Source organism: Thioalkalicoccus limnaeus (assembly GCF_041197575.1).
GTDB lineage: Bacteria > Pseudomonadota > Gammaproteobacteria > Chromatiales > Chromatiaceae > Thioalkalicoccus > Thioalkalicoccus limnaeus.
In genome coordinates, this window is sequence record NZ_JBDKXB010000002.1 from 1 (window position 1) to 113,516 (window position 113,516).

At 63.9% G+C, this 113,516-nt stretch carries 105 protein-coding genes, 3 tRNA genes and 1 pseudogene (1 of these 109 running past the window's edge); 52 read left to right on the top strand and 57 right to left on the bottom strand.

The window, feature by feature from the left end; all coding sequences use genetic code 11:
• Positions 1-582: AcrVA2 family anti-CRISPR protein (locus tag ABC977_RS01580; protein ID WP_501040247.1), on the bottom strand; the 582-nt coding region annotated here is incomplete at its 3' end.
• An 83-nt stretch (positions 583-665) separates the two neighbouring features.
• Between ABC977_RS01580 and ABC977_RS01585 the strand changes: the two genes are divergently transcribed.
• The 4 genes from ABC977_RS01585 to folK all read left to right on the top strand — a co-directional run bounded on the left by ABC977_RS01585 (position 666) and on the right by folK (position 3,445).
• Complete coding sequence (locus ABC977_RS01585; RefSeq protein WP_369665482.1) at positions 666-1,334, top strand: arylamine N-acetyltransferase; 669 nt, start codon at positions 666-668, stop codon at positions 1,332-1,334.
• A 316-nt stretch (positions 1,335-1,650) separates the two neighbouring features.
• Complete coding sequence (locus tag ABC977_RS01590) at positions 1,651-2,544, top strand: class I SAM-dependent methyltransferase (protein WP_369665483.1); 894 nt, start codon at positions 1,651-1,653, stop codon at positions 2,542-2,544.
• A gap of 38 nt (positions 2,545-2,582) precedes the next feature.
• The gene (gene folB / locus ABC977_RS01595; RefSeq protein ID WP_369665748.1) at positions 2,583-2,954 is read left to right on the top strand and encodes a dihydroneopterin aldolase; all 372 of its coding nucleotides are present in this window, start codon (positions 2,583-2,585) and stop codon (positions 2,952-2,954) included.
• Positions 2,954-3,445, top strand: coding sequence for a 2-amino-4-hydroxy-6-hydroxymethyldihydropteridine diphosphokinase (gene folK, locus ABC977_RS01600; protein WP_369665484.1), 492 nt, complete (start codon positions 2,954-2,956; stop codon positions 3,443-3,445). The genes folB and folK overlap by 1 nt, the downstream gene beginning before the upstream one ends.
• Before the next feature lie 24 nt (positions 3,446-3,469).
• Here the strand turns inward: folK and ABC977_RS01605 are convergent, their stop codons facing one another.
• Together ABC977_RS01605 and ABC977_RS01610 are read right to left on the bottom strand one after the other, a co-directional pair.
• Positions 3,470-3,958, bottom strand: a complete 489-nt coding sequence (locus ABC977_RS01605) for a DUF2452 domain-containing protein (protein WP_369665485.1) — start codon at positions 3,956-3,958, stop codon at positions 3,470-3,472.
• Between the two features lie 49 nt (positions 3,959-4,007).
• Positions 4,008-4,763 (bottom strand): pteridine reductase, encoded by a 756-nt coding sequence (locus ABC977_RS01610; RefSeq protein ID WP_369665486.1) that lies wholly within the window; start codon positions 4,761-4,763, stop codon positions 4,008-4,010.
• An 89-nt stretch (positions 4,764-4,852) separates the two neighbouring features.
• Between ABC977_RS01610 and ABC977_RS01615 the strand changes: the two genes are divergently transcribed.
• Entirely contained in the window at positions 4,853-6,025 is a 1,173-nt protein-coding gene (locus ABC977_RS01615) for a class I SAM-dependent methyltransferase (protein WP_369665487.1), read from the top strand.
• A 33-nt stretch (positions 6,026-6,058) separates the two neighbouring features.
• On the opposite strand, the gene ABC977_RS01620 is transcribed toward ABC977_RS01615, so the two are convergent.
• Positions 6,059-6,964 carry a complex I NDUFA9 subunit family protein gene (locus ABC977_RS01620; RefSeq protein WP_369665488.1) on the bottom strand — a complete coding sequence of 302 codons (906 nt, stop codon included), beginning with the start codon at positions 6,962-6,964 and terminating at the stop codon, positions 6,059-6,061.
• 150 nt (positions 6,965-7,114) lie between these two features.
• On the opposite strand from ABC977_RS01620, the gene ABC977_RS01625 reads away from it, so the two are divergent.
• Both ABC977_RS01625 and ABC977_RS01630 read left to right on the top strand, forming a co-directional pair.
• A complete protein-coding gene (locus ABC977_RS01625; RefSeq protein WP_369665489.1) occupies positions 7,115-7,909 on the top strand; it encodes a sulfite exporter TauE/SafE family protein in 795 nt (264 codons plus the stop codon).
• Positions 7,910-8,017: 108 nt separating this feature from the next.
• On the top strand, positions 8,018-8,248 hold the full coding sequence (locus ABC977_RS01630; protein ID WP_369665490.1) for a HypC/HybG/HupF family hydrogenase formation chaperone: 231 nt from the start codon (positions 8,018-8,020) through the stop codon (positions 8,246-8,248).
• Positions 8,249-8,260: 12 nt separating this feature from the next.
• On the opposite strand, the gene ettA is transcribed toward ABC977_RS01630, so the two are convergent.
• Complete coding sequence (gene ettA, locus ABC977_RS01635; protein ID WP_369665491.1) at positions 8,261-9,928, bottom strand: energy-dependent translational throttle protein EttA; 1,668 nt, start codon at positions 9,926-9,928, stop codon at positions 8,261-8,263.
• A gap of 442 nt (positions 9,929-10,370) precedes the next feature.
• Between ettA and ABC977_RS01640 the strand changes: the two genes are divergently transcribed.
• Together ABC977_RS01640 and ABC977_RS01645 are read left to right on the top strand one after the other, a co-directional pair.
• Positions 10,371-10,931 (top strand): Uma2 family endonuclease, encoded by a 561-nt coding sequence (locus ABC977_RS01640; RefSeq protein ID WP_369665492.1) that lies wholly within the window; start codon positions 10,371-10,373, stop codon positions 10,929-10,931.
• 172 nt (positions 10,932-11,103) lie between these two features.
• The gene (locus ABC977_RS01645) at positions 11,104-11,676 is read left to right on the top strand and encodes a hypothetical protein (RefSeq protein ID WP_369665493.1); all 573 of its coding nucleotides are present in this window, start codon (positions 11,104-11,106) and stop codon (positions 11,674-11,676) included.
• A gap of 187 nt (positions 11,677-11,863) precedes the next feature.
• On the opposite strand, the gene ABC977_RS01650 is transcribed toward ABC977_RS01645, so the two are convergent.
• Positions 11,864-13,225, bottom strand: coding sequence for a TrpB-like pyridoxal phosphate-dependent enzyme (locus tag ABC977_RS01650; protein ID WP_369665494.1), 1,362 nt, complete (start codon positions 13,223-13,225; stop codon positions 11,864-11,866).
• Positions 13,226-13,584: 359 nt separating this feature from the next.
• Between ABC977_RS01650 and ABC977_RS01655 the strand changes: the two genes are divergently transcribed.
• The gene (locus ABC977_RS01655; RefSeq protein ID WP_369665495.1) at positions 13,585-13,788 is read left to right on the top strand and encodes a type II toxin-antitoxin system Phd/YefM family antitoxin; all 204 of its coding nucleotides are present in this window, start codon (positions 13,585-13,587) and stop codon (positions 13,786-13,788) included.
• Here ABC977_RS01655 and ABC977_RS01660 read toward each other — a convergent pair.
• On the bottom strand, positions 13,776-14,399 hold the full coding sequence (locus tag ABC977_RS01660) for a V-type ATP synthase subunit D (RefSeq protein WP_369665496.1): 624 nt from the start codon (positions 14,397-14,399) through the stop codon (positions 13,776-13,778). The genes ABC977_RS01655 and ABC977_RS01660 overlap by 13 nt on opposite strands.
• Positions 14,400-14,458: 59 nt before the next feature.
• Entirely contained in the window at positions 14,459-15,934 is a 1,476-nt protein-coding gene (locus tag ABC977_RS01665; protein ID WP_439849140.1) for an SLC13 family permease, read from the bottom strand.
• Positions 15,935-16,198: 264 nt separating this feature from the next.
• Here ABC977_RS01665 and ybgC point away from each other — a divergent pair, with 264 nt between their 5' ends.
• The 8 genes from ybgC to queE are packed head-to-tail and all read left to right on the top strand — an operon-like array spanning position 16,199 to position 21,915.
• A complete protein-coding gene (gene ybgC, locus ABC977_RS01670; protein WP_369665498.1) occupies positions 16,199-16,621 on the top strand; it encodes a tol-pal system-associated acyl-CoA thioesterase in 423 nt (140 codons plus the stop codon).
• On the top strand, positions 16,618-17,304 hold the full coding sequence (tolQ, locus tag ABC977_RS01675) for a protein TolQ (RefSeq protein WP_369665499.1): 687 nt from the start codon (positions 16,618-16,620) through the stop codon (positions 17,302-17,304). The genes ybgC and tolQ overlap by 4 nt, the downstream gene beginning before the upstream one ends.
• A 5-nt stretch (positions 17,305-17,309) precedes the next feature.
• Positions 17,310-17,750 (top strand): protein TolR, encoded by a 441-nt coding sequence (gene tolR, locus ABC977_RS01680; RefSeq protein ID WP_369665500.1) that lies wholly within the window; start codon positions 17,310-17,312, stop codon positions 17,748-17,750.
• Between the two features lie 3 nt (positions 17,751-17,753).
• Complete coding sequence (gene tolA / locus ABC977_RS01685; RefSeq protein WP_369665501.1) at positions 17,754-18,557, top strand: cell envelope integrity protein TolA; 804 nt, start codon at positions 17,754-17,756, stop codon at positions 18,555-18,557.
• Positions 18,558-18,574: 17 nt separating this feature from the next.
• On the top strand, positions 18,575-19,867 hold the full coding sequence (gene tolB, locus ABC977_RS01690) for a Tol-Pal system beta propeller repeat protein TolB (protein ID WP_369665502.1): 1,293 nt from the start codon (positions 18,575-18,577) through the stop codon (positions 19,865-19,867).
• A gap of 10 nt (positions 19,868-19,877) precedes the next feature.
• Positions 19,878-20,390 carry a peptidoglycan-associated lipoprotein Pal gene (gene pal / locus ABC977_RS01695; protein WP_369665503.1) on the top strand — a complete coding sequence of 171 codons (513 nt, stop codon included), beginning with the start codon at positions 19,878-19,880 and terminating at the stop codon, positions 20,388-20,390.
• Positions 20,391-20,392: 2 nt separating this feature from the next.
• On the top strand, positions 20,393-21,232 hold the full coding sequence (gene ybgF / locus ABC977_RS01700) for a tol-pal system protein YbgF (RefSeq protein WP_369665504.1): 840 nt from the start codon (positions 20,393-20,395) through the stop codon (positions 21,230-21,232).
• On the top strand, positions 21,229-21,915 hold the full coding sequence (gene queE / locus ABC977_RS01705) for a 7-carboxy-7-deazaguanine synthase QueE (RefSeq protein WP_369665505.1): 687 nt from the start codon (positions 21,229-21,231) through the stop codon (positions 21,913-21,915). The genes ybgF and queE overlap by 4 nt, the downstream gene beginning before the upstream one ends.
• A 15-nt stretch (positions 21,916-21,930) precedes the next feature.
• Here the strand turns inward: queE and ABC977_RS01710 are convergent, their stop codons facing one another.
• The 4 genes from ABC977_RS01710 to trxA form a co-directional block, all read right to left on the bottom strand.
• Positions 21,931-23,289 (bottom strand): class II 3-deoxy-7-phosphoheptulonate synthase, encoded by a 1,359-nt coding sequence (locus ABC977_RS01710; protein WP_369665506.1) that lies wholly within the window; start codon positions 23,287-23,289, stop codon positions 21,931-21,933.
• A 112-nt stretch (positions 23,290-23,401) separates the two neighbouring features.
• The gene (locus ABC977_RS01715) at positions 23,402-24,850 is read right to left on the bottom strand and encodes a tryptophanase (protein ID WP_369665507.1); all 1,449 of its coding nucleotides are present in this window, start codon (positions 24,848-24,850) and stop codon (positions 23,402-23,404) included.
• A gap of 206 nt (positions 24,851-25,056) precedes the next feature.
• A complete protein-coding gene (gene arfB, locus ABC977_RS01720) occupies positions 25,057-25,476 on the bottom strand; it encodes an alternative ribosome rescue aminoacyl-tRNA hydrolase ArfB (RefSeq protein ID WP_369665508.1) in 420 nt (139 codons plus the stop codon).
• 8 nt (positions 25,477-25,484) lie between these two features.
• Entirely contained in the window at positions 25,485-26,348 is an 864-nt protein-coding gene (gene trxA, locus ABC977_RS01725) for a thioredoxin (RefSeq protein ID WP_369665509.1), read from the bottom strand.
• Positions 26,349-26,603: 255 nt separating this feature from the next.
• On the opposite strand from trxA, the gene trxC reads away from it, so the two are divergent.
• The 5 genes from trxC to ABC977_RS01750 all read left to right on the top strand — a co-directional run bounded on the left by trxC (position 26,604) and on the right by ABC977_RS01750 (position 33,101).
• Positions 26,604-27,038, top strand: coding sequence for a thioredoxin TrxC (gene trxC, locus ABC977_RS01730; RefSeq protein WP_369665510.1), 435 nt, complete (start codon positions 26,604-26,606; stop codon positions 27,036-27,038).
• Between the two features lie 218 nt (positions 27,039-27,256).
• Positions 27,257-28,402, top strand: coding sequence for a glutamine-hydrolyzing carbamoyl-phosphate synthase small subunit (gene carA / locus ABC977_RS01735; RefSeq protein ID WP_369665511.1), 1,146 nt, complete (start codon positions 27,257-27,259; stop codon positions 28,400-28,402).
• 178 nt (positions 28,403-28,580) lie between these two features.
• Positions 28,581-31,787 (top strand): carbamoyl-phosphate synthase large subunit, encoded by a 3,207-nt coding sequence (gene carB / locus ABC977_RS01740; RefSeq protein WP_369665512.1) that lies wholly within the window; start codon positions 28,581-28,583, stop codon positions 31,785-31,787.
• A 116-nt stretch (positions 31,788-31,903) separates the two neighbouring features.
• A complete protein-coding gene (gene greA / locus ABC977_RS01745) occupies positions 31,904-32,380 on the top strand; it encodes a transcription elongation factor GreA (RefSeq protein WP_369665513.1) in 477 nt (158 codons plus the stop codon).
• 49 nt (positions 32,381-32,429) lie between these two features.
• Positions 32,430-33,101 carry a DUF2726 domain-containing protein gene (locus ABC977_RS01750; RefSeq protein ID WP_369665514.1) on the top strand — a complete coding sequence of 224 codons (672 nt, stop codon included), beginning with the start codon at positions 32,430-32,432 and terminating at the stop codon, positions 33,099-33,101.
• Between the two features lie 176 nt (positions 33,102-33,277).
• Here ABC977_RS01750 and ABC977_RS01755 read toward each other — a convergent pair whose 3' ends face one another.
• The 3 genes from ABC977_RS01755 to ABC977_RS01765 form a co-directional block, all read right to left on the bottom strand.
• Positions 33,278-34,351: a zinc-binding metallopeptidase family protein gene (locus tag ABC977_RS01755; protein ID WP_369665515.1), complete on the bottom strand. Its 1,074-nt coding sequence runs from the start codon at positions 34,349-34,351 to the stop codon at positions 33,278-33,280.
• Between the two features lie 194 nt (positions 34,352-34,545).
• Positions 34,546-35,877: a TIGR00266 family protein gene (locus ABC977_RS01760; RefSeq protein WP_369665516.1), complete on the bottom strand. Its 1,332-nt coding sequence runs from the start codon at positions 35,875-35,877 to the stop codon at positions 34,546-34,548.
• A gap of 4 nt (positions 35,878-35,881) precedes the next feature.
• Positions 35,882-36,607 carry a TIGR00266 family protein gene (locus ABC977_RS01765; protein WP_369665517.1) on the bottom strand — a complete coding sequence of 242 codons (726 nt, stop codon included), beginning with the start codon at positions 36,605-36,607 and terminating at the stop codon, positions 35,882-35,884.
• 108 nt (positions 36,608-36,715) lie between these two features.
• Here ABC977_RS01765 and menH point away from each other — a divergent pair, with 108 nt between their 5' ends.
• Positions 36,716-37,609 carry a 2-succinyl-6-hydroxy-2,4-cyclohexadiene-1-carboxylate synthase gene (gene menH / locus ABC977_RS01770; protein ID WP_369665518.1) on the top strand — a complete coding sequence of 298 codons (894 nt, stop codon included), beginning with the start codon at positions 36,716-36,718 and terminating at the stop codon, positions 37,607-37,609.
• A 62-nt stretch (positions 37,610-37,671) separates the two neighbouring features.
• Here the strand turns inward: menH and ABC977_RS01775 are convergent.
• A tRNA-Arg gene (locus ABC977_RS01775) sits at positions 37,672-37,748 on the bottom strand.
• A gap of 194 nt (positions 37,749-37,942) precedes the next feature.
• Here ABC977_RS01775 and ABC977_RS01780 point away from each other — a divergent pair.
• Positions 37,943-38,362 (top strand): hypothetical protein, encoded by a 420-nt coding sequence (locus tag ABC977_RS01780; RefSeq protein WP_369665519.1) that lies wholly within the window; start codon positions 37,943-37,945, stop codon positions 38,360-38,362.
• Positions 38,363-38,565: 203 nt separating this feature from the next.
• On the opposite strand, the gene ABC977_RS01785 is transcribed toward ABC977_RS01780, so the two are convergent.
• The gene (locus tag ABC977_RS01785; RefSeq protein WP_369665520.1) at positions 38,566-39,624 is read right to left on the bottom strand and encodes a 3-deoxy-7-phosphoheptulonate synthase; all 1,059 of its coding nucleotides are present in this window, start codon (positions 39,622-39,624) and stop codon (positions 38,566-38,568) included.
• Between the two features lie 403 nt (positions 39,625-40,027).
• On the opposite strand from ABC977_RS01785, the gene ABC977_RS01790 reads away from it, so the two are divergent.
• Positions 40,028-40,477, top strand: a complete 450-nt coding sequence (locus ABC977_RS01790; RefSeq protein ID WP_369665749.1) for a hypothetical protein — start codon at positions 40,028-40,030, stop codon at positions 40,475-40,477.
• Positions 40,478-40,750: 273 nt separating this feature from the next.
• Here the strand turns inward: ABC977_RS01790 and ABC977_RS01795 are convergent.
• Positions 40,751-40,827: transfer RNA gene (locus ABC977_RS01795), tRNA-Arg, on the bottom strand.
• A gap of 155 nt (positions 40,828-40,982) precedes the next feature.
• Here ABC977_RS01795 and ABC977_RS01800 point away from each other — a divergent pair.
• The 3 genes from ABC977_RS01800 (at position 40,983) to ABC977_RS01810 (ending at position 42,441) form a co-directional block, all read left to right on the top strand.
• On the top strand, positions 40,983-41,390 hold the full coding sequence (locus tag ABC977_RS01800) for a PaaI family thioesterase (RefSeq protein ID WP_369665521.1): 408 nt from the start codon (positions 40,983-40,985) through the stop codon (positions 41,388-41,390).
• A gap of 192 nt (positions 41,391-41,582) precedes the next feature.
• Entirely contained in the window at positions 41,583-42,074 is a 492-nt protein-coding gene (locus ABC977_RS01805; protein ID WP_369665522.1) for a Fe-S cluster assembly transcription factor, read from the top strand.
• Between the two features lie 43 nt (positions 42,075-42,117).
• Positions 42,118-42,441 (top strand): HesB/IscA family protein, encoded by a 324-nt coding sequence (locus ABC977_RS01810; protein ID WP_369665523.1) that lies wholly within the window; start codon positions 42,118-42,120, stop codon positions 42,439-42,441.
• 195 nt (positions 42,442-42,636) lie between these two features.
• On the opposite strand, the gene ABC977_RS01815 is transcribed toward ABC977_RS01810, so the two are convergent.
• Positions 42,637-43,065, bottom strand: a complete 429-nt coding sequence (locus ABC977_RS01815) for a rhodanese-like domain-containing protein (RefSeq protein WP_369665524.1) — start codon at positions 43,063-43,065, stop codon at positions 42,637-42,639.
• Between the two features lie 275 nt (positions 43,066-43,340).
• On the opposite strand from ABC977_RS01815, the gene ABC977_RS01820 reads away from it, so the two are divergent.
• Entirely contained in the window at positions 43,341-44,291 is a 951-nt protein-coding gene (locus ABC977_RS01820) for a lysophospholipid acyltransferase family protein (RefSeq protein ID WP_369665525.1), read from the top strand.
• A 64-nt stretch (positions 44,292-44,355) separates the two neighbouring features.
• Here ABC977_RS01820 and soxZ read toward each other — a convergent pair whose 3' ends face one another.
• The 3 genes from soxZ to ABC977_RS01835 form a co-directional block, all read right to left on the bottom strand.
• Positions 44,356-44,667 carry a thiosulfate oxidation carrier complex protein SoxZ gene (gene soxZ, locus ABC977_RS01825; RefSeq protein ID WP_369665526.1) on the bottom strand — a complete coding sequence of 104 codons (312 nt, stop codon included), beginning with the start codon at positions 44,665-44,667 and terminating at the stop codon, positions 44,356-44,358.
• Positions 44,668-44,711: 44 nt separating this feature from the next.
• Complete coding sequence (locus ABC977_RS01830; protein WP_369665527.1) at positions 44,712-45,179, bottom strand: thiosulfate oxidation carrier protein SoxY; 468 nt, start codon at positions 45,177-45,179, stop codon at positions 44,712-44,714.
• A gap of 126 nt (positions 45,180-45,305) precedes the next feature.
• Positions 45,306-46,796, bottom strand: coding sequence for a M48 family metalloprotease (locus ABC977_RS01835; protein ID WP_369665528.1), 1,491 nt, complete (start codon positions 46,794-46,796; stop codon positions 45,306-45,308).
• 280 nt (positions 46,797-47,076) lie between these two features.
• Here ABC977_RS01835 and ABC977_RS01840 point away from each other — a divergent pair, with 280 nt between their 5' ends.
• The gene (locus ABC977_RS01840; RefSeq protein ID WP_369665529.1) at positions 47,077-47,274 is read left to right on the top strand and encodes an Alvin_2107 family globule sulfur oxidation protein; all 198 of its coding nucleotides are present in this window, start codon (positions 47,077-47,079) and stop codon (positions 47,272-47,274) included.
• A gap of 59 nt (positions 47,275-47,333) precedes the next feature.
• On the opposite strand, the gene ABC977_RS01845 is transcribed toward ABC977_RS01840, so the two are convergent.
• The 3 genes from ABC977_RS01845 to ABC977_RS01855 form a co-directional block, all read right to left on the bottom strand.
• Positions 47,334-49,661 (bottom strand): putative bifunctional diguanylate cyclase/phosphodiesterase, encoded by a 2,328-nt coding sequence (locus ABC977_RS01845; RefSeq protein ID WP_369665530.1) that lies wholly within the window; start codon positions 49,659-49,661, stop codon positions 47,334-47,336.
• Positions 49,662-49,997: 336 nt separating this feature from the next.
• Entirely contained in the window at positions 49,998-51,017 is a 1,020-nt protein-coding gene (gene birA, locus ABC977_RS01850) for a bifunctional biotin--[acetyl-CoA-carboxylase] ligase/biotin operon repressor BirA (protein WP_369665531.1), read from the bottom strand.
• Positions 51,017-52,843 (bottom strand): M61 family metallopeptidase, encoded by a 1,827-nt coding sequence (locus ABC977_RS01855; RefSeq protein ID WP_369665532.1) that lies wholly within the window; start codon positions 52,841-52,843, stop codon positions 51,017-51,019. Before ABC977_RS01855 ends, birA begins: the two co-directional genes overlap by 1 nt.
• Positions 52,844-53,154: 311 nt before the next feature.
• Here ABC977_RS01855 and ABC977_RS01860 point away from each other — a divergent pair, with 311 nt between their 5' ends.
• Both ABC977_RS01860 and ABC977_RS01865 read left to right on the top strand, forming a co-directional pair.
• A complete protein-coding gene (locus tag ABC977_RS01860) occupies positions 53,155-53,553 on the top strand; it encodes an H-NS histone family protein (protein ID WP_369665533.1) in 399 nt (132 codons plus the stop codon).
• Between the two features lie 537 nt (positions 53,554-54,090).
• Entirely contained in the window at positions 54,091-56,523 is a 2,433-nt protein-coding gene (locus ABC977_RS01865) for a PAS domain S-box protein (protein ID WP_369665534.1), read from the top strand.
• Between the two features lie 22 nt (positions 56,524-56,545).
• On the opposite strand, the gene ABC977_RS01870 is transcribed toward ABC977_RS01865, so the two are convergent.
• The 5 genes from ABC977_RS01870 to rpsU all read right to left on the bottom strand — a co-directional run bounded on the left by ABC977_RS01870 (position 56,546) and on the right by rpsU (position 61,150).
• Positions 56,546-56,621, bottom strand: a tRNA-Ile gene (locus ABC977_RS01870).
• 117 nt (positions 56,622-56,738) lie between these two features.
• Positions 56,739-58,574, bottom strand: coding sequence for an RNA polymerase sigma factor RpoD (gene rpoD / locus ABC977_RS01875; RefSeq protein WP_369665535.1), 1,836 nt, complete (start codon positions 58,572-58,574; stop codon positions 56,739-56,741).
• 97 nt (positions 58,575-58,671) lie between these two features.
• On the bottom strand, positions 58,672-60,399 hold the full coding sequence (gene dnaG, locus ABC977_RS01880) for a DNA primase (protein WP_369665536.1): 1,728 nt from the start codon (positions 60,397-60,399) through the stop codon (positions 58,672-58,674).
• A 45-nt stretch (positions 60,400-60,444) separates the two neighbouring features.
• Positions 60,445-60,891, bottom strand: a complete 447-nt coding sequence (locus ABC977_RS01885; protein WP_369665537.1) for a GatB/YqeY domain-containing protein — start codon at positions 60,889-60,891, stop codon at positions 60,445-60,447.
• Positions 60,892-60,934: 43 nt separating this feature from the next.
• A complete protein-coding gene (rpsU, locus tag ABC977_RS01890) occupies positions 60,935-61,150 on the bottom strand; it encodes a 30S ribosomal protein S21 (RefSeq protein WP_369665538.1) in 216 nt (71 codons plus the stop codon).
• A gap of 167 nt (positions 61,151-61,317) precedes the next feature.
• Here rpsU and tsaD point away from each other — a divergent pair, with 167 nt between their 5' ends.
• Positions 61,318-62,346 (top strand): tRNA (adenosine(37)-N6)-threonylcarbamoyltransferase complex transferase subunit TsaD, encoded by a 1,029-nt coding sequence (tsaD, locus tag ABC977_RS01895; protein WP_369665539.1) that lies wholly within the window; start codon positions 61,318-61,320, stop codon positions 62,344-62,346.
• Positions 62,347-62,520: 174 nt separating this feature from the next.
• Here tsaD and ABC977_RS01900 read toward each other — a convergent pair whose 3' ends face one another.
• Together ABC977_RS01900 and ABC977_RS01905 are read right to left on the bottom strand one after the other, a co-directional pair.
• Positions 62,521-62,826 (bottom strand): hypothetical protein, encoded by a 306-nt coding sequence (locus ABC977_RS01900; RefSeq protein ID WP_369665540.1) that lies wholly within the window; start codon positions 62,824-62,826, stop codon positions 62,521-62,523.
• Positions 62,827-62,881: 55 nt separating this feature from the next.
• Positions 62,882-63,526, bottom strand: coding sequence for an ankyrin repeat domain-containing protein (locus tag ABC977_RS01905; protein WP_369665541.1), 645 nt, complete (start codon positions 63,524-63,526; stop codon positions 62,882-62,884).
• 318 nt (positions 63,527-63,844) lie between these two features.
• Here ABC977_RS01905 and ABC977_RS01910 point away from each other — a divergent pair, with 318 nt between their 5' ends.
• The gene (locus ABC977_RS01910) at positions 63,845-64,111 is read left to right on the top strand and encodes a hypothetical protein (RefSeq protein ID WP_369665542.1); all 267 of its coding nucleotides are present in this window, start codon (positions 63,845-63,847) and stop codon (positions 64,109-64,111) included.
• A gap of 109 nt (positions 64,112-64,220) precedes the next feature.
• Here the strand turns inward: ABC977_RS01910 and ABC977_RS01915 are convergent, their stop codons facing one another.
• The 6 genes from ABC977_RS01915 to ABC977_RS01940 form a co-directional block, all read right to left on the bottom strand.
• Positions 64,221-65,423 carry a protoporphyrinogen/coproporphyrinogen oxidase gene (locus tag ABC977_RS01915; protein WP_369665543.1) on the bottom strand — a complete coding sequence of 401 codons (1,203 nt, stop codon included), beginning with the start codon at positions 65,421-65,423 and terminating at the stop codon, positions 64,221-64,223.
• Between the two features lie 47 nt (positions 65,424-65,470).
• The gene (locus ABC977_RS01920; RefSeq protein WP_369665544.1) at positions 65,471-65,986 is read right to left on the bottom strand and encodes a hypothetical protein; all 516 of its coding nucleotides are present in this window, start codon (positions 65,984-65,986) and stop codon (positions 65,471-65,473) included.
• 37 nt (positions 65,987-66,023) lie between these two features.
• A complete protein-coding gene (locus ABC977_RS01925) occupies positions 66,024-66,614 on the bottom strand; it encodes a Tll0287-like domain-containing protein (RefSeq protein ID WP_369665545.1) in 591 nt (196 codons plus the stop codon).
• Positions 66,615-66,852: 238 nt separating this feature from the next.
• On the bottom strand, positions 66,853-68,283 hold the full coding sequence (locus tag ABC977_RS01930; protein ID WP_369665546.1) for a phospholipase D-like domain-containing protein: 1,431 nt from the start codon (positions 68,281-68,283) through the stop codon (positions 66,853-66,855).
• A 203-nt stretch (positions 68,284-68,486) separates the two neighbouring features.
• On the bottom strand, positions 68,487-69,059 hold the full coding sequence (locus ABC977_RS01935) for an NUDIX hydrolase (RefSeq protein ID WP_369665547.1): 573 nt from the start codon (positions 69,057-69,059) through the stop codon (positions 68,487-68,489).
• A gap of 14 nt (positions 69,060-69,073) precedes the next feature.
• A complete protein-coding gene (locus ABC977_RS01940) occupies positions 69,074-69,688 on the bottom strand; it encodes a BMC domain-containing protein (RefSeq protein ID WP_369665548.1) in 615 nt (204 codons plus the stop codon).
• A 299-nt stretch (positions 69,689-69,987) separates the two neighbouring features.
• On the opposite strand from ABC977_RS01940, the gene prfB reads away from it, so the two are divergent.
• Both prfB and lysS read left to right on the top strand, forming a co-directional pair.
• Positions 69,988-71,086, top strand: a protein-coding gene (gene prfB / locus ABC977_RS01945; protein WP_369665549.1) for a peptide chain release factor 2 whose coding sequence is annotated in 2 segments (ribosomal slippage) — positions 69,988-70,062 and positions 70,064-71,086 — 1,098 coding nt in all. Because the reading frame shifts where the segments join, the coding sequence is not laid out codon by codon here.
• A gap of 35 nt (positions 71,087-71,121) precedes the next feature.
• Positions 71,122-72,621, top strand: a complete 1,500-nt coding sequence (gene lysS, locus ABC977_RS01950) for a lysine--tRNA ligase (RefSeq protein WP_369665550.1) — start codon at positions 71,122-71,124, stop codon at positions 72,619-72,621.
• 101 nt (positions 72,622-72,722) lie between these two features.
• Here lysS and ABC977_RS01955 read toward each other — a convergent pair whose 3' ends face one another.
• The 4 genes and pseudogenes from ABC977_RS01955 to ABC977_RS01970 form a co-directional block, all read right to left on the bottom strand.
• Positions 72,723-73,598, bottom strand: coding sequence for a M48 family metallopeptidase (locus ABC977_RS01955; protein ID WP_369665551.1), 876 nt, complete (start codon positions 73,596-73,598; stop codon positions 72,723-72,725).
• A 34-nt stretch (positions 73,599-73,632) separates the two neighbouring features.
• A pseudogene (locus ABC977_RS01960) lies at positions 73,633-74,252 on the bottom strand (type I restriction endonuclease).
• Entirely contained in the window at positions 74,174-75,253 is a 1,080-nt protein-coding gene (gene darG, locus ABC977_RS01965; protein ID WP_369665552.1) for a type II toxin-antitoxin system antitoxin DNA ADP-ribosyl glycohydrolase DarG, read from the bottom strand. The pseudogene ABC977_RS01960 and the gene darG overlap by 79 nt, the downstream one beginning before the upstream one ends.
• 16 nt (positions 75,254-75,269) lie before the next feature.
• Complete coding sequence (locus tag ABC977_RS01970; protein WP_369665553.1) at positions 75,270-75,587, bottom strand: DarT ssDNA thymidine ADP-ribosyltransferase family protein; 318 nt, start codon at positions 75,585-75,587, stop codon at positions 75,270-75,272.
• Here ABC977_RS01970 and ABC977_RS01975 point away from each other — a divergent pair.
• The gene (locus tag ABC977_RS01975; protein WP_369665554.1) at positions 75,567-75,992 is read left to right on the top strand and encodes a hypothetical protein; all 426 of its coding nucleotides are present in this window, start codon (positions 75,567-75,569) and stop codon (positions 75,990-75,992) included. The two genes, ABC977_RS01970 and ABC977_RS01975, sit on opposite strands and share 21 nt — an antisense overlap.
• A 396-nt stretch (positions 75,993-76,388) precedes the next feature.
• Here the strand turns inward: ABC977_RS01975 and ABC977_RS01980 are convergent, their stop codons facing one another.
• The 13 genes from ABC977_RS01980 to ygfZ form a co-directional block, all read right to left on the bottom strand.
• Positions 76,389-77,462 (bottom strand): hypothetical protein, encoded by a 1,074-nt coding sequence (locus ABC977_RS01980; protein WP_369665555.1) that lies wholly within the window; start codon positions 77,460-77,462, stop codon positions 76,389-76,391.
• A gap of 50 nt (positions 77,463-77,512) precedes the next feature.
• Positions 77,513-83,395, bottom strand: coding sequence for a hypothetical protein (locus tag ABC977_RS01985; RefSeq protein ID WP_369665556.1), 5,883 nt, complete (start codon positions 83,393-83,395; stop codon positions 77,513-77,515).
• A gap of 161 nt (positions 83,396-83,556) precedes the next feature.
• On the bottom strand, positions 83,557-84,543 hold the full coding sequence (locus ABC977_RS01990; RefSeq protein ID WP_369665557.1) for a hypothetical protein: 987 nt from the start codon (positions 84,541-84,543) through the stop codon (positions 83,557-83,559).
• 264 nt (positions 84,544-84,807) lie between these two features.
• Complete coding sequence (locus ABC977_RS01995) at positions 84,808-85,935, bottom strand: hypothetical protein (protein WP_369665558.1); 1,128 nt, start codon at positions 85,933-85,935, stop codon at positions 84,808-84,810.
• Positions 85,936-85,941: 6 nt separating this feature from the next.
• Positions 85,942-88,656, bottom strand: a complete 2,715-nt coding sequence (locus ABC977_RS02000) for a hypothetical protein (protein ID WP_369665559.1) — start codon at positions 88,654-88,656, stop codon at positions 85,942-85,944.
• A 66-nt stretch (positions 88,657-88,722) separates the two neighbouring features.
• Entirely contained in the window at positions 88,723-89,721 is a 999-nt protein-coding gene (locus ABC977_RS02005; protein WP_369665560.1) for a hypothetical protein, read from the bottom strand.
• 90 nt (positions 89,722-89,811) lie between these two features.
• A complete protein-coding gene (locus tag ABC977_RS02010) occupies positions 89,812-91,692 on the bottom strand; it encodes a hypothetical protein (protein WP_369665561.1) in 1,881 nt (626 codons plus the stop codon).
• 689 nt (positions 91,693-92,381) lie between these two features.
• Entirely contained in the window at positions 92,382-94,478 is a 2,097-nt protein-coding gene (locus ABC977_RS02015; protein WP_369665562.1) for an AAA family ATPase, read from the bottom strand.
• A gap of 588 nt (positions 94,479-95,066) precedes the next feature.
• The gene (locus ABC977_RS02020) at positions 95,067-95,615 is read right to left on the bottom strand and encodes a DUF4433 domain-containing protein (RefSeq protein WP_369665563.1); all 549 of its coding nucleotides are present in this window, start codon (positions 95,613-95,615) and stop codon (positions 95,067-95,069) included.
• Positions 95,615-96,496: a hypothetical protein gene (locus ABC977_RS02025; protein WP_369665564.1), complete on the bottom strand. Its 882-nt coding sequence runs from the start codon at positions 96,494-96,496 to the stop codon at positions 95,615-95,617. The genes ABC977_RS02020 and ABC977_RS02025 overlap by 1 nt, the downstream gene beginning before the upstream one ends.
• The gene (locus tag ABC977_RS02030) at positions 96,489-96,800 is read right to left on the bottom strand and encodes a KwaA family protein (RefSeq protein ID WP_369665565.1); all 312 of its coding nucleotides are present in this window, start codon (positions 96,798-96,800) and stop codon (positions 96,489-96,491) included. The genes ABC977_RS02025 and ABC977_RS02030 overlap by 8 nt, the downstream gene beginning before the upstream one ends.
• The gene (locus ABC977_RS02035; protein ID WP_369665566.1) at positions 96,794-97,057 is read right to left on the bottom strand and encodes a restriction endonuclease subunit S domain-containing protein; all 264 of its coding nucleotides are present in this window, start codon (positions 97,055-97,057) and stop codon (positions 96,794-96,796) included. Before ABC977_RS02035 ends, ABC977_RS02030 begins: the two co-directional genes overlap by 7 nt.
• Before the next feature lie 78 nt (positions 97,058-97,135).
• The gene (ygfZ, locus tag ABC977_RS02040; protein ID WP_369665567.1) at positions 97,136-98,182 is read right to left on the bottom strand and encodes a CAF17-like 4Fe-4S cluster assembly/insertion protein YgfZ; all 1,047 of its coding nucleotides are present in this window, start codon (positions 98,180-98,182) and stop codon (positions 97,136-97,138) included.
• A gap of 143 nt (positions 98,183-98,325) precedes the next feature.
• Between ygfZ and ABC977_RS02045 the strand changes: the two genes are divergently transcribed.
• The gene (locus ABC977_RS02045; RefSeq protein ID WP_369665568.1) at positions 98,326-100,155 is read left to right on the top strand and encodes an RNB domain-containing ribonuclease; all 1,830 of its coding nucleotides are present in this window, start codon (positions 98,326-98,328) and stop codon (positions 100,153-100,155) included.
• 143 nt (positions 100,156-100,298) lie between these two features.
• On the opposite strand, the gene mepK is transcribed toward ABC977_RS02045, so the two are convergent.
• On the bottom strand, positions 100,299-100,826 hold the full coding sequence (gene mepK / locus ABC977_RS02050) for a peptidoglycan L,D-endopeptidase MepK (RefSeq protein ID WP_369665569.1): 528 nt from the start codon (positions 100,824-100,826) through the stop codon (positions 100,299-100,301).
• A gap of 334 nt (positions 100,827-101,160) precedes the next feature.
• On the opposite strand from mepK, the gene ABC977_RS02055 reads away from it, so the two are divergent.
• From ABC977_RS02055 to ABC977_RS02065, 3 genes are all read left to right on the top strand, one after another.
• Positions 101,161-101,763, top strand: coding sequence for an NUDIX domain-containing protein (locus ABC977_RS02055; RefSeq protein WP_369665570.1), 603 nt, complete (start codon positions 101,161-101,163; stop codon positions 101,761-101,763).
• A gap of 36 nt (positions 101,764-101,799) precedes the next feature.
• Positions 101,800-102,477, top strand: coding sequence for a lytic transglycosylase domain-containing protein (locus ABC977_RS02060; protein ID WP_369665571.1), 678 nt, complete (start codon positions 101,800-101,802; stop codon positions 102,475-102,477).
• Between the two features lie 171 nt (positions 102,478-102,648).
• Positions 102,649-104,148, top strand: coding sequence for a phytoene desaturase family protein (locus ABC977_RS02065; protein ID WP_369665572.1), 1,500 nt, complete (start codon positions 102,649-102,651; stop codon positions 104,146-104,148).
• 35 nt (positions 104,149-104,183) lie between these two features.
• On the opposite strand, the gene ABC977_RS02070 is transcribed toward ABC977_RS02065, so the two are convergent.
• Complete coding sequence (locus ABC977_RS02070; RefSeq protein WP_369665573.1) at positions 104,184-105,146, bottom strand: AAA family ATPase; 963 nt, start codon at positions 105,144-105,146, stop codon at positions 104,184-104,186.
• A 168-nt stretch (positions 105,147-105,314) separates the two neighbouring features.
• Between ABC977_RS02070 and mnmG the strand changes: the two genes are divergently transcribed.
• The 10 genes from mnmG to atpA all read left to right on the top strand — a co-directional run.
• The gene (mnmG, locus tag ABC977_RS02075) at positions 105,315-107,189 is read left to right on the top strand and encodes a tRNA uridine-5-carboxymethylaminomethyl(34) synthesis enzyme MnmG (protein ID WP_369665574.1); all 1,875 of its coding nucleotides are present in this window, start codon (positions 105,315-105,317) and stop codon (positions 107,187-107,189) included.
• Positions 107,189-107,827: a 16S rRNA (guanine(527)-N(7))-methyltransferase RsmG gene (gene rsmG / locus ABC977_RS02080; RefSeq protein ID WP_369665575.1), complete on the top strand. Its 639-nt coding sequence runs from the start codon at positions 107,189-107,191 to the stop codon at positions 107,825-107,827. The genes mnmG and rsmG overlap by 1 nt, the downstream gene beginning before the upstream one ends.
• A gap of 8 nt (positions 107,828-107,835) precedes the next feature.
• Entirely contained in the window at positions 107,836-108,624 is a 789-nt protein-coding gene (locus tag ABC977_RS02085) for a ParA family protein (protein ID WP_369665576.1), read from the top strand.
• A 25-nt stretch (positions 108,625-108,649) separates the two neighbouring features.
• Entirely contained in the window at positions 108,650-109,555 is a 906-nt protein-coding gene (locus ABC977_RS02090; protein ID WP_369665577.1) for a ParB/RepB/Spo0J family partition protein, read from the top strand.
• 145 nt (positions 109,556-109,700) lie between these two features.
• Positions 109,701-110,081, top strand: a complete 381-nt coding sequence (locus tag ABC977_RS02095) for an ATP synthase subunit I (protein ID WP_369665578.1) — start codon at positions 109,701-109,703, stop codon at positions 110,079-110,081.
• A 10-nt stretch (positions 110,082-110,091) separates the two neighbouring features.
• Positions 110,092-110,964, top strand: a complete 873-nt coding sequence (atpB, locus tag ABC977_RS02100; protein ID WP_369665579.1) for a F0F1 ATP synthase subunit A — start codon at positions 110,092-110,094, stop codon at positions 110,962-110,964.
• Between the two features lie 46 nt (positions 110,965-111,010).
• Positions 111,011-111,244: a F0F1 ATP synthase subunit C gene (atpE, locus tag ABC977_RS02105; protein ID WP_369665580.1), complete on the top strand. Its 234-nt coding sequence runs from the start codon at positions 111,011-111,013 to the stop codon at positions 111,242-111,244.
• 55 nt (positions 111,245-111,299) lie between these two features.
• A complete protein-coding gene (locus ABC977_RS02110; RefSeq protein ID WP_369665581.1) occupies positions 111,300-111,770 on the top strand; it encodes a F0F1 ATP synthase subunit B in 471 nt (156 codons plus the stop codon).
• 11 nt (positions 111,771-111,781) lie between these two features.
• Positions 111,782-112,321: a F0F1 ATP synthase subunit delta gene (locus ABC977_RS02115; RefSeq protein ID WP_369665582.1), complete on the top strand. Its 540-nt coding sequence runs from the start codon at positions 111,782-111,784 to the stop codon at positions 112,319-112,321.
• Positions 112,322-112,334: 13 nt separating this feature from the next.
• Positions 112,335-113,516 carry the 5' portion of a F0F1 ATP synthase subunit alpha gene (atpA, locus tag ABC977_RS02120; RefSeq protein ID WP_369665583.1) on the top strand. The gene runs 360 nt beyond the window's last position, so only the first 1,182 of its 1,542 coding nucleotides appear in the window; the start codon lies at positions 112,335-112,337; its stop codon lies off the right edge, out of view.

The window sequence follows — 113,516 nt, forward strand, 5'->3', positions numbered from 1 at the left end:
GGCCAGCGAGCCGTCGCCGAGCAGGAAGACGACCGGCTGCAGGCCGCGCAGCGGGTCGAGCGCCGTCTCGGGCGAATCCGCCACGTCGAGCACCAGGCGCAGCTCGTCGGCGACTCCGCCGACCTCGTAGTCGAGGTGCGCCCAGAAGCCGTGCAGGTCGCGGCCGGCCCAGCGCCGGCCCGGCGTCTCGACATAGACGCACCACTCGGGCAGATGGAACAGCGTGTCGGTCGGCAGATCCCCGCTCAGCGGCGTGTCGGCCAGCGCCGCGGCGAGATCCGGATCGAAGCGGTAGATCCCCTGGCTCACGCGCCAGGTGGCAAGCGCCCCGACGATGCCCAGGTGATGAATCCGCGGCGGGTCGACGCGCCCATCGGCGCCGCTTAAGATCGCGGCGAAACCCTGCAACGGCAGGAAGCACCACTCCGGCCAGTCCGGGACCTCCCGGCCGCGCTGGGCACGCAGCCGATCCGTGTCGCGCCAGGCGTTGGGATAAGCCCGGCGGACCGCGCTCAGGATGGCGCGCGGACGCACGGTGTCGCCGGCCGGTGAGCGGGCCGGATCGCGGTGATCGGATACCATGGGACGAAACCGAGGGACGAGGACCTGTGGACGCCATAGCGTGCGCACCAGTCTAGCGAACCGCCTCCCCGTTGACGAGATCGATGCCGGGTCGCACACGCGCCCGATCCCCCAACGTCCTTCACTCGGCCTCGTCCAGACCCTGGCGGCGCCAGAGAAAGCCCCTCCGGGCCGCACCCGTCGCGCTCGGAATCCTCGTGCGCTTCCTCAGATCGAAGGCGTCGCCTCCAATCCGTCTGCTAAAGTCACGATGGACCAGCGAATACAATGGCACATGGACCATTCGAAGGATTGCGCGTGGCGGCCCGTCCCGCGAACCGTCATTGAAGAGATGCATAGATGAGGTGTGTCGCTGCCCAGCTGGGCGCTTCAGCGCGCGCGCCAGACGACGGCGAGCCGCTGAGCCTCGCGGCGGTTTCTGCTACGAGTTGAACGGGTTATTCGCCTCCTTGCTGCGTGCCTTGGGGTTCGATGTCGTGATGCTCGAGGCTAGCGTCATGGATGGTCGCGGCGAGTTCGGGCCGGCGTTCGACCACATGACCTTGGTGGTCACCCTCGACGAGCGCTGGATCGTAGATGTCGGCTTCGGCGACTCCTTCCGCGAGCCTTTTCGGCTGGCTGAGCGTGCGGAGCAGGAGCAGGAGCAGGAGCAGGGACAGCTTGCTTACCGCATCGAGGAAGGCAGTGGTGGCCGTCTGATTCTGATGAAAGCCGGATGGGACGACGGGTATTTGTCCGGCCAGCTATTTTAGACCGGCTGATGGCACGTTCTGCCCAAGTCCATCCGCGAGCCCCTGGGCCTGAACCTCGGCCAACGCTTCTTGGTGAGACCGAGGGAGCACGGGATCGAGCTGGTACCCTGCGAGGAGCCGACGCGTCGGGCAAAAGTACGGGAACGGTGTCGTCTCTCGATGGGGCGGCGCGCGTCGGCGAGGGGTTGGGTGGGATGGGCCCCGCCCGACCGAAAACGAACCCCGACGGGACATTTTGGCCAGCCTTGAAAAACACCATTGGCGCCAGCAGTTCCGGAGGGCGCCGCGATCGGCCCCCACGAACCGGAGCACCTCGATGTCCCAGACCCTGGTTTCTGGTCGTCGCCCACGCGAGACCTTGAGCTACTTGAATTGGCTGATCAACCCGTACCATGGCCTGGATGTCACCCAGGTGTACGATCTGCTTGCGGACCGATCACCGACGCGTGGGCTCTATCTGAATCTCGGCTACTGGGACCAGGCCGAATCGCTCGATGAGGCCTGTCAGGCGTTGGCCGCGTTGATGGCCGATGCGGCAGAGATGGGGCCAGAGGATTGCGTCCTCGACGTGGGTTTCGGCTTCGCCGATCAGGACCTCTTCTGGGCTCGCGCCTACCGGCCCAAGCAGATCATCGGGCTCAATATCACGGCCTCGCAGGTGGCAGTGGCACGCCGCCGCGTCGCCGAGCTCGGACTCGATGACCGAATCGACCTTCGCTTGGGATCGGCAACGCGGATGCCGATCGAGGATGCCACGATCGATAAGGTCGTGGCGATGGAGTCGGCCTTTCATTTCGACACGCGGCAGGCCTTCTTCGAAGAGGCCTTCCGCGTCCTCCGCCCGGGTGGTCGGCTGGTCCTCGCCGATATCCTGCCGATGCCGAAGGTCGCAGGAACCTGGCGACGAATCGAACACTGGTGGAGCTGGCGCCAGACCGCCGGCAAGTTTCGGGTGCCGGTCGACAATTTTTATACGCGCGATCAGTATCCGGCGCGGCTGGCCGCCGCGGGCTTCGGCGAAAGCCGTGTGGTTTCGATTCGCGATCAGGTCTATCGACCCTTGCACGAGTACCTGGCCGGTCATCGCGAGGGGTTGTCCCGGCTGCACCCGGCATTGCGCTTGGCGATCGGCATTGCGCTCAGGATCGATGCCGACCGGATCTACCGAGGCCTAGACTATGTTCTGGCTACCGCCGAGAAGCCCGCGTAGCGGCGCATAGGTAGCCGATGAGGGAAAGGGAGATGGTTGTGGACATCGTGTTTCTGCGCGGATTGCGGATCGAAACCGTGATCGGCATCTATGACTGGGAAAAGGCGATCCGCCAGCCGGTCATACTCGACCTCGAGATGAGCGCCGATGTCGCCCGCGCCGCGGCCTCGGACCGGATCGAGGACGCCCTCGATTACAAGGCCGTCTCGAAGCGTCTAAAGGCCTTCGTCGGCGACAACCGGTTCGAGCTCGTCGAGACGCTTGCCGAGCGATGTACCGAGATCATTCGCAGCGAGTTCGGCGTCTCTTGGGTGCGGCTGACGGTCAACAAGATCGGCGCCGTGACCGATGCCGTCGATGTCGGCGTCATCATCGAGCGCGGCGCGCGGCCGACGACGGGCCGGGGCTGATGCCCTGGGCCTGGATCAGTGTCGGCAGCAACCTGGATCGCGAGGCGAGCGTGCGCGGTGCGGTCGCCGCGATGCGCCGCCGCTTCGGTGATCTGCGGCTGTCGTCGGTCTACGAGAGCACCGCGGTCGGCAGCGATGGCCCACCGTTCCTGAACCTGGTTGCCGGTTTCGCGAGCGAGGCTGGCGTCGCGGCGCTGAACGCGTGGCTGCGCGCGACCGAGGACGCCTTCGGGCGCATCCGCGGCCGCGATCGGTTCGCGCCGCGGACCCTGGACCTGGATCTGCTGACCTACGGCGAGCGGGTCGGCGTCGTCGACGGCTGCCGGCTGCCCCGCGACGAGATCCTGCGCTACGCGTTCGTGCTGGCCCCGTTGGCCGAGGTCGATCCGGACGGCCGCCATCCGGAGAACGGGCGCCGCTATCGGGAGCTGTGGGCCGAGTTCCCGAAAGACCGGCCGCCCTTGGTCCGAATCCCATTCGCCTTCGATTGACGAAAGTCTCGGCTCGCCGCGGCGTCAGCGTCCGGGTAGACCGCCGATGCGCAGCAGCCCGTCGATCATGGCCCCGGTCTCGTCTGCATCGCCGAGCCGTTCCGCCGGCGTCCAACTGTAGTCGGCTTCGAGCCGGTAGGACCCGACGAACTCGTCCGGGGCCTGTCCACCCCAGTCGCGCGGCGACAGCAGCGAGAAGAAGGTGCGCCCGTCGGTGCGTCGATAGAGATGATAGACCTGGCCCGGGCGGCGCTGGAACTGGCACTCGGCTTGTGTCAGGGCCTGTTCCTCGCGCGCCTCGTCGATGACCTTGCGTGCCTCGCTCTGCAGCGCGCGGATCTGATCGGCGATCACGCGCAGCTTTGCGTGGGTGCGGGCGCCGAGCATGGCCTCGGCGCGGGCGATCTCGGCGGCCAATTCCGATGCCTGAAACGCCGGTGCGAGGCGGCTGACCGGATAGGGCGCGCTGCGATCGGCTCCGTCGTGCAGTCGTGGTTTGTCGTCGTCAGTCATGATTTGCCTGGCGTCGAGCGTCGCTGCCTGCTCGCGCTCGACGCGCTCGTCATTGCTGAATGGTGCGGCCGCCGTCGACGGTCAGGATCTGGCCGGTGACATAATCGGCGTCGCGGATCAGGTACAGAAGCGCGCGCGCGATATCGCCGGGCGTCCCCGGACGACCCAAGGCGGTACGCGCGAGGATCGCGTCCTTGGCGGCGTCGTCGAGGCCCTGATCGGGCCATAGGATGGCCCCCGGCGCGACGCCATTGACCCGGATCTCCGGGCCGAGCTCGCGGGCCAAGGCCTGCACCATCATCGCATTGCCGGCCTTCGCGATCGAGTAGATCGGGTGGCCTTTCAATGGCCGCCGGCCGTGGATGTCGACCAGATTCAGGATACAGCCGTGGTGCTGGCGCAGCCAGGGCGCGGCCTGTTGCGCGAGGAAGAACGGTGCCTTCAGGTTGGTCCCGATCAGATCCTCCCATTGCGCCTCGTCGGCTTCGCCGATCGGCGTCGGATAGAAGCTCGAGGCATTGTTGATCAGCACGTCGAGCCGATTGCGAAAGCCGGCAACCTGCTTAAACAGTGCCGGCAGGCTCGCCAGGTCGCACAGATCGGCCTGGACCAGGCGCACCGAGTCCGGTCGCCTCTGCTCGAGCTCGCCAGCCAGTGCCTCGGCCGGTGCGCGCGATCGGCGATAATGCAGGATCAGGTCCATGCCCTGGGCATGGAGCAGCCGGCCCGTCTCGGCACCGAGACGCTGGGCCGCGCCGGTGATCAGCACCACGCGGCCGTCGAGGGACGCCGGGTCTGGCCTCATGGTCGCTCTCCATCGGTGATGACAGGGAGGGCGCCATTCTACCGCAACAGAGCGCGGCTGCCGCGAAGTGGCCCGCGAGGAGTTCGCCGATGCCCGATGCACGACACTGGTGCGATGATCCAGTCGCCGAGGCCCATAGCCGCGAGCTGGCCGAACGGATCCGGGCCGAGGCCGAAGCAGCCGGCGGGTCGTTGCCCTTCGACCGCTTCATGGAGCTGGCCCTCTATGCGCCGGGCTTGGGCTACTACATGGCCGGCGCCCGCAAGCTCGGCGCCGATGGCGATTTCGTCACGGCGCCCGAGCTCTCGCCGTTGTTCGGCCGGTGTCTTGCGCGTCAGTGTCAGGAGGCCCTCGCCGCGGTCGGTGGCGGCGACATCCTCGAGGTCGGCGCTGGTCAGGGCACGCTCGCGGCCCAGGTGCTCGGCCAGCTCGACCGGGACGGGCCACTGCCGCGCCGGTATCGAATCCTGGAGCTCAGCCCCGAGCTCGCCGATCGCCAGCGCACACGGCTTCGCGCGGCGGTGCCGCACCTGATGCCGCGTATCGACTGGGTCACCGGATTTCCCGAAGGCCTGCGCGGCGTCGTCGTTGCCAACGAGGTGCTGGACGCGATGCCGGTCCATCGTTTCGAGATCCTCGCCGACGGCTCCGTCGGCGAGGTCATGGTGACACCGACGCCGGATGGCCTTGGCTGGCAGGAATCCGTGGTCCCGGCCCGCTCGCCGGGACTGGCCGCCGCGGTGGCCGAGATCCAGGCCGACGGATGGGCACGCTCAGCCGGTGTCTGCGGCGAGGTCAACCTGCGCCTGGCGCCTTGGCTCGCGTCGCTCTCGGCGGCCCTCGACCGAGCCCTGATCCTACTCATCGACTACGGCTACCCGAGGTCCGAGCTCTACCATCCCGAGCGCCGTGCCGGGACCCTGATGTGTCATCATCGACACCAGGCCCATGGCGATCCGTACCGCGCGATCGGCCTTCAGGACATCACCGCCCATGTCGACTTCACGGCGGTCGCGCGTGCGGCCGCCCGTGCCGAGCTCGCGCTCGCCGGGTACAGTACCCAGACCCACTTCCTGCTTGGTTGCGGTCTCGATCGCTTGCTCGCCGAGGCGCCAGAGGACCCGCTGGCGTTGGCCCAGGGCGCGAAGCAATTGGTGCTGCCGACCGCGATGGGTGAACGCTTCCAGGTCATGGGCCTGACCAAGGGCCTGGAGTACCCGTGGCGGGGTTTCGCGCTGCGCGATCTGCGCGGTCGCTTGTGAGCGCCGTCGCTCGAACGGCCCGCACCCGCGCGATCAGCGCAGGTATCCGGGCACCACGGCCGCGATATCGGTGGCCCGGAGCCCGAGCTCGGCGAGCCCGTCGCGGGTGCAGACGTTGTCGGTTTGCAGCGACAGATAGTTGTCGCGGGTGAAGGGCTGGCCGGGCAGCCATTCGAAGACCCGCGCCTGGAGCCGCGATAGGCCATTGCCGAGGCCGACGACGCGGACCCGCCGGTCGATGGTGGCGGCCGTGTATTCGACGAGCTCCTGCAAGCGGAAGACGCGCGGACCGCACAGCGGGTAACGCTGTCCGTGGGTTGCCGGATCGGCCAGTGCGGTGTGCATCGCGGCGACGACATCGCCGACATAGACCGGGGCGAGGCGGGCATTCGGGCAGGCGAGCGGGAAGAAGCCGGGTACGATGCGCAGCAGCCCGGCGAAGCGATTGAAGAAACGGTCGCCACGGCCGAAGATCACCGATGGCTGGAAGCTCGTGACCGCGATGCCCGATTCCAGCGCGCGGTGGGCCAGGTCCTCGCCGGCGCCCTTGCTGCGCAGATAGCGGCTCCCGCCGGACAAGGCATCCGCATGCAGCGCGCTCATCTGCAGCAGGCGGCCGACGCCGGCGGTGCGGGCCGCGGCGACCAGGTGCTCGACCAGCTCGACGTGGACCCGCTCGAAGCGGCTGGTCCTAGTCTCGTTGAGGATGCCGACCAGGTTGATGACGGTGCCGCAGCCGGCCAAGTGGCGGCCGAGGTCTTCGGCGTCGAAGAGGTCGCCGGGGCGAACCTCGAGGCCGGGAACCAGGCGCAGGTCGCGGTAGCGTTCCGGGCGGCGCAGGATCAGGCGGCACGGGTAGCCCGTCGCGGTCAGGGCGTTGATCAGGTGGCGGCCGACGAATCCGGTGCCTCCAAGGATGCAGATAGGAGTCTTGTTCATGGTGCGGATGTTCTTGTTGGCGGAATCGGGAGCAGTGGTCGCCGGCCGCTTGACCTGGCACGCGCTGCGGCATTATCGCCGATCGGGGACGATATCGGGACCGCTCCCAGGCCTGTCACTCGCTGCCGCGTCCCCGGTGGATCGCAGCGCGTGAGCGCCTTGGAGCTCGTCGTCTACCTGGCGACCGGTGCCCTCGCGGGCCTGTTGGCCGGGCTGCTCGGGGTCGGTGGTGGCGTCATCATGGTGCCGGTTCTGATCCTGGTCTTCATGTCGTTGGGCCTGACCGCACACTGGATACCGCATCTGGCCGTGGGGACGTCGCTCGCGACCATCGTCGGCACCGGGCTGGCGTCGGTCTGGGCCCATCAGCGCCGTGGAGCGGTACGCTGGGATCTGACCTGGCGCCTCGCGCCGGGTCTGGTGATCGGGGCCTGGCTCGGCGCTGCGCTCGCCGGTTGGCTGCCGGCGCTCTGGCTCAAACGGATCTTCGCGATCTTCCTGTTGATCGTCGGTCTGCGCATGATCTGGCCGCGATCGGTGCATTCGGCCAGCACCCTGCCCGGGCCCGCCGGCCTGTTCGCCGCCGGGTCGGGTATCGGTGCCTTGTCGGCGCTGGTCGGGATCGGCGGTGGTACTCTGACTGTCCCACTCCTTGCGCGCGGTGGGATCGACCTGCGGCGAGCGGTGGCGACCGCAAGCGCTTGCGGTCTGCCGATCGCGCTGGCCGGGGCGACCGGCTTCATGCTGGTCGGCTGGGGCCGTGACGGGTTGCCCGCGGCCAGCACCGGCTTCGTCTACTGGCCGGCGGTCGCCGCGATGCTCGTCGCGAGCATCCCGACCGCGCCGCTCGGTGCCCACCTCGCCCATACGCTCCCGGTGACCCTGATCAAACGGTTCTTCGGCCTGCTGCTGATGCTGGTCGCGGCCCGCTTGTTATTCGCCTGACCGGGCCGCAGCAGGCGCTCTGGCAAAACCCTTGCCGAGGCGGGTCGGGATCGGCGTTAATCAGCTCTTCGTCGGACCCCGTTCACCATTCAGCCGCGAGGAGGGCTCATGTGTCTCGGTATCCCGATGCAGATCCGCTCGATCGACGGGTTCGTCGCCCGGTGCATGGCGAAGGGCGTCGAGCGGGATGTCAATCTGCTGATGCTCGGCCACGAGACGCTCGCGGTCGACGACTTCGTCGTGGTCCATCTGGGCTACGCCATCGAGCGGATCACCGCGGAGCAGGCCGCGGTGGCCTGGGAGCTCTATGACCAGATGCTGGACCAGGACGGCCGGTGAAGCCATGCCCCGTCAGCCGGCCAGGCGCCGATACTTGATCCGATGCGGCTGATCGGCCTCGGCGCCGAGACGCCGATGGCGATCCGCCTCGTAGTCGGCATAGTTGCCCTCGAACCAGGTCACGGTCGAATCGCCCTCGAAGGCCAGGATATGGGTCGCGATGCGATCGAGGAACCAGCGGTCGTGGCTGATCACGACCGCGCAGCCCGGGAACGCGAGCAGTGCCTCCTCGAGGGCGCGCAGGGTCTCGACATCCAGGTCGTTGGTCGGCTCGTCGAGCAACAGCAGATTGCCGCCACTCTTGAGCAGCTTGGCCAAGTGAACCCGGTTGCGCTCGCCGCCGGACAGGTCGCCGATGCGCTTCTGCTGGTCGACGCCGCGGAAGTTGAAGCGGCTGACATAGGCCCGTGACGGCATCTCGTAGCGGCCCACGACGATGTTGTCCGAGCCGTCCGAGATCTCTTCCCAGACGGTCTTGCCGTTATCGAGGGCGTCGCGACTCTGGTCGACGTAGGCGACCTGGACCGTATCGCCGATCCGCATGTCGCCACCATCGAGCCGTTCCTGGCCCGTGATCAGCCGAAACAGCGTCGTCTTGCCGGCCCCGTTCGGGCCGATCACGCCGACGATCCCGCCCTTCGGCAGGCTGAACGAGAGCCCATCGAACAGCAGCCGGTCACCATACCCCTTGCGGATCCCGTTGGCCTCGAGGACCAGATCGCCGAGCCGCGGCCCCGGGGGGATGTAGATCTCGTTGGTCTCGTTGCGCGCTTGGAACTCCTGGGACTGAAGCTCATCGAATCGGGCGAGCCGGGCCTTGCTCTTCGCATGACGGCCCTTCGGGTTGGCGCGCACCCATTCGAGCTCGCGTTGCATCGTCTTGATGCGGGCCGCTTCCTGTTTCTGCTCCAGTTCGAGTCGTTGCTCCTTCTGTTCGAGCCACGACGAATAGTTGCCTTCCCACGGGATGCCGTGCCCACGGTCGAGCTCGAGGATCCACCCGGCCACATTGTCGAGGAAGTAGCGATCGTGAGTGACGGCGACGACGGTACCCGGATACTCGTGCAGGAAGCGCTCGAGCCAGGCCACGGACTCGGCATCCAGGTGGTTGGTCGGTTCATCGAGCAGCAGCATGTCGGGTTTCGACAGCAGGAGTCGACATAGCGCGACCCGCCGCCGCTCGCCACCGGAGAGCTTGGTCACGTCGGCCTCCCACGGCGGCAGCCGCAATGCGTCGGCCGCGACCTCGAGGGTGCGCTCCAGGTTGTGGCCGTCGGTCGCCTGGATCAGATCCTCGAGCTCGGCCTGTTCCTTGGCCAGCGCGTCGAAGTCCGCATCGGGCTCGGCGTAGGCGGCATAGACCGCGTCCAGCCGGGTCAGGGCCGTCGTGATGTGGGCGAGCGCCTCCTCGACGTTGCCGCGCACGTCCTTGGTGTCATCGAGCTGCGGTTCCTGCGGCAGAAACCCGACCTTGATGCCCGTCTGAGGCCGCGCTTCGCCCTCGATTTCGGTATCCAGGCCGGCCATGATGCGCAGCAGCGTCGACTTGCCCGAGCCGTTGAGACCGAGCACGCCGATCTTGGCACCGGGGAAGAAGGACAGCGAGATGTCGCGCAGGATGACGCGTTTGGGCGGCACGACCTTGCCGACCCGGTTCATGGTGAAGATGTATTGAGCCATAGGTATCGCTTGACTGGGGTTGCGCACGGGCCGCTGCCGAGGTGGCGGCGGTGACTTCGATTGGTCTCGATTGTGCCGACCCGAGGGGTAAAAGTCCAAACCCGGCTGGTGCGAACAACGCTTCACGCGGTCACGTCTGGGCCACGCACATCGACACCGGCGGGTGCTTGGTATTCGTGTTGTCCCCCGGCCATGCCCGTTCCGCCGTGATCAGATCCTCTTGGTCTCGCTGGTGCCTTCCGCAGGGGGGGCGTAGTCCAGAACACGGGTTGCGGGGGGGGGGGGGCGATACCCTTTGCCGGGAGGTGGCACCTGGCCGATTCCCCGCGTGCGCCGTGGCTGCTCTTCGCCGAATGATGACGTAGAATCGAGCCAGCGCGAGCGTTCGCTCGACATCCGGAAGGTCTTCCGAAGACAGGAACCCGCGGAATCGGCAATAGCCATGCAACATGCCTACAAGCAGACGCTGTACGAACAGCTCGAAGCCCTACCCGAGGGCTTGACCGGCGAGATCCTGAGCGGCCAGCTGCATACGCAGCCGCGCCCCGCGGGTCCTCATGCGCGGGCGGAGACCGAGCTCAGCATCGACATCGGCAGTGCCTACGGCCGAGGTCGCGGCGGCCCTGGCGGTTGGTGGATCATCGTCGAACCGGAGCTGCATTTGGTTCGCGACCAAGAGGTCGCCGTGCCCGACCTCGCTGGGTGGCGAAAAGAGCGCATGCCGCAGATCCCCGACGACCATCGCTTCGAGGTCGTTCCAGACTGGGTCTGCGAGATCCTGTCACCCTCTACGGCTAGCAAGGACCGAGAGGTCAAGATGCCGGTCTACGCCCACTACGGTGTTGCCTACGCTTGGCTGGTCGACCCCAAGTGCCGCACCCTCGAGGCCTACGCCTTGACTGACGGAGACTGGCGTTTGCTCGCCGAGGCATCTGACTACGACACCATCGCAGTTGCGCCCTTCGATGCCTTGCAGCTGGATCTCGGCAATCTCTGGAGCTGACGCCCCACGGGGTCGGGCTGCGGTCCCGGTTCGGTGGCTTCTGGCGGGTGCGGCGTCGCTGGCCATCCTGCTGGCCAACCCGGTTGGTGCCTGGCAGGGCGCGCTCGAAAGCGGGGGACGGCTCTGGGTCGATCCCGATTCTCGACGCGCATTGCGCGATGATGGTGACCGCATGCGGCCCCTCTGGGACGGCGTTCACCGGCTCGACGATGGCTCGACGGTCATCGTTCGGGACGGTATCGTGGTGCCGACGCGGGAGATGCTCGAGGCTTGGCGTACTGGTCCTGAAGCGGCGGTTGCTCGCGATGGGCCGTGCGCCGAACTGGTTGTCTGGGTGTGTGGCGAACGCGATGAGTGCGCGGTGACGTCGGCCTGTGTTCAAGCGAGGCGATGGCTGAACGCCGAGCGCGCGGAACAGCGTCTGGTGCCCTACGAGGCCGGACGCCGGCCGGAGACCGAGACCAGCGCGGTCTGTCGCGCCGCGCTCGGCGATAGGGTCGGGTTTCCGGCGTGCGCCGCGGCCGACACACGCGGCGACGCGGACCTCGGTGCCTGTGAATCTCTGGTCGCGCGAGTCTGTGGTGACGCGAATCAGTGCGCCGACAGCCTGGCCTGTGACCCCGCTCGACAGCTGCTCGGATGGCAGCGAGACGCGGCCCGCGGTGGCGAGCGCCAGGCCGTGCGCGAGATCGAGGATCAATGCGCCGAGGCTGCGACCAACCCCTTCTTCGTGCCGTGCGAGTGACGGGTTATTCAGGTTTCGCACGGCGCGCTCCATCGGGTCGCCTGCGACGACGTTACACGTCGTCGCACGGCCGTTGGCGCAGGCCGCGCTGCCTGGGTGCGAGCGCGGCCGAACAGCATCCGGACCACGCGAGTGGCCTGGTACTCCAGTCGACCAGGGTCCTTATCCCAGGTCCGGACGTGGCCCTTCAGTTCACCGACGGCAGGCCGGCGAGCGCCATCGCTACCTCGGACTCATCGTAGACGAGATCCTTGAGCTTGCCAGCCATGTAGTCCGTGTAGGCCTGCATATCGAAATGGCCGTGTCCGGAGAGGTTGAACAGGATGGTCTTGGCCGTGCCGGATTCGCGGCACCGCTCGGCCTCCTGAATCGCGGCCCTGACCGCATGATTGGCCTCGGGGGCGGGCACGATGCCTTCGGCTTTCGCGAACTGGATGCCCGCGGCGAAGCACTCCAGTTGATTGTAGGACCGCGGCTCGATGTAGCCCAATGCCGCCAGGTGGCTGATCTGAGGGGCCATGCCGTGGTAACGGAGGCCACCGGCGTGGAAACCGGGTGGCATGAATCCGGATCCAAGGGTGTACATCTTGACCAGCGGCGTCAAATGGGCCGTGTCGCCGAAATCGTAGGCGAAGCGCCCCTTGGTCAGGGTCGGGCAGGCCGATGGCTCGACCGCGATGCAGCGCACCGCGCGGCCGCCGCGCAGCTGTTCGCCGAGAAACGGGAAGGCGATGCCGGCGAAGTTGCTGCCCCCGCCGGTGCAACCGATGACCATGTCCGGATAATCGCCAGCCATCTCCAACTGTTTCATCGCCTCGAGCCCGATCACCGTCTGGTGCAACAGGACATGGTTGAGGACGCTGCCCAGGGCATAACAGGTGTCGTCGCGTTTCGCGGCCATTTCCACGGCCTCGCTGATCGCGATGCCGAGGCTGCCACGGCTATCCGGGCGCTCGGCCAGAATCGCGCGGCCCGATTCCGTCAGGTCGCTGGGGCTGGCGATGCAGCGTGCACCGAAGGTCTCCATCAAGGCGCGGCGATAGGGCTTCTGCTCGTAGCTGACCTTGACCATGTAGATCTCGATCTCGATCCCGAATAAGGCCCCGGCCAATGCCAGCGACGAGCCCCATTGGCCGGCCCCGGTCTCGGTCGTGATGCGCTTGACGCCTTCCTGTTTGTTGTAGAAGGCCTGCGGGATCGCCGAGTTCGGCTTATGGCTGCCGGCCGGGCTGACCCCTTCGTATTTGTAATAGATCCGCGCGGGCGTATCCAGCGCGCGCTCCAGACGCCGTGCGCGATACAGGGGCGAGGGTCGCCATTGGCGGTAGACATCGCGCACCGGTCCGGGTATCTCGATGTCGCGTTCCTGGCTCATCTCCTGTTCGATCACGGCGCGCGGAAAGATCACGGCCAGATCGTCGGGCGTGACCGGTTGTTTGGTCGCGGGGTGCAGCACCGGTTGCAGCGGCTCGGGCAGATCCGCATTGATGTTGTACCAGGTCTTGGGCATCTCCCGCTCGTCGAGCAGGAACTTGACGGAATCGCTCATGGGCCTCGGGAGCCTCCTCTATGATGGATGGTCGTGAACCCGTCACGGCTGGCGCCGCTCGGCACCCCGATTCCCCAAAGCCAGGCCATGGGTGAACTTGGCGCGCTCCTCGTACCAAGAAGGTCGGCCGTGCCGCTCGTTGCGCGGACGCGTTGCGGACGGGTATTGTCCGCGATCAGGCCGATCGGCGCGAGTGGTCGAGACGGCGTTTGACTGCGGCCTTCGTCGCGGCTCGAGAACGAGCGTATGGCGCGACGGCCATTGCGCGCGCCCGTGTTCGACCTCATGCTGATGAGGCTACGCGTCGGCGCTCGCCTTGTCCGACGCACTACTCAACATCCGGTGGAGCGAGAGCCCTGATGAAGACGATCGATCGAGGCTATGCGGTGGACCATCTCGGGGAGTTGCTCGGTCTGGTCGAAGCCGGCGAGAAGGTGTTGATCGCGGACGGCGATCGCGGCATCGCGATCTTGGTGCCGGTCACCGAGCGCCCTCCGCACCTGGCGGTCGACGACGCGGACGTGCCGAACGACGAGGTCGAGCGGGCCTTTCACGGAGATTGACGTTCGCGCAGCCGTTTCACTTGGAACAGCGTATTGCGCTCCTCCTCCTCCAGTGCGGATTGGATGAACTGGATCGTGCGCCGGTAGCGCGGGATGATGTTGTATCTGAGCGCATTGACCCGTTTCTGGGCCTTGCGCTGTTCCTCCATCAAACGATGAAGGGCCATCTCGACCTCGCCGAGGCGTGCCAACCGCACAGCGGCGTCGGCCAGGTGTTCGCGGGTCTCGTCGAAGCTCGCATCGGTGCCGAGCAGTCCAACCGGCTTCAGCGGGAGACGCTCGGCCGATACGGCGGGGTATTCGACGCCGAGGCTGCGGCGCGGCAGGATCTGCACTTGGAGGGCGGGCTCGCTGCCGAGGGCCACCTGGCGGATCCCGCGGCTGCCGAGGCGGAGATGCGTGATGGCGAGACAGCGATAGGCCCGTTCGAGCCGTCTCTCGGCCTCGTCGCGCAACCGGCCGTATTCGCCGATCCGTTCGTACACGAGACGAGTCAGGAGTTCACGTTTCCTCTCGAGCAGATCGTGCCCTTCCTCGAGGAAGCGCACCTGCTTCTTCAGCTTGAGGAGCGTGTTCTTCGTCGGAGGTACCCTGATCAGTTGTTGTGACATCGTCTTCGTCCTCGGTTACGGGGCGGGTCGTGGATCCGTGCTGACGACGGCCGGCGTGCTCAGGCGATGCCGAGCAGCGGCTTGGCCAACAGGAAGACCATCGCCGTGATCAGCAGGATCCCGGCAACGCTGAGCCGCGCGCCGGCCCGGACCATGTCGATCACCTGCAAGCGCTCGCTGCTGAAGACGATCGCGTTCGGGGGCGTGGCCACCGGAAGCATGAAGGCGCAGGACGCCGCGAGTGCGACCGGCACTGCGAGTAGCAACGGGTCGAGCGCGAGGGTCACAGCAAGTGCCGTCGTCAATGGCAGCAGGGTGGCCGCGGTGGCCGTGTTGCTCGTGATGTGGCTGAGCAGCATCGCCGTTGTCGCGACCATCGCGACCAGGACCGCGATCGGCAGAACGGACAGTCCGCGCAGGATCTCGGTCAGATGGCTCGCGAGCCCGCTGTTATCGATCGCGGTGCCGAGGCTCAGCCCACCACCGACCAGCACCAGCACGCCCCAGTGCAGCCGGCGCGCCGTTTCCCAGTCCATCAGGAAGGGTTGACCGCGGGAATCGGAGGGGATCACGAATAACAGCAATGCGCCGAGGATCGCGATGCCCGGATCGGTGATCATCAGGCCAGGAATCCAGGCGTCGATGACGGGCCGCGTGATCCAGGCGAGCGCCACCAGCACGAAGACCAAGGCGACCCGACGTTCCGGCCTGGTCATCGGGCCCAGGTCGGCGTGCTGGTCTTGCAGCAGCTGGTGGATGGCGGCGATCGGGCGGCGCGAGACCGGAAAGACCCAACGGGTCAACACCCACCAGGTCAGCGCCAGCATGAGCAGGGCCACCGGCAGGGCCATCATCATCCACTCGCCGAAGCCGATGTGGACATCGTACAGGTCGGCCATGTATCCAGCCAACAGCGCATTCGGCGGGGTGCCGATCAGGGTGGCCATGCCGCCGATGTTGGCCGCGAACGCGATCCCGAGCAACAAGGATGGTGCCATGTTACGGGCGTCCTCGTCCTCGCAGCGCTCCTCGATCATCGTCAGCACCGACAGGCCGATCGGCAGCATCAAGGCAGCGGTCGCCGTGTTGCTGACCCACATGCTCAGACCGGCGGTCGCCACCATGAAACCCGCAACCAGGAAGTCCAACCGCTGACCGGCAAGGCTCAGGATCTGCAGTGCGATACGCCGGTGAAGGTTCCAGCGCTGGATGGCCTCGGCGAGGATGAATCCACCGAGGAACAGAAAGACCAAGGGATTCGCGTAAGGCGCGGCGGCCTCACCGATCGGCACGACGCCGAGCAGCGGCAAGAGTGCGACCGGCAGCAGCGCCGTCGCGGCGATCGGGATCGCCTCGGAGATCCACCAGATCGCCATCAAGGTCGTCAGCCCCACCACATGCCATGCGGCGGGATCGATGCCGCTCGGCGGGCCGACGAACAGAATCAGCAGAAAGGCAGCGGGTCCGAGCCAGAGGCCGATGCGACGGCGCCGAGACGGCCGGGTGACAGAGGGTTGCGCGTCGGAATACGACATGCCGGCTCCTTGGTCGGTTCGGTTGGACGCCATGTGCCAGGTGGCTCGAGATTGCGCTGGGGCGCGCGGCAACCCGCGCCCCGCGGTCGTAGCACGCCCATCGTGCATGCGTGCCAAGGCCCCGGGCGGCGCCCGTCTCCATCGCTGTGGCCCATCGTCCGGTCGGCGGACGATACGCCCGTCGGGTCCGCGGGCCGGCATGCGATGCCGGCGCCGATCCAGTATCATGCCGAAGTTTTCAACGTGCGATCGGCAAGGTATCAGGTGCTCGACGCAAACTCTCATGCCACCTTCCGCTGGCCCGTGCGCGTCTACTACGAGGACACCGACGCCGGCGGGGTCGTCTATTATGCGAATTATCTGCGATTTTTCGAGCGGGCTCGGACCGAGTGGCTGCGCCATCTCGGTTTCGATCAAGGGACTCTGCGGCACCGCGACGGCTTGGTTTTTGCCGTGCGTCGGACCAGCGTCGATTATCTGGCGCCGGCCCGGTTCGATGATCAGCTGTCGATCACCCTCACGCCGATCCGTTTGGGCCGCGCCAGTCTAGTCCTTCGGCAGGAGGCCGTCCGCGATACCGACGGGCTTTGTTGCGCGCGCGCGGAGGTTCAGGTCGCCGCGGTACAGGAAGCCGGTTGGCGTCCGTCTCGAATCCCCGATGACCTGTTGCAGGCGATCAGGCCATGAGCACCGACATGTCGTACCTCGACCTCTTGCTGCATGCGAGCTTGGTCGTTCAACTCGTTATCCTGGTGCTCCTCTTCGCCTCGATTCTGTCCTGGACCGTGATCTTCGATCGCAGCCGAGTGCTGGGTCAGGCCCGGCGGGGGGCCGAGGCCTTCGAGCGGAGATTCTGGTCTGGCGGCGACTTGAGCAACCTTTACCGAGACCTCGCTCAGGACGCGAAGGGTAGCCAAGGGCTGGCGGCGATCTTCCGAGCTGGCTTCAAGGAATACGCGCGCCTGCGGAAACAGGAGCCTGACCAGTCGGCCGTCCTGCAGGGTACCGAACGGTCGATGCGTGTGGTGCTGAGCCGCGAGATGGACCGACTCGAGACCCACTTGGCCTTCCTGGCCACTGTCGGCTCGACCAGTCCCTACATCGGTCTGTTCGGGACCGTCTGGGGGATCATCCACGCATTTCAGGCCTTGGGCAGTGTCGAGCAAGCAACCCTCGCGCTGGTTGCGCCTGGTATCTCCGAGGCCTTGTTCGCGACGGCCATCGGGTTGTTCGCGGCGATCCCGGCGGTCGTCGCCTACAATCGCTACGCGAACCAGGTCGAGCGTCTGAACAATCGTTACGAGGAATTCATCGAGGAGTTCTCGTCCTTGTTGCAGCGCCAGGGCCGGGGCGAGCGGACGGACTCCTGATTACGATGCCCAGGAAGCGTTCCCGCACCCGCCGCCGGCTGATGGCCGAGATCAACGTCGTCCCGTACATCGACGTGATGTTGGTGCTGCTTGTGATCTTCATGGTGACAGCGCCGTTGATCACCCAGGGTGTCCGGGTCGAGTTGCCGAAGGCCCGTGCGAACGAGATTGCTGGCGAGACCAGCCGGCCGGTGCTGATCACGATCGATCAGTTCGGCGATCTCTACGTCGATTTCGGCGGGCAAGGCAGTCTGCCCGTTGACGGGCGTCAGCTTCACGGCCATCTGCATCGCATCCTCGATGAACGGCCCGACACGCCAGTCATGGTCAGCGGGGATCACCGGGTCGACTATGGTCGTGTGGTCGAGGCGATGGTCATCGCCCAAGCGGCCGGTGCACCGCACGTTGGGCTCATTACGCAGTTGCCGGAGTACGCTGAACCCTGATCCATGTTGCAGATCATTCGTCGGAACCCTGCCGCGCTGCGCCGGGCCGTCGGCCTGCATCTCCTGATCGTGCTGATGTTGTGGGTCGGAACCGATTGGTGGAATCGGATCGAGCCCGCGGATTCGGGGCCGGCAGTGGTGCAAGCGAACCTCGTCAGCGAGGCACAGCTCGCCGAGTGGCTAGCCTTGTCGCGGCCACGCCCAGACCAGGGCGAGATACCGGATCGACTCGCTGACGAACGCATCGAGCCGGTCGTCGATCCGGATCAGGGCCGCGAGGCCGAAGAAGCGGCCCGACGTGAGGCCGAGGAAGAAGCGGCTCGACGTGCGGCGGAAGAGGAAGCCGCCCGACGCGCGGCCGAGGAAGCGGCCCGGCGTGCGGCGGAAGAGGAGGCCGCCCGACGCGCGGCCGAGGAAGCGGCCCGACGTGCGGCGGAAGAGGAGGCCGCCCGACGTGCGGCCGAGGAGGATCTGCTGATGGCCTTGGAGCGGGAGACCAAGACGCTCGAGCGTCAGCGCTCCAGCGAAGCGGATATCACTCCCTATGTCGCAGCAATAAGCGATCAAGTCGAGCGGGAGTGGGTTCGACCTCCCGGTTCCCCCCTCGATGCGGCATGCCTCGTCAGGGTCCGCCTCGAACCGACCGGGGACGTCGTCGCCGGCAGTGTCAGGGTGATCGAAGGCAGTGGCGATCCCGCCTTCGACCGGTCCGTGATCACGGCCATCTATCGGGCTTCGCCGCTACCGGTCCCCGCCGGCCCGGAATTCGAGCGATTTCGAGAGTTCCAGTTTCGCTTTTCACCGTAACCGAGGTGAATCAAGACATGTTGCGATCTCTGTTGACCGCATTGTTGCTCGCATTCGGCGCGATCGCGTCGGCGCAGGCCCAGCTGACGATCGAGGTCACCGGCGGGGTCGAGGGTGCTCAGCCGATCGGGGTCGTGCCTTTCGGGGTCGACGCCGAGCTGACGCCGCCGGTCGATGTCGCCGCCGTCATTGCCGCGAATCTAGCCCGAACCGGGCGCTTTCGTGTGATGCCCCACCGTGAGATGTTGAGCCAGCCACACCGTGTCGAGGATGTCGACCTGCGCGAATGGCGCCAGCAGGGCGCGAACAGTCTCGTGATCGGCCGGATCCTGCCCGGGTCGGTCGGCGGGTTCCAGATCGACGTCGCGCTGCTCGACGTCTTCAGCGGAGAGGAATTGCTCGCCATGTCGATGCCGGCAAGCGTGGCCGGCATGCGCCATGCCGCGCATCGGATTGCCGATGCGATCTTCGAGCAACTGACCGGGCAGAAAGGGGTCTTCTCGACTCGTATCGCCTATGTGGCGGTCCAGGACGACGGCGGGGACCCGAGGATGACGCTGCGGGTCTCGGATGCCGATGGCTACAACCCGCAGACGATTGTGTCCTCCCGCGAGCCTCTGCTGTCGCCGGCTTGGTCCCCTGATGGACGCCGGATGGCCTACGTTTCGTTCGAAAAGAAACGCTCGGCCATCTACTTGCAGGAGTTGGCCACCGGGCGCCGCGAGTTGCTCGCGAGCTATCCGGGCATCAATGGTTCCCCGGCCTTCTCCCCGGACGGCAATCAGCTCGCGATGACCTTGTCGAAAGACGGCCAGCCCGATATCTATGTGCTCAACCTGGTCAATCGGCAATTGCGCCGTCTGACGGACCATCATGCGATCGATACCGAGCCGGCCTGGTCGCCCGACGGCAGCGAGATCGTCTTCACGTCAGACCGTGGCGGGCAAGCGCAGATCTATCGTATTCCGTCCGTGGGCGGCGAGGCACGGCGAGTGACCTTCCAGAACGACTACAATGCCCGCGCTGCGTTTGCCCCGGATGGTCGGTCATTGGTGTTGGTGACCCGTGTCAATGGGCGATATCGGATCGCGCGACTGGACCTCGCGACGAATCGCGTGCGGCTCGTCAGCGGCGGGCCGCTCGACGAATCGCCGGGGTTCGCCCCGAACGGCACGATGGTGATCTTCGCGACCCGGCACGACGGCCGCGGCGTCCTCGCGACCGCATCGACCGATGGTGCGGTCACGCAACGCCTGACGCAGGAACGGGGTGACGTGCGCGAACCCGCCTGGTCGCCATTCGTCGAGTGAGGGAAAAGACGTGCTCAGGTATTCGTTTCCAGTCGCTATCGCGCTCTTCACCGTGATCCTGGGTGCCGGTTGCGAGACGGTCCAGAAGGCGCCGCCGTCGGCCGTCCCGAGCGCCGAGCCGACGGTCCCTGAGGTCGCACCGCAGGCGGTCGCGGCCCCGGCCCCGTGGGATGATCCGGCAAATCCGATTCATCGCCGTACGCTCTATTTCACCTACGAGCGCAGCGAGATCTTGCCCGAATACGCGGCCCTGCTCCGCGTGCATGCGGGTTTTCTGGCGGCGCACCCGAATGTGCGGGTGATCATCGAGGGCCATGCGGACGAGCGCGGGACGCGCGAATTCAATCTCGCGCTGGGTGAGCAGCGGGCGCAGGCCGTGCGAGGTTTTCTGATGGCCGAGGGGATCCCCCCGGCACAGCTCGAAACAGCCAGTTACGGCGAGGAGAAACCGGCGAGCCCCGGCTATGGCGAAGCCTCATGGGCGCAGAACCGGCGAGCCTTTCTTGACTACCAGAGGCCTTGAGTATGACCCCCCTATCGCGCGCAATGCCGGCTATCGTTCTGCTGCTCGCCGGGCCTGCCATCGCCGACCCGGCCCTTGATGCGCGGGTCGCCCGCCTGGAGCGGATCCTGAGTACGCAAGGCCCGTCGGAGTTGCTGATCCAGGTCCAAAGGCTGCAACAGGAGGTCCAGGAGTTGCGGGGCCTCGTCGAGACCCATCAGTTCCTGCTCGAACGACTCCAAGGCCAGGGAGGATCCGGGACGACGATGCGCGGGGACCCTTGGACCTATGAGGATTCGTACGAACGGGATCCTTGGGGCACTGTCCCGATCACCGATCAAGGAGCGGATCCGGGCACCGATCGGTCGGGTGCGACCTGGCCATCGAGCGAGAGGCGCGATCCGGCAGGGAGCTGGGCCGATGAGCGTCCGTCGGCCCCCGGGATGTTGGCTCTGCCGTCCCCTGAAACAGCCAGTCCCAGCGAGCAGGAGGCCTATCAGCAGGCCGTCGAGCGGCTCAGGGAGCGCGATTACGACGGGGCCATCACGGCCTTCCGCGACCTGCTCGAGCGCCATCCTGCGGGTCGCTATAGTACGGATGCGCACTTCTGGCTCGGCGAGACCCTTTACGTCACGCGCGACTATGCTGCCGCGATGGCGCACTATGACCGGGTCATCGCCGATGACCCGCAAAGCCCCAGGGTGCCTGCCGCGATGCTCAAGGTCGGTTACATCCATCACGAGGGGCGACGCCTGGACGCGGCTCGGGCGGTCCTCGAGGAGATCCCGCAGCGCTTCCCGGATTCGACCGAGGCAAGGTTGGCCCAGGATCGGTTGCGGCGCATCGCGCGAGAGCCGAATTGACGGCCCAGCGGGCTGCAACAAAAGGTTCGGTCGCTTCCGATGCGGCCGGTCTGCGGGTCACCGAGATCTTTCATTCGCTGCAAGGGGAGGGCTTGACGACCGGTGAGCGGACGGTCTTCGTGCGCCTGACCGGTTGCCCTTTGCGCTGCGTCTACTGTGATAGCGCCTACGCCTTTTCCGGTGGTAGGCGGATGGACATCGCCGCGATCCTGGCGCAAATCGCCGACTACTCGGTGCGGTACGTCTGCGTCACAGGTGGTGAGCCGCTTGCGCAACCGGGCTGCCGTTCGTTGCTCGCGGCACTCTGTGGGGCTGGTTATCTGGTCTCATTGGAGACCAGCGGGGCCTTGGATCTCACCGGCTTGGATCCGCGGGTGGTCAAGGTCATGGATCTGAAGACACCCGGATCGGGCGAGGAGCACCGTAATCGCTATGCCAATCTCGCGTGCTTGACGCCAGCCGATCAGATCAAGTTCGTCCTTTGCGATCGCGACGATTATCGCTGGGCCGTCGAGCAGATTCGTGTCCATCGGTTGGAGCGGTTGTGCCCGCTGCTGTTCTCGCCGGCCGCTGGACGGCTGTCCCCGAGGGACCTGGCCGACTGGATCCTGTCCGACCGGCTGCCGGTGCGGATGCAGATCCAGCTTCACAAGCTCCTGTGGGGGGATGCCCCGGGTCACTGACCCGGCCGGGCAGGGTCAGAAGCGCACGGCGGCGGCTGGGGTTCCGCGAATCTTGCGTACGATCGCCATCGCCATCTCGAGCGCCTGTTCGTAGTTGAGTCGCGGATCGACCTGCGTGCAGTAGGCCCGTTCCAGGTCGATCTCGTTCAAGCCGCGCGCCCCGCCGAGGCATTCGGTGACATCATCGCCGGTCAGTTCGAAATGGACGCCGCCGAGGCGGCTTCCGAGTTCGCGGTGGATATCGACGGCCAGACAGAGTTCATCGAGGATTCGCTCGAAACGCCGCGTCTTGTACCCCCTCGCGGTCGTCTCGGTGTTGCCGTGCATCGGATCGCACACCCATAGCACCGGCTGGCCGGTGCTTCGGACCGCATCGATCATCGGTGGCAGCTCGCGTTCGATCCTTTCGACACCGAAGCGATGGATCAACACCAGGCGGCCTTCTTCCCGGGTCGGATTCAATCGCTGGACCAAGTCCTCGAGCCAAGCCGCCGAGAGGCCGCCGCCGAGTTTGACGCCAACGGGATTGGCGATCCCGCGCATGAACTCGACATGGGCGCCATCCGGATCGGCGGTGCGAAAGCCGATCCAGGGTAGGTGGGTACTCAGGTCGAACCAGCCGTCGAACTGCCTCACTCGACGGGTCAGGGCCTGCTCATAGGGGAGATGCAGGGCTTCATGGCTCGCGAAGAACTGCACGCGCGCCAATTCCCCGGAATCACCGCATCCGACGACCTGCATGAAACGCAGGGACTCGCCGAGCGCATCGAGCACCTTGCGATAGTCGTCGGCCAACGGTGAATGGGCCATGAAGGCCAGATCCCAGTTCTCCGGGTGATGCAGATCCGCGAAACCGCTCTCGGACAGGGCGCGGATGAAATTCAGCGTCATCGCTGCGCGACCGTGGCCACGGAGCAGGCGCTTGGGGTCCGGGGTCCTGGCCTCTGGCGTGAACTCGGGGCCATTGACCAGATCGCCGCGGTAGCTCGGCAGGGTCAGTGGCCCGCGGGTTTCCAGGTCGGCCGAGCGTGGCTTTGCGTATTGTCCGGCGATGCGTCCGACACGAATGACCGGCTGCTTCAAGCCATGTACGAGCACCAGGCTCATCTGCAACAGAATCTTGAGCTTGTTGGCGATGACGTCCGATTGACAATCGGTGAAGTGCTCGGCGCAGTCGCCGCCCTGGAGCAGGAAACCATGGCCGGTGGCGGCCCGCGCCAACTGGTCCTTCAGCGTGTGGATCTCCCACGGGGTAACCAGCGGCGGGAGCTCCGCCAGCTCGGCGAGCGCGGCAGCGAGCGCGGCCTGGTCGGGATAGCTCGCCTGCTGGAGCGCCTTGCGCGACCGCCACGACTCGGGGGACCAGCCGTTCATTGTCTGACCTCTGCGCTCAGCGAGGGCCACGCTCGGCGAGTCCGTGCCGAGCGGTTCCCACCCGGTGAATCCGATTCGTCGAAAACGAGGCGTTCATGCCGTTGGACGTTTACTACAGGCTGTCGCCGAGATCGGTACGAAACTGAGCGACCAGGCGGTCTTGCCAATCGGACGTCGGGGCCAGGCGGCCGAAGAAGAAGCGCAGCAACTCCGGTTCCTCGACGAACCTCAGTCCTCCGACCAGGGCACGATGCTCGTACAGCCAGACGATGCGGTCGATCGCATACTTGACCTGCGACATCGTAAACACGCGCCGGGGGAGGGCGAGGCGCAATAGCTCCATGTCCGAATACCGCTCGCTGCCATCCGCATTGCGTTGCTCGGACAGGGTTCCGCGCTCCATCCCGCGAACACCGCTCACCAGGTACAGGGCCGCGGCCAACGCGCCAGCCGGATACTGCGCCTGAGAGAGATGCGGGAGGAAAGCCCCGGCGTCCAGATGACAGCCGAGCCCCCCTGGGGGCGTGATGACCGGGATCCCCTTCTCGACGAGCTGCTCGACCATGAATCGGATGAACTGCGGCCCCTGGCTGATCATGTCCATGTCCATGGTCTCTTCGAGACCGACCGCGATCGCCTCGATCTCGCGGACCGACATGCCGCCATAGGTGAGAAACCCCTCGTACAGCACGATCTTGTCGCGAATTCGCTTGTAGATCTCCTCGCTGTTCATGCACATGCCGCCGCCGCGTGCGCAACCGAGCTTGCGCGCCGAGAAGTAGATCAGATCGCACAGCCCGGCCATCGTGCGGGTGATCTCGCGCAGGCTCATATCCCGGCACTCGGGCTCGCGGAGCTTGTTGAAATACAGGTTGTCGGCAAGGAGGCTCGCATCCAGCACGAGAGGGATGCCATGCTTCTGGCACAGCTGGTGTACATCTCGCATATTCGCCAGCGAAACCGGTTGTCCACCGATCAGGTTGGTGCCGGCCTCGATGCGGACGAACGCGATTTGCTCGGCACCCTGGCGTTGGATCAGGGCGCGCAGTTTCTCCAGGTCGATGTCGCCCTTGAAGGGTTTGTCGCTCGTGATCTCGAGCGCGTCGGCCTTGTAGATCTCCTCGATGGATCCGCCATTCAGCGTGACATGGGCCTTGGTCGTCGTGAAATGGTAGTTCGTCGCGACGACGGTTCCTGGCTTGACGAAGACCTGGGCGATGATGTTCTCGCAGGCCCGGCCTTGATGGGCCGGCAGGAAGAAGCGTGTACCGAAGATGTCCTGGATTACGCGCTCGAGCCGAAAGAAGGTCTCGGACCCAGCGTAGCTGTCATCGGCGACGAGCATCGCGGCCTGCTGCCTGTCGCTCATCGCATTGACGCCACTGTCGGTCAGCATGTCGAGGTAGACGTCGCGGTTCTTCAGAAGAAAGGTATTGTTGCCCGCTTCGTCGATGGCGATCCGGCGTTGCTCGATCGGCAGCAGGTTGAGCTTCTGGACGATGCAGACCTTGTGCATCTCCAATGGAAACGACTCGCCCGAGTAGAATTTGATGTCGGCCACTTGATCAATCGCTCCAATTCGTAATACTGGTCGGATGGTCGGTGCACCCGCGCCAGTTCAGTTGTTGGTCGGAGCATCGGTGGATCCGACCCGAATGCGCAAGATACCATCCCGAACGTGCTCCCATCCAACCATTCGATCGCTTTGGTCGACGCCGGCACGGGCGGGATCTCGATGCCGAATGATCCTCGTGGCCAGGATCGGGTTCAGGCTTCGGGCGGTGGCCGACGGAAGCGCTTGGTTACCGAGCGTGCTCGCTTCAGTTGCAGCCGTTGTTCGCGCGATGCCTTCGTCGGCCGTGTTCGCCGCCGTGGAGTCGGTGCATGGGCAGCGCGTCGTAGCAGCTCGGCCAGACGTTCGAAGGCATCGGCACGGTTGCGTTCGCGGCTGCGAAACCGGTGGGCCTCGATCGTCAGGAAGCCCTCGGCGCTGATCCGGCGGCGGGCCAGTGCGATCAGACGCTCGCGCACCGCTTCCGGCAAGTCGCTGACACCGCGCACCTGGAAGCGCAATTGCACCGCGGTGGCCACTTTGTTGACCTTCTGTCCGCCTGGACCGGGTGCCCTGACGAAGCGTTCAGTCAGATCGCGCTCATCCAGGGTCAGATTCGGTGCGATCTCGATCACCGTCTCGGTCAGTAGAGCGCGGCCATCATGCGGCTGCGGTACCGGCTGACCAGCTCACCCTGTCCGCCGAGCAGGTCGAACACGGCGAGCAGTCCTTTGCGTCCCGCGTCGTCGCCGTAGGCGCGGTCTTTGGTCATCAGCAGGAAGAGTTGCTCGAGCGCGCCTTCGTAGTCGCCGCGGACCACGAGATGGGCGGCGAGTCGCTGTCGCGCGTCGCTGTCGCTGGGGTCCCGCGCGAGGCGGTCTCGCAGGGTCTCGGCGGCCGGGGCATCGCGCAGCAGGCTCGCGAACCGCAACCGGGCGCGGAGCGCGACGACCTCTGGATCATGGTGCAGCTCCGGCGGGACCCGCTCGAGCATCGCCTCGGCGGTCTCGATGTCGCCGCTGGCGGCCTTGAACTCGGCCTCGATGACCTGAAGCCACTTGTTGTCCGGGTCGCTGGTGCGGACCTGTTCGATCCATGCCGCGGCACCGGACAGGTCGCCTGCCTGCAACGCCCGCTGGGCACTGACGACCAGCGAGTCGGCTACCTTGCCGATATGGCGATCGAGGAAGTCGCGAATCTGGGCCTCCGGCAAGGCGCCGAGGAACTGGTCGACCGGTTGACCGTCCTTGAATAGCTGTACCGTCGGCAGGCTGCGGATACCGAAGTGTGCGGCCAGCTGCCGCTCTTCGTCGGTATTGACCTTGGCGAGGATGAATTGGCCTTGGTATTCGTCGGCCAGCTTGGCGAGCAGCGGCATCAGGGAGCGGCAGGGCGCGCACCAGTCTGCCCAGAAGTCGACCAGCACCGGTACCTGGTACGATGCCTCGATCACGTCCTGATTGAAGGTTTCCGTGGTCACCGTGACGATGAAGGGTGAGGCGTTCATGAACTCTTGCGCTCCCGACAGTCGTTGGGAAAATTGATTTCGCAACATAGATCGATTGGCACGTTGAATCAAGGCAATCCGCCCGATCGCGGGAACAGCGCCGCGTGCGCCATGTTCGGCGAGCCTCGATTGCATGTCGCGCGCGCTGCCGCGGTAGCCGGGCGCGAGCCGCCGGTCGGCCGGCGCTTCGGCACGTCGAGTGTTCGGTTGGGTCTTCCGCGGTGGCTTGACGGAGAACTTCACAGGAGCAACAGCATGAACGAGAACGTCCATGTGGTCTGTCCCCATTGCGATGGTGTCAACCGGGTGCCGCGCGGGCGGCTCGGCGCCGGTCCGCGCTGCGGTCGGTGCCATGCTTCCCTCTTCACGGCCCGGCCGGTAGCTTTGGACGAGGCGCGGTTCGCGACCCATGTCCAGCGTAGCGACCTTCCGCTGATCGTCGACTTTTGGGCGCCCTGGTGTGGGCCCTGTCGCATGATGGCGCCGATCTTCGAGGAGGCGGCCCGTCGCATCGAGCCGGCGGCTCGTCTGATCAAGGTCGATACCGACGAGGCCCAGGGCCTGGCGGCCAAGTACGGTATCCGAAGCATCCCGACCCTCGCCGTCTTTCGCGGTGGCCACGAAGCCGCGCGCACCGCCGGTGCCATGGACCTGACGGCCTTGCTCGCTTGGCTTCGCCCGAATCTTTGAGAAACGGTCCGGCCCCGCCGGGGAAGGTGCGTGACCGCGAGTCGGACCCGGGGACTGATCCCGCATCGAGTGGCCCGATTAGTCCGGCGACCGTCTGCGCGTGGACAGCTCAGGTGGCTTTCTTTAGAATTCGAGCGGGTTAGGGCATCAGGCGATGCCTGCCGTCCCGACGCATCCCGCGCGGCCGTTTCCTGCCGCCGTCTGGTCCGGAGAAATCCTTGAGAACACCCGCACTACTGGCCTTGGAAGATGGGTCGATCTTCCGGGGAGAGTCCATCGGCGCCCCGGGCGAGAGCGTCGGGGAGGTCGTATTCAACACCGCGATGACCGGCTATCAGGAGATCCTGACGGATCCCTCGTACCGGCGCCAATTGGTGACCCTGACCTATCCTCACATCGGCAACACGGGCACCAACGACGAGGACGAGGAATCGGCCTTGGTGCAGGCCGCCGGACTGATCGTGCGCGCCCGGCCGCGCCAGCCGAGCAACTGGCGCCATAGCGAGTCGCTGGAAGCCTATCTGATTCGGCACGGGATCGTCGCGATTGCGGATATCGATACCCGCCGTTTGACGCGGCTGTTGCGTGAGAAAGGCGCCCAGAATGGTTGCCTGCAGGCCGGCGACGACCTCGACGAGGCCGCGGCGCTGGCCGCGGCACGGGCCTTTCCAGGGTTGAAGGGGTTGGATTTGGCCAAGGAGGTCAGCACGCGCGAGGGTTACGTCTGGACGCAGGGTTTGTGGTCGCTCGACGGCGGTCATCCGGATGCCCCGGGACCGGAGGATCCGGCCCGCCCCTACCACGTCGTCGCCTACGATTACGGGGTCAAGCGCAATATCCTCCGAATGCTCGGGGAGCGCGGCTGCCGGATCACCGTGGTGCCCGCCCGGACTTCGGCGCCGGAGGTCCTGGCGTTGGCCCCCGATGGTGTCTTCCTGTCGAACGGCCCCGGTGACCCGGAGCCTTGCGACTACGCGATCGCCGCGATCCGTGAACTCCTCGCCGCCGCCGTCCCGCTGTTCGGCATCTGTCTCGGGCATCAGTTGCTCGGTCTCGCGGCCGGGGCTCGGACCCTGAAGATGAAGTTCGGCCACCATGGCGCGAATCACCCGGTCCAGGATCTGGCGACGGGCTCGGTCCTGATCAGCAGTCAGAATCACGGGTTCGCCGTCGATGAGGCCAGTCTTCCGGACGATCTGGTTGCCACCCATCGCTCGTTATTCGATGGGTCGCTGCAGGGGATCCGTCACCGTCGGTGCCCGGCCTTCGGCTTTCAAGGCCATCCGGAGGCAAGTCCGGGGCCGCATGATCTGGCCCCGTTGTTCGACCAGTTCATCGCATCGATGAAGAAGCGGCCGGATTGAGCCCAGTGTCCCATCGCGCACGCCGGGTCGCGGCATGCCGGCCGGCTCGGCCCCCAGGGACCGCAGGCCGCCCGTCCATGGACCTCCCAGGACCGTGCTGGACTGCGCCGGTTGCGTCCCACCGCACCGGTCGAACCAGGCGAAGCCCTGGTCCTTACCACCGAATCGAAGGCGCGAGATGCCCAAGCGAACCGACATCCATAGCATCCTGATCATCGGGGCCGGTCCCATCGTCATCGGTCAGGCCTGCGAGTTCGATTACTCGGGGGCCCAGGCCTGCAAGGCGCTGCGCGAGGAAGGCTATCGGGTCATCCTGGTGAACTCGAACCCGGCGACCATCATGACCGACCCCGAGATGGCCGATGCCACCTACATCGAGCCGGTGACCTGGCGCACGCTGGAGCGGATCATCGAGCGTGAAAGGCCTGATGCCCTGTTGCCGACGATGGGTGGTCAGACCGCGCTCAACTGCGCGCTCGATCTGGTCCGCGAGGGCGTGTTGGCGCAGTATGGTGTCGAGCTGATCGGCGCCTCGCGCGAGGCGATCGACAAGGCCGAGGACCGCGATCTGTTTCGCCAGGCCATGCGCCGGATCGGGCTCGACATGCCGCGGTCGGCGATGGCTCACAGCCTCGAGGAAGCCTTCCAGGTCCAGCCGTCGATCGGGTTCCCGTGCATCATCCGCCCATCGTTCACGCTCGGCGGTAGCGGCGGCGGTATTGCGTACAACCTCGAGGAATTCGAGGAGATCTGTCGGCGCGGTCTGGATCTGTCGCCGACGAGCGAGCTGCTGATCGAAGAGTCGGCGCTCGGTTGGAAGGAATACGAGATGGAGGTCGTCCGCGACCGGCGGGACAACTGCATTATCGTCTGCTCGATCGAGAACCTGGATCCGATGGGCGTGCACACTGGCGACTCGATCACGGTCGCGCCGGCGCAGACGCTGACCGACAAGGAATACCAGATCATGCGCGATGCCTCGATCGCGGTGCTGCGCGAGATCGGTGTCGACACCGGTGGTTCGAACGTCCAGTTCGCGATCAACCCCGACAACGGGCGGATGATCATCATCGAGATGAATCCGCGCGTGTCGCGCTCGTCGGCGTTGGCCTCGAAGGCCACTGGTTTTCCGATCGCGAAGGTCGCAGCGAAGCTCGCGGTCGGTTACACCCTCGACGAGCTGCGCAACGAGATCACCGGTGGCGCAACGCCGGCCTCGTTCGAGCCGACGCTCGATTATGTCGTGACCAAGATCCCGCGTTTCGCGTTCGAGAAGTTTCCGCAAGCGAACCCGCGGTTGACGACACAGATGAAGTCGGTCGGCGAGGTCATGGCGATCGGCCGGACCTTTCAGGAGTCGCTTCAGAAGGCGATCCGCGGCCTGGAGACGGATCGCGACGGACTCGTCGAGATGGTCGATCTCGGAGATCCGGAGGCGCTCGAGACGATCCGGCTCGAGGTCCGCCAGACCGGAGCCGAGCGGTTGTTTTATGTCGCCGATGCCTTTCGTGCCGGGCTGCCGCTCGCCGAGATCCAGTCTCTGAGCGGCATCGACCCCTGGTTCCTGTCCCAGATCGAGGAGCTGGTCGAGACCGAGCGAGAGATTCTTGGTGGCGGGCTGGACAGGCTCGACGCCGAGCGGCTGCGCGGACTCAAACGGCTCGGTTTCTCGGATCGACGCCTGGCTACCCTGGTCGGCGTCGGTGAGCACGAGATCCGCTCACGGCGCTGGCAGCTCGGCGTGCGCCCGGTCTTCAAGCGGGTCGATACTTGTGCCGCGGAATTCGCCGCGAGCACCGCGTACCTCTATTCGACCTACGAAGAGGAGTGCGAGGCGGAACCGACCGACCGCGATAAGATCATGGTCTTAGGCGGTGGCCCCAATCGAATCGGCCAGGGCATCGAGTTCGACTATTGCTGCGTCCATGCCGCGTTCGCGATGCGCGAGGACGGCTACGAGACCATCATGGTCAACTGCAATCCGGAGACGGTTTCGACCGACTACGATACCTCCGACCGCCTCTATTTCGAGCCGCTGACACTCGAGGATGTGCTCGAGATCGTCGACAAGGAGCGCCCGCTCGGCGTGATCGTCCAGTACGGCGGACAGACGCCGCTGAAGCTGGCCCGATCGCTCGCCGCGGCGGGGGTTCCGATCATCGGTACGACGCCGGACTCGATCGACCTGGCCGAGGATCGCGAACGCTTCCAGCAGTTGATCCATCGGCTCGGCCTGCGGCAGCCGCCGAACACGACCGCGCGGAGCGAGGGCGAGGCGAAGGCCCTGGCCGCGGACATCGGCTATCCGCTCGTCGTCCGTCCGTCCTATGTCCTGGGCGGGCGGGCGATGGAGGTCGTCTACGACGAGGTCGATCTGGATCGTTACATGCGCGACGCCGTTCGGGTCTCGAATGAATCGCCAGTCCTGCTCGACCGCTTCCTCGACGATGCGATCGAGGTCGATGTCGATGCCGTTTGCGACGGCCAGGACATCCTGATCGGCGGCATCATGGAGCACATCGAGCAGGCCGGCGTCCATTCGGGCGATTCGGCCTGCTCGCTGCCACCCTATACGTTGTCCCCGGCGATCCAAGATCGGATGCGCGAACAGATGGCCAAGATGGCGCGCGGACTCGACGTCGTCGGACTGATGAACGCGCAGTTCGCGATCCAGAACGACGAGGTCTACATCCTCGAGGTCAACCCGCGTGCGTCGCGCACGGTGCCCTTTGTCTCGAAGGCGATCGGGCTGCCATTGGCCAAGATCGCGGCCCGCTGCATGGTCGGCCAGACGCTGAAGGAGCAGGGCTTGACGACCGAGCGCAAGCCCAAGCACTACTTCGTCAAGGAGGCGGTGTTCCCGTTCATCAAATTCCCGGGTGTCGATACCGTCCTGGGCCCGGAGATGAAGTCGACCGGCGAGGTCATGGGGGTTGGCGAGTCGTTCGGCGAGGCCTATGCGAAGGCTCAGGAAGGGGCCGGTGCCCGGTTGCCGGAACGGGGCAAGGCCTTGCTCAGCGTCCGTGACGCCGACAAGCGCCGGTTGCTGCGGGTCGCGCAGGATCTGCTCGATCTCGGCTTTACGCTTTACGGTACCCACGGTACCGCCGAGTTCGTGCGCCAGGCCGGCATCCCGTGCGAGGGGGTCAACAAGGTCAAGGAAGGTCGGCCGCACATCGTCGACATGATCAAGAATCGCGAGGTGAGCTTCATCGTCAATACGACTGAAGGCGCCGAGGCGATCGCGGATTCAGCGGCGATCCGACGCGCGGCCTTGCAGCAGAAGGTCAGCTATACGACCACGATCGCCGGGGCCGAGGCGACCTGTCTGGCCCTGAAACAACTGGACATCGTGTCGGTCAATCGGTTACAAGATCTCTACTGAAGAACGCCGCCGCCTGCGGCGGTGGCTGGCCCAAGGTGCTGAATGGCTTGGAGTTCAGCGCCGATACGATGCCCGCGCCGGTCTGGCGCGGCGCCCATCTTGCGAGGACACCGCTCATGACCAAGGTACCTCTGACCGCCAGGGGCGCTGAGAAATTGCGCGAGGAACTGGCGCGCCTGAAGAAGGCCGAACGCCCACGGGTGATCCAGGCCATCGCCGAGGCCCGTGCCCATGGCGACCTGAAAGAGAATGCCGAGTACCACGCCGCCCGCGAACAACAGGCTTTCATCGAGGGTCGCATCAAGGACCTCGAAGGGAAGCTGGCGCTTGCGAACATCATCGACGTGACGACACTGAATCCAAACGGCAAGGTGGTGTTCGGCGCCACTGTCGACGTGCTCGAGCTCGACAATGATGCCGAGCATACCTTCCAGATCGTCGGCGATGACGAGGCCGATCTGAAGCAAGGCATGATCTCGATCAGTTCGCCGATCGCCCGCGCGCTGATCGGCAAGACCGAGGGCGATGTCGCGGCGGTCAATGCGCCCGGTGGGCTGCGCGAGTTCGAGATCCTCGGGGTTCGCTATATCTGAACGCGTGCGGGGCGGTGGCTCGTGCCTCCGACCCGCGATAGGCCCATCGATGGACCTCTCTCATCTGCTCATCGGACTGGCCCTGCTGCTGTCGCTATCGCTATCGCTGGCGCTGACGTTGCGCCAGGCGTGGCGGTTGCGAAACCTCTTTCCCTATCGGGTCAGCGGCCCTCTGCTGTCGGCGGCCGAGATGCGCCTGCTCGAGGCGCTCGAGGAGGCATTGGGCAGTGGTTACCGGATCTTTGGCAAGGTGTGGGCCGAGGATGTCATCGGCGTCGAAAGTGGGGTCGGGCGCCGCGTGCAGGAGCGCGCCTGGGCGCGCCTCGCGGAACACCGTTTCGACTTTGCCATTTGCGACAGCCGAACCCTCAGGGTGCTCTGCGCGATCGATCTGATCGGTGATCAACGTGGACGGCCGACGCAGAGGGGGCCGAATGCGGTCTTGGCTAAGATCTGTGACGCGGCCGGTTTGCCATTGGTGACCATTCGTGCGGCCGATGATTACGATCCGGCCGATCTGGCTCGGGAACTGCGCGGGGCGATGCTGGCCTATCGTGCCGACCACCCGGAATCGCCGACCCTCGACGCGGCTGGGCCCTCGCGGAACGAAGAGGATCTGCTGCTCGCGCAGCTCTCGGCGGCGATTCTCGCCGATGACGAGCCGGGTCGGCATCCCGCTGCCGCTCGCCGGCGGGATCGCGCCACGCGATCCGCTCGCTAGCCGGCCTATGGGCCGTCCATCCTCTCCGCCTCACGGCTGGCCTTGCGCTGACACCCTGGTCGCCTTAGCGCGAATGGCGTTGAATAGTCGAAGTCGGGCCAGCCCTGCAGGGCCGGCCGCCTCATCTGCTCGAGGCCGTCCGTGGCGCGTCGGCGGACGGGTGCGATCACACGGGCTTAGGCGCCGCTTGGGTTCCGCACGACCCGGTGGACGAACGCGAGCTTGTCGATGACCGCTGGCGACAGCACGAACGGGTACAGGTGCTCGTGTCCCATGCTGCGATTGAGGCTGTTCAGTGCGTAAGTCAGCGGCAGCCAGCGCCCGATCAGGGATTCGACGGCATCGTAGCGATAGGGATCGATGTCATGGCTTGCGGTCAATGTCTCGTCGTCGCCGGCGCGCGGTCGCACCTCGAGGCCGAACTGCTGGGCCGTTTCGGATGTATCCAGGATGTGCAGGTAGTGGGCCCAGGTCTCGGCCCAGTCCTCCCATGGATGACTGCTCGCATAGGCGCTTACATAGTGCTCGGGCCAGTCGGCCGGCGGCCCCTGTTCGTAATGGCGGTCGAGCGCCTGCGTATAGTCGCGCGTCTCGTCGCCGAAGATGGCACGGAAGGGCTCGAGCCACGGCTGGCCCGCGATCATCCGTTCCCAGTAGTAATGGCCCGATTCATGCCGGAAATGCCCCAGCATCGTGCGATAGGGCTCAGCCATCTGTGCGCGCATCCGCTCGCGCACGACCGGGTCGGCCTCGGCGACATTGAGCGTGATGAGCCCTTGGGCGTGACCGGTGATGACGCGCCCGCGCTCGCTGAAACGCGGCTCGGTATCGGCGAGGAAATCGAATGCGAGCCCGCTGGCATCGCGGTCCCGCGGAACCAGGGGCAACCCGAGTCGAAGCAGCGAGTAGACGAGGCGCCGTTTCTCGATTTCGAGCTTGTGCCACAGGGCCAGGTGACCGGCGACCGACAGGTCGGGGATGGTTCGGTTCAGCCGGCAGGCCACGCAGAAAGCGTTGTCCTCTTCTGACGCAACCAGCCAGTTGCACACGCCCAGGCCTGTGTAGTTGGCGCAGAGCCGATAGCGGGCGGTGGCGTCGCCGACCGCGTGCCAGGTGCCGTCATCGTTCGCCTCGATGGCCTCGAGGGCCAGCTGATCGGGCCGGAACCCGAGCTTCGCCCCACAGCGCACGCAACTGACGTTTTCGAAGTAGGTCAGCTGACCGCAGACGTTGCAGTTGTAGAGCTTCATCGATCCTGATCAGGCCGTGTTTCGGTGGGCGGACAGCGACGGTCTCGAAAGCGCTCGCGTGGCGTTGGCGCGTTCGTCGGCGCAAGCGAACACCTCGCTGTGGAACACGTGACGACGACTGCTTGGCCTGTCGCCATAAGGAGTGGTGCCATGCGCGGACTTAGGCAACCGCCGATCATGACGACCGCGACCCCTTATCCGGGCAGCAGGCGCGAGATCCAGCGGCCGAACTGGCGCGGCTGGCGGCTCTGGATCAGCAGGGTTCCGGGGCCGTGAAAGCGGCACACGATGTTCTCACCCGACGTGAAGGCGGCGACCAGGCCGCGGCTGCCGAGCTCCAGGCCGTAACGCAGGCTCGTCGACCAGGCGACCAGATGTCCGTTGTCGACGATCCGCTGTTCGCCCCGCGCCAGCTCGAGCCGATGGATGGCCCCGAAGGATTCGACGAAGACGAGGCCGCGTCCCTGGGCGCGAATCACGAAGAGGCCGGCGCCGCTGAAGAGCCCTTGAGCCAAATTCTGGACTTTGGTATCGATTTCGACCCCCTGTGAGCAGGCGAGAAAGCCGCCGCGTTGGATCAGCAGGCCATCGCCCGAGTCGATCTCCAGCGCGGCGACATCACCGGGCGCCGCCGGCGCGAGGAACACGGCCCCGGCGCCGCGTGTCGCGCTCAGCGTCTGCAGAAAGAAGCTCTCGCCGCTGACCAGCCGGCCGAGTCCGCCGAAAAGTCCACCGGACACCTGGCTGCCGACGTCGAGCGCCGGATGCATCGCGACCATCGCATCGGATTCGGCCCGCAGTTGCTGGCCGCGCGGCAGCTCGATTCGAGCCATTGCGTAGGCGCCGCGATACAGGATCTCGTAGTGCAGATCGGCGACGCGCGAGTATTCGGGTCCGCAGTCGGCCTCTCGGGGTGCGAACACCGGGGTCGTTGCGACCGGGGCCAGCGGTGGCGGGGTCGCCGCCGGTGGTGGTGGTGGTGCGGTCGTCGGTGGGTCGTCGGCAATGGCGACGCCGAACGAGCGGGCCAGTGGTCCGAGGCCTCCGGCGAAGCCTTGCGCTACGGCCCTGATCTTCCATCGACCGCGATGCCGATAGATCTCGCCGAGGATCAGCGCCGCCACGGACAGCTCGCTCGTCACCGGCCGAATCAGCGCCAGGTCGGTGCCGTTCGCATCGTGCAGACGCAGCTCGAGCGAGCGGGCCTGGGCCAGCGTGCCGCCACCGTGCAGGGTCACGCACAGGGCGATCCGCACGATGCGCTCCGGTACCTGCTCAGGCCGGATTCGCCATCGGCAGAGGGCCCCGGCCTGTTCGATCAACGCGAGGCCGCCGCACGGTGAGTGCGGATTGTTGTAGAAGACGAAATCCGCGTCCTGGCCGACCTGCCCGGTGGCCTCGAGCAGAAAGCCGCTGGCATCGACCTCCTGGCCGGCGGGGCGCTCCGGATCCCAGCGGATCTCGATCTGGTAGTCGGTCGCCACGGGGAGCGAGCGGTTGGCGCCCTTGGGCATCGGCTCCGACATGGTGTCAGCTCCGGCGGTTGTTCGGCAGCAACGACCGCAGCCAGGCGCCGAATGCCGATGGGTTACGGCTTTGGATATAGAGGGTGCCGGGGCCGCGAAAACGGCACACCATACCCTCGCCCGACGTGAAGCTCGAGATCCAGCCGGCGCTCGCCTTCTCGAGGCTGTAGTGCATGCCAACCGGCCAGGCAACGAGGTGGCCGTTGTCGACGATCAGCTCCTCGCCGGCAGGGACCGTCAACGCATGGATGGCCCCATAGCTCTCGACGAACAGCATGCCGCGCCCGCCGGCGCGCAGCACGAAGAAGCCCTCGCCGCTGAACAGGCCGCGCGCGAGGTTTTGCGCGGTGGTCGAGATCTCGACGCCGTCACTGGCGGCGAGGAACCCGTCCTTCTGCAGGATGTAGGCCTCGCGGCCGTCGAGGTGGATCGGCAGCAGGTCGCCGGGCTGGGCCGGGGCCAACAGCGCCACCCCCGGCCCGCGCGAGGCTCGTAACGTCTGGAAGAAGAAGCTCTCGCCGCTGAGCATCCGCCCGAGTCCGCCGAGCAGGCCACCTTCGAGCTTGCCTTCGATATCGATCGTCGGGTCCATCGCGACCATCGCGTCGGACTCGGCCTTGATCGTCTGCTTGGCCTGCAAGCGCACCTCGAGCATCGCGAAGGCGCCGCGGTAGTGGACGCGAAACGTCAGATCCTCGAGCGTCTGCCAGTCCGATGCGGTCACGGCCATGGGAATCCCCTTCTGCAAAGGCACGGAACGCCTTTAACGCTACCCCAACCAGCGCATCAGGACAATAATGGTGTCCATTGGCTTGTCGGCTACCCAGGAGCTTAGCCCATGTCGAACAAGGAGGAATCCGGACGCGGCGCTGATCCCGCCTGCGCTGATGCTGGCACGTCGGTCGTCGCGGTGGGAGGCTACCGCTTTCACTATCGCGAGACCGGTGATCGAGACGCCCCGCCGGTCTTGCTATTGCACGGCTTTCTCGGTGGGCTCGATGAGTTCGACGCGCTCGCGGCGCGCCTTGGGCCGAGGTTTCGCTGTGTGACGCTGGACCTGCCGGGCCACGGTCGGACGCAGGTCGACGGCAGCGTGGCCGCCTATCGCATGGCGGCTACGGCCCGGGGCGTGATCGGTCTACTGACTGTGCTTGGTATCGAGTCTTGCCCGTTGGTGGGTTACTCGATGGGTGGGCGCCTGGCCCTGTACCTGGCCGTCCGTTTTCCGACGCGCTTCGATCGCTTGGTCCTGGTCTCGGCGTCGGCTGGGCTGGCGGTCGGGCGCGAGCGACGGCTGCGGGTGGCCAGCGACGAGCGACTGGCCCAGGTGCTCGAGGCCGACGGGCTCGATGCCTTCTTGTCGGACTGGTATCGAAACCCGTTATTCGGCACCCTGTCCACCCATCGCGATTTTGCCGAGATCCTGGCGCGGCGGCGGCGCAACGACGCCCAGGAGCTGGCCCGCTCGTTGCGTCACCTAGGCATCGGCCGCCAGCCTTCGCTGTGGCGCTATCTGAAATCGCTGCCGATGCCCTGCCTGTTGCTCGTCGGCGCCGGAGACCCCAAATTCGTCCGGATAAATCGCGAGATGGCTCGGTCGATCCCCGAGGTCCGACTGGAGGTGCTCGCCGGCTGTGGTCATGCCCTGCATCTCGAGGACCCGGCGGCCTGCGCCGAACGGTTGGCGCGGTTTCTCGCCGATGCGGCCCGCTCAGGCCGACCGCCCGAATGAAGGAACCCGGCGCCCGCGCCTTCGTTGAGAAATCTCGTGACGCGGCGTCGAACGAACTCGAATGGCGCCCCCGGCAGGATTCCAACCTGCGACTTCACCCTTAGGAGGGGTGCGCTCTATGCAGCTGAGCTACGGGGGCGGGGAGACAGAATTCTATCCTGCACCAGAGACGGCGTCACCCCTCGCCGGGACCAGCGGACCAGGCTCGTCGTCGCACCGGTTCGGCGGGCGTGACCGGGCGCGCCCGTCCGAGTTGGACAGGCATTGCGAATCCACATTGCTCGATCCGCCCCGTGGGGGATAATCGATGGCAAACAAAAGAGGTCGGCCCCGATGGATCGTTTTACTCGAAACTACTCAATCGCGGTGCTCCTGTTGGTCGTCGGGCTGCTGTCTTGGTGGTTCCTGGCCAGTTGGAACCCGCGGGTCGCGGACTTGAATCGGATCCTCGAGGCGGATGCGGAGCTCGCGAGTTACCCTTATACATTCCGGGTCGTGGCGCTCGACGAGGGTGTCGCAACCTTGTCATCTCCGCGCGATTTCGACCATCCGGCGTACCGATTCTTGCCGTTGATCACCCCCGAACTCGCCGGCAAGCCCCAAGACCATCCGGACATGGTCGCGGCGCAGGAACGCTTGATCCATCATCAACGGCGAGCGCAGGCGTTGATCATCCAGCAGCCCGACGTCGATGAAATCCGTTGGGCGTTCGATCGCCGTTGGTACACGGAAAAAGGCTTTCCGCTCCCCTGACGGATTGGCTTGGCCTACGGGCGGACATCCGGCGTCCTCGGCCCGACTGGGTCGTGCGGATCAGCGCCATCCGCGCACCGAGTCAGCTCGGCGAGTCTCTAGGCCACGTCCGACCGTTTCGTTGTCATGCGCGTATAGTGTGTATCGCTGCGGGGCGGCGCCAGGCCGGGGATGGAACCCCGGTCCATCGGCGTTTCCGTGCGTCAGCGTGTTTCGCGGCGCCGCGCGGCGGCTTGTGCCAGGATCCGGAGCAAGGGGACCGTATCGCTCCACCCGATGCAGGCGTCGGTGATGCTCTGACCGTAGACCAACTCCTGCCCTGGATTCAGATCCTGGCGTCCGCCGACCAGGTGGCTTTCGATCATGACGCCGATGATTCGCCGATCACCGCGGGCGATCTGGCCGGCGACGTCGTGCCCGATCGGAATCTGTTTCTCGGGGCGCTTGCGGCTGTTGGCATGGCTGAAATCGATCATGATCTTCGGCACGAGGCCCGACTCGATGATTTCCTCGGCTGTGATGTTGATGCTCTCGGTGTCGTAGTTCGGCCGCTGGCCGCCCCGCAGGATGATGTGTGTATCCTCGTTGCCGGCGGTCGTGAAGATCGCGGATTGGCCGTCCTTGGTCACGGACATGAAGACATGGGGGCGTGCAGCCGCGTGTATCGCGTCGATCGCGACCTTGACGCTGCCATCGGTCGCGTTCTTGAAGCCGATCGGACAAGAGAGGCCGGAGGCCAGCTCTCGGTGGCCCTGGCTCTCGGTCGTGCGCGCGCCGATCGCGCCCCAGCTGATCAGGTCCGCGAGATACTGGGGGCTGATCAGATCGAGGAACTCGGTGCCGGCCGGGACACCCATCTCGGCGAGATCGAGCAAGAGCTTGCGAGCGAGTCTCAGGCCCTTGTTGATGCCGAAGCTGCCGTCGAGATCCGGGTCGTTGATCAGACCCTTCCAGCCGACAGTGGTGCGTGGTTTCTCGAAATAGACGCGCATCACGATCATTAGATCGCTCTGCAATTCGTCGCGCAGCGCACGCAGCCCCTGGGCATACTCGAGGGCGGCGATCGGGTCGTGAACCGAACAGGGTCCGACGACGATCAGGAGTCGGTCGTCGTCGCCGTGCAGGATCCGCCGGATCGCCTCGCGGGCGAAGAAGACCGTGTCCGCCGCGGCATCGCTGACGTCGAACTCCTGTTGCAGCAGCTTCGGTGGTACGACTTCGGTGATATGGCGGATGCGCAGGTCGTCGGTTTGTCGTCGCATGGCAGGTTCGAGGGTGGCTTCGGGAAACAAGGCCGGAAGGATACCGCAATCGGCGCGCAGCGGGTCGTCCCCCGAGGGACAACGACCCCGGCCGGCTGTTGCCCGGTTACCGCGATCGAGGCCGGTTGTACCGTCACGGGAAGCCCGTGCGCGGAACCGGGCTGAACGTTGGTTTTTCTTGCCTCGCCATCATCTCCTCGACGCGCCATCGACCGTTGCGCGCCTTCGAAACAACGTTAGCTGGACATTGAACGAACCTGACCGCTGTCGTATCGTATCCCTGTTGCATCCCATAACTATAAGTATTAGCTAATAAAAAGTGGGTTGCACGACGCATCGCGCCCTACCGATCTCGTTGAGAACGATTATCGAGCTTTACCGTCACCGGCCATTGGAGGATGCCATGGTTACCTTTGCGGCATTGCATGCGCAGAATCACCGAATTACCGAATTGTCCAATGTCTTTCTTTACCTGATTCAGGATCGTGCCATGTGTGACACGCAAACGGCCTGCGATGTCTTCATGGACTATGCCAAGGCGGTGCGCGAGCACATCGAGCTTGTCGATCGCAAGCTGTGTGGTCAGCTCATTTCGCACCCGGACCAGTCGGTGAAGAACACGGCTGACCGGTTCCTGTCTGGCTCGTCCGAGATCAAGCGGATCTTTGCCGCCTACTTGCGGCAGTGGTGCCGGGAGTCGAAGCGGCAGTTGACCGTGAGGGGCAACTACGACGAGTTCGTCACCGACACCAACCAGATGTTCTCGCTGGTGCTGGACCGGATCGAGCGCGAGACGGAACATCTGTATCCGTTGATACGCAAACTGGAAGGAAGCGATCAGCGGGCTGCCTGAAGATGCGAGTGGCAAGCCGCCGGTCGTCTGCATTTGCACCGGATCGCCGAGGTCCTGAGCGGTGGCTGAAAGGCACGATCGGTGGAGGAGCGCGCATGGAGGAGTCGACAACGGGGATCGCAGGGCGGGCACGGCCGGGCGGAGCGATGGCCACGGCCAAGCTCGCCCAGGGGGCTCTGCGCGACCGCGCGCCGTGCAAACTGCACGAAGCGGTCCACGTATCGGGGAGCAGTCCTGCCACTCAAGAAGGACAGGACAAGTGTAGGGTGCGGTTGGCGCGCCCGACAGGATTCGAACCTGTGACCCCAGCCTTCGGAGGGCTGTACTCTATCCAACTGAGCTACGGGCGCGAGGAGAAGGCCGGAAGCTGGTATGCGATCAGCAACGACCCTAGACTAAGGATACAGGATCGATTGCTCGGATGTCGACTCCACGTCGCTCCAGTCGCGGTCCTGCGTGCGCTCGCGTGGTGCGAGTGACAAACTGGCGCCCGGCTGGAGGTGGTATGTCTGACGACGGGATTCGTGCGTTCTTCGAACGCGACCTGTTCGCGAAGCATGTCGGCATCGAGTTGCTCGACGCGGCGCCCGGGAGGGCAAGGGCCAGCATGAGGATCGACGACCATCACCGCAACGCCGTCGGTATGGTTCATGGTGCTGCGATCTTCAGCCTTGCTGATCTCGTCTTCGCCGTCGCATCGAATGCCCATGGATCCTTGGCCCTGGGTGTGAACGCAAGCGTGTCCTACCTGAAGGCCGTCCGACAGGGGGTGCTGATCGCCGAGGCCGAGGAGGTCTCCTTGAATCGCCGGTTGGCGACCTATCTGATCCGGGTTCTGGATCAGGATGGCGCCTTGGTCGCGTTGTTTCAGGGGACCGTCTACCGCAAACCAGATTCCCCGGGTCTCGGGTAGCAGGGAGCGGGACGCCGTATGGTCTGATGGGTGCCCCCTCCACCCTCCGAGCCCCGTCGAAACGGCCGCGGCGATCAGCGCCGGAAGACCCTTGCCGCCGAACAGCGCGCCCCGGGGTGTCCAGCAATACTGGATCGATTTTGTGGGTTATCGTACCATAGGCGGACCTGCTATAGGCCGGAGTGATCTTCCGTGAGACTGACTACCAAGGGGCGGTATGCGGTGACCGCCATGTTGGATTTGGGCATGCACAAGGGGCAAGGCCCTATCTCGCTGTCCGATATCGCGCAGCGCCAAGGAATTTCTTTGTCTTATCTCGAGCAATTGTTTGCGAAGTTGCGCAAGCACGGCTTGGTCGCCAGCGTCCGTGGTCCCGGTGGCGGTTACCATCTGGCCCGCGACGGTGCGGACATCAATGTTGCCGAGGTGATCGCCGCGGTCGATGAAAATGTCGACACGACGCGCTGTGGCGGCGGACACGATTGCCTGTGCGACGGGCCCTGCTTGACGCACGAACTCTGGGAAGACCTGAGTCGCACGATCGACGACTACTTGAGCCGCATTACGCTCGAGGATCTGGTCCGCCGCAAGCGGTGGCCCCGCTCCGTCGATGTGTCGGAAGGTCTGCTGGCCGATGTGGCGGTGGAGGATTTCGCCCGCCGCCGGGCCTCGATCGAGGCTTAGGCGCGCGGAACTCGCTTCGAGAACATAACGGAGGACCGAGGCGATGGGCATTTCCCTGACCCAGCCAGCCGCGGATCATCTGCGCCGGCAGTTGCAGCGGCGTGGGCAAGGTCTGGGCATTCGACTCGGTGTCCGCCCTTCCGGATGCGCTGGCTTGGCCTATGTCTTGGACTTCGTCGACGAGGTCAACCAGGACCAGCAGGTCTTCGAGGACCAAGGTGTCAAGGTCTTTATCGCGTCCGGCGATTTGGTCTACCTCGATGGCCTCGAGCTCGATTACCGCTGGGATGGCCTCAAGGGCGCGTTCCAGTTCAAGAATCCGAATGCCAGGGGCGTCTGCTGTTGCGGTGACAGCTTTGCCATCTGAGAGGTTGTAAGCGGACCCCGGCCGACGGGCGACCTTCCAGGCGCGCCCGAAGGCGTCGCGAGGGCCTCCGAACTCGGCTCGCGTACCCTATGCTCCCCGAATCCGTGCCCCGTTGCGGCTCGCTGAACACGCCCGAGAAAGCCCTCGCGATGGCCGAGGATGCTCCATAGCCCGTGAGCCATCAGCAAGCTTCGTTCAGCACTGTTCCCACGGCAGTCCATGGAAGCGCCACCCACCGACCGTCCCGCGGTGATGGTGTTCGTCGAGTTCTCCTTCGAAGCCCTCGTCGATATGCAGCACATTCTGAAGGCCCCCGTCGATCAGGGCCTTGCCCGCTTCCAATGAGCGTTTTCCGCTGCGGCAGATCAGGATGACCGGCGCGCAATGGGACTCCGGGGTGCAGATCGCGCCCCCGAGCAGGAGCTTGCGGATCTCGGTGACGAAATCCGGGTTCACGGTCCAATCGGGTTCGTCGATCCATGGTACGTGAACGGCACCGACCGGGTGTCCGACGAACAAGAACTCCATCGTCGAGCGGATGTCGACGAGCAGGGCTTGGGGGTCGTCGTGCAGCAATTGGTGGGCCTCTTTCGGCGAAATGGCCTTCGGTGTCGATTCGCGCATCGCGAATTCCTCCATCGGTATCGTTGGGTCTTGTCGTTTTTGTGTATTGGCCGCGGTTCGCGGTCAATCTTGTGTAAGATGCAAGGGGCGCGGCCAGTCCGACGAAAGACAGGGCCTGCGCTGATCGGTGGCCTGCATGGCCAGTCGATCCGCTAGTTTAACCCACGACCGTCCCGATCGAGACGGGTGGTCGTGACGAGCGATCTGGCCGGCGGCACCGGGCCCGTGCCCGTGTCGGCGGCCTGATCGATGTCCTGTTGTCGGATACCGGGAAGATGATCAGTCGCGATTCCGTCGGCTTGCGGATCAAGCAGGGTCTAGCCGCCGCCGCCATACGTCTACTCGGGCGCTTGCCCCTGTCGTTTCTTCATCGGCTTGGCGCCCAATTGGGCAGATTGGTCGTCTGGTTTCCCAACCGGCAGCGGCGTAACGCTCTGATCAACATTGGATTGTGCCGCCAGGATCTGACTCGGGCCGAGCAGGTGGCCTTGCGCAACGCGCATCTGGTCGAATTCGGCAAGACCTATTTCGAGATCGCGTACCTGTGGCGGCAGCCAGCGGACAAAGTCCTTGGCCTCGTGCGCGAGGTCCGCGGCGGTGAACTGCTGACTCGCCGTGAAGGCCGCGGCTTGATCGTCTTGTCGCCGCACATCGGGGCCTGGGAGTTGGCGGGTCTTTACCTGGCCGCACAAGGCCCAACAGCGATCTTCTACAAGCCCCAGAAATACATCGATGATTTGATCCTCGCGGCGCGCGCGCGCGGCGGGGCGTCGATGGCGCCAACGACGGCCAAGGGCGTACGCCTCTTGGTGCAGGCGTTGGAGCGCGGGGACTATGTCGGCTTGTTGCCGGACCAGGAACCCAAATCCGATAAAGGCGCGGTCTTCGCCCCCTTTTTCACCGTGCCGGCCTTGACGATGCTGCTGGTTAGCCGTCTGGCGCGCAAGACCGGCGCGCCAGTCGTCTTTCTGTTCGCGGAACGGCTGGCGGCGTCGCGCGGCTTTCGCCTTCACTGCCTGCCGGCGCCGCCAGGCATCGACAGCCCCGATGAGCAGGTCGCTGCGCGCGCCCTGAACCTCGGCATCGAGCACTGCATCGGGGTTTGTCCGGAGCAGTTCCTCTGGACCTACAAGCGATTCCGGCGTCGCCCGCCGGGGCATCCGCGTCTCTATTCGGGTGGCCTCGAGGATGCCCAGGTCTTTGCGCGGCTGCCTGGTTCGAACTGACGCCGCGCGGCCGCGTGATATCGCCTTCCGCCAAGGCGGGCCAGGCCGAGGAGCCAGCGCTCCTTCAGCGGATCGTTGCGGTGCCGGCGCCGGTTTGGCCTAGGTTGTCGGTCCAGGCGATCTCGATCGCGTCACCGGGCTCGCCGCCGTGGAACCGGAACGACAAATAGGGGTTCTGCGATACACCACCGCTCCATTGTGCGTTCAGCACGATCTCGTCTTTCCAGCGGCAGACCAGTTCCTTGATGAAATGGGCCGGGATCGTGTCCCCGCTCTCGGCGTCCTGGCGCAGGCCCGTCTCCATCGGGTGGGTGATCAAGGCCGCCACGGTCGTCTTGCCGCCGTTGGCCTCCGCGCGAATCCGGATGTTGCTCATAACTCGGTTACCTCGTTAAGTCGATTACCAGGGCACCGCCTGCCTCAGCAGCCGGCTTCGCTGACCTGGACCGGTTTCGCTGCGCTATAGAGCGCATCCGCGGTCTGGGCGATGGCGACGACATCGCCCGTCTGGGCCATCTTGATCTCCGCCACGACGAAGGCATCGGCCTTGTCGCCGAGTTCGAATGTCGCAATCAGCGGGACTTGGTTGCCAGGCGCGACGATGGTGATCGTCTTGACGCCTTCGATCTCGGTCTCGACCGTGATCCGGACCTTGGCGGCATTCTCGGCGATCTCCGGGGCGCGGATGTGGAGCGCGTCCGAGGGTTCGTGAAGGTCGGTCCCGAGCAGTGCTTTCAGCGCGGTGGCAGGATCCTTCGCCGAAAAGGCCCCGGCGTTCCACGCGGCCAGCAGCGAACCGGGGGTCAGCAGGCCCGCGCCCATCGCAGCCCCGAGGGCGCCGGCGGACAACGAACCCTTGAGCAGGGTTCGGCGTTTCGTATCGATCATCACAGTCTCCTCATCGAGCATCGGTCAATGCTGAAGATTAACCCAGATGGACAGATCGCAAAACCTCTGGTTCGCCAGCCTGGCCGTCCGCGGTCCGGCCGGAAAATGGCGTGAATCAGTGCCTTCCTAACGGTTCCAGGGGTCCTGCTTGATCGCTTCGTTTTCGTCGTTGAGTTCGTCGAGACGGGCCTGCAGCCGCGCCGCCTCATGATAGGCAAGGTCGCGTTGCCGCACGGCGGCCTCGAGTTGGCGGATGGCCGCGTCGATGTCGCCGCGCGCGTAGTGCTGCTCGGCGCGGTAGCGGTAAGTCGCACCCTGGTCCTGCGCCCTTGCTGCCGCCGTGACCAGAAGTGCGAAGAGGGCCGGTCCGGCTTCCTGCCCTTGGGCGAGCGGCTCGAGCTGACGCAAGGCCGACCGCCCTTGACCGGCCTCGAGCAGCGCTTCGGCGTAGGCCATGCGCAAGGGCAGGCTCGACGGCGAGAGCCCGACAGCTTCGCGCAATGAGGTCAGCGCGCGGTCCGTGTTACCCGCACGTCGGGCCAGCTCGGCATCGAGGATCAGGAATTCGGCTTGCTGCGGGTGGCTTGCGAGCAAGGGCGCGATCTGCTTCCGGGCGGCGTCGATCTGTCCGTGTCGGGCCAGCGCCAGCGCATAACCGTAACGTTCTGCCGTTTCGTTGGCGTATCGGCCTTCTCGCAAGGTCGCGCGAAAATGCTCGACCGCCTGTTCCGGTCGCCGATAACCTCGTTCACGCAGATTCGCGCGAACCAGGTGAAATCGCAGGCTGTCCGGTCGTTGGCGGTGCCCGAAGGCTTCGGCTCGGGCCACGGCATCGGCGATGCGACTAGTCGTGACCGGATGGGTTCTGAGCATCTCCGGTGCATTGGTCTCGTGGATCCGCGAGCCTTTGGCCAGTCGGTCGAAGAAGCCGGCCATCGCGAAGGGGTCGTGTCCAGCGTCGGCAAGGGTCGCGATGCCGATACGGTCGGCCTCCTTTTCGTTCTCGCGGGTGAAACTGATCTGGCGTTGGATCGTCGCGGCCTGGATGCCGGCCATCGCGGCGGTCCCCGCGTCGGGCGAGACGCGCGCTCCGAGAATCGCGGCCCCGATCAGCAATGCCGTCGCCGGCAAGCTCATCTTCCGCGCGTCTTCGATGGCCCGCATCAGGTGGCGCTGCGTAACGTGCGCGATCTCATGGGCGATGACCGCCGCGAGTTCGCTCTCGGTCTCCGCGGCCAGGACCAGCCCCGCGTAAATTCCGATATACCCGTGGGGACCAGCGAAGGCATTGACCAGCGGGTCATCGATCAGGAAAAAGTGGAAATGTCGGCCACGGTGGCCGCTGGCCGCGACCAGACGCTGTCCGAATCCGGCGACATAGTCGCTGAGCAACGGATCTTCGATGACCGGCAGCGCGCGCCGGACGCTGTGCATGAAGGCCTGGCCGAGCCGTCGCTCCTCGCCGGAAGACAAGAGGGTGTCGGCGGAGCTGCCGAAGTCTGGTAGGTTCAGTCGGGGGCTACCGACGTCGGCGCTGATCGCAGTCGGCACGGCGCCGATGAGCGATGCGCCCGCGAGCGCACTGACAAAAAACCATGTGATCAATGAAGACTTCATACCAGACCTAGGAACATCGCGTCGATGGGGTAGTTCCAAGCGAGTATCATCGGGAGGCGGCCTCCGATTCGGCCGGCAGTCGGCTCTTGGCGAACATTAGAAAACCAGAGTATTCTTATCGCCCTTCTCGGCTCGGCCCTGTGCCTGAGCCCAGGATAGACGAGGACAACCGATTCGGCGTGGCCGATCGCCCTGCCGGCGGCGACGCGGGTCGGTCGGACACCAACACCGTGCGATAAAAGGGTTCCTGCCCTGACCAACCATAGCCCGGAGATCGAAGATGAATCAGTTTTACTACGACACCGTCACCAAGATGGAGCAGTTCGGGGTCGACGATGAGTATATTCAGGGCTGGCAGTGTGGCTTTCTTCGTAATCCGAAGCGCGAGGAGCAGCGGATCACCGAGGCCTACGAGGCGGGATATGCGGACGGCGAAGAGCAAAACACCGATAATTTCGCCAATTGGGTCAAGGGGTGACTGTCGAGGTGGTGGCCGAAGTCCCGTGAACCAGGAGGGTTTGGGGCGGCTCGGCGCCCCTATCCGTCGCGCCTCCCGGGTTCGTGCTCGGACACTTCCCCGCGGCCGTCGCTCCGCTCGGTTCGGCCGCGCCAGAACCGCAATGTCTTCAACAGGCCGAACCCGGTCCGGTGGCTGCGTCCGTTTTCCAGAGGTCTCGCCCCGTCTGGCAGGAGCCTTTGCCCGGCGACCAGGAGTTGCGTCATGGATTCCACCTCTACGGGAGGGCTGAGCAGGTAGCCTTGGGCCGCGTCGCACCCGTTTCGGGTCAACAGCGCGAGTTGCTCCGATGTCTCGATGCCCACGGCGACCATGCGCAGCCCCAACGCGTGCCCCATCGCAATGATCGCCGACGCGATCGCCGCCCCTTCTGAGCCCTTTCCGATATCCTGGGCAAACGACATATCGATCTTGATGCGATCGATTGGAAGGTGTTTCAGGTTTCGGATCGAGGTGTACCCGGTGCCAAAGTCATCGACGGCGATGCCGAGGCCCAGGGCTTTGGTCCGGGTCAGGACCCCCTCGAGAAACTCGGCGTGTTCCATCAGCAGGGATTCGGTGAGTTCCAGCTCCAGTCGGTTGCGGTCCGCCGGCGGGGCCTCTGAAATGCGTTTGAGCAAGCCATCGGCATGAATCGGCGAAAGCTGCACCCCGGCGACATTGATCGAGATGCGAAAGTCTTCGTCGATATGGGGTTGCCACGCATGGGCTTGCTTCAGGACGGCATTGGCAACCCAGAGGCCCAGGGGTACGATCAGCCCCGACTCCTCGGCGATCGGTATGAAGCGCTCCGGTGGGACCAAACCCCGCGTGCCGCTCTTCCATCGCAATAGGGCCTCGCAGCCGATGATACGGCCGTCGGAAAGGCGAACTTGCGGCTGATATCGCAGCGACAGCTCGTTGTTGCTGATGGCGCGGCGCAAATCGGCTTCCAGCTCCAGTCGGTCCGTGAGTCGAGCTGTCATGTCGACGGCAAAATAGCGATAACCATTCCGCCCGGACTCTTTGGCTCGATACATCGCTATTTCGGCGCAACGCAGCAGCCCTTCAGAGTCCTGTTCGTCATCGGGAAACAGGGCAATGCCGATGCTGGCTGCGGCCTGTATTTCCTTGTCGTCAAAGGTGAAAGGGATCGCGTGAAGGCTCCTCAGCACCTTGTTCGCGACGGTCGCTGCGTCGGTAGAGCAATCGAGTTGCGGCAAAACGATCGCGAACTCGTCCCCGCCCAGGCGCGCCACCGTGTCGCTCTTGCGGACCGCATCCTGAAGCAGCCGCGCAACGAAACATAACAGCCGATCGCCGACCGTGTGGCCGAGATTCTCGTTGATCGCCTTGAAATGATCGAGATCGACATGGAGCAAGCCGACCAGGCTGGCGTCCCGAACCGACGCGAACAGCGCGTCGCGGAGCTGTTCGCGAAGATGTTGGCGGTTGGCCAAGCCCGTCAGGTTGTCGTGGTAAACGAGGTGCTCGAGCTGCTTTTTCGTCTGGTGTTGGCCGGAGATGTCGGAAAAAATGCCGATATAATGGGTCGTCGCCCCGGTGTCGTCGTGAATCTCGTTGAGGCTGAGCCACTCGAGGTAGCGTTCGCCGTTTTTTCGCCGATTCCAGACCTCGCCCTGCCAACGGCCGGTCATCGCCAATTGCTCGCGGATGCGGCGGTAGTGCTCGCTGTCATCGGGCTGTTCGCGGAGGACGCGCGGCGGCGTCCCCAGGACTTCCTTGGCGCCGTAGCCGGTGATTTTCGTAAAGGCCGGGTTGACGGCAACGATCCGGCGTTCTGCGTCCGTGATCAAGACGCCTTCGGTCGTGTGTTCGACCACGCTTGCCGCGAGGGCGAGTCGTGTCTCGGCGGCCTTTTGATCGGTCATATCGATCAGTGCGGTCCTGAGCGGCCCCCACTCGTCCGCGCCGACGTGCAGTGTGTCCAATCTGACATGGAGCGGGGGACCACCACGGCCTAGCAGCTGGACCTCGCAGCTGTCCCGCCGTGTTCCGCCGGTCAGGCGCCTCAAGTGCGCCGCGATTTGGTCGGCGGAGCCAGCTGTGCAAAGCGTTTGGATCTGCCGGCCCTCCAAGGCTTTGCGGTCGCGCTGCAGAAGCCTCAGTGCGGAGGCGTTGGCGCGGAGCAACCGTCCTGTTTCGTCGAGAACCAGATAGCCGACCGGGGCTTCCTCGAAGAATCGCTCATATCGGTCGCGCGCGGCCTGCAAGGCCCCGATCAGTCCTCCGATCCCTCGGGCCTCGAGCGCTCCTGCCGGGGCTGCCGCTCGTGATGCAAGCTCCTTTTCATCGGTCGAGGGGTTCGGGCCGCACTCATGGGTACCGGATTCGTCGATCGAACTCATCGGATGGCCCTGTTCGTAGTGTCGATGGTTGCCTGAGCCCTCGCATCGAGCGCTACGCGACATGCCGTGACGACGCCCTGGTCGGCTCGACGGCGAGGCTCCTCTCGCCGATGGTCGCGCCAATGCTTGTGAGGATTATCTAGACAATCAATGGTTTGTCGCGCCGAGTGCCGCCAGTCGCCAGTCGCCCATTCGTTCTATTCCGTGCATCGCGGCCGATTCATCTCCATGCTCCTTCGGCGCGGCGTTCGTGATGGTGAAGCGCGGCAGCCGTCGAGGTGCGCGTGATGGGCAAACACCGAAAAGCCATGGGCTGCGGACAAAGATCGGGCCTAACTACCAGTCCCCCTTCTCGTCGCCAAATTCCGGAGCCCGCAGAGTCACCTCACCGGCCTGGAACAGCCGGGCACCGTCCTTGGTCAAGACCCGTAATGCCCCCTTCTCGTCGATGCCTGCGTGAATCCCGTTGATCGCCCGATCACCGATCCGGATCATGATTGGTTGACCGCGGTACCGATCCAGGCATTCCCATGCGGCGAGGAAGGCTTCGAGGCCATCACGATCGAATCGGTCGAGCGCCTCGACCAAGGTTCCGATCAGCGCCGCGGCAAGCTGGTTGCGACCCGGTAAGCCATGTCCCATTATACTCGCGAGGTCGACCCATGGCTGGTCGATCGCTGCGGACATCTCCTGGCTCAGTCGCAGGTTCACGCCGAGTCCCACGACGACATGGCTTGGCCCCGATGCTTCGCCGACCACATCGATCAGGAGGCCGGCGAGTTTTCGTCGCCGCCACAGGATATCATTCGGCCATTTGAGCGCGAGTTCCTCTCCGATCCATTCGCGCAGCGTCGTGGCGACGGCCGCGCCAGCGGCGATGCTCAGACCAGCCAACTGGAACGGCCCGCGGGCATAGCGCCAGAACACCGACAGCAGGATCCCGCCGCCGAACGGCGAAACCCAGGATCGACCGTGACGTCCCCGGCCGCCACTTTGGTGTTCCGCGATGACGACGAAACCGGAACCCAGGTCTTCATTGATCCGTTTGATCAGGCTGCTGTTGGTCGAATCGATGGTCGCGTGCAGCTCGATACCACTGATCAAGCGCCGCGCCTGAACGCTCAACGCGGCCTCGATCCGCTCCTGATCGAACATTTCGATGGGTGCGGGCAGCCGGTAACCGCTTCCGCGCACGGCTACGACCTCGACACCCAAGTCGTCCCGTAGGCGATCCAGTGCCTTCCAGATCGATGTGCGGCTGAGCCCAAGGTCCCGCGCGATCGCCGTACCGGAGTGAATGGCCCCATCGGAAAGCTGGCCCAGAATCGCCAGCGGGGTTTGCATCGAACGGTCCATCAGCAGGATCCCGGTGCATGCAGCCACGCCGCTCGGCGTTGCGTCCTCTCGGGCGAGGTCTCGTCGATGAGGCACAGTTCGCAGGTGTCGGCCGGCGCGGGCTCCAAAACAAGGTCGCAAGCCATCAGTTCGTCGCGGCGAAAGGCGTGGATCCGCACCTTGGCGCCGACCGTGAGACGCTGCAGCACCGCGTCGAGATTGTCGCGAGTGACCCGGATCCCATCGACAGCGATGAGCGTGTCGCCGGGTGCGAGGCCTGCGCGCTCTGCGGCAGTGCCGGTCAAGACGTGCTGAATCACCGGTTCAACCGAGGTCGGCCGCAATCCGACGCCAAGCCCGACCGAGGCGGGCAGATCATCCCAGCGTGCGACGAAACCGCCAAGATCCTTTGGCCCGCGCATCGGGCGCAGGCGCATCGCCAAACCGACGTGTGCGATCGCATCGGCGATGTCCAGTTCGGAGGTGCTGTCGAGAGCCTGATCGAAGAAGTCGCGCAAATCGGCACCGGCAATTTCGCTGGCCAAAGCCTCTATCCCGCGCTCGGCGACACCGAGACCCGTACGGCCGTGGCGTTCCCACAGCGCGCGCATCACATCGTCGAGACTGCGGGAATCCTGGGTGACCCGGCGAATCATGAGATCCAGCAGCAAGGCAACCACCGCGCCCTTCGTATAATAGCTCACGACGGCGTTGGGCGTGTTTTCGTCCGGTTTGTAGAGCTTGATCCAGGCATCGAAGCTCGATGCCGCAAGGGTTTGCACCCGTCTACCCGGCCAGCGCACCAGCTGGGTAATGGTCTGCGCGAGTTGGTCCAGGTAGGCCGATTCATCGATCAGTCCTGCGCGCACCAGGATCAGATCGTCGTAATAGGCTGTGATGCCCTCGAATGCCCACAGTGTTCGGGTCGGTGTTTCTTCGGTCAAGCTGGCATCGATCAGTGCCTGTGGGCGAATCCGCTTGATGTGCCAAAGATGAAAGTATTCGTGGCTGCACAGCCCGAGGAAACGGCGATAGCCGTCGTCCGGCCTATCTAGTCGCGCGTGCGGCAGATCGTGGCGTGAACAGATCAAGCTCGACGAATAGCCGTGCTCGAGGCCTCCATAACCCTCGTCGAGCACGGTGACAAGGAACAGGTAACGGTCCAATGGCAGCTCCCCGAAAAGGTCGGCCTGCTGCTCGCCGACGCGCGCGAGGTCCTGTCCGAGGCGTTCCAGGTGAGCATCATGGCGGCCTGTGATCGCGATCCAGTGGGGTATGTCCCTGACGCGAAAGCCGGCCAGTTCAAAGTGCCCCATTTCCACCGGATGATCGATCAGGTCGGCGTAGTCAAGGGCATAATAGTCCCCGAACCCGAAGGGCGGGGCCGTCAGGCGCCGCAAACTGGTGGCGACGCGCCAATTCGCGTAATCCGCGCCCGCAGGTTTGATCAGTTCGACACGGCATGGCATCTGATCCATGCCAAGGACGCGAAGGAAGAGGCAGGTGCCATTGAAGTACGCATGCGTGGTGTCCATGTGAGCAGCGCGCACCGATAGATCCCATGCGAAAACCCGATAGCGGATCGTTAGATCTCCGCGGACGTCGTTCAGGCGCCACGTTTGCTTGTCGACTTTGTCGCAGCGTCGTTCGCCGAGCTCGTCTTCGGCGGTTAGAGTCACGATGTGACGGGCGAAGTCGCGAATCAGGTAACTTCCGGGGATCCAGGCGGGAAGCGAGAGAATCACCTGGCTGCCGGGCGGTCGCGATACCGATAGCTCGACGTCGAATAAATGGGTCGCGGGGGCGGTCAGCTGCACGCGATAGGTCAATGGGTAGTCGGGTTTCATCGTTTTTGGGCGTCGCGTAATCGTAAGTTTGGCAGGCCGCGTGCGATCATCGGCGGTCCGCGGAGAATAGCCGTGAGATACCTCGACCAAGCATGCCGTTTCGTTCATTCACGGATCGGACTCCTGGCCCCTGTCGTGAGTCGCAATAGAAGCATGCCTGCTTTGCCTGGGTGTGCTGTTCGCTTGACATCGTCATTGCATCTAATAGATCATGCCGCCATCGAGTTGGATGGGATTCGATGGTCGCAGTGACCTATAATAATTGAACTGGATTCGCAAAGTCAGAGGTGAATGGCGTGGAATACAAAAACATGACTGTCGACGAGATACAGCGGCAGCTGCAGAAGCTTCAGCAGAGCCAGGCGGACCTGGAGCGTGCGCTGGAGAAGCGGCGGCAGGAGGGTAAACTCGAGGTTGCGCAGGAGGTGAAGGATATCATTGCGAACCGTGGTTATAACGTCAACGAAATCGCGCCTTTGTTGACGGCGCGCCGCCGCCGTGGCTCGGTCAAGACCGCTGAGCGGCCGGTGAAGGCCGTCGGGCGTCCTTATACGCAGTATGTCGACCCCGAAGAGCCGAAAAACGTCTATGTGCGCGGTGTCATTCCACGGTGGATGAAACAGAAGATGCAGGACCAAGGCTACGATCCGGCGATCAAGGACCACCGCGATGAATTCAAGGCCAATTACTTGACCGCGGTCGAGCGTTAGGCGTTACGGATTTCAGGATTCGGATCCACGGGCCGGGTCGATGGCCCGTGCTTGGCGCGGATGGTTGAACGCCTCCAGGATAGGCGAGGGATGTCTCGTCATGGCGGCGGGTCTCTCGCTGATCCTCCGCTGGGATTCTATTGGCAATCCTGTTAACGTTATGGCTTGTCGGCGAAGCCGAACGAAGACCATTTCTTGACGTGCAGTTGGGCCTTGCGCCGAAAAGCGGGTTGCGCGCGTTGGCTGCAGTTTCGAGGAGACGCTGATCGATTGGGCGTCCTGGCCAAAGATCAGCACGGAAGTCGACGGCGCGGTTTCTGGCTTCCTTTGTGTTCCGTCGCTTGTCGCGACGGAACACAAAGGAACACGGTGAGGCGCCTACCCTGCACGCGAAGTGCTGAATCGTCCCGCACTTCCCTGCGCCGTTCTCTTTTGCGGGCGGCGCGTGTCGTCAGGGGCGCCTCTCGACTTCGGCGCCGCGCATCGCCCCGGCGCGGTGCTACGCTAGGGTTCCCGATGGTGCGAGGCATCCGCTGCATGGGCAACGAGTCCCGATTTCGTCTTCTCGTCCTGGAGTTGCGCGACTTGGACTCGGCCGACGTCGGCCCATTCCTCTGGTCGTCGTGTGGGTCGGCCGTGTCGGCGCCGCGACCGAATGGCGTGTGGGAACCGGTCCTGGTCGGTTCGCTGGAGCAGATGGAGAGTGCCTTGCGCTCTGCCGAGCAGGCTTCGGAGCCCTTTTCGTTGGCCATCATTCTTGACGCGAAGGCCACCGCCGCGCTGACCGCTAGCGATCGCCTCCACCGCCTCGCGCCGACACTGCGCCAGGTGTTGATCCTTGGGCCAAAGGCCCCGCCGCCCAGCCTATCGAGCAGTGCAGGGCCGATCACGATCCTGCGTGAGCCCGTGGATCCGCAGGTCCTCGATTCGCTCCTCGATCTCGCCCTCGATGCTTGCGCGGCGGAGCGGAAACTCGCGACCTTGACCGCCAACCTGCCGGGCATGGCTTACCGTTGTCTGGGAGATGCGCGTTTCAGTCTGATCTACGCCAGCGATGGCGCCGAGGCCTTGACCGGTGCCACGGCCGAGCAGCTATTGGCTGGCGAGGGGCGTGGTTTTGGTTTTGTCGAGCTGATCCATCCCGACGACCGGGCGGCGGTCTTGGATCAGGTTCGTGCGGCCTGTCAGGATCGGAGCCCATTCGAGATCACATACCGGATCGTCCGCACGGATGGGGCGGTGCGGTGGGTGTGGGAGCGTGGTCGGTCGGTATCACCGGTCGATGTCGCCCCGCCGGTTCTCGATGGCTTCATCACCGACATCCACAACCTGAAGATGGCTCAGAGCGCGCTGCGCGACAGTGAAGAGGGTTTCCGGTCATTTCTCGATCAGGTGCCCGGTGGTGCCTTCATCAAGGACGCTGAAAGTCGTCTGATTTATGCCAATGCCTGGTATCTGGAGCAGCTCGGCAAGGCTCGCGGAGAGGTGCTGGAGCGTCCCCCGGAGACCTATCTGCCGGCGGATCTGGCAGGAGCGTTGCGCGATGAAGACCGGCAGGTAATGACGGCGCGGTGCGCGCTCACCTTCGAGCGGGAATGGTCCGGTCCTCGCGGCCGGCGTCGCTATCTCGTCACCAAGGTGCCGTTGCCGAGCGATGGCGGGCCGCTCCGGATCGCCGGGCTGGCGATGGATATCACCGACCAGAGGGACCTGCGGGAGCACCTGAATCTATTCCAGTATGCACTCGATCACGTAACCGATTGCGCCTTTCTCGTCGACGCCGAAGGCAGGCTCCATTATGTCAACTTGGGGGCCTGCCGTGCGCTCGGCTACGATCGGGACGTCCTGCTGAAGATGGTCGTTTCGGACATCGACCCCTATCTGCTGCCGGAACGTTGGCTCGAGATCTGGGAACAGTTGCGCGACACAGGATCGGAGATCATCGAATCCCTGTACCAACGCGCCGATGGAAGCCTGATGCCAGTCGAGGTGAATGCGAGTTTCGTCACCCACCAGGACGGCGAGTTCGTTCTGGCCCTAGCCCGCGATCTCAGCGAGCGGCAGGCGATCGAGCAGAAGCGGCGGCAGTCGGACGCCGCGTTCGAGAACTCTGCCGATGGCATCCTGATCACCGACCCGCGGACGCGGATCCTGTCCGTCAACCGAGCCTTTAGCGAGATCACTGGTTACGGTACCCAGGAGGTGCAAGGCCAGACACCGAGTCTGTTGCGCTCCGGTCGTCATGATGCCGCCTTCTTCGCGGCGATGTGGGCGAGCATCGAGCAGCAAGGGCGTTGGCAGGGCGAGGTATGGAACCGCCGTAAGGACGGCAGCCTTTATCCGGCGCGTCTGACGATCACCGCCGTTCGTGACCGAATGGGTGTCTTGCGCAATTATGTTGGCGTCTTGTCCGATATCACGGCAATAAAACGGTCCCAGCAGGAACTGGAGCGCCTGGCGCACCACGACCTACTCACTGGTTTGCCGAATCGGCTGTTGTTCGATGCTCGCCTGATCCATGCACTGGAGCGGGCCCGTCGCGATCGGCAACGCGTGATCCTGTTCTTTCTCGATCTGGATCATTTCAAGGAGGTCAACGATTCCCAGGGCCACCTGGCCGGTGACGAGTTGCTGCGGCAGGTCGCGGAGCGCTTGACCGGAGCCTTGCGGAAAGACGATACCGTGGCGCGCCTGGGTGGCGACGAATTCGCGGTGATCCTCGAGCGAGTCAGTACGGATGAGGAGGTCGCGCGGTTGGCCGGCAAGTTGGTCGAGGTCCTTCGTCGGCCGTTCGACATCGCCGGTCACGTGACCTCGATCGGGACGAGCTTGGGTATTGCGCGATACCCCGATGATGGATCAGACGCGAGCGTGCTCTTGCGGTGCGCCGATTCAGCGATGTATGGCGCGAAGAACGAGGGGCGCAACACCTTTCGTTTCTTCGGAGAGCATCGACCGGCTTCTCGCTAGCCCCTCGCGCGGGCGCCGATGATGGTGGGCCGTCAGGGATTCGAACCCCGGACCAAGGGATTATGAGTCCCCTGCTCTAACCGCTGAGCTAACGGCCCTATATCGCAATCGCGTTGCCAACTCTCCCGTCCGGATCTCGGTCCGGCTGGTCGGTGGCATCTCGGGCGGTGCCAACTAACGCAAGCCGGGTCGAGCAATCAAGGCGTCCGCTGCGCTCAATCGTTGTCGAGAAAGCTCCTGAGCTTCTCGGACCTTGTCGGGTGGCGGAGCTTGCGCAGCGCCTTGGCCTCGATCTGGCGGATCCGTTCCCGGGTGACGTCGAACTGCTTGCCGACCTCCTCGAGCGTATGGTCGGTGTTCATGTCGATGCCGAACCGCATGCGCAAGACCTTGGCTTCACGAGACGTCAGGCTCGCGAGCATATTCTGAGTGGCCTCGCGCAGGCCTTCCATCGTCGCCGATTCGATCGGCGAGACGACGCCCGAATCTTCGATGAAGTCGCCAAGGTGCGAGTCCTCATCATCGCCGATCGGCGTTTCCATCGAGATCGGTTCCTTGGCGATCTTGAGCACCTTGCGGACCTTTTCTTCCGGCATTTCCATGCGGGTCGCGAGTTCTTCGGGCGTCGCCTCGCGGCCCATCTCCTGGATCATTTGTCGGGAGATCCGATTCAGCTTGTTGATCGTTTCGATCATGTGCACCGGGATCCTGATCGTGCGCGCCTGGTCAGCGATCGAACGCGTGATCGCCTGCCGAATCCACCAGGTCGCATAGGTCGAGAACTTGTAGCCGCGGCGGTATTCGAACTTGTCGACGGCCTTCATCAGGCCGATATTGCCTTCCTGGATCAGATCGAGGAATTGAAGCCCCCGGTTGGTATACTTCTTTGCAATCGAAATGACCAGCCGCAGGTTGGCTTCGACCATTTCCTTCTTCGCGCGGCGGGCCTTGGCCTCGCCGATCGACATCTTGCGATTGATCTCCTTGATCTCGCTGATGGTCAACACGTTCTCGCGCTCGAGTTCCTGCAGCTTGCGCTGCGCGCGCCGAATCTCGGCGGCCCAGTCGGCGAGTTTCGCTGCGTAGGGTTCGCCGCTGGCAAGCTGCTCCTCGAGCCACGCCGGGTTGGTCTCGTTTTCCGGAAAGGATTCGACGAAGACTTTGCGCGGCATGCCGGCGCCTTCGACACAGGCCGCCATGACGACCTTCTCCTGCTGGCGGATGCGCTCGATCGTTTGGCGCAACAGTTCCGCGAGTTCCTGAAAGACGCTCGCGACCAGCTTGAACTGAAGAAAGACCTCGGAGACCTGGCCCATTGCCGCGCGGGAACGGGGGTCGTCCCGGCCATGCTCCTCGAGATGTTGTTTGAGAACGACGAAGCGCTCGCGCAGCAATTGGACGCGACGCGCTACCTCGACCGGATCGGGGCCCGTGTCGGCTACGGCATTCGCGTTGTCATCGTCATCGTCTTCATTGTCGTCGTCGATGTTGGCCGACGGCTGCTCCTCTAATGGAATCGGGGGGGCCGTCGAGGCCTCGCCGTCCTCGTGGAAACCGGAGATCACGTCCGTCAGGCGGGCCTCTTCACGTTCGACGCGGTCGAAGATCTCGATGAGCTTCTCGACCGCGCGTGGGTACACCGACAGCGACGAGAGCACCTGATTCAATCCGTCCTCGATCCGCTTGGCGATCTTCAGTTCGCCTTCGCGGGTCAGGAGCTCGACGGTCCCCATCTCGCGCATATACATCCGAACTGGATCGGTCGTCCGCCCGAACTCGCTGTCGACGCTCGCGAGCGCCGCGGCCGCCGCCTCCGCCGCATCATCGTCGGATACCGCGTTGTCGCTCAAGGTCTGGTCGATCGTATCCGGGGCCGTCTCGTGGACCATGATCCCCATGTCGTTGATCATCCGAACGATGTCTTCGATCTGTTCAGGCTCGACAATGCCGGGGGGGAGGTGGTCGTTGACCTCGGTGTAGGTCAGGAACCCCTGTTCCTTGCCCTTGGCAATGAGCTGCTTCAGTTGAGACTGCTGCTGTTCTTGATCCATGGGATACCTTGAGAAGCTAGGGGCACGGATGATGGGGGAAACTCATTATTATAGCATATGCTGATCGTCGGATCGGTGCGCGGTGTGGGTGCCCGGGCTAGTCCCGCGCGAGCAAGCCCCGGCGAATGCGTTCCTTGTCGGCCTCGCTCCATTGCGACGGTCGTCCCCGGTCAAAGAGTCGTTGCGTCTCGAGCTCCCGCGCCTGCCGATTCAGAAGTTGGATTGCCCCGCGTAGTTCGGCGGCGAATCCGTCGCTGGGGATGTGTTCGATCAGGGTCGGATCGCAAAGGCGGCCGAGATACTGGCCGTCTTCGGTGTCCCTCCAGCGCTCCGCGAGTGACGCCATCGTGGAATGTGGGTATCGATCAAGGGTTTCAAGTAACCTGGCGAGTAGTGCCGTGCCAGGGTTTTCCAGCGTGCGCCAGTCGTCGGGCATTCGTCGCGCTTCGTCTGCCAGGTCTGGCTGGTGCAAGATCAGGGCGATGGCTAGGCGGGTCGGGGTCAGCGTCGGCGTTTTGGTCGGGCGGATCCGTTGCCGACGCGGTGCGGCTGGCGCGGTTCGAACCGAGCGCAGGCCGACGCGGTTCGCCAGTTCTTCGCTGAGGAGTTGCTTGAACGTGCCATTCGGGATGCGTTCGATCAGTGGCTTGGCGAGCGAGTCGAGCCGCGCTCGGCCTTCGCGGGTGCCGAGATCCACCTGGCTCGTCAGGTGCTGGAACAAGAAATCCGAAAGCAGCTGGGACCCGGCGAGCCGTTGTTCGAAGGCATCGCGCCCAATGCCTCGGATCAGCGTGTCGGGATCCTCGCCATCTGGGAGAAACAGGAAGCGGATCGGTTGCTGGCCCCCGGCGTGAGGGAGTGCGGTTTGCAGGGCCTTCCAGGCGGCTTCCCGGCCGGCGCGGTCGCCATCGAAACAGAAGACGAGTTCCGACGTATTTCGCAGCAGGCGGCGCAGATGGTCCGGTGTCGTGGCCGTGCCGAGCGTGGCGACGACGCGCGGGAGCCCAAACTGGGCCAGCGCGATGGCATCCAGGTAGCCTTCGACGACCAGTAGCGGGAATTCGTCGCGTGCCTGGCTGGCCTCGTACAGCCCATAGAGCTCGCGCCCCTTGTGAAAGACGGGCGTTTCCGGTGAGTTCAGATACTTGGGTTTTTCATCGCCGATCGCTCGGCCGCCGAAGCCGATCACCCGACCGCGTTGATCGCGGATCGGGAACATGATGCGGTCGCGAAAGCGGTCATAACGTCGGCCGTCCTGGTCAACCACGAGCCCTGCCGCGTGCAGGCCGTCACGGTCTGTTTGGCGCTGGCCGAGACGGTCGAGCAGGAAGCTCCATCCGGGAGGCGCATAGCCGATGTCGAAGCGGGTGAGCACCTCCTCGGTGAGGCCGCGTTGGGACAGGTAGTCCCGGGCGCGGCCGGCCGTCGGATGGTCGCTGAGCTGGCGACGGTACAGGCTGGCCGCCTCGGCGAGGATCGCGAGGAGCGGAGACGGATCTGGTCCATGGTCGCCGGCCCGCCCGTCGCCGGGGACCTCCAGGCCGGCCATCTGCGCCAGTTCCTCGACGGCGTCGCGGAAACCCAGCCGCTCGTATTCCATCAAGAAGCTGATCGCAGTGCCGTGGGCGCCGCATCCGAAGCAGTGATAGAACTGTTTGTCGGGACTGACGGTGAACGATGGGGTCCGCTCGTCGTGGAACGGGCAGCAGGCCTGGTAGTCCCTTCCGGCCTTGCGCAGCGCCGGCACGCGGCGCTTGATCAGCTCGACGATGTCGGTTCGCGCGACCAGGTCGTCGATGAAGGACTGAGGAATTCTGCCGGCCATGCGATAAAGCTAGCAGAATCGGACTGCCTGGGCGCTGCCGTCGGTCTAACTCTCGCCAAGCCGTTGTTTGACCAGCCCGCTGACGACGCCCAGATCGGCGCGCCCTTGAACCTTCGGGCGCAGCTCGGCCATGACCCGCCCCATGTCCTTGACCGACGAAGCGCCGACCGCGGCAATGACCTCCCCGATCAGGCTGGCGAGGGCCTCGTCGCCGAGGGGCTCGGGCAGATACTCCTGGCAGATCGTGACCTCGTAACGCTCGGCGTCGGCCAAATCTTGGCGCTTGGCCTGCTCGAACTGGGCGATCGCGTCGCGCCGTTGCTTGACCATCTTGTCTAGCACAGCCAGCGTTTGAGCGTCGTCGAGCAGGATCCGCTCATCGACCTCGCGTTGTTTGACCGCAGCGAGGATCAGCCGAATGACGCCGAGGCGACGCTTATCGCCGGCTTTCATCGCGGCCTTCATGTCGGACTGGATGCGTTCTTTGATCATGGCGATCAGTTCGGGTCGGATTGGTCGAGCGACGGCGACTGCGTCAGTACGGACGTTCCCAGCGGCGGGCTTCGCGTTGGAGTTTCTTATGGTGCCGCTTGACCGCCGCGGCCTTCTTGCGCTTGCGTTCCGACGTGGGCTTCTCATAGAACTCGCGGCGCCGGACCTCGGCGAGCACGCCGGCCTTTTCGCAGGAGCGCTTGAATCGGCGCATGGCGACTTCGAAGGGTTCGTTCTCTTTGACGCGGACGCTGGGCATAGATGATCCTTCAGGGTGAGTTGAGCACGCGGTCCCCGGAGCCACCCTCCGGGCGAAAAAAGACTCCAAAGTATAACCGGGGTCGAGCGAAACGCAAGCTCTGCGCCTTGCCCAATGCCCATCGTTGGTGGCATCGTGTCATTTTGCAGCTTCCGACGGGTCCTTCGATGAAGGTGCTGGGTATCGAGACCTCGTGCGACGAGACGGGGATTGCGGTGTATCAGGGTGGTCGGGGGTTGGTAGCCCAGGCCGTCTACAGTCAGACCGATCTCCACAGTGCTTACGGTGGCGTCGTGCCTGAGTTGGCGTCCCGTGATCACGTTCGCAAGATCCTGCCGTTGATTCGACAGGTGCTGGACGAGGCACGGCTGTCGTCGGCCTCGATCGATGGGGTGGCCTACACGGCCGGGCCGGGGCTGATCGGCGCGCTGTTGGTCGGGGCCGCTGTCGGGCGGAGCCTCGCCTGGGCCTGGGGGGTCCCGGCGCTCGGTGTGCATCATATGGAGGGTCACCTGCTCGCGCCGCGGCTCGAAACCCCGGCACCGGACTTCCCGTTCGTCGCGTTGCTGGTCTCGGGTGGTCACACCCAATTGGTCGAGGTGATCGGTGTCGGTCGTTACCGGATGCTCGGCGAGTCCGTCGACGACGCGGCCGGCGAGGCCTTCGATAAGACGGCCAAGCTGCTCGATTTGCGCTATCCGGGGGGACCCAATCTCGCGCGGCTCGCCGAGCGAGGCGACCCGCGCCGTTTCCGGTTCCCGCGGCCGATGACCGACCGCCCTGGGCTCGACTTCAGTTTCAGCGGGCTCAAGACCTTCACGTTGCACAAACTGCGCGACGAACTTCCCCGGGCCGTGGATCCGGATCGAACCCGTGCCGATATCGCTCGGGCGTTCGAAGAGGCGGTTGTCGACACCCTCGTGATCAAATGTCGCCGGGCGCTTCGCGAGACCGGTCATCGCCGTTTGGTCCTGGCCGGAGGGGTCAGCGCGAATCGGCGTCTGCGTGAACGGATGGAGCGGGTGATGACCGACGAAGGCAGCGAAGTCTTCTATCCGCGGCCGGCCTTGTGCACCGATAACGGCGCCATGGTCGCCTATGTCGGTTGGTTGCGGTTGATGGCCGGTCAACAGGAGCCCCTGGCGATCCGGCCCAGAGCGCGCTGGTCGATGCTCGATCTGCCGCCGTTGCCCTAGAGTCCCGGCTATGGGGTACGGAGCACAGCGATCCGTTGGCCCCTGAGGCGACGGCCCTGGTTCGTCGGTTCGGCGTGATTCGCGCGTTTCAGGCTGATTGGGTCGGCCGGGCCTTCATCGCGCATCGCGGCCGCCCGTCCGGGTCGCACCGATCGGGAGCAAGGGGCCGGCGGCTCAATCCTTCCGTGAATCACCCGGTGGCTCGAGCCAGGCCGCCAGGGCCTTGATCAGGGCCTCGGCCTGAGCGCGGCTCGAAATGTTGAATTTGGACTGTTGGCGGTACTCGCCGCCGCGCTTCTGGTATCTGCGAATCGTGTATTTCTCCGGTCCATAAACCGCTTTGGCGCGGTCCCAGTCCTGATAGCGGAACAGTATCGTTGTCCAGCTGCCTTTCGAGAGGACCACCTTGTCCAGCTCTTTGACGGTCTCGATACCATCGTCCATGTAGGAAACGGTCAGGTCTTCCACCCTTTCGGTCATGGTTCGGTCTCAGTCGTCATCCAGTTAACGGGATCGGGCAGAGGCTGCCCATCCTTCAGGAACGGGCGCCATATTGCTTGAGCAAGGCGATGATCCCACGCTGACCCTTGGTCTGGGCAATGGCCAGTGGTGTTCGGCCCTCCCGGTCCGGCAGGTTGATGTCGACTCCGGCGCGGATCAAGCGCGTTGCTTGTTCCAATCGGCCCTGCTCGATCGCTCGGTGCAGGGGGGCGAGCCCATCCTCGTCCAAGGCATCCAGATCGGCACCGCGGCGAGTCAGGAAGTCTAGAGAGTCGCGACCCGAGACACCCTGTCGAATCAGCGAGAATAGCATGGCCTGCGGATCGAGCGCCGCGCCCTGCCGCACCAGCATCTCGGCGACTCGGGTTCGGCCGTGGTACAGGGCCGTCTCGAGCGGTGTTCGGTCGGATGAGTCGCGTGCGTCGAGATGGGCTCCGCTGCGGACCAGTTCGCGCGCGATCGTGACACGCCCCGCATTGGCCGCGACATGCAGCGGGTAGTTGCCGTCCGTGTTCGGCCGGTTGATATCCGTGCCCCAGTACAGGTGGCGGCGTAACTGATCGAGATCGCCGATGTCGACGGCCCGATCCAGGTTCACCGTCGGACGGGCCGGCTCGCCGCAGCCGGAAAGACCGAGGCTGGTGAGGAGCAACAATAGTAACAGGCCCAAAGGATACATGGGTACAACCGCTAGGGAGTCGAATAACAGTCGCCGGAGGGCAGGTTGGCAGTGGGTGAGGCCCTGGTCGACTGGCCGGGCACATGGGTCATGGCCGTCTCTGGCAACATCCGCGCATAGTATGATGGCATGTTTGCCGGTCGCAACCGGCGCAGCCCCGTCGATCGTGGTCGGCCGATTCCGGACATGCTAATTTAGACGCCTATGCTCGGACAAATCCTGCTGACAGCCGCCGTCATCCTAGTAGCCTATTTGGTTATTCGGGGTCGCCGGTCGCCAAGTGTTCGCGTGTCACCGGCTCATCCGGTGCCCCGCCGGTTGTCCATTCCTCCAGGTTTGCTCCGTGGTCTCGCCTATGGTTTTGTCGGCCTTATGGTGCTGGGAACGGCTGCGCTGCTGATCCAACGTTGGGATCATGCTCGCGAGCGGGTCATCGTCGAGGTCGTCAATGCCAACACGGGCCAGGTCTCGATCTACCAGGCCCGCCGCGGTGATGTCCGGGATCGCTCCTTCGTGACCCTCGACGGCCAGCGAGTCACGTTGGCCGATGTCGAACGCCTGGTTCTGCGGGCGTCTGTGCCGTGACGGGGGCCGCGACGGCGTCGTCGGTCGTCGCCTGGCAAGGCTTGTGCGTGGTCTGCGGGCACGATTGCAGTGCCATGTTCCGCGACCGTCGGCTATCGGGCGACGAGGCCTAGCCGTTCAAGCGGTTGCTGAACAGGCGCTGATGCTCCTGGCGGCTGCGCGTCAACGCGTCCTCCAACGAGACGCCATAGAACCAATTCCCAGTGATGGCGAGGTGGGTTCCGGCCAGAGCGGCATCGAGTCGCTCGACGGTGCGGTGATGGCCCTTCCGGAGCGCCGGCAGCCGGTTGCCGATATGGGCGTTTTCGACGACATCGGCGGGACGGGCGCCCAACGCATGGCAAGCGGCCCCGATCTGGGCCTCGGCGTCAAGCGCCCCGGGCCGGAAGTGGAAAGCGAAACCCCGATACTGTTCATCCGGAAGAAAATCCCGCGACACCGCCGAGTAAAAGGCGTCGTCGACCGAGATCAGGCCGGCGATCGCGGGCAAGTCTAAATCGGCGACGCGGAACGCGACGAGCAGGGTCTCGATCTCGGCCATCGCGATTTCGTCGACCGCGGCCTTGGCGTTGGTCAGATGTTTCGGTAGCAGGCGTGCCGCCACGTCGGGCGGGACCGCCAAGGTCAGATAGTCGCAGCGCAATTCGTCACCGGCCGTCAGCTGAATGCGAAAGCCGTTGCCATCACCGACGATCCCGCGAATCTCCTGCGCGGTGCGCACCTCGATCTCGGGCTGCCGCGCGATGGCCGCCGGGATCTCCGAGAGTCCGCGGGGAAACGTGAATTTGCGCGCTATATCCTTGCGTCTTGGTTTGCGCCGAAACAGCAGCTCGGCCGGGTAGTCGTCCGCCGGTTGACAGACCAGTGCTTGAAAGGCCGGTCCGAGCAGATCGCGGTAGTTGCGGCGGCCGAGGATGGCCCCATAGTAATCGGCCACACTGGCGTCGGCCTTAGACCGTCGAGCGAGGCGCGGCAGCGAGATCAATGCCTCCAGTGGATGGAGGCCGGATAAGACGGGACGCAGCTGGTCTTGTCGCCAAAGCCTATAAGAGCCGTCGGCCTTGGGTGTCAGGCGATCCAGCTGATCGAGGTCCTCGAGGATCGAGATCAGGGTGCCATAGCTATTGAAGCAGGTGTGGCTGCCTGCCTCGGTCCAGAAATCCCCGCAGTTGGCGAACTGGTGGCTATTGATACAGCCGCCGATTCGGTTGCTGCGTTCGAGCACCAGGGTCGGTACCCCGGCGCGAGCGGCAAAGTGTGCGGCGCCCAAGCCGCTGATACCGGCCCCGACGACGATGTGCTCAAAATCCATCCGTTGCTTCTCGTTGTTGGTGACGTTGCCAGTTCGTCGAATCGGGTTCACTTGGTTTCAGGGACTACCGGCTCGAGGGTCAGGTGACTGGTGTCGGGAATCGGGGCTGGGGGCGGATGCCTCGCGGAGTCTTCCAGGGTCCAGTTCGTTCCCGTCGCCAGGCTCAGGTGACTCGTGTCCGGGGCCGGTGGCCCGCCGTGGGAGGGCCTGTGCAGGTCATCGAGAAGCGGGGAGCCCGGCGGCGCGAGCGTCAGTCGCGTTGCCGCCGCCTTCATGCCGGGTGCCGCCGCCTGGTCCGTCGCTCCCGTAGGATCCGTCGGATCGGCATCGATGACCGGTATCAGCTCGATCGAGGCGCCGGCCTCGCGAAACCGTTCCTGGTAACGCGACGCGGTATCGGGATCGACGTTTCTCTTGATGACGATGCGATGGCCGCTGAAGAGTCGCGCCACGGCCTCGTCGGAGAGTTCGAACACGGCCTGCAACTGCCATCGCGCCACCAGCGGGTCTACCCCGGCGACCAGCTGTCCGGCGAACACTAGGTCGAATCGAGAATCGGTCATGGTTAACTTTCCCCTGAAGGCGAAGGTCGAACCGCGCTCATTCTCCGGACAAGGATTTGGAGAGGCTGAAGGCGCCGCGAACCATGCCGGTTTCATAGCCGCGCGCCTGGTCCCCCGGGTAGGCGGCATCAATGGCCGCCGCGATCTCGGGTGCCAGTGTCTGGCCATGGCAAGTCAGGCATAGATCGACGGTTGGGATGGCCTTCATGAAGCGAAACCGTTCTCCGTCTTCGTCGGCAATGACCGCGGCATGGGCCATCGGCTGAATGTCTTCACCGGCGGCGCGGCGGGCGTCGAACTGCTCCAAGACGTGCGTTTCCCAAGCGTCCGGGGTGTTGGTGGCGAGGTTTCGCGTCTTGAGGCTGGTGCGTCCAACCTCCCAGCCGGTCCGTTCCGACAGCTCCTCGGCAATGGCCGGCGCCCTGTGTCGGCAAATCTCGATGGCAGCGATCGGGCCCTCGGTTTGCAAGGCGGTCGTCAATTCACCCATCAAGGCCGTACCGAACTCCTGCACGATCGCCTTCGCCTCGGTCACGCGTGGATCCTCGACCTCGGCGTAGACCGATCCCGCAAAAGGAGCGAGAGGAACGAGCGTGGCCAAGATGGTGAACAGGTGGGAGTTGTTCATCTCTGCTATGCCCTCTGGGGTTCGATTGACGGAGGATCGGTCGGGGTCGTTGGTGCCGTGTCGAAGAGGCTGTTTCCCCATCGATCGCCGTGCAAGTCACGCGCAGCGCGGTCGATTTTCACGATAACACAAGTCTACTGATGCCGTTGGCGTGTCGCCACCCCCGTCGGCCGGTCCAATCTTGCCGCGCATCGCTGACGATCGTTGACGGCGACGCACTTTCCTCGTCCGCGAGGGTTCAGAGATAGGGCGAGAACAACCAACAGACCGCGTCGCGCAGCCGCGTCGGAAGGCTCCGGCCGTCGACCTCGTCGAGGGTGACCGCCCGCCCGGCGGCCGCGGCCCGGTCCATGTGTTCGATCAGCGGGTGTGCGAAATCCTCGCCATAGACCTCGACCTGCAGCTCGAAATTGAGTCGCAGGCTGCGTGGATCCCAGTTCGTCGATCCGATCAGCGCGTAGCCGTCATCGACGACGAAGAGTTTTGCGTGATTGAACGGCGGTGGCTGATAGAAGACCTGAGCGCCGTGGAGGAGGACCTCCCAGAGCATGTTGCGTGTCGCCCAGTGGACGAAGGGCAGATTGTTCCTCTCGGGCAATACGATCCGCACGGTGACCCCGCGGATCGCCGCGGCCTGCAAGGCGCCGACGATTTCACGCGGCGGCAGGAAGTAGGGCGTCATGATCCGCAACGATCGCTTGGCTTCGGCGATCGCGGCGACCAGCAGCATGGTTAAACGGTCGAGGTCTTCATCAGGACCGTCGGTCAGGGTGCGGCAGGCCAGGGTACCGGCGAGAGCAGGACTATGACGGGGAGGCGCCAGGTGGGTCCCGGTCGTGAAGTGCCACATCCGCCGAAACTCGCGATGCAACTGCGCGACGACGGGGCCGGTCACGCGGAAGTGGATGTCCGCGGTCGGCTGTCGGTTGCCCGGTTTGTCGACCAGATGGCGATCGCCGATGTTCATGCCGCCGGTGAAGGCGATCTGATTGTCGATGATCAGGATTTTGTGGTGATTGCGCATATTCAGCGAAAGGCTGGGCGGAAGCAGCCTCGGCGGCAGGAATCGTGCGACCTGGATGCCGTCGCGGCGCAGGATGTAGCTGGTCCGTGGCAGGGAGTACCAATCGCCGAAGCCGTCGATGATCACGCGGACATCGACGCCGCGCTGGGTAGCCTTGGCAAGCGCCTCGCGGAACATCCGGCCGGTGTCGTCGTTGTCGAGGATATAGGTCGTGAGCAGGATCTGCCCATTGGCCCCGGCAATGGCCTCCAGCATCGCGGGATAAGCCTGCTCGCCGTTGCGCAGCGGATCGACCCGATTGGCCGGTGCGAGGGCGTGTCGACTCAGTGCCTGTCCGATACGCGCCAAGCGACCGTGTTCGGTGCGGATCCAATCCGGCAGCGGTTCCTTGTCGAGGATCACCGCGCCGCGCTCGAAGCCGACCCTGAGGCCGCGCGGACCGACCCGCTGCGCGCGGCCGCGCGCACGGTTGAGGCCGAACACCAGATAGAGGGCCGGGCCGGCCAATGGAAACAGGACGCAGACCGCGATCCAGCCGAACGACGCGCGCGGGTCGCGCTTGTACAACAAGGCATGGATGGCTGTCGCGGGTGCCAGCACCGCGTGGAAGACGAGGGCAACGACGGTTTCGTAGCTGATCGACACCTTTCTCTCGATCGATATCCGGATCCGGGGCGCGTCCCCGGTCACGACCGCAGAATACCGCGGATGCGAGCCGCGATCCCGGGGTCTGGCGCCGTTGCGACGCGGGTGCAGGCGGGTATCGAGGCTCCCGTCTTCGATCTCGATGCCGCGGCTCGCGGGCTTATCAGGCGATCGGATGCCCGCTTGGTTCCCGCGCGACGGCGCTATCGCGCGTTGCGCCGCGTACCCGTGAGTAGCCGATGGGTCTTGGCAACCATGCGGTATGTGGAGCGGTTGTTGTTGTAACGGGACACCTCGGCGAGCGGTACCCACAGGATCTGATGTGACTCGTCGTTGCCTGGGATCGCCAGGTCGTCGTCCATTTCGACCAGGAAGCGGATGTCGATGTGTTCGTGCTTGGGGCCGCGCGAGCTCGCTGGGACCGTATGGATATCGACGTCGAAGATTCGGTCGTCGACGAGTCGCACATGCGAGGGATCCAGCCCGGTCTCCTCCGAGGTTTCGCGCAGCGCAACCCGCAGGATATCGGCGTCGCCGTCGGCGTGGCCGCCGGGTTGCAACCACTGGTCGTGCTTGCGGTGATGCATCAAGAGCACGCGTCGCCGATCGGGGCTGACGACCCAGGCCGAGCCCGTGACGTGGCCGGGCCAGAGATCGCAGTGAAAGCAATCCTCGTGCGCGGCGATGAAGGCCCGCGCGCGCGACAGGTGGCCCGCTTCTTCCATATAGCAGGTCTGGTAGCGACCTAGCCGGGTCAGCAGTTCTTGGCGGTGCATGGCTGTGCGGTGGGTCAGGTCCCGGATGGCTGTTCGATGGCCGCGATGGCCGCGGCGGCCGCCTCGTCGACGTCGGCCTCGGTGCCGGACAGGGTCAAACGCCCGAAGGCGCCGACGGCGCGCACGTCGATCAGCGTGATGTTGGCGGCCTTCTCGGCCTGGTTCGCGGCGTAGACGACATAGCCGGCCGGCTCCGTCTCGAGGATGAACATGCTTTGTCCCGGTAGGATCATCGAGCCGCGGCGGTTCTGGCGATTGATCAGGACCGTATGGTCCGGGGTCATGCCGCGAATCGTCTCCTGCCAGGCGATGCGACACGGATGGCGGTCTTCCTGGCGCGCGCCCATGTTGGCCAGCAGCAAACGGCCGGCGGAACGCACGTCGCTCTGGTCGCGCTGGTGGATCACCATCGAGCCGAACGCGCGTTCGACGACCTGCTGGGCCAGGCGGACCCGAGTACCCTTGAGAGCCATGTCGGTCAGTCGGTGGACGGCCATGCCCGGCGAGACCTCGACCCACAGGCAGGCGTCGCCGGGAATCGGCAGGAAACCCTGCGAGACCGTCGCCATGTATTCCGCCAGTTGCGGTTGCAGCGAATCCATAAAGACATAGGTTCGGAGTTTGATCATGGTACCGCCAGCTGTGGGCGCCCGGCCCGCGGCATTGCACGGCCGACGGATCCAGGCGGGTCGACAAGGGTCTCCGCCGATTGTACAAGCGATTCTCGCGTCCGTCGTCGGCGTTGCCGGGCCGTGCTGACCACGGGTGTTCTCGGCGATTAGCCGAATCCCGTGCGACGCGATATGATGATCGGCTCGGTCGGGCGCAAGCGCCGGTCGGCGATGCCTCGTCGCTCCGACCTGTGGCCTTGGTGCCCGCTCAGTGTTACGACCAGCCCCGGTTCACGCCCAAGCAAGCAGACGACGCCATGCGAGACATCCATCTGATCAAGAGCCAGATCAACGACCTTCGAGGGCGCTTGTTGTCCCTCCGGGGGTATCTTTGACTACGCCGGAAAGCAGGAGCGGCTGACCGAGGTCTTGCGCGAGCTGGAAGACCCCGAGGTTTGGAACGAGCCGGAGCGGGCTCAAGCCCTCGGTCGCGAGCGTTCAGCGTTGGAGCAGGTGGTCATCGGCCTCGATCAGCTCGATCGCGGGGTGGCCGATGCGGCGGATCTGCTCGAGTTGGCGCTCGACGAGGATGATGAGACGACGATTGCGACCTTGAGCGACGACCTGGACGGCTTCGAGCGGCAGGTCGGGGCGCTCGAGTTCCGCCGGATGTTTTCCGGCGAGATGGACGGGAACAATGCCTTTCTCGATATCCAAGCCGGCTCCGGTGGCACGGAGGCGCAGGATTGGGCCGAGATGCTTCTGCGCATGTACCTGCGCTGGGGCGAGCGGCGCGGTTTCAAGACCGATCTGATGGAGGCGTCCCCGGGCGAGGTGGCCGGTATCAAGAGCGCAACCGTGCGCTTCGAGGGTGATCATGCGTTCGGCTGGCTGCGTACCGAGACCGGCGTGCATCGGCTGGTCCGCAAGTCGCCGTTCGATTCCGGCAATCGGCGCCATACCTCCTTCGCCGCGGTCTTCGTCTCGCCCGAGATCGACGACACGGTGGAGGTCGAGATCAACCCGGCGGACCTGCGCATCGATGTCTACCGCGCGAGCGGTGCCGGCGGTCAGCACGTAAACCGGACCGAATCGGCCGTGCGTATCACCCATAATCCGACCGGGATCGTCGTCCAGTGTCAGAGCGGCCGCTCGCAGCACCAGAACAAGGACCAGGCGATGCGTCAGCTCAAGGCCAAGCTCTACGAGCTGGAGATGCAGAAGCGGCGCGCTGCCCAGCAGGCCACCGAGGACGCCAAGTCCGACATCGGGTGGGGTAGCCAGATTCGCTCTTATGTGCTCGACCAATCCAGGATCAAGGACCTGCGAACCGGTGTCGAGATCGGCAATACCCAGTCGGTGCTCGATGGCCATCTCGACCCCTTCATCGAGGCCAGCCTGAAGAGCGGCCTGTAAGCGCGCCGGCGCGGCACACCATGACCGAGAGGACGATGACCGAGACCGATCAGCACGACGAAAACAAGCTCATCGCGCAACGGCGCGACAAGCTCCGCCAGTTGCGCGACCGCGGGCCGGCCTTCCCGAACGACTTCCGGCGCGATGCGCTGGCCGGGGATCTGCTGCGCGATTACGGGGACGCCTCCGCCGAGGCGCTGGCCGCGGCGCCGCGCCGCGTCAGGGTCGCAGGGCGCTTGATGAGTCGGCGCATCATGGGCCAGGCCAGCTTCTCGCATCTGCAGGACATGTCCGGGCGCATCCAGCTGTTCGTCCAGCGCGACCGGCTGGGTGCCGATGCCTATGAGGCCTACAAGAAGGACCTCGATCTCGGCGATATCCTGGCCGCCGAGGGGCCCTTGTTCAAGACCAAGACCGGCGAACTCTCGGTGCAATGCGAGTCGATCCGGCTGCTGACGAAGGCGCTGCGGCCCTTGCCGGAGAAGTACCACGGCCTGACCGATGTCGAGAGCCGCTATCGCCAGCGCTACTTGGATCTGATCTCGAATCCGGCGACGCGCGAGACCTTCCGCATCCGGACCCGGATCATCCAGTATCTGCGCGCCTTCCTCGATGCCCGCGGTTTTCTCGAGGTCGAGACACCGATGATGCAGGTGATCCCGGGTGGCGCGGTTGCCCGGCCCTTCATTACCCATCACAACGCCCTTGATCGGTCGCTCTATCTGCGGGTGGCGCCGGAGCTGTTCCTGAAGCGGCTGGTCGTCGGCGGGTTCGAGAAGGTCTACGAGATCAATCGCAGCTTCCGCAACGAGGGTCTGTCGACGCGCCACAACCCCGAATTCACGATGCTCGAGTTCTACGAGGCGTATGCGGATTATCGGGACCTGATGGACCTGACCGAAGAGATGCTGCGCGGGCTCGCGCGCGAACTCCTCGGCACGACGCAACTGCACTACCAGGGCAACGCCTGCGAGCTCGGTCGACCCTTCGCGCGCTGGACCCTGGCGGAGGCGATCGCCCGCTTCAATCCAGAGCTCGGGCCGGTGGACCTGGCCGACCCGGACCGTGCCCGGGCGGCCGCCGCGCAGCTCGGCCTCGCCGTCGACCCCAGCTGGGGACCTGGCAAGATCTGGCTCGAGGTTTTCGAGAAGACGGTCGAGTCCCGGTTGCAGGATCCGACCTTCATCACCGGTTATCCGACCGAGGTCTCACCGCTCGCCCGTTGCAATGACCAGGACCCGACGATCACCGATCGCTTCGAGCTCTTCATTGCGGGACGCGAGATCGCCAACGGTTTCTCGGAGCTCAACGACCCCGAGGATCAGGCCGAGCGTTTTCGTCGGCAGGCCCTCGACAAGGAGGCGGGGGATCTGGAGGCGATGCACTTCGACGCGGACTACATCCGGGCCCTCGAACATGGCTTGCCACCGACGGCCGGCGAAGGGATCGGCGTCGATCGGCTCGCGATGCTGTTGACCGATTCGCCGTCGATTCGCGATGTGCTGCTCTTCCCGCATATGCGCCCGAGCGATTGACGAGCGGGGTTTGCCATCTCGCCACACCCTACCGTGTTCATCCTCGGGGTGGCGGCGCGCCATCGGCGTCCGGCGGATTTCGCACCGCCGGCTATGGCTGGCTAATACGTCCAGTCCTCGTGGGCGAGCGGGGCGCGGTTCAGTTCAGCCCGCGCCGCTCGCCAGCCGGGCAGCGCCGCATCCAGCCGTTCCCGAAACCGATCGTTGTGCTGCCGCTCCAGCAGGTGAATCATCTCGTGAACCAGGACGTACTCGACGCACGCGACCGGCTTCTTCGCTAGCTCCAGGTTGAGCCATATCCGGCGCGCCGCCGCGTTGCAGCTTCCCCATCGCGTCTTCATCCGCTTGATGTGGACCTCCCCGACCTGCACGCCGATGCGCGGCTGCCATTTCTCCAGCAGCTCCGGGATCCGCGCGCGCAACCGTGCACGGTACCAGCGTTGCAGGATGGCGTCGCACCCCTCGCGATCGAGCCCCGGCCTTGCCGTCAGCTGCAATGTCGAATGGTTGGCGATACGTAGGGACGGTGGCCCCTCGTGCTCGATGATGCTGAGTCGATAGCGGCGTCCCTCGAAGTAGTGGCTCTCGCCGGCCACCATCTCGCGCTGGGATTGCCGCTCCTGGGCCGCGAACTCGCGTTGTCGGCGGCGGATCCAGCCGAGCCGCGTGCTGACGGCCACGCGCACGGCGTCATCGTCGAGACGCAAGGGGGCGGCGATGCGCACGCGTCCCGCGGGCGGATAGACGCCCATGTGCAGGTTCTTGATATCTTTGCGGACGATCTCGACAGGGATGCCGCCCACCTCGTGGTGGGCGATCTCCAGCAGCCGCGCCTTGCTGCAGAGCTGGCCCAGCTCGCGCAGCAGCGGATTGTCCCCGGCCATGGCCCTGATCTCGGCCGTGATCTCAGTCGGGCTCTCGGCGGACGCGTCGGCCTCCTTCCAGCGCAGCCAGTACTTCTCCGGCGTCTCGATCACGCCGTAGCGCAGCCCTCGGTCTCGTTCCTTGCCATCAGGAGCTGCATGGTGGTGTAGAAGGGGCGGAGAACGCCTTCTTCTGGCTGTCCAGGCTCTGGCGGATGCCCTCGCTCACGGCCACCGTGGAGCGCTTCAACTCGAGCACGCCCAGGGCGATGCCGTTCACGTAGAAGACGAGGTCGGGCCGCTTCGTGTGGTGACGGTCACCTCCTCGGCGACGGCGAAATCGTTGTTCCCGGGATGCGCCCAATCGATCAGCCAGACCGTGACCGTCGGCTCGCCGACCTCTGGTCGCACCTTGACCCCGTAGCGCAACAGGCCGTAGACCTCGCGGTTCGCATCGTAGAGGGTCTTGCTGCCGCCGAGCGCGGCGGTCTTGCCGAGCTCGAAGAGGACCCGCTTGATGAGCCGCTCGCCGTGCCCCTGGCGCTGGAGCCAGTCGCTCAGCTGTTCCTGCTCGGTATTGCCGTTGCCCTCGCGGTGCCGCCAGTGGCCGAGGTAGGCGTAACCGAGGGCCTCCCGGAAGAACCGGACCACGGTGTTCTGCGTATGGATCTCGCGTTGGCCGACAGCGCTCATGTCGGGGGCCGACGATCGGTACGGTCGGCGCACGAAGGCTGCTGCAACCAGCCCTGTTGCGTCAGCCTCTCCCATGCCACCTGGACGTGATGCGCTTGGAACATGCGACGCTTGCGGGTGTTCCAGTTCTGGACGGCCTGAGCGGCGCATGCCTCGTCGCATGCGGCCGGTCGATCATGCGTCGCCACCCAATGCACACTGGATAACAGCTCCATCCCGTAAGGCGTTTCGAATCCGGCAATCAGTTCGCTGACACGGTCTAGACGTTGGCGGGACTCCAGATGCCGTGCCAGGAAGGTATCGGCCTCGTCGACGGCCTGGGGCATCAGCTCGATCTCCGCGTCCGGTCGCTGACTATCTCCCAGCCCGCGGGTGTAGTGACCCTCCAGCACTTCGAGAACCTTATTCAGGTTGTGCGCATACGGCCCATACAGGCCCTTTTCGTAACGCAGGCGCAGCGGCTGCCCCGCCTCTTGAAGGAAGTAGGCGAGTTTTTGAATCTCCAACAGGGTCCGGCGGTAATCCAGCGCGGCATAGCGATCCATCAGCTTGATGAAGAGCGCGCGGGACTCGGTCATCTTCGGGCGCGCGGTACGTACCGGCATGGCTCGGGCGGCGGGCGCGCCCAGCGGCTCGAAAACAAGCACCTCGACCTGCGGCAGCTCGGCGAACGCTTGCTCGATCTTCGGCCGCACTTGGCTCCAGTCGAGTCCCCCCAGTCCACTCCCCAGCGGCGGTACGGCAATGGATCGGATGCCCAAACGACGAACGGTATCGATGAGCGCCTTCAAGCCGCTTTCGATGTCCTCGACGCGTGACTTGCCGCGCCAATGCCGTTTGGTGGGAAAGTTGATGATGTAGCGCGGGTTTACCGTAGAACCCGTCGCGTAGACGAACATGCGTCCCGGCTTGACCTCGTCAGCTCGGCAGGCCTTCTCGTAGGCCCTGAAATTGTCCGGAAACGCCTGCTTGAACTGAAGGGCGATGCCCTTGCCCATAGAGCCGACGCAGTTGACCGTGTTGACCAACGCTTCGACATCGGCGGTCAGCAGATTGCCTCGGGTCTCGGTGATCATCGTTTCTGTCCGGTTGTCAGTGGTAGTACCAAGCGCGTCGCACGGCGACCGGCCGTCGCATGCCGACCTCGTAGTCAGCCAGTGTCGCCTGGACCCGCGCCTGCATCGGCGAGTCGATGACGACGATTCCTGAGATCAGTTCCCACGGGCAGAATCGGTGCACGAGGAACTCGGCCTGCTTGCGGCGCTGGCGGTCCATATCGTCGATGTTGTCCGCCCAATAACGCTGATTGCGGCCCGGCGGACAGCCGAGAACATCACCTCCGGCGGTGTTCTGACCCCCTGCCTTGGGCGGACCACGGTGCTGATCCCGATGCCCCGCAGCAGCCTGCAAAAGCCGGGCGCGCTGTGGCCATCCCTTGCGATCTGCCTGGCGCTGAAGGCCGAGGGCCTGGGCGCCGGGATCGAGCCTTGCCTGCGGAGAAGATCTCCGGTCGGCAAGGCCGCAACCGCCGGGCCTGGTGGTCGCCCGGACCCCATTGACCATGATGGTTCCGTTGTCGTGGAGCGAGACAGCCCCTTCTCGCCGGAGAGGATCACCATCGTTGACGACGTGATCACGCGCGGATCGAGCTTTGTCGGCGTGTTTCCGCGGATCGCGGAAGCCTTCCCCGGTATCCCGATCCGTTGCTTCGCGCTGGTCCGCACGATCAGCGAGGGGGACATCGACGCGATCCTGGCCCCTGTCCAGGGCATCATCACATCGGAGGACGGCAGGAGGCTGCGGCGGCGGCCGTAGCAACGGTGATGGTCTCGTCGGCGCCTGCCGGCTCCCGTTGCATGGGCCAGTATGAGCGTCGCGCGATCGATCATGCGGAACTCCCGCTGCATGGTCGACAGACGGGTGGTATCGGGCGGGACCTGGTCGACCCGGCTGGCGATCGCGGTCAGGCACGGGAAATTCATCTGCCCGGCGCCGACGTTGTTCTCATCAGCCCGCAACACCCTGCCCCAGCCCCCGCATGGCCTCACACGGCACGCCGAAAGATTGTGGCGCTGGAGCAGACACCAGAATGGTCTCGCTCGGTCACAACATGAGCGCGCGTGAGCAGGCGAAGACGACTTAGCCGGATTGGCGCAACCGCGCCACCAAGCAGGCGCCCATCAGGAGTGCCGAAGGCGGCAGGCTGAGAAGTCAGCCTAGACCCACGAGATCCTGAAGTAGGTCGGGGGCTAGTGGTTCATGATGGGCTAGAGCGTTGCGCACATCGCGCAGCAAGCGCAGCCGATGCAACTCTCTCTCCTCGATTCGCCTGCGTAGCTGATGATGGATATGGCCAATTTCCAGCTCCCACCGTTCTAATATCACCGACCCATGACCTGTGTCGTGTGGCACCCGCAACAGATTTTGATACGTCGTTAGGTATTGGCTACGCGCCTCCTCCAGAAAAGGGAACAAAACACCCACCTGGGCACGCCACAATAGCCTGCCTAGGTTCGCCTCTGCCCTATCGGCCATAGCAACTAGCGCGGGATGCTGAATGAGCCGGCCTTCCATAGTGTCACAGGTACCCTCCTCCCAGCACACGTCCGTGTTCGAGGTCCAGCCCCGGGCTGCGGCTACACCGGCCAACCACGCCGCCGGAACCGCGAGGACCTCCAGATCTTTGGAGGAGGCATCCCAGGCCAAGCGAGAATCGAAAGCCACCAACTCCAGGGCATGGCGAAGCTGCAAGCGCCGGCGCATGGCGTTTCCGTTCCGGCCGCCACGCCCCATCAGGTAGTGTAACCAAGCAAGCATATCCAGCTCTGTCACCGCATCCTGCCAGAGCCGTACGGAGAGCGCCACGTCCTCCTTGGGAAAGGCGCTTCTGGACATCCCGCTGACGACCAGGCAGAGCAGACCTCGATCCTCGGCGGCGCGTCTCCGCACCGCACTCGCGTACCCCTCCAGGAGGGCCTTCCAGGCAGCCCAGGCACTGTCTTCTAAACCAGTAACCCAGATCAGGCCGCCGGAGAAAGCCTGGGAGTCAACCAGGTCCGACGGGTCGCACAGTCTCCGCTCCGGCACATCGGGGGCATAGCGGCGGGCCAAGAGCCTGAGGGGCTCCTCTTGTAAAAGCCCCTCAACCGAAAGCGGTCGCCAACTCAACAAGTCATCGTCGCGAAGCTGGTGCGCGACAGCCTGTGCGAGCCCCTCGGGCCCCCAGCGCGGCAGGCCGATAACCAGATTGACCCCTCGGCGCAGGTCCGCGACCAGTGAACGCACAAACGCCGCCGGTCCCGGAAGGGACCACCAATAGTGCCAGTCCGGACCAATCATCCCGCCAACGCGCGACCCACCACCGGGTCGATCGCCCAGGTGCCACCCTCGCCTGGCACTAGTAGGCTCAGCAGCGAGGCCCAGCGTATGAGCCGCCCCAACCATTCCCGCTCCAAGGTCGTATCAGGTCCATTGAGCAACTCCAGCCAATCGGGCTCGGAAAGAGATTCGCCATAGATCGCAAGTACCTGGAGCGGGTGCGCCAACTCGGGTGGAAGGTCGCGCGAGATGATCTCCCGCAGAGTCTGAGGAAGCTGCTCGTGAAAGGACTGGAAAGCCACTCGCTGCAAAGCCGAGTGATCTCCTCTAAGTTGCTCGCCGAGCATCGCTAGCAGACCACCCCACCAGCCCGTCGCATCACGCCAGGAGGCCAGATCGACATTTCCGAGAGGACCGAAGCCCGCGTCCTTCGCCCACTGTCCAACGAAAGGCTCAGCCCAGGGTGAGAGCGTGAGTTCGGTTACCGCGCCGGTGCCGTTCTGTCCCCCGGTGTCGAACCAATCCCAGGCGTCCCTGGACTCCCCCACAAATAGCACCCGGTTGGTCACCCGAGTGGAACGATGGCGACCAAGATGAGTTGCAGCAGCCTCGATCCATTCGCGGGTCCACGGCTCCGTGTGTGGAATCACCACGAGCCGGATCCCATCTGTCTTCTTGGTAGCTACCAATGTCGCACGCAGCCGATCCTCGAACCCCCTGAGGTTCTGAACCCCATCGATTCGGGCAATTTCCACGAAGTCCTTATCCGCAAGCATCTCCGGCAAAAACGCGACAACGCTTTCAATACCCGCGAGAACCGTACCGAAGAGCACAAGAACGCCGTCCTTCGCGGCGAGGATCTCTGACTCCTGCTGGCCCGTCAGAGGGCTACGTACCCATGGATCCCCGCGCCTACCTCGCCGATAGATGGCAGCCTGATAGAGTTCGGGCGGCGCCTTGTCGCTCGCCTCCAGAAGGGCTTGCTCGATTTCGCCGGGGCTGCCGAGAAGACCAGCGATAGCGGGGCTACGCAACGCGTAGCCCCTCAGCTCAGGCCCGGCTCGGCGCAGCACACCAAGACCGACCATCTCGTCAAGCAAGGCGCGGAACGCATCATAGCTCCGGTCCGGAAAACCTTGGGGCCACCAAGACAGAGCCTGCTGACGTATCCATTCCGTATCGTAACCGTCAGCCTCACCGTCACCGGCCTCCTGCCGACGCTTGGTCTCGAGCGCAACGCTCAAAGCCACGATCTGATAACGATTGTCGAGATCGAGGGTAATTTGGAACCGGGAGCGGATGATCTGCTGCAGGTCCCTGCTCTGCGAGACCGCTTCCACATGCTCGCGCGTAATAAGGAAGGGCGGTGTCGTGGCGGAGTCAAAGCGCACAGTACCCAAATCATGAAGATACTTGAGCAGGTGGTCACAGAATATCTGGATGAGGTTTGGGTAGTAATTGGTCTGAGCCAGGATGCGGTTCACGAGCGAGGGCGACTCGAAACGAAAGCCTAATTGGCGCAAGGGGCGTTCCGCAAGCTGATATGCCTCCCGAGCCTCGCCGTTAGCCAGCAAAGGCCCAATGCATACTGGGTTGCCGAAGTGGATCAGTGGAGTATTCACGTCCCGCGAAGTCCTTTGCACGTTGTGCAAGCCGGCGAATACTACTTTGAATCGCCGCCCGGTCCGTTCCATCAGTCCCTTTAGAGTACCCACAGTGCGAAAATCGTTGTCCCTTGCATCCTGAGCTAGAAAGGCATCGGCTTCGTCGAGAAGCATCACGATCCTGCGTTCAGGCGATTCATCCAACCAGCGAGTGATGGCTTCAGCGGTCCCTTCGGGAGTGCGTCTTGCGTTGAAAAGTACCGCTCGTTGCACTAACTCTCGGTCGATCGCCTGCCACACTGCGCCGGCTGGCTCGCTGAGACCAATGTGGCGTTCCTTGAGGTCCACCCAGGCCACAATGATTCCTCGTTTCGGGTCGTGGAAACGGCGCACCACTGCCCGCAGCAACGCCGTTTTACCGAGCTGTCGGCCGCCATAGAGGAGGTTGGTCCCGGCCTGATCGAAGACGTCCTCTAGCTCCCTGCGCCTTCCAAAGAACAGCTCCGTGGGGACGTCACTGCTGGTCGTGACATAAGGTTTGGCGACCGTAAAAGGCAGCGCACAATCTAACAAGGTCGCCAGACGGCTGCCCCGTTCGCTGCACAAAAAGTAGATCAGAGTCTCATCGATGACCAGGACCGACTGATTGCGCCCGCGGCAGAGGGAAGCGAGGTCGCGTCTTCGCTTAACGCTGAGTTGTCCCAAGTAGAGCACAATGACCGCTTGGCCGCCGCTGTGCGCATGGGCCGAGGCGAGGACATCCTCTTCAGATGGGCGCTCCCAGACGCACAGGATCCTGTATTGGCCCCCAGCGTGGGAGCCATAGCGGGGCACCACGCAGATATCCCGGTCCGCAAGCGCTCGAGCGCTAATGTCGAACACCTGCTCGCGAACGTCGAGGCCGGTTTCCATCACCGGCGTGGCAACCACGGCGGATAAACCCAGGCGCTCCAACAAGAGAACCAGATGCTCCGTTACTTCTGTCCGCCGGGCCTTAAGTAACAACCAGGCACGCAGCATCTCCGCTGCGCTACGGGCCTGCGCTCCGGGTACATGGCGCATGTCCAAAGGCCCGGCCTGTCCACCGCGGGCAATGATCTCGGATATGTCTTTAGGGGACGCTGTCCGGCTACCCAAATACTCCTGAAGGCGATCTACGAAGTCCGGGAAAAAGTCGTCCTTAAATGGATCTCGGCGCTCAGCAGGACCGGGAATCGGCTGCCCGTCCTCCAGAAGCGCCACATATTCGCTAGCGGTGAGGATGTCGCCCTCTTCAAGGAGAGCGTCGATCCGACTGTGTACCTCGGGTTCGGTCTGATAAACTCCACTCTCCTCGATCCGCCGGCGTATGGCGCTGACCTGGCGATTCCTGAGCTGATCCAGCTCTTCCCTCACTTTCTGGATGCGCGCATTCGCCCGGCGCAGATCTTCTCGGTTGCTGGAGCCTGCCGCCTCCAACGAAACCACGAGACGGGAGCGATCCTCTTCCCCTAGGTAGCCTAGACTCGCCGCACGCTCAACCTCATCGCGGACACTATCGAGATCCTCCTCAAGATTTCGACGGCACCTCCGTAATCCTTCTTCGCGCTTCCGCTCCAGCGAGTCTAAAAGCAGCTCATCGGTCTCCTCTCCCTCATGTCGCAGCCACTCCAGGATCTGAGCCGTACGGGCATGATCACAGCTCTTGTTGGCAGTATTAAAAGACGCGTCCCAGCCCGGCGGATCCACTAGCCGCGCCAGAGCCACGGTCGCTTCCGGCCCCAACTCCGGTTCCCATCTGTCGCCAACCAAGAAGATGGACTCGCTTTGAAGTAGCACCCCGTTAAGGGTACGCCACCAAGCTGAACGCGCCACACCCATTGCAGCCGCTGTTCCATCCAGACGCCCACGCACATCACGCAAGACCGCTGTGGTACAGGCGGCCGCAGCGACATCCGCCAGCCCCCCCGTGTGCTGAAGGGCATCCACCTGCTCAAGCGCCCGGTCCAATGTGTTCAACAGATGTTGCCTATCAGCACGCAGGGCGGCCTCGCGTCCAGGCACTTTCGCCTTTTCAGCCTGCTCCTCAACCAATTCTATCCACTCCAAGAGTAAGCCCGCGAGTTCACCGGTGCGCTTGATCATGTCCGTCCGAGGGCCAGCCTCGATGGGCTTCTTGATGGCCTTACGATCTCGCACAGCCTGATCGGCCTGGCGGATCATTTTCTCCACCGAGCCTCGACTCTGGAGCCCCTGCACAAGCTCACGAGCTTGCTCCAGCTCGGCCGCCCCACCGTCCGCGATGATGGACAGGACGCTACCGAGCGTCTGCCCTTTCTCCAGTAGGTGATGCCAAACCCAGGTCGCAGGTTCGTACTTGAAGCGGTGATGCCGATTGGTTTCCCACCACTCACGGACCTGGCTGCGCAATTCATCCAGATGACTGCCGGGATCCAAGTGCAGCATCGCCTGGTAGCGAAGATCGGGGGCTAGGACCTGCTCGCGTAACGTGTGCAGCGCCGAGAGGCTATCGTCGAGCGGCAGGCTTCGCAGCAGATCCCGCGCACCGTAGGCATGGGGTGCCACAAGAGCAGGCCGCAGCACCGCCGCGAACGTCAACAGAGACAAGGACCGCTGGCCTCGTAAGGCCCTGTTGTCCGCCAGATCTACCTCGTAGAAACGGCGCAGGGCCTCCCCAAGCTCCACCATCTCCTCGCCAGCGCTGCTGCTGAGATAAGCCCCCAGGTGGACTGCCCGCAGGGGCTCGGGGCGGATACCGCCCGATTCGGCTGGCGAGATCTCGGCCGCCGCACGGGCTATGTGGTAGGCCAACGGAATCTGCCCGTCCCTGACCAGTGCCCAGATCAGCGCTCGCGCACTCTGCAATCGCTGAGCACCTTCGTGCTGTATTACCTCCGCAGCCAGCGCGTGCGCCGAAACCTCCGAGTCCCATTGCGGAGCATCAGCGCCGTCAATACCATTCACCGCCAGGAGCGGCTTTTCCAACGTTTCTCCATCAGGCGGCACATCAGAGTTGCCTTCGGGCCGAGGCTCCTGCCGTACGCCGGAGACCTGCAGCGGCGATGCCGCATCCTTGAGTTGTACCCCCACAACGGCTTCAGAGGGGGAGCCCTTATTATCATCACTCCCAGCCCCTCTCTCGGCTTCGCTCCCTTGCACTGCCGCGCTTTCGCCTGCTGGAGAAACTAATGGCCCCTTATCAGAACCATCGATTCCCTCATCGTTTCTCGTCCCATCTTGCCGTTGCTTGCCCACCGGGCTGTTGGCTGGCACGGGCTCTTCATCTTGCCCAGGCCCTGAAGATTCCATTTCCGCTATCAAAACGGCTAGTTCCGCAACAAGTGCGTCGAACTCACCGCGGGTCGAAGCAGCCTGCTCTGAATAGCGTGAGACCGCGGTGTAATCCCCTCGCGCCAAAGCCAACTGGGCCGTTTTCTTTTGTTCCGCTTCCCGGGCATAAACCTCTCGCAGGGCTTCGCCTTTACGCCGCAGAAGCTTCGTCCATCCATCAATTATCTGCCATGCTCGCACGGTCATTGACAGGGCGTCGCGTGCCTTCCTCGTCAGCTCCAAAACTTCCGGCACCTCTAATGCTTCAAACTCGTCCAGTGCCTCGCCACAGCGCTTCAATGCCTCCGTGAGATTAGTTTGTCCTGAATAGCGGTTCGCCAGATCAATAAGTTGCGCAACGACTCCGACCAGCCAGCTTACTAGATCCTCCGAAGGCGGTGCCGTCGCGGCCTCAGTGGCGCGAATTCCAAGCTTCTCAAGCGTCCCTCGCCACTCTTCCTCCAGCGCATCAGATTCGGCCAGCTCATCCTCCGCCTCTGATCCCTTGGCCACTTCAGCATTGGCTGCGCGTGAAAAGGCCACCCACTGGTACCACCACTGGAACTCCGGGTGGCCCTCTTCGGCGATGACATCGAACAGTTCGGATAGACTGTCCTCATCCAGGGCAGCGATAGCCGCATCGCGATCGGAGACCAAATCCAATGCCTGACTGGCTAGTCGTAGCGGCAGAATAAGCGCCTTGTACCAATTGTCCTTATTCTTGCGTTTTGCTAAGGAAAGAAGTTCGCTGGAGAGCCTGAAGCAAGACTCAGAGTCCTTTAACTGCTGGAAAAAAGCCTCGTAGAAAACGTCTTCTGCGAGGCGTTTATCTGGCCACTGCTCTGGATATGCCTTTTTTAAAGCTACGGAAATTGCATTCCGGTGCTCCTTGCTATAGCCGAGCACCTTGCGAAGACTCGCTGGATCGAACCGCGCTTCCGGCATTCCCGGCAACTTTATATCCATTGTCTCTCTCCCCTGAATCCGCGAAATACGTTGTAAAAAGTCGACCCGAAACCCAAGATCTTAATGGTACCCATGGTGTCGCACGATGGCGGTTGCGTAGGGGAGCTGGCGCTGCGTGACCAGGTAGACGCCATACCATTACCTTAATCGAAAAAGACGGCCTAATTACAATATTTACCAAAAAACCCGGAAACCTTCTCGCTATCAAGTTTCTCGGTCTTTTGACAGTCTTCATTAAAAGCATCCCATCTGTTTTCGCATGCTACAATTTTCTCGTTTTGCCCATTTAGCTCGCGTTCAAGGAGCGTGATTTTCGCCCTAGATTCACGCAACTCCGACTCTTGGTCGGAACAGTTGCACGATTGTACTTCGGCTTGCATGACAGGTTGCAAATCACGAGAACATCCACTCTCACTGTCATAGATTGATATGACAGCCTGCTCTTTCGGGGGAATGGCGTTTTCGGTTGTACGGGCCTCAAAATTGTCGAGATTATTTCCGGGCAGCCGCATAGTTGACTCTGTCTCTATTTCTGACTGCGCCGGCCGGGAGAGATCCCTAGATGTCCATCCAAGAATACCCCCAACGATCAGAGAGCCCAATGCGATCAAAACCGTCAAACCATACGGTCGCCGTTGCGTTTTCGCTGGTTTTCGTCGTGAAGCGGATAGCGACTGGTCTTTCCGGCGTGGGTTGGCCAACGCCGGCGGAACATAAACGGGCAAGGACGGATCGCCGTGTTGCTCGGTCGCCAGCCGCTCCTTCAGCCGCTCCATCCAAAGATCTAGTGTCTCGCGCTCGATCAGCATCCGATCGCTGGCAATTTGGCCCCAGTCGATTTCCTCGGTGACCATGTGTTCCAAATCCGCCAACAAGTCTTCGAGCCAGCCGAGGATGACTTTTTGCCGCTCGCCCAAGGCGGCGGTATCGATACCCGCCAAGATAACGGCTTCCTCACCGGAGCGCCCACCCTTAAGCTGCCTGACCTGCCGATAGGCCGCGAGAAAATCGGGGCCGCAGACACGACCCGTTGCACGTCGCGCAAGTGCATAAATCTCGGTTTCGGCCCAGCCGTGCTGAAGGGGAACGAGGTACCGATGATTGAACTCGCCGGCGCGGGGGGTTTTTGCAATAAACGTCGGTTGCATGACGACAGTCCGAATTCAGGCTGGAGTCTCGATTAAAGGGACCTTGAAAAATTGCCATCCGGGCAATTTTTCGAGACGCCAAGCAAAAATGGGATTTCCGCCTCGCTTCTCTTTCAGGCCCTTAGGCAACCAAAAAGCGGCGGGGTATCCCTGCCCCGCGCGGGTACCTTAAATTTTTCAAAGCGCCCTTAGGGCGCTCTTGTGGAAAGTTTTGAAGATTAGTCAGGACAACGTACTGATGCGCACGTCCCTTTGTCCAAATCATCATCCAGTTGTCACGTCAAAACCATCCAAAGCCTCCAGTGCCTTTCTCAAATCCTTTATGAATGGCAGATTCTGGACGCCCCGTTCATTTTCGGCCAAATCGCGATACGCCTGTAACCGCTCGTACAAGCTGCCGCCGTTTAAGCGACCAAAAACCTCATTGAGATACCCGACGATCCTTTCATCGCTTTCGACAAAAAATGGTAGTTTCAGATCTCGCATCGCTTGTGCGTCCCTGACAACGGTTTCTCTCTGATCGCATTTTTCGGCGCGTTGAATCAGCACGCGGGTGTTCTCAAGCAGCGATGTACCCCAGTTCAGCCCAGCAGACAAATTGCTCTGATGCTGATTCCGATCTGTCAGAATATCATCGAGCGTAGAAACAAGATCCGCTAGACTCTCGCGAACTTTGATGACATTCTGCGTAGCCGCAAGATATTGACCGCAGGACAAATCACGATCCGCTATCCCAAGCAGTCGGGATGCCTGATGCGTCGGTCCAAGCTCTCGCACCAGGAAGAAGACATGGGACAGGCGCGGCGACGAGCTCGTTCTATCGATATTACCCTGATGACGACAGGCTTCAAGACTTCGCAGCTCCTCAAATTTCGGCGGCACACCCGCGGACAGGTCGCAACCTTCCTGATCAAAAATCCTAACACAATTCTTCTCAAATTCGTCTTGCATCCCGCGATCATTCCACTCGTCACCCAGCACGGAAGGCTCCCAATGGGGAGTTTCCTGAACAGGTGCAGATACGCTTCCATTGAATACGAAGGAGTAAATGCTTAGACCAGTGATTCCGATAATCCCGATACTTGACATGATCAAGACCCAGATTGGAATGGCACGAAGCGGTTGACGTTGCGCATGGTTGTGTTCTGCACCGGTTGGACCGCGTCCTTTCCGCTGATCTACCGACGGGGTCTTGGTCATCACCGGGTCTGTGCCCGTTGTGTTTCCAGCACCATTAACAGCAACACATTTGCCACCCTCGGGGATCAGTGTGCTTGTGCCGGGGGACGCAACGGCGCCCATTGGATCAGCTCCCACCGATGGTTCAATTTCAGGCCGCAATGACGAGGGATCGCCAACGGATGACGAACGCTTGGGATCGTGCTGCATCATGATGACCTATCCTCCCCATTGAGGCATCGTCGGAGCGGCGGCCAACCCGCTAAGCGCAAAATTCAGACAAATCGAATCAGTTTTTTGCTTAGGGTGCGGGACACACAGGTCATATTGTTGTCGTAACCGATCGAGGGTTAGATTATCGGTTCTCTTCCCCAGGTCACGGTTCCAAAATGCGGACATGCCGAGATTGTTCAGTTCCACCGCGATATCGACGCGATCCGACGGTTTTTTGATCACTGGAATTTGCCGACCAACCCTATTCGTATCTTCCTTTAGATCAAACTCTTCATCGATAAACCAATGATGGTCGAATCTAACGGAGACCTTGACCCTCCCATAGTTTCTCGGGGAGCGAATCGATTGAAGCGTCAGCGTGTAACTTTGCTGAATATTTTGTTTCGACGCGAAGTCGATATATTGTTGCGCGGCTCGCTCCATAGTTTTCAACGGCGCCTTGGCGATATAATCCTGGCAGCGGTCAATCGACGGATTTTGTTGGCAGGGCGTGTAAAGTGAACGATCATGATCTCCTCGGAATTGCTGTTCTAGATCACGGATCTTTGAGCGTACCGACGAGTCATCCAAAGGCAGCGAGGTCACTTCGCTCAACATATCGTTCCCTCGATCCCAGTTGTTACTAGCGCGGAACCCTCTCAAGTGCCGCTCCAATGCGGTTGGTATCCGCCGTTGAAAGTCGTGTTTCAGTTCTTGAATGCGCGGATTAGCATTGGGAAGTAGCATCGTTTCGAATGCGGAACGAAATTTCCCTTCTCCCAAAAGATGATCAATGCGTGCTGACATCTGGTCGGCGTCCAACTGATCCTGCTCATCATTGGCCTTGGCGACTTTCTCGAAAATCTCCTGTGCTTGCCGCGAGGTCAGTAAATCAGGCGGAAGTTGCCGAAGTTGTTGCACCTGATGTTCGAGCCGTTCGAGCCGATCCCAGTCCTGCGCCTGTTTGATTTGCCGGAGTTCGCTATCCAGCCACGCGGTGACCCTATCCGCATAGGCGTGCTTCAATTCCTGCAGCGGCCCTTTATCCTGATTTCTCCCCAGCAACATTGTCGTCGCTTCGTCAATGCGACCATTTTTGAGTGCGCGATCATAAGCGGACGCAAACTCGTTCCATTCCACTTGGCTATCATAACGCGCAATGATGCTGTTAGCCTCGGCAGCGTAACGGCCAGTCGGAAATCCTCCTAAATAATCGCTCGCCGCGGATCGTTGCGCAACCGACCCTGCTTCCGCTGATTCAACCGCTGCCCATAGGGTCTGCTCCCTAAGCTTCTGCTCTCGTGCGTCGCACTCGTACACTTTAGTTCGCGCTTGCGCCGAATAGTCGCCAAAGGGATATTGGCGCAAACAATCGCGCGCGGCGTTACAAACATCGCCGGTTTGTTGAATGAATGGCGCACAATACTGCTCTTCTCCTGCTGCGATGAAGGCTCTCAGTTCCTCTCTGGCATCCTTTCGAGAAAATTTCAAGCGATAGAGACGGGGCGAGCCATTCGCAATATACCGAGAAAGCCAATCCTGATACTCCTGCTTTGTCTCCAATGTGGCATTTGGCTGAGTAGCGCGACTCTCCAGACTGGAATGGGAGCGATAATCTGCGAGAAAGATCAGCGTTAAGATTGGTGCTGAAATTATCAAAAACCCTAGGGTCGAGACACTGACTAGACGTGTCCTTTTCCTCTTGACCGCACGTCGACGTAACGCGGCAAGCTGTGCTACTCTTGCAGGCGCAGCCTCGGCGGAAAACCCTTCGCTTGCGGCATCAATATCCTTAATAGTCTCGAAATGTAACCAGCGAGACAGGCGTTCTTTTGGACTATACTGCCGAGAACTCAAAGACCGCAACGAATCATTGTCGAATCGCTGCGCGATGCGCTCCAGTCGCAATGTATCGTGCCGATTCACAAGCCAGCGGAATCCCTCGAGCAGATAGAAGGATTGCAGTGGACGTTGATGCAGCGGCACTTCATCACCGGTTTGCGGATCGATGCGCGCCTGACCGAAGGCACTCATCGGCAAAACGCGTACATTGTGCTCGCCTACGCTATTTTGCAACGTTTGTATCAGCTTGCGGTGCGGCGGCGACGGTTCACGCTGATTGAGATACGCATCCAGCTTGCGTTCCTCATCCGCCGGATCAACATAGTTGAGCGCACCACTTTGACGATCCCACTTGTTGATCAATAGCACAACGGGCACTTTGTTCTTTTGCGACTGTAGGCGGTGACGGAGCTTGGTGATGGCGTCGTCGAGATGTTCGATCTGTCGATAGATCGCCTCATTGTCTTCCCGCTCGTGCGGCATTTCCGCGAGGATGAGGATGCCATCCATGGTCTGCATCTGTTCGAATAACTGATCCGCCAGTTCATTGCCTTGCAGGCGCAACAACTCACCTGGGTAGTCGGATAGCTCGATTTGATATTCACCACGCCCGCGCTCGGTCAGCGAATAGGTGAGAATCATCATTTCGGCGGCGGTTGGTACCGGTACCGATCCTTTCTCGATGGACTGAGTTGCCGAGCGTATGCGCTCCAGCCCTAATTGACGGCGCTCGTTATCAGGTAATCCGGCAATCTCCTTCACCGGTGAACAGGTCATGCCATGCGGCTGTTCACCGTGGGACATGCTCATCGCGGCCAAGACGCAGGTCTTGCCCGCGCCAGACAAACCATAGAGCGCAAAACGATATTTGTAGAGCATGACGTGGCGTCCTTTTGCGATCAAACACGCGCTGTTGTTAAATGACAATCACGTTTATCGATCATTCTATCGATCATTGCGCCGTTCATCAGGCGTGGTATTGAGCCAGCGCACTGGGCGCATCAGGTAATAGCGAATGCGTTTGAACAAAAGCAGTAGGCCAAGCGCGATGAAGCCGATCCCGATCCAGGACTTCGGCGTGTTGAAGCTGCTGAGCAAAGCCTCGGTCGATTCCGCGACGATCGCCTCCAAGCCCTGCCCAGTGCCGCGAATCGCGCCGGCGGCGGCTTCCCCCAAGAGCAAAGACAGGTGTTTGAAGCCCGCTTCGGTCAGGGCGCCTGTCTGATCCTGAAAAAATTCCGGATTCAAACTGTAGGCGGTGATCGCGCTTCCGCCCAACCACAATTGCCAATGCGGCTTGATATATTTTTCAAAGAACACTTTGCTCGCTTTTCCGCCCTTGACGATGGCGTCGGTGAAATCCGCGAGCTGAAAAGCCTGATGACCACGTTGCGGTGTCCGACCCGCAACGCGGGCAATATCGTCCCATTGCCGAGCGGTGGGGGCGGTCACCTTGCCCACTCGAATCGCCGTATCCAGACCCAGTGAAATTCTGGCCATGTCCGGCCCCATCAAACCAACGGCAAGGACCAGATTCTCGCCGCCGGTCTCAAGCAGCCGTGCGCGCGTTGCCAGATCGCCCACGGTTTCGGTCAACTGGCGTCCGCCATTGGCCATGACCAGCGCCGCCGCGCGATCCGCGTCGCCAAGTTGATCGATTTGACGCAACAAACTCGGGTTGTTGCGCAGCATGGTCTGAAGACTCTGGCGCACCGCTGCCGCACGCGCGGCATCGTCGGCGCCCGCCGCTAGTTTGCGACTGGCGCGCAGCTCGCGCTCCGCCGCCTCGCGCATCAGTGGCGACCGCTTGAGCGCCTCGCCGGCGTGATCCGCGTGGCGCAGCGGCGCTTGGGGCGGTAATTGGGTCATGTAGCGAATAAGATCGTCCTGCCAACGCGCCTGCGCGATCGGTGTGGTCAAGAGACACAGCACGATCAGGAACAAAAGCACACTCAAGCGGCGCAGCGGCTGCGTTCCGCGCCATCCTCCGACAGAACACAGAAACCATCGAACGCGCATCGAGACACCTCCAAACTAATCAATCATCGGCTCAAATAGCCACCAAGCGGCTGCATTTTGTTGCCATTCCCTTGCCGCATCAATACCCGGCATGCCGAGATCGATACTTGCGTTCATGAGGGTTTCGAGCGCGGCGTGACGTGGCACCCCGTCGAGACGCACCAAGATTCGGGCATCGCGGCGCATATAGAAGCGCGCATGTTTTCCAACAAGCCAGCGAATCAGTTTCCGACCGTGGGGACCGGACATGCGGTGGAGATCTTGAATAACGCCGGTGATATCGAGCAAGGCATTCTCGGGTAGACTGCGATAATCAATTTTCCGCGCCTGCTGCAAGTGGTCGCTGAGCGCCCAGGCGCGGCGCCCGATGAGACGCACGGCGCCGTGCGCGGGTCGTGCCGACTCGCGCGTGCCGTTCTTGCGTTGCAGTCGCGCCACCGGTTTCAAGGTACGCGCCGCCGCGATTACGAAGGTCAGATCGGCAATGAAGTTGAAGTAATCTCCCGCGTCCAGTTCGCGACCGTCCAAGAACTTGTTGAGCGCATAAAAAGATCCCACCAAGGGCAGCCAGGTCTCCGGGCGTTCACTCGGCGGTGGCCCGAGTTCCTTGAGCAGGACGGGGGTGTCGAGTCGTTCGTAATACCGCAAACGCTCGTCCAAAGCGAAACAAGGTGGGTAGTCATCGCCACATCGGGCTTGCGCATCGCTTGCAATACGGTTGACCAGACGCGCACGATCCCAATCGCTCAAGCCGGAGCGCGCGATCAATTCGCGGAACAGGTATTCCGGGGCCAGGCGTATCATGGCGCTGGCCGTTTCCAGGTCAGCGTTCGTCATGATTGCCGCCATGAGATGACGATGTTGGGCATAGGTCTCGCTGCCAGGTCCAACCAGAAGACCGATACCCACCAACCCCCAGGCGCGCAAGACATCCTCTCCGCTTGGCAGCATCAGGAGGTCCCAGACTTCGGGGATGTGCTCGTAGATTGGAAAACAGGTGGCTGGAGCGTCATCGGATGGCACAGCATCGGCACAATGCTCCGAACGACTGACGATGCGAAAAAAATTTGGCCAAAGTTCAACGCGAAAGCGCGCGGCGAACGCCGCATCGCGGTGCAAACGGTCGCGAATGGTCGGGCTGGCGCCAAACAGATAGGCGAAAAACTCGTCGCGTTGCCGATCATCGGCAAGACCGCGCCGGTCGATCAACGCCTCGGCCAACCAGCGATCGAAGGCCGGTTCAGCGGTGCGATCGCTCAACTCGTAAAGACGCGGGCCAAGGATCACACGTTCGTGCGCGTCGAGCGCGCAGAAAGGATCGTGATAACGCTCCAAGGTGATCAGTGCCCGTTCGATCGAGGATCGCTCCACGGCATAGGGCAGGAAAAAATCCGCCACGGCGTCATAGCAAGTGGTGCGATCGAACAGACGGCCAAGCGCGAGCGGATCGGGTGCGCGCGCGAGCAAGCCGGCGAGTTCCGGTCGGCGCGCGAGCAGTGGCATGAGGCTGGCGTAGTTGCGCAGGCTGTTCAACCGCGCCAATGCATCGTTGCCCAGGCGCTCGTCAATCTCGAAGACGATGGCAAGATGATCGCTGTTGAGCGCGATCACCGCCTCGGCCGCCGAGCGCGACCAGCCGCCGGCGATGAGTTCGGCGGTCCAATCCGATGGAGTCCGGAGGCTGGTTGCTGCTATGTCGTTCTTGGTCTGCGGATCGGAAGCGGCGCGCTCGCTGATCGGAACCGGGGCAGCAACAGCATCAGCCGTAGTGGATTCGACCAAATCGGCTGGCCAATCTGGAAGCGGCGCTGGGTCCTTGGCGATCAGAAACCATACGCCGACGCCGATCAGCCCGATGGCAAAACCCGTGGGGATGAGAGAACGCAGCATCTGCAATGCTCTCCAGTCTCGACATGGGCTGTGAAGGGACATTTTCAGGATTGATTCCGGCGTGAATGCAACCGATCCTCTTAATGAGTATTCCAATCCTTACCGAAACTATTTTTGATCGCCTTATACGCGGAGCCCGCGAAATAAGCCGACCGGCCGATCTATGCGCAGAATAAGCCGCCCGGTTGATAGATGACCTTAGTTGCTCCGTAAGCACCCCCATTTCGTGTCGCAGCCACTTCGGACTGGGCGGCCACTCTAACCGGAATACGCGCCTTTAGCTCCTAGATACAGGAGAACATTTAGATCACAGGATCCGGTAAAGTTATCGCCGGAACGAACCACTAGACCCTTAGCGTGAATTCTAGAATTCGATTATGCATCGGTTCGCGCATCCCGGGAATTCCTCTTTCCGAGTCCGTGATCTCTGTCACGCTCTTTCAGGTACCCGGAGACTCGACGTGGCGCGAGCTGACGAGACCGCCGCTGGCATCGCAAGGCCGACGTCCGAACCCAGCGGATCGACCTGTTTTCGGATTCGGAACGAACCAGCACCGCGCGCTGTGCAAGCGCCGCATCGCGGGCCGGAACGCCATCGCTGACCGGAACAGAGCGGCGCGGCCTGGCATGTTGGCGTGAGCGAAAGGCCAGTCGCGCCACGCGCCCAGACGTCGTGCGCGCCGATGAACCGGCCATCACAGATCGGCGGCGAAGCCGATAGAACGGCCGGTGGCGCGCTGGCTCAGGTGGATCTCGGCGGTCAGTGCGTCGAACAGGGTCTGCGGAGTCCAGGGTGTCGCGACGAGTCGCTGACGGCGTGCCAGGCCGGCGAAATCGCCGGGGGTCAAGTGCTCCAGCCGGGCCAGTCGCGTTTGCCACAGGGTCGGCTGCGTGAGCCGCCCGCCGCCTTGGCGCAGCGTCGCGCGAAAGAGTGTCCAGGCCTGGTCGGGGCGCAGGTAGTCGAAGCGAATCTTCAGGTCGAAGCGCCGCAAGGCGGCGGCGTCGAGCGTCTCGAGCAGATTGGTCGAGGCGATGAACAGACCATCGAACGCCTCGATCTGGGTCAGCATCTCATTGATCTGGGTGGCCTCCCAGCTGGACTGAATCATCCGGCGGTCGCGCAGAAAGCTGTCGGCCTCATCCAGCAACAGCACGGCGCCTTCGGTGTCGGCGCGGCGGAACAGGCCCGCCAGGCGCTGCTCCGTTTCCCCGACATAGGGGGAGAGCAGATCGGAGGCCCGTTTGATAAACAGGGGCCGCTGAAGCGTCTCGGCGAGATGGACCCCATAGGCGCTCTTTCCCGTCCCGGGCGGCCCGTAGCAGCAGATCCGCCCGCGTGGCGTGCGGCGCAGTCCGTGCTCCAGCGCCTGGAGGTCCTGGTCGGCATTCAGGCACTCGCGCCGATAGCGGAGGGGCGCGCCGGCACGCTGACGCGGCAGCGCTTCGTGGCCCATCGCTTTCAGGGTGCTGTTGAGCAGGATCTCCAAGGTCGCCTCCGCCGTCTCGGCGCACCGCTGATCGACGACGGCCGGGTTGTCGGCAGCTTGTCGCAACAGGGCCGGGGACAGGTCCGGATGCTGGGCGACGCGCCGTCGGAAGGCGCGTGAGACCGGCAGATGGCGGGTGTGGGTCTGGACCAGGCGCTCGCGCACCGCCAGCGGTGGGACGCCGACCTCGATGACCTGTGCGAAGCGCCGCAGATAGGCCTCGTCGAAACCGGCCAGGCTATTGCTCACCCAGATCGTCGGCAGCCGGTTCGATTCCAGCGCCTCGTTGATCCAGCCCTTGTTGCGCTCGGCTTGCCCCTGGGCGACGCGGCCCTGATGGGGAAACACATCCTCCACTTCATCGAACAGGATCAGCGTCGCCGCTTGCTGGGCCAGCACGCTCTGCGCCAGGCGGTAACGGCGCAGCCGCTGGAGGCCGGTGATCGGGTCGCCCTGATCGTCGGCGCTGGGCACCGTGTGCAGCGCGCAGTTCAGCGCCGCGGCGAGCGCCCGCGCCAGTTCGGTCTTGCCGGTTCCCGGTGGCCCGTAAAACAGCAGGTTCAGCCCCGCTCGGGACCCGGCCAACAAGCGCCGCGCCAGGGCGATTTCGGCCCGTCGATGCGGAAAATCGGCGAGCCGCAGACGGGCGGGCGGCGCCAGCGGCGTGACCTGATCGATCAGCGCCGCGACGTCCGCGATGTTTGCGGACAGCGCGTCGGCCAGCCCGTCCAACAACGTGAATTTGTCATACAGCGGCTTGCGTGGACCCGGTTCCAGTTGCAGGAGCCCGGACCGCGCGAGCACGCCCTGGCGGGCGAACGCCGCGCTGACCTGGCCTTCGGGCTCGCCGAACAGACCCGCACAGACCCGCACGGTGCCGAGGCGGTCCAAGTCACCGAAGGCCATGCCGGACAGCTTGGCCAGGCAGCGGTGAATCGTGACCAGGATCACGAAGCCCAGGATCCGGCGCTCCAGGTCGGACAGGCCCACCCGCTCGGCCAGATAGCCGAGATTCGCCTCCAGGCGCGTGCCATAGCGGCCATCGAAGGGACCCAGTTCGGCCAGGCGCTGCGCCAACTGTTGGCGCCGGTGCGCTGCGGCATTCTCGCCACTGGGCGGGGCGGACACGCCGAGCAGGGTCATCAGGCGCTGCTCGGATGAGGTTTTCGGCAGCTTGTGCAGGAACAGGGAAAGACCGCCAGACTCGAACAGCAGCGCCAGGGCGACGCGCGCGACGACATCGGCTTCGGCCGCGTCAGGCGGCAGAAACGGGTCCTCGGGATCAAGGAAGAACGGAAGCGGCATGAAAAGGCCCTCCAGACACCCTGGCCAGCAACCCGTCTAATGAGGCGCTGGCCAAGGCGAAATTACCGTAATCGATAATCAATACTGACTTATACGGTAATTGAGAGAACCTTAATGAGGTCTCGCGGCATCAGGGACGTGGGTTGGCCAGTCTGGCGCTGGTCCCCTTGATGACTCCGCGACCGGAAGTGTAGCACCGGCGCGGTGCCGGTCAATAGGCCCCGTGATCGCCGGTCTCGGTGGTGGGGCGCCCGCGGGGCGGGGTGCCGCGATCGGGCCGACACCGGATCCGCCGGCCGCGCATCACAGGCCGTCGCGCGCCGGAATGAAGCGGCCATCGATCCTGGCCTGAAGATCCGCGGCGATCTGGCTGACGGCGAGGTCGATCGCGTTGGCTCGGCGGATGACGCCGAGCCGCTCCGGCAGGAAGGGTCATGCGCCCCGCCGGTGGCCAGATGGCGTGTCATGTTCGGGAGGGCTCAAGATGGAAGTCGGACAGATCCACTGTGCCGCGAGCCTTGGTCTCCACCGAGTCGCTTGCCTCCCGTCTGATTCGGTCGATCACTTCGACCAAACAGTACACCTCTGTTATTTCCAGGCACACACCAGCGCACTGGCATTGCTCCAGCAGGCCCCGTCGCGGCGCAATGTGCCTAGTGGTGAGTGAGCATGCGTCGCGTGAGGCTCCCCATTCTGATACACCATGCGCCAATCGACCCGGTCGAGCCTCGCGAGATCGTCGAACCACTGCGTGAACGTCGCGACCCCATGGCCGTCGGAGAACACGAACCCGACCCCACTTTCGCGAATGGACTGCGCGGAAGACACCAGATAGATCAGTGGTGTCTGTCCTTCAGTGTATCCCGGCACGCGCCCGGTCTTCAGGTTCAACATCATCGGCGACAGGTAGCCGAAGTAGAAGGACACGTAATCATGGATGGTGCCGCCCGGGCCGCACGCAATGCGTCGCAGATGCCGCGTATCCTGAATCCGCTCATTGTGGATCGTGCGATAGGCTAGGCCATCGTCAGGCCAATGGTTGGGTGCGTACACGCCTCCGCGATCCAAGCAGCCTTTCAGGTTGTCGATGTGCATCAAACGGTAGAGCGGCGTGGGATGCGGGATGGGGCCAGGCATCAGTCGGCCTCCCGCCTCGAATTGGTCTCGTAGAGCGTGTTCGTAATGGCGCCTCTGAAGATTTCCTCGTTCAGAAACTGCAAGAGCTTCTTGGCTGCCGTCTTGTCCGCCGGGAAGAGGATTCTGTCCGCGGCGACTCGAATCTCGACGTCGTATCCGCTCGAGCGGGCTTGGATCTGGCTTGCCGTGTATTCATCGAGCACGCCGGAGTCCCGCAACATGGCGAATCGCTTGCGAAACCACTGATTGGCGCCTGTCGCCAACGCGCCCGCGTCCTCGGGGTCGAGCAGGTCGTGATGCAGAACCTCCCGGATCTCCTGCTCCGATGCCTCCTCGTAATAATTAGCCAGCGGTAGGAAGGTGTTCACGGTTCGAAAGCTGCGGAACAGCAGCTTGAACTCGGTGGGAAGGTAGATCGCGCTCAGCTTGTCGGCGAGCGTCAGCCCGGGGCGGGCCGTGGTTTCGTAGGTATCATTCGTAAGGAACAGAAAGCGGCCTGGGCGGATGACATGCGAACGGCTGAAGTTCTGGAACAGGATGAGCTCGTTGTCTTCGGCATCGCGGGCGAACGCGACAAGGCCCTTCGTGACATCGAGCAGCGCGTCATCATGCGTGATCGTAGCGAAATCGGCCGCGCTGTGGCTGTTCTCGCCGGCGAGCCAGGCCGGCAGTTGATAGCCCGCCAAGCGGAAACACTCGTGCGCCTCCGGCTGATAACCGGCGTTGAACTCGATCTCCAGCACGCCATCCACGAAGGCGTCGTACTGTTGCTGCCAGGTCTCCGCGAGCGTGTTCTGCAAGCCCTGATGCAGCGGCACGCGCAGTAGGCGATATCGACCTGCTTGCTTGGCGATCGCGGCAAGCTGGAAGTTATCAATCATCCGTTCCCCCTGTGTGCAGGTAGATACCGTGCGCGAGGCGAACGGTCGTAACATCCCGCCCGGGCCGCCGCAGCTCGATCCGGCTGATCAACAAGTGCGAAACACCGTCGCCGTTCTTGACGGCGTAGAAGTGATACCCGAGCAGCCCCATCACCGGGTTGAAGTGAAACGCGCCGGCGTGCGCAATCACGAGGAAGATGATCGCGAGGACATAGGCGCCCGTCAGCCAGTCGCCGGCGACGGCGCCGAAGAGCGGAGACAAGGACGTCGACACCAGAAGGAATCTGGCGAAGGCGTTCAGCATTGCGGCGTCACTGCGTGCGATGGCCGGACCAACCGCACCCGACCAGTCAGGAGCTGCTGCATCATGCCCTGCTTGATCGCGCGGGTCTTGTCGCGGCGCGCCTCGAGCGCGGCGATGTCGGCGAGGACGGTGGCGATGGCGGACTGCTCCTCGATATCCGGAAGCGATGCGAAAATGCCTTCCACGTCGTCCATCAGCGCGAGGCAGCGTTCGAGGGCGGCGCGTTCGTCGGGAGCGCCGAGCCCCAGCTCGGCCAATTCTGGCGCTGTGACTGGCCTTGCCGGCTTCGTTGCGGATGCATGGCCGGGACGGCCATGCACTGGATCAGCCTTCCCTCAGAAGTGGCGCTCGCCGTCCGCCGGAAAGCCGTAGGGCGGCGGCGTCAGTTGCAGCAGCGGGCCCTCGATTCCACCGAGGTGGACATGGTCCTGTTCGGCCGATTCGATCTCGACGACGGCCAGCAGTTCGTAGCGGTGGTCGCCGGCCGCGCGGGCATCGACGACCCAGCCGGTACCCTGTTGGGAATGGCTGTCCGGGGAGAACAGCTCATCGCCGGGGCGGGGTGGGGTGTCGGTGGTGACCTCGGCGAGATACATCCGCCTTTTCGATCGGCCGAGGTACTGCATTCGCGCGACGACCTCTTGGCCCGTGTAGCAGCCCTTGGTAAAACTCACCCCGTCGATCAGATGCATGTTCGCCATCTGCGGGACGAAAAGCTCCGCCGTTGCCGTGTACACGGTTGGGATCCCGGCGCGAATGTCGAGCAGGCGCCAATAGTCGGCATCGGCGGGGTCGGCCTGACCGCACAGCTCTTGCCAGATCGCCTTGACCCGATGCGGCGGGCCGAGCAGCTGGAAGCGCGCCGGGGTGCCCGGGATCCGGATCAGGACCAGTTCTTCGCGGCGTACCAAACCATTGTCGAGGTCCGGTAGCGGCCCGCACAGGTCGGCGAGACGCCGTGCGGTGCCGGGGCCAACGACACCCAGGATGACCCAGTCGTCGCTGACATCCGTGAGCCGCGTCCGCGAACGCAGAATGAAGCGCTTAAGCCGCGTCAGTATCGGTTCGAGGCGGGTTCGCGGAAGCTGCAGAAGGTAGGTCTCGTCGAGTCGGATCAGCCGAAGGTTGGCCAACATCCGCCCTTTGGGGCTACAGTACCCGCTCAGTTGGGTGTGGCGGTCGGACAGTTCGCGTACGTCGTTGGTCAGCTGCCCTTGCAGGAAGTCGGCGGCATCGGGGCCGTCAGCCGCAATCAACCCGAGGTCGGATAGGTCGACCAGCCGGTCTTCGCCGGTCGTCGTTGCCGCCGGGAAGCGGACCTGATCGTCGGGGTCGATCCGCGCGGATTGGGACTCGAGGAAGGCTCTCCACTCGCTGTTCATAACGTAGCGTCTCGCGGTGAGTGTCGCGGGCGTCGTCGCTGGACGGCGACCGAACAGGTTTCGTTGGGAATGCTGATCCGTATCATACCGTAAGCGCCGTTGTCGGCAGCTACCCGCATCGTCGTAATGAAGAGAACGAGTCCTTGTCAAATCACGCACTGAGCCTCCAGGCTGACAGCCTGGTCTTGTACAAGATCCATCCAGCCCGCGTGTTGGCGGTCGGTGAGAAGATCGACATCGAACTCGAGGGGGGGCAAACGAAGCGCGTTCGCCCCAAGGACATCGAGGTGTTGCACCCGGGTCCACTGAGAAGTCTCGCGGATTTGGCGCCTTGCGAAGGCGAAATCGAGGAGGCCTGGTCGCTGTTGGAGGGCGGCGAGACGGATCTCAAGGAGCTGACCGAATTGATCTTCGAGGCCTACACACCGGCTTGTTGCTGGACCGTGTGGCGTCTGGTCGCGGCTGGGATCTATTTCACCGGATCGCCGCAGCGCATCCAGGTGCGGTCGCGCGACGAGGTCGAGCGTGATCGGGCCGAGCGTGCGGCGAAGGCGGCGGCCGAAGCCGAATGGCGCGCCTTCCTCGAGCGTATGGAGGCGGCCAGGCCGGCGCCGGAGGACTGCGCGCGTCTTGCCGAGGTGGAGCGTCTGGCTCTGGGCCAGAGCGAGTACAGCCGGATCTTGCAGGCCCTCGGACACCAGGAAACGCCTCAGAATGCGCACCGTGCGTTGGTGCGCTGCGGCTATTGGTCGCGCAACCACAACCCCTATCCCGCCAGGGCCGGGGTGCGCCTCGATGACCCGGTGTTGCCAGTGCCTGAGCCGGTGGATGAGCCGCGTCTCGACCTGACCCATCTACCGTCCTACGCCATCGATGACGAAGGCAACCAGGATCCGGACGACGCCATCAGCCTCGACGGTGAATGGCTCTGGGTCCATGTCGCCGACGTCGGGATGCTGGTCGCCGCCGATGGGGAGCTGGAACGCGAGGCGCGCGGGCGGGGCGCCAATCTGTACCTGCCCGAGACCGTGATCAATATGCTGCCGGTGGAAATCACGGAGCGACTCGGCTTGGGCTTGCAGTCGACCTCGCCGGCGCTATCGTTCGGTTTTCGTTGCTCGGAGGGTGGCGAGCCGCTCGACCTGCGGATCGAGCGAACCTGGATCCGAGCGCAGCGCTGGACCTATGGCGATGTCGAAGCGGTGATCGGTGATGAGCCGTTCGCGTCGATCGAGCGGTTTCTCGCACCGTTTCGGGCGCGTCGCGTCGAGCGGCGCGTCGCCAGTCTCGATCTTCCCGAGGTCAGTGTCCGGGTCCATGATGGGCGCGTCCTGGTGCGACCCTTGCCGCGGCTGCGCAGTCGCGATCTGGTGACCGAGGCGATGCTGATGGCGGGCGAGGCCGTCGCGCGTTTCTGCCATGAGCAAGCGCTGCCCATCCCCTTTGCCGGGCAGCCGATGCCGGAAGTCCAGGATTCGCCGACCGACCTGGCTGGGATGTACGCGCTGCGTCGCAAGTTCAAACCGACACGGATGGCGCGCGAACCCGAGCCGCACGCAGGCCTCGGATTGCATTTCTACACGCGCGCGACCAGCCCGCTGCGCCGTTATTCGGATCTCCTCGTGCACCAGCAACTACGCGCCTGGTTGCGCGGGGAGCCCTGTCTCGATGTCGAGACCGTGATGAGCCGGATCGCCGAGGCGGATATGGCCGGCTCCCAAGTCCGTCGCGCGGAACGGCTTTCGAACCAGCATTGGAAGCTGGTCTACCTGCGGGAAAACCCGGAGTGGCGAGGAGACGGTGTCGTCGTCGAGGTCGCGGAGCACAAAGCGACTGTGCTGATCCCCGAGTTGGCGCTGGAGGCCCGCGTTCGGTTGCGCGGCGAGACGACGCCGAACGCGCGAGTCAGCTTGATCCCGCGCGAGGTCGACTTGCCGGACCTGGCCGTTTACTTCAGCGCCAAAGGTCATTGAGGCCATGCTGACGCCGGTGGTGCCCGACCGCCAGTCGGCAGCGCATCTCGGCCCCAACCAGGCCGCCCGAGATGCCCCTGGCCGAGGGGCCTCCGCAGGTCGTCACGCGCGGAGGTCGGCACTCAGGCGCTCGCCGCGGCCGCTCAGGCGTTCCAGCGGCGCACCGATCCGGTATCGAGATGAACGAAATTCGAGCGGGAGTAGAAGCCGACACCGCCCCGTCCGAGGGCGGTTGCACAATCGCGGATCTGCCGGGTGCTGGTATCGGTGAGTCGCACATCGATGGCCTGGCCGGTCAGGTGGAGGCTGCGCTTGGCCACCCGACTTGAACTGGTGCGCAGCATCGCGTTCGTGCGGGGCGAGCGGTAGGCGCTTAGCACTTGATAGACGCCGCCGCGGCTGCCGAGATCGCGTTGCACATCGAAGAGCAGGTCGAGCAGCTTGGGGTCGATGGGTACGGAATCGCCTGTGCGGAAGTCGCGGAGGAAGTGATTGACCTTCTGGAGTTCGCTCCGCTGATAGTGTTCGCCGATGCGGTAGCAGACTGTCAGGCGTTCGTTGGTATGCTGATGATGGAATGACAGGACGTGTCGCGTGGAGTCGGTGGTACGGGCCAACACCGGCGTTGCGACGGCCGCCAGGGTCAGGCCGATAAAGATACGTCGGTTCATAGCTTCCCCCTCCAAAACATTGTTCTAACAGCGAGCACGGATTATAAGGGATCGAGCGAATAACGCAAACGTTGCGTCGCGCGATCACCTGGTTATCGTATTGGAAACATAACCGTCACACAGGCCGGTTAATCATTCGTTGAGCTGATACGGCCTATTCGTAGCGCACGGTGGCGCTCGGGCTCAATTGTCGCCTGCGTCATACTGCCTGTTGTAATTTGCCGAATTACTTATTGCCGTGTCTTAATCGCGCCGCAATAGTGACCTTTTCAACCCCGCGGTGGCCTCGTGTTAACTCCGTCACGATGTCCGTCGCCCCGAATTGGTTAGCCTTATGGAATACGAACTGCAACTGATCGAGCGCGAGCCGTGCCACCATGGTTTCCTCGCCCTCGCGCGTTATCGCCTCCGTCATGAGCTGTTTGGCGGCGGCTTGAGTCAGGTGCTGGCGCGCGAGCGTATCGAGCCGCTGGAGGCGGCGGCGATCCTGCTTTATGATCCGGCGGCGGAGCAGGTCGTGATGGTCGAGCAGTTCCGCATCGGGGCGCTCGAGGCGCAGGCGGGTGCCTGGTTGACCGAACCGGTCGGGGGCATGATCGGGCCGGGCGAGTCACCGGTCGATGTGGCGCGGCGCGAGGCGGACGAAGAGGCGGGGTGCCAGGTCACCCGGGTCGAGCCGATTTGTCGCTTCTATGTGAGCCCCGGCGTCTCGGCCGAGCGCGTGCATCTATTCTGCGGATGCTGCGCGGCGCCGGCCGATGGTGGCGTCCACGGGCTGGCGCACGAGGGCGAAGACATCCGAGTCGTGGTGCTGGACTTTGCCGAGGCCTTTCGGCGTGTCAGCGATGGACGGATCCAGACCACGACCGGGATCATCGCGGTTCAGTGGCTGGCATTACATCATCAACGGCTGCGGCGGGTCTGGTTGGGGCGATGAGCCAGGGCGTCGGGCCTTCGATTCGAGGGAGGGGCGATGGCGAGCGCAAGGGCCTTGTTGGCGATTCTATCGTGCCTGACTGTCGGCACCGCAGCGGCGGATGTTTACAAGTATGTCGATGCGCAGGGGGGCGTGATCTTCACGGACAAGCCGCTGACGCGCCAAGGCGTGACCTTGGAGTGGCGACGTTCGACGACGAGCCTGACGGCCGAGCATCAGGAGAGCGCGCAGCGGGTCTTGGCCCAGGCGCGCGTCCTGTCGTCGGCGCCGGCGAAGCTAGGTCGAACCGCCGCGCAGCGCCGGGCGGATTTCGATCCGATGATCCGTGCCAACGCAGCGCGCTACCGCCTATCTCCTGAGTTGCTGCACGCGGTGATTCGGGCCGAATCGGCGTACAATCCGGCGGCAGTGTCCCCGGCTGGGGCGACGGGCCTGATGCAGTTGATGCCGGCGACCGCCGAACGCTATCGGGTTCGCGACATCTGGGATCCGGCCGAGAACCTGCGTGGCGGTGCCGAGTATCTGCGGTACCTGTTGGACTTGTTCGATCAGGATCTGCGCCTCGCGTTGGCTGGTTACAACGCCGGCGAGAATGCGGTGATCCGTCATGGTCGTCAGATACCCCCATTCGCCGAGACGCAGACTTACGTGCGCCGAGTCTTGCAGTTCATGTGGGCCGAACAGGCCTCCTCGGGCCGCATCGCGATGCGCTGAGGACCTTCCGCTCTGGGACCGAGCTGGGGCGTTGCGGGTCGCGTTGGTTCCCTGGGCCGGGTTCGGTCTTGATCCAGCGTGGCGTGCCGACCCGGTGGCACCGATCGTTGGGTCGGCGCAGCCTGACGGGTTAGGATCCCGTCTTCGCTGAACCGGTTCGGAGGCCAGCGCATGCCTGATGCAGATGTGATCGTTGTCGGCAGTGGGGTCGGCGGCCTGGTGGCGGCTGGATTGCTCGCGCGCCATGGACGGCGGGTGCTGGTCTGCGAGAGCCACCGTGTCGCGGGCGGGGCGACGCACGGGTTCGAGCATCGGGGGTTCCACTTCGATGCCGGGCCGTCCTTCTTCTGGGGGCTTGGGAACCCGGCCTCGCTGAACCCGGTCAGCCAGGTGCTGGCGGCGCTCGGCGAATCGCTGGACAGCGTCGGCTACGATCCGCTCAACGTCTACCATCTGCCCGAGGGGCGATTCCCCGCGCATCGCCGAGGGATCGACTATCGCGCGGCCATCGCCGGGTTCAGCCCGCGCGGGGCCGTCGAATTCCAGGCGTTCGAGGGGCGTCTGTTGGACCTCTATCAGGCGCTGAAGGCGATTCCGATCATGAGTCTGCGCGCCGATTGGCGCCTGCTGCCGTATCTCATGCGTCACCATCCGTTGCCGTTGCTTCGCCTGACACCGCGCCTCAGGGCGATCTACAGCTCGGTCGGGCAACTGATGGATCGCTGCGTCACGGATCCCTGGACGCGTCGATTGATCGATCTGGAATGCTTCCTGATCACGACGCTGAAGGCCCATGACACGCCGACGCCGGAGATGGCCGTGATCTTCGGCGAGCGCGACCAGATCGAGGTCGACTATCCGCGGGGCGGCACCCAGGCCATCGCCGCGGCGCTGGTGCGGGCCTTGGAGCGCTGGGGAGGGACCTTGAGGACCCGGGCCCACGTGCAGCGGATCCTCGTCGAGCAGGGTCGGGTGCGCGGCGTGCGGCTGCGCAATGGCGAGGAGCTCAGGGCGCCGATCGTGATCTCCAACGCGACCCTGTGGGATACCCTCGAGACCTTGTTGGCCCCGACGGATGTCCCCGCGGCCTACCGCGCGGCGGCATTGCGAACGCCCACCGCCTCGAGCTTTCTGCACCTGCACTTGGGCATTCGCGCCGATGGCCTGACCGGCCTTCACCCGCAGCACGTCATCGTGCAGGATCCCGATCGAGATATCAGGGTCCCCGGCAATGTTTGCATGATCTCGATCCCGACCTTGTTGGATCCGTCGCTGGCCCCGCCCGGTCATCACGCGATTCATGCCTTCACGCTGGAGCCGTGGGAGGGTTGGCAGCGTGGCGAGGGGTATCGGGCCCGCAAGCAGGAGCGGGCGCAGATCATCTTCCGGGCGCTTACGCGGCTCATCCCGGACCTGCGGGAACGCATCGTCGTCGAAATGATCGGCACGCCGCTGACGCACGCGCGCTATTTGCGTCGCCACCGCGGGACCTACGGCCCCCTGATTCGCGCCGCCGACGGACTCTTCCCGAGCTGTCGCACGCCGGTGACGGGGCTTTATCGGGTCGGCGATAGCACCCGGCCGGGGGTCGGGGTACCGGCCGTCGCCGCCTCGGGGATTCTGTGTGCCAATACCTTGCTCGGGATGGACGAGGTGGCGTCTCTGTTATAGGCAGCTAGACGAGTTCTCGGATGGCGTCGTCGGCGTTAAGGCACCGGAACACCGTCGAGGATCAGGTCGGCAATGGCCTGATGATCGGTGCGCCCGGTCCGTTGGCTGCCGCTGTCGCCGAGTCGGTGGACCGTGCAGGGGGTCAGCACCGTCTGCACGTCCTCCGGCAACACGAAGTCGCGCCCGTCGAGCAGTGCCCAGGCCCGCGCGCTGCGCAGCAGGCCGAGCCCGGCGCGAGGTGACAGGCCATGCGGGAAATGGCCGCAGCGGCGGGTGAAGAGCAGGATCTCGTGGCAATACTCGATGATCGCTGGGGAGGCATGGACGCGATCGACGGTCGCTTGCAGTGCGAGCAGCTCGTCGACGCCGATCACCGCCGGTTGGCGTTCGATCATCGCGCGGCGATCCTCGCCGGCCAGCAGCTCTTTCTCTTGCTCGGCTGGGGGATACCCGAGCTCGATGCGCATCAGGAAGCGGTCGAGTTGCGACTCCGGCAGCGGGAAGGTCCCGACTTGATAGGCTGGATTCTGTGTCGCGATGACGAAGAACGGGCGCGGTAACGACCGTGTGGTCCCCTCGACGGTGACCTGCCGCTCCTCCATCGCCTCGAGCAGGGCGCTCTGCGCCTTCGGCGTCGCCCGGTTGATCTCGTCGGCCAGCACGAGTTGCGCGAAGATCGGCCCGGGGTGGAAGCGAAAGCGCTCCTCATGGCGTTCGTAGATGGAGACGCCGAGGATGTCGGCCGGCAACAGGTCGCTCGTGAATTGGATCCGCGTCTGGTGCAATCCGAGCAACCGTGCCAGCAGGTGAGCCAGGGTCGTCTTGCCGACGCCGGGGACGTCCTCGATCAGCAGGTGGCCGCGCGCGAGCAGGCAGGTCACGGCGAGCTTCAGCTCCGCCTCTTTGCCGAGCAGGACCGCGCCGGCGCTGGTCAGCAGCCGTTCCAAGTTCGCGGGTCGCTGTGTCGGGACCGGCCCCGAGCGGCCGAAGGGGGTCATGTTCCCGCTCTCCGAGTGCCGTGGGTCGCACCGGGTGCTCTGCGGATCGAGCGGCGTGGGCCTCGGATCCATGGCGGCTGAACGCCCCGGCTGTCGACCTCCTGGCGGTTCGAGATCGGGCAAATTCGAGTATTATTGTCGGCTTTCAATCGCATCCTGGCGTTGTCCATGTGGGCTGAACAGCACTATGACGTCATCGTCGTCGGTGGCGGTCACGCGGGGACCGAGGCGGCCCTGGCCGCGGCCCGCGTCGGCGCGCGCACGCTGCTTGTGACTCACAGCGTCGAGACCTTGGGCCAGATGAGCTGCAATCCGGCCATCGGCGGGATCGGCAAGGGGCACCTGGTCAAGGAAATCGACGCGCTCGGCGGCCTCATGGCCCAGGCGATCGATCGCGCCGGGATCCAATTCCGCGTGCTCAACGCGCGCAAAGGCCCCGCGGTGCGGGCGACCCGCGCGCAGGCCGATCGCGTCCTGTACCGGGCCGCGGTGCGCGCCGCGTTGGAGCAGCAGCCGAACCTGGATCTGTTCCAACAAGCCGTCGACGATCTGATCATCGACGCGGATCGGGTCACCGGTGTCACGACCAAGATGGGGTTGTCGTTTCGCGGCGCCACGGTCGTGCTGACGGTCGGAACCTTTCTCGGCGGGCGCATCCATATCGGTCTGTCCAATTATGAGGGTGGCCGCGCCGGCGATCCACCCGCGAACACGCTCGCGCGGCGGCTGCGGGAGCGTCCATTTCGTGTCGAACGGTTGAAGACGGGTACGCCGCCGCGGATCGACGGTCGGACGATCGACTATCGCCGGCTCGCGGTCCAGCCCGGTGACGAGCCGGTTCCGGTCTTCTCGTTCCTCGGCCAGCCCGAGGACCATCCGCGCCAGGTCTGTTGCCATATCGCTTACACGAATCCGCGAACTCACGAGATCATCGCCAGTGGTCTGTCGCGTTCGCCGCTCTATACCGGGATCATCGCCGGCGTCGGCCCGCGCTATTGCCCTTCGATCGAAGACAAGGTGAAGCGTTTCGCCGACAAGGACCGGCACCAGATCTTCGTCGAGCCGGAGGGACTGGAGACCAACGAGGTGTATCCGAACGGCATCTCGACCAGCCTGCCGTTCGATATCCAGCATCGGTTGGTGCGCTCGATCGACGGCTTCGAGCAGGCCCGGATCACGCGGCCAGGGTATGCGATCGAGTATGACTTCTTCGATCCGCGCGATCTGAAGCCTTCGCTCGAGACCCATTTCGTGGCCGGGTTGTTCTTTGCGGGCCAGATCAATGGCACCACCGGGTACGAGGAGGCGGCGGCACAAGGCCTGTTGGCCGGCCTCAACGCGGCGCGCCAGGCGCAAGGCCGCGAACCCTGGTGGCCGCGTCGCGACGAGGCCTATCTCGGCGTGCTCGTCGACGACCTGATCACGCGTGGCACGAACGAGCCGTATCGGATGTTCACCAGCCGCGCCGAATACCGATTGCTGTTGCGCGAGGACAATGCCGACCTACGGTTGACCGAGATCGGCCGCTCGCTCGGCCTGGTCGGCGAAGGCCGCTGGCGGGCCTTCGCGACCAAGCGCGAGGCCCTCGAGCGGGAGCGGGCGCGGTTGCGCGACATCTGGATTCGGCCTGGCGATCTGTCCCCAAGCGAAAGCGAGGCGCGTCTTGGCGAGGTCTTGCGCCGCGATACCCGGGCGCTGGATCTGCTGGCGCGACCAAAGGTCCGCTACGCGGGCCTGACGTCGATGCCCGGCGTGGGGCCAGGCGTTGCCGATGCCAAGGTTGCCGAACAGCTGGAGATTCAGTGCAAGTACGCCGGCTACATCGTGCGCCAACAGGACGAGATCGACCGTCATCGCGCGCAGGAGGCACAGGTGTTGCCGGACGATCTCGATTACGGGCAGGTCCGCGGTCTGTCGATCGAGGTCCGCGAGAAGCTGCAACGGCAGCGGCCGGCGACCCTCGGCCAGGCGGCGCGGATTCCCGGCATGACGCCGGCGGCGGTGTCCTTGCTGCTGATCCATCTGAAACGGCGTGCCGGCTGATGGGCTTGGATCCCGGAGCATTGCGTGACCGCCTCGATGCGGGCCTGGCCTGCCTGGGGTTCGATCCCGAGCTGGCCCAGCGCGAACGCTTGATCGACTATCTGATGCTGCTGGCACGCTGGAACCAGGCCTTCAACCTGACCGCTGTGCGCGACCCGCATGAAATGGTCGCACGCCACTTGCTCGACAGCTTGTCGATCGCCCCTTACCTGTCGGGCGATGAGGTGCTCGATCTCGGTACCGGTGCCGGCCTGCCGGGTCTGCCGCTGGCCATCCTCGATCCGCGGCGGTACTTCGTGCTGCTCGACAGCAACGGCAAGAAGATCCGCTTCGTCCGTCAGGCGGTGCTGACGCTGGGGTTGGACAATTGCGAGCCGGTTCAGATGCGCGCGGATGTGTATCGTCCCGCGAAAAAGTTCGCTACCATTGTCTCTCGGGCCATGACCAGTCTCGCCGAACTGCGGGCGATCGCGCTGGCCTTGACGGCCCGCCCCGCCCGCCTGTTGGTGATGAAGGGCCGCGAGCCGCACGAGGAATTGGCCGACCCCAGCTTGACCAGCAATGACGTCGTCGTGCATCCGTTGCAGGTGCCATTCGTCGAGGGTGACCGTCATCTGATCGAGATCCGTTTTCATTGAGCCAGCGCATGGTCCGCATCATCGCGATCGCCAACCAGAAAGGTGGAGTCGGCAAGACGACCACCGCGGTCAACCTCGCCGCGTCCTTGGCTGCGATGAAGCAACGGGTCTTGCTCGTCGATATGGATCCGCAGGGCAACGCGACCATGGGTTGCGGTGTCGACAAGGACGGCTTGGCCCATTCGGTTTGCGATCTGCTGCTCGGTGACATCCCCGCCGAGTATTGTCGTTGTCGTGTCGACCAACCCGAACCTGGTTTCGATCTCTTGCCATCGAACGGCGACCTGACCGCGGCCGAGGTCGGGTTGCTCGAGGATCCGCGGCGCGAGAGGCGGCTGAGCCAGGTGTTGGCGGGGATCCTCGATGACTACGACCTGGTGATCATCGATTGCCCGCCCTCGTTGAACATGCTCACGCTGAATGCGCTGGTTGCGGCACATGGCGTGTTGATCCCGATCCAGTGCGAGTATTACGCGCTCGAAGGGCTCTCGGCGTTGCTCGGGACCATCGGCCAAGTCCGGGAGTCCCGCAATGGGGGGTTGCGGATCGAGGGCATCCTGCGGACGATGCACGACCCGCGCAACAATCTGGCCAACGAGGTCTCTACGCAGCTCATCACGCATTTCGCCGACCAGGTCTACCGAACCATCATCCCACGCAATGTCCGTCTGGCCGAGGCCCCGAGTCACGGTTTGCCGGTCCTGCTTTACGACAAGGCCTCGCGCGGGGCCATCGCTTACATGGCCTTGGCGAGCGAGGTGTTGCGGCGCCACGCGGTCCCGCAGCCGGCGACGTGACGAGCCGCAACCGAGGACAACGACGATGTCTGTGAAGAAACGGGGGCTTGGGCGAGGGCTCGATGCGCTGCTCGGCGGGGTGCGAGATCTCGAGCCGGTGCCGGCCGATGCCGCGGCCGGTGGGATGTCGGCGCGTGCCGCGGAGGCCGTCACGCGTCTGCCCGTCGACCTGATCCAGCGCGGCCGTTACCAGCCGCGGCGAGAGTTCAACCCGGAGACGCTGCGCGAGCTGGCCGATTCGATCGCCGCGCAGGGTGTCATTCAGCCGATCGTCGTGCGCCCGGTCGCCAGCGGGCGCTATGAGATCATCGCGGGTGAGCGGCGCTGGCGCGCGACCCAGCAGGCCGGTCTGGCCGAGATCCCGGTCGTGATCCGCGACGTCGATGAATCCACGGCGATCGCGATCGGCCTGATCGAGAACATCCAGCGCGATGACCTCAATCCGCTGGAAGAGGCGGGTGCGATGGATCGTCTGCTTCACGAATTCGGCCTGACCCATCAGCAGGTGGCCGACGCGGTGGGCAAGTCGCGGACCACGGTTACCAATCTGTTGCGCCTGTTAGAACTCAACGACGATACCAAAGAACATCTCGAGGCGGGCCGTCTGGAGGCCGGACATGCACGCGCGCTGCTGGGGCTCAAGGGGCCGGAGCAGAGTCTCGCGGCGCGCCAGGTCGTCGACCAGGGCCTGTCCGTGCGCGAGACCGAACGGCTCGTGCGCCGCATGCAGCTCGCTGCCGATGGCCAGGCGCGTGTCCGCAGCCAGCGCGTCCGATCGATCGATCCGGATGTCCGCCGCCTTCAAGACGACCTGACCGACAAGCTCGGCGCCCAGGTGCAGATCCTGCCCGGCTCCAAGGGGCGCGGCAGGCTCGTCATCGCCTACAACAGCCTCGATGAGCTGGACGGCATCCTGGCCCATATCCGGTAACCGGCTCGCCAGACAGCCTGTCGGCTCTGGCATCCGGTGTGCAGCCAGGCCGCAAAAAAACCCACGGTTGCGTTGACCCCCTCATCAGCGACCCCCTATAATCCGCGCTCGGCAAGGAGAGGGGCTTTTGCCACTTTTAGAACCAATGCGACAACCTGACGCGGCGCAGGTCAAAAGGGTCCTGAAGATTCAATTCATTACGGCCCTGGCGGCCGTGCTATTCGGGTCTTTCTTCGGTCTGTCCGTTGCGTTGTCGGTCCTGATCGGGGCCGGCGTCTGTCTCCTGGCAAACACGGTCTTCGCCCTCTGGGTCTTCCGAGATTATCGCGCGGAGGAGCCCGGCGGGCTATTGATGCGTTTTTACGGTGCCGAGGTGGCCAAGATCGCGATCATCCTGGGCCTTTTCGCCGTAGCCTTCGTGACCATCGAGGGGCTCAATCTGCTGGCGCTGCTCGGCGGCTATTTCGTCGTCCAGGTCCTGCCGCCGGTGGTTGCTGCTCAATTGGACGCCCGAGCGATTAAATGAGATATCTACGATGGCTTCTTCCGACATCCTGACCTCGCAAGAATATATACGGCACCATCTGACAAATCTCACCTTCGGGCTGCACCCCGAGCGTGGCCTTGCGATCGCCCATGACGCGCAGGAGGCCGCCGAGATGGGGTTTTGGGCGATCCATCTGGATACGCTGTTCTTTTCGGTGTTGCTCGGCGGTCTCTTTCTGTGGTTCTTTCACAAGGTCGCAAAGGCGGCGACCAGCGACACCCCGGGTCCGGCACAGAACTTCGTCGAATGGATCGTCGAATTCGTCGACCAGAATGTCCGTGGTTCCTTCAGTGGCACGAATCCCCTGATCGGGCCGCTCGCGCTGACGATCTTCGTCTGGGTCTTCCTGATGAACCTGATGGATCTGGTTCCGGTCGATTTGGTGCCACATCTCTTTGCGCAGACGATGGCCCTCCTGTTCGGCGCCGATCCGCATCACGTCTATCTCAAGATCGTGCCGACGACCGACCCCAATGCCACGTTCGGCATGGCCCTCATGGTCTTCATCCTGATTCTGTATTACAGCATCAAGATCAAAGGGGTTCGGGGCTTTGCCGGGGAGTTGACCCTGCAGCCATTCGGCAAATGGGGCATGCCGGCGAACCTGTTGCTGGAAGGCATCAGCCTGTTGTCGAAGCCCGTCTCGCTGGCGCTGCGGTTGTTCGGCAACCTCTATGCGGGCGAGATGATCTTCATCCTGATCGCGGTGATGTACAGCGCGGGTCTCGTGCTCTTCGCGACCGGGATTGTCCTGCATCTGGCCTGGGCGATCTTCCACATCCTGATCATTACCTTGCAGGCCTTCATCTTCATGGTGCTGACCATCGTCTATCTGGACATGGCTCATCAAGAACACCATTGACCACCTTTTTCGATCACCATCCTTTACTGACAAGACGGGAGTACACATGGAACTCGCACAAGCCATTCAGTTGGTCGCGGCTGGTCTGATGTTGGGTTTGGGCGCGCTCGGCGCGGCGGTCGGCATCGGCGTCCTCGGCGGGCGCTTCCTCGAAGGGGCGGCGCGCCAGCCGGAACTGATCCCGATGCTGCGTACCCAGTTCTTCATCGTCATGGGTCTGACCGACGCGCTGCCGGTCATCGCCATCGCGATGGGCCTCTACGTGATGTTCGCTGGCTAAGCCCAAGCCGGCCAACGGCCGGTTTGACGCTTCTCGTCTCCAACGAGGAACACAGATGAATATCAATATGACGCTGTTTGGCCAGATGTTCGCGTTCGCGCTGTTCGTCTGGTTCTGCATGAAATTCGTATGGCCACCGATCATGACTGCCTTGCAGCAGCGCAAGGACAAGATCGCCGAGGGGCTGGCCGCTGCGGAGCGTGGTCATAAGGAGCAGGAGCTCGGTCAGCAGCGGGCTCTGACGCTGATGAAGGATGCGAAGGCCCAGGGTGCCGAGATCGTCAATCAGGCCCAGCGTCGCGCGACCGAGATCATCGAGGAAGCGAAGCGCGATGCGCGCCTCGAGGGTGAGCGCCTGATCGTCGCGGCCAAGGCCGAGATCGATCGCGAGGCCAATCGCGTGCGCGAGGATCTGCGTGAGCGGGTCGGTCAGTTGGCGCTTTCCGCCGCCGAGAAGATCCTGCAGAAGGAGGTCAATCCGGCGACTCACAAGCAGATTGTCGATTCCTTCGCCAAACAATTGTAGGACGATAGGTTATGGCCGGAGACATCACCACCATTGCGCGGCCTTACGCCGAAGCGGTCTTCAAGCTGGCACGGGAAGCCAACGCCGTCGACGCCTGGAACGAAGCGCTCGTTCAGCTCGCGGCGATCGCGGCCGACCCGGAAATGGCGCGGCAGATCGCCAATCCGACCGTTCCGCGGGAGCGGTTGTGTGATTTGATCCTCGACGTTTGTGGTTCCTCTCTCCCAGGACCGGCGCGGAATCTGGTCAGGGTGCTTGGGGAGAACGCCCGCCTTGGGGCCATCGGCGAAATCGCGAGGCTGTTCGATGATCTCCGGACCAAGCAACGCGGGCTCCGCCAAGTGACGGTGCGCAGCGCGTTCGCGCTCGACAAAGCCGAACAGCAGCAGCTGGCCGAGGTCCTGAGGAATCACTTGGGCGCCGAGATCGAGCTGACCGTCGAGGAGGATGCCAGCCTGCTGGGCGGTGTCGAGATCCACGCCGGGGACCTGGTCATCGACGGCAGTGTGCGCGGCAAACTGCGGCGCCTGGCCACCCAAATGCAATTCTGAACGGGAAACCGCCATGCAACTCAATCCCTCTGAGATCAGCGATCTCATCAAACAAAAGATCGAGCAGTTCGAGCTGAAGACGGAGGCCCGGACCGAAGGCACCATCGTCAGCGTCACGGACGGCATCATTCGAGCCCATGGGCTGTCCGATGCCGTATCGATGGAGATGCTGGAGCTGCCGGGCAACGCCTTTGCGCTTGCGCTCAACCTGGAGCGTGATTCGGTCGGCGCGGTGGTCCTCGGTGGCTACACCCACCTGTCCGAGGGCGATTGGGTCCGGTGCACCGGCCGCGTGCTCGAGGTCCCTGTCGGCGAGGAGCTCCTCGGGCGCGTCGTCGATCCGCTCGGCGCACCGATGGATGGCAAAGGGCCGATCAATGCCAAGGCGACATCGCCGATCGAGAAGGTCGCGCCCGGCGTCATCACCCGCAAATCGGTCGACCAGCCGATGCAGACCGGCTTGAAGGCGATCGACTCGATGGTCCCGATCGGCCGTGGTCAGCGCGAATTGATCATCGGCGACCGGCAGACCGGTAAGACGGCGGTTGCGATCGACACCATCATCAACCAGAAGGGTACCGGCGTTAAGTGCATCTATGTCGCCGTTGGCCAAAAGAACTCCTCGATCGCGGCGCTCGTGCGCAAACTCGAGGAACACGGCGCGATGGAGCACACCATCGTCGTCGCCGCGCCGGCGGCCGATTCCGCAGCCATGCAGTACATCGCACCCTATTCCGGCTGTGCGATGGGCGAATATTTCCGGGATCGCGGTGAGGATGCGCTGATCGTTTACGACGATCTGACCAAACAGGCCTGGGCCTATCGCCAAGTCTCGCTGTTGTTGCGCCGACCGCCAGGTCGCGAGGCCTACCCGGGTGATGTGTTCTACCTGCACTCGCGGTTGCTCGAGCGTGCCGCGCGGGTCAACGCCGAGTATGTCGAGCAGATCACCAACGGCGAGGTCAAGGGCAAGACCGGATCGCTGACGGCCCTGCCGATCATCGAGACCCAGGCCGGTGACGTGTCCGCCTTCGTTCCGACGAACGTGATCTCGATCACCGACGGGCAGATCTTCCTCGAGACGGACCTGTTCAACGCCGGCATCCGTCCGGCGATCAACGCGGGCCTGTCGGTGTCTCGGGTCGGTGGCGCCGCCCAGACCAAGGTCGTCAAGAAGCTCGGTGGTGGTATCCGC

Excerpts from the sequence above, each read along its gene's own strand:
- ABC977_RS01830 (WP_369665527.1), bottom strand. The coding sequence starts at position 45,179 with ATGATCGATACGAAACGCCGAACCCTGCTCAAGGGTTCGTTGTCCGCC.
- birA (WP_369665531.1), bottom strand. The coding sequence starts at position 51,017 with ATGGACCGTTCGATGCAAACCCCGCTGGCGATTCTGGGCCAGCTTTCC.
- ybgF (WP_369665504.1), top strand. The coding sequence starts at position 20,393 with ATGACCCCCCTATCGCGCGCAATGCCGGCTATCGTTCTGCTGCTCGCC.
- ABC977_RS01860 (WP_369665533.1), top strand. The coding sequence starts at position 53,155 with ATGACTGTCGACGAGATACAGCGGCAGCTGCAGAAGCTTCAGCAGAGC.
- ABC977_RS01935 (WP_369665547.1), bottom strand. The coding sequence starts at position 69,059 with ATGCACCGCCAAGAACTGCTGACCCGGCTAGGTCGCTACCAGACCTGC.
- ABC977_RS01590 (WP_369665483.1), top strand. The coding sequence starts at position 1,651 with ATGTCCCAGACCCTGGTTTCTGGTCGTCGCCCACGCGAGACCTTGAGC.
- ABC977_RS02055 (WP_369665570.1), top strand. The coding sequence starts at position 101,161 with ATGGAATACGAACTGCAACTGATCGAGCGCGAGCCGTGCCACCATGGT.
- folK (WP_369665484.1), top strand. The coding sequence starts at position 2,954 with ATGCCCTGGGCCTGGATCAGTGTCGGCAGCAACCTGGATCGCGAGGCG.
- ABC977_RS02065 (WP_369665572.1), top strand. The coding sequence starts at position 102,649 with ATGCCTGATGCAGATGTGATCGTTGTCGGCAGTGGGGTCGGCGGCCTG.
- ABC977_RS01710 (WP_369665506.1), bottom strand. The coding sequence starts at position 23,289 with ATGAACGGCTGGTCCCCCGAGTCGTGGCGGTCGCGCAAGGCGCTCCAG.
- darG (WP_369665552.1), bottom strand. The coding sequence starts at position 75,253 with ATGATCACCGAGACCCGAGGCAATCTGCTGACCGCCGATGTCGAAGCG.
- mepK (WP_369665569.1), bottom strand. The coding sequence starts at position 100,826 with ATGAACCGACGTATCTTTATCGGCCTGACCCTGGCGGCCGTCGCAACG.
- ABC977_RS01785 (WP_369665520.1), bottom strand. The coding sequence starts at position 39,624 with ATGCGACGACAAACCGACGACCTGCGCATCCGCCATATCACCGAAGTC.
- ABC977_RS01920 (WP_369665544.1), bottom strand. The coding sequence starts at position 65,986 with ATGACCGATTCTCGATTCGACCTAGTGTTCGCCGGACAGCTGGTCGCC.
- ABC977_RS01605 (WP_369665485.1), bottom strand. The coding sequence starts at position 3,958 with ATGACTGACGACGACAAACCACGACTGCACGACGGAGCCGATCGCAGC.
- soxZ (WP_369665526.1), bottom strand. The coding sequence starts at position 44,667 with ATGAGCAACATCCGGATTCGCGCGGAGGCCAACGGCGGCAAGACGACC.
- ABC977_RS02110 (WP_369665581.1), top strand. The coding sequence starts at position 111,300 with ATGAATATCAATATGACGCTGTTTGGCCAGATGTTCGCGTTCGCGCTG.
- tolB (WP_369665502.1), top strand. The coding sequence starts at position 18,575 with ATGTTGCGATCTCTGTTGACCGCATTGTTGCTCGCATTCGGCGCGATC.
- rpoD (WP_369665535.1), bottom strand. The coding sequence starts at position 58,574 with ATGGATCAAGAACAGCAGCAGTCTCAACTGAAGCAGCTCATTGCCAAG.
- tolQ (WP_369665499.1), top strand. The coding sequence starts at position 16,618 with ATGAGCACCGACATGTCGTACCTCGACCTCTTGCTGCATGCGAGCTTG.
- lysS (WP_369665550.1), top strand. The coding sequence starts at position 71,122 with ATGACCGAGACCGATCAGCACGACGAAAACAAGCTCATCGCGCAACGG.
- ettA (WP_369665491.1), bottom strand. The coding sequence starts at position 9,928 with ATGGCTCAATACATCTTCACCATGAACCGGGTCGGCAAGGTCGTGCCG.
- atpB (WP_369665579.1), top strand. The coding sequence starts at position 110,092 with ATGGCTTCTTCCGACATCCTGACCTCGCAAGAATATATACGGCACCAT.
- ABC977_RS01845 (WP_369665530.1), bottom strand. The coding sequence starts at position 49,661 with ATGAGTTCGATCGACGAATCCGGTACCCATGAGTGCGGCCCGAACCCC.
- ABC977_RS01660 (WP_369665496.1), bottom strand. The coding sequence starts at position 14,399 with ATGTCACAACAACTGATCAGGGTACCTCCGACGAAGAACACGCTCCTC.
- ABC977_RS01840 (WP_369665529.1), top strand. The coding sequence starts at position 47,077 with ATGAATCAGTTTTACTACGACACCGTCACCAAGATGGAGCAGTTCGGG.
- ABC977_RS01985 (WP_369665556.1), bottom strand. The coding sequence starts at position 83,395 with ATGGATATAAAGTTGCCGGGAATGCCGGAAGCGCGGTTCGATCCAGCG.
- ABC977_RS01835 (WP_369665528.1), bottom strand. The coding sequence starts at position 46,796 with ATGAAGTCTTCATTGATCACATGGTTTTTTGTCAGTGCGCTCGCGGGC.
- rpsU (WP_369665538.1), bottom strand. The coding sequence starts at position 61,150 with ATGCCCAGCGTCCGCGTCAAAGAGAACGAACCCTTCGAAGTCGCCATG.
- ABC977_RS01790 (WP_369665749.1), top strand. The coding sequence starts at position 40,028 with ATGGTTACCTTTGCGGCATTGCATGCGCAGAATCACCGAATTACCGAA.
- ABC977_RS02085 (WP_369665576.1), top strand. The coding sequence starts at position 107,836 with ATGGTCCGCATCATCGCGATCGCCAACCAGAAAGGTGGAGTCGGCAAG.
- ABC977_RS01620 (WP_369665488.1), bottom strand. The coding sequence starts at position 6,964 with ATGAACAAGACTCCTATCTGCATCCTTGGAGGCACCGGATTCGTCGGC.
- ABC977_RS02020 (WP_369665563.1), bottom strand. The coding sequence starts at position 95,615 with ATGCCTGGCCCCATCCCGCATCCCACGCCGCTCTACCGTTTGATGCAC.
- ABC977_RS02115 (WP_369665582.1), top strand. The coding sequence starts at position 111,782 with ATGGCCGGAGACATCACCACCATTGCGCGGCCTTACGCCGAAGCGGTC.
- ABC977_RS02030 (WP_369665565.1), bottom strand. The coding sequence starts at position 96,800 with ATGCTGAACGCCTTCGCCAGATTCCTTCTGGTGTCGACGTCCTTGTCT.
- ABC977_RS02015 (WP_369665562.1), bottom strand. The coding sequence starts at position 94,478 with ATGCCGCTTCCGTTCTTCCTTGATCCCGAGGACCCGTTTCTGCCGCCT.
- ABC977_RS02070 (WP_369665573.1), bottom strand. The coding sequence starts at position 105,146 with ATGACCCCCTTCGGCCGCTCGGGGCCGGTCCCGACACAGCGACCCGCG.
- mnmG (WP_369665574.1), top strand. The coding sequence starts at position 105,315 with ATGTGGGCTGAACAGCACTATGACGTCATCGTCGTCGGTGGCGGTCAC.
- ygfZ (WP_369665567.1), bottom strand. The coding sequence starts at position 98,182 with ATGAACAGCGAGTGGAGAGCCTTCCTCGAGTCCCAATCCGCGCGGATC.
- ABC977_RS01900 (WP_369665540.1), bottom strand. The coding sequence starts at position 62,826 with ATGACCGAAAGGGTGGAAGACCTGACCGTTTCCTACATGGACGATGGT.
- ABC977_RS02090 (WP_369665577.1), top strand. The coding sequence starts at position 108,650 with ATGTCTGTGAAGAAACGGGGGCTTGGGCGAGGGCTCGATGCGCTGCTC.
- ABC977_RS01750 (WP_369665514.1), top strand. The coding sequence starts at position 32,430 with ATGGACCTCTCTCATCTGCTCATCGGACTGGCCCTGCTGCTGTCGCTA.
- ABC977_RS01865 (WP_369665534.1), top strand. The coding sequence starts at position 54,091 with ATGGGCAACGAGTCCCGATTTCGTCTTCTCGTCCTGGAGTTGCGCGAC.
- ABC977_RS01940 (WP_369665548.1), bottom strand. The coding sequence starts at position 69,688 with ATGATCAAACTCCGAACCTATGTCTTTATGGATTCGCTGCAACCGCAA.
- trxA (WP_369665509.1), bottom strand. The coding sequence starts at position 26,348 with ATGAACGCCTCACCCTTCATCGTCACGGTGACCACGGAAACCTTCAAT.
- ABC977_RS01915 (WP_369665543.1), bottom strand. The coding sequence starts at position 65,423 with ATGGATTTTGAGCACATCGTCGTCGGGGCCGGTATCAGCGGCTTGGGC.
- ABC977_RS01905 (WP_369665541.1), bottom strand. The coding sequence starts at position 63,526 with ATGTATCCTTTGGGCCTGTTACTATTGTTGCTCCTCACCAGCCTCGGT.
- ABC977_RS01885 (WP_369665537.1), bottom strand. The coding sequence starts at position 60,891 with ATGATCAAAGAACGCATCCAGTCCGACATGAAGGCCGCGATGAAAGCC.
- ABC977_RS01765 (WP_369665517.1), bottom strand. The coding sequence starts at position 36,607 with ATGGCCGTGACCGCATCGGACTGGCAGACGCTCGAGGATCTGACGTTT.
- rsmG (WP_369665575.1), top strand. The coding sequence starts at position 107,189 with ATGGGCTTGGATCCCGGAGCATTGCGTGACCGCCTCGATGCGGGCCTG.
- tolR (WP_369665500.1), top strand. The coding sequence starts at position 17,310 with ATGCCCAGGAAGCGTTCCCGCACCCGCCGCCGGCTGATGGCCGAGATC.
- ABC977_RS01855 (WP_369665532.1), bottom strand. The coding sequence starts at position 52,843 with ATGAAACCCGACTACCCATTGACCTATCGCGTGCAGCTGACCGCCCCC.
- carB (WP_369665512.1), top strand. The coding sequence starts at position 28,581 with ATGCCCAAGCGAACCGACATCCATAGCATCCTGATCATCGGGGCCGGT.
- ABC977_RS01615 (WP_369665487.1), top strand. The coding sequence starts at position 4,853 with ATGCCCGATGCACGACACTGGTGCGATGATCCAGTCGCCGAGGCCCAT.
- tolA (WP_369665501.1), top strand. The coding sequence starts at position 17,754 with ATGTTGCAGATCATTCGTCGGAACCCTGCCGCGCTGCGCCGGGCCGTC.
- ABC977_RS02095 (WP_369665578.1), top strand. The coding sequence starts at position 109,701 with ATGCGACAACCTGACGCGGCGCAGGTCAAAAGGGTCCTGAAGATTCAA.
- ABC977_RS02060 (WP_369665571.1), top strand. The coding sequence starts at position 101,800 with ATGGCGAGCGCAAGGGCCTTGTTGGCGATTCTATCGTGCCTGACTGTC.
- ABC977_RS01610 (WP_369665486.1), bottom strand. The coding sequence starts at position 4,763 with ATGAGGCCAGACCCGGCGTCCCTCGACGGCCGCGTGGTGCTGATCACC.
- greA (WP_369665513.1), top strand. The coding sequence starts at position 31,904 with ATGACCAAGGTACCTCTGACCGCCAGGGGCGCTGAGAAATTGCGCGAG.
- ABC977_RS01650 (WP_369665494.1), bottom strand. The coding sequence starts at position 13,225 with ATGAGCGATTCCGTCAAGTTCCTGCTCGACGAGCGGGAGATGCCCAAG.
- atpE (WP_369665580.1), top strand. The coding sequence starts at position 111,011 with ATGGAACTCGCACAAGCCATTCAGTTGGTCGCGGCTGGTCTGATGTTG.
- ABC977_RS01655 (WP_369665495.1), top strand. The coding sequence starts at position 13,585 with ATGAAGACGATCGATCGAGGCTATGCGGTGGACCATCTCGGGGAGTTG.
- ABC977_RS01995 (WP_369665558.1), bottom strand. The coding sequence starts at position 85,935 with ATGATGCAGCACGATCCCAAGCGTTCGTCATCCGTTGGCGATCCCTCG.
- ABC977_RS01630 (WP_369665490.1), top strand. The coding sequence starts at position 8,018 with ATGTGTCTCGGTATCCCGATGCAGATCCGCTCGATCGACGGGTTCGTC.
- ABC977_RS01645 (WP_369665493.1), top strand. The coding sequence starts at position 11,104 with ATGCGGCCCCTCTGGGACGGCGTTCACCGGCTCGACGATGGCTCGACG.
- ABC977_RS02000 (WP_369665559.1), bottom strand. The coding sequence starts at position 88,656 with ATGCTCTACAAATATCGTTTTGCGCTCTATGGTTTGTCTGGCGCGGGC.
- ABC977_RS01755 (WP_369665515.1), bottom strand. The coding sequence starts at position 34,351 with ATGAAGCTCTACAACTGCAACGTCTGCGGTCAGCTGACCTACTTCGAA.
- ABC977_RS01815 (WP_369665524.1), bottom strand. The coding sequence starts at position 43,065 with ATGCGCGAATCGACACCGAAGGCCATTTCGCCGAAAGAGGCCCACCAA.
- trxC (WP_369665510.1), top strand. The coding sequence starts at position 26,604 with ATGAACGAGAACGTCCATGTGGTCTGTCCCCATTGCGATGGTGTCAAC.
- ABC977_RS01975 (WP_369665554.1), top strand. The coding sequence starts at position 75,567 with ATGCCCCGCAGCAGCCTGCAAAAGCCGGGCGCGCTGTGGCCATCCCTT.
- ABC977_RS01820 (WP_369665525.1), top strand. The coding sequence starts at position 43,341 with ATGATCAGTCGCGATTCCGTCGGCTTGCGGATCAAGCAGGGTCTAGCC.
- ABC977_RS01780 (WP_369665519.1), top strand. The coding sequence starts at position 37,943 with ATGGATCGTTTTACTCGAAACTACTCAATCGCGGTGCTCCTGTTGGTC.
- ABC977_RS01640 (WP_369665492.1), top strand. The coding sequence starts at position 10,371 with ATGCAACATGCCTACAAGCAGACGCTGTACGAACAGCTCGAAGCCCTA.
- ABC977_RS01585 (WP_369665482.1), top strand. The coding sequence starts at position 666 with ATGCCGGGTCGCACACGCGCCCGATCCCCCAACGTCCTTCACTCGGCC.
- ABC977_RS01800 (WP_369665521.1), top strand. The coding sequence starts at position 40,983 with ATGTCTGACGACGGGATTCGTGCGTTCTTCGAACGCGACCTGTTCGCG.
- ABC977_RS01990 (WP_369665557.1), bottom strand. The coding sequence starts at position 84,543 with ATGCAACCGACGTTTATTGCAAAAACCCCCCGCGCCGGCGAGTTCAAT.
- tsaD (WP_369665539.1), top strand. The coding sequence starts at position 61,318 with ATGAAGGTGCTGGGTATCGAGACCTCGTGCGACGAGACGGGGATTGCG.
- ABC977_RS01925 (WP_369665545.1), bottom strand. The coding sequence starts at position 66,614 with ATGAACAACTCCCACCTGTTCACCATCTTGGCCACGCTCGTTCCTCTC.
- ABC977_RS01665 (WP_439849140.1), bottom strand. The coding sequence starts at position 15,934 with ATGTCGTATTCCGACGCGCAACCCTCTGTCACCCGGCCGTCTCGGCGC.
- menH (WP_369665518.1), top strand. The coding sequence starts at position 36,716 with ATGTCGAACAAGGAGGAATCCGGACGCGGCGCTGATCCCGCCTGCGCT.
- dnaG (WP_369665536.1), bottom strand. The coding sequence starts at position 60,399 with ATGGCCGGCAGAATTCCTCAGTCCTTCATCGACGACCTGGTCGCGCGA.
- ABC977_RS02025 (WP_369665564.1), bottom strand. The coding sequence starts at position 96,496 with ATGATTGATAACTTCCAGCTTGCCGCGATCGCCAAGCAAGCAGGTCGA.
- ABC977_RS01810 (WP_369665523.1), top strand. The coding sequence starts at position 42,118 with ATGGGCATTTCCCTGACCCAGCCAGCCGCGGATCATCTGCGCCGGCAG.
- ABC977_RS01760 (WP_369665516.1), bottom strand. The coding sequence starts at position 35,877 with ATGTCGGAGCCGATGCCCAAGGGCGCCAACCGCTCGCTCCCCGTGGCG.